A 112,304-nucleotide genomic window follows, 5' to 3' on the forward strand; every position below is an offset into this window, starting at 1 on the left:
ACCGCGGCCGACGCACTCTTCGCCCTGTGCCCGCCTCGCGAGGTCACCGACGCGCTGCGCGACCTCGACATCACCGACATCACCGTGCGGCACTCGATTCGGGAGCTCCATCGCACGCTCGCCAGCAGGCTGTCGCCGGAGGAGATGCCGCAGGCGCTGACGCTCGCAATACAGGCATCGACGGCGGGAAAGGGCCACTTGATCCCGCAGCTCGACGTGACGAGCGCCAACTCGGGCACGGTGCGAGCGCTCGTGCAGCTTCTCGAGGCCATCTGGCGAAGCCCGCACCTCAGCGGAGTCAAGACACCGCTCCGTCGCCTGCTCGGCATGAACCTCATGCGCCAGCGGCTCGCACCCGACCTCGAGTCCGACGATGCGGCGTGGCACTCCAAGACGGGCACCTTCCTGCATCTCCGGCACGAGGTCGGCGTGCTCGAGCATTCCGATGGCGGCGTGTTCGCCATCGCGGTGCTGAGCGAGTCGTCCGTGCCGGCGCAGCGGCAGCCCGCGGCCGAGCAGGCCTTGGGGCTCGCGGCGAAGCTGCTGCACGATCGCGTGCGCGCGGCGGGCTCGGCGTGAAAGAGGGGCGGATGCCGCGGTATCCGCCCCTCTCGTCAGCTGTTCGCGCTACGCGACGGTCTCACTGTCACGCTTCGGCAGCTTCCAACCCGGCCGCACGAAGTGGCACGTGTACCCGTTGGGGTACTTCTCGAGGTAGTCCTGGTGCTCGGGCTCAGCCTCCCAGAACGGCCCCGCGGGGGTGACCTCGGTCGTCGCCGGCCCCGGCCAGAGCCCGGACGCATCGACGTCGGCGATCGTCTCGTGCGCGATGACCTCCTGCTCGTCGGTCGTCGGGAAGATCGCCGAACGGTAGCTCGTGCCGATGTCGTTGCCCTGGCGGTTCTTCGTCGACGGATCGTGGATCTGGAAGAAGAACTCGAGCAGGTCGCGGAACGACTCGACCTCGGGGTCGAAGATGATCTCGATGGCCTCGGCGTGGGTGCCGTGGTTGCGGTACGTCGCGTTGGGCACGTCGCCGCCGGTGTAGCCGACCCGCGTGCTCAGCACCCCGGGACGCTTGCGGATCAGGTCTTCCATGCCCCAGAAGCATCCGCCCGCGAGGATGGCGGTCTCGGTTCGTGTGGTCATCGTGCGTTCTCCTGGTTCTCGAACAGTGCGCGGTATCGACCGTAGCCCGCCTCGTCCAGCTCGGCGAGCGGGATGAAACGAAGGGCCGCGGAGTTCATGCAGTAGCGCAGGCCGCCCGCCTCGGCGGGACCGTCGTCGAAGACGTGGCCGAGATGGCTGTCGGCGGCCGACGAGCGCACCTCCACGCGCTTCATGAACAGCGACCGGTCGGTCTTCTCGATGACCGCGTCGGGCTCGACCGGCTTCGTGAAGCTCGGCCAGCCCGAGCGGCTGTCGTACTTGTCGGTCGACGCGAAGAGCGGCTGGCCCGAGACGACGTCGACGTAGATGCCGGGCTCGTGGTTGTTCCAGTACTCGTTGCGGAAGGCCGGCTCGGTACCGTCCTCCTGGGTGACCTGGTACTGCTGCGGGGTGAGACGGGCGAGGGCCTCTGGAGTCTTGCGGTAGTCGGATGACACGGTTCCTCCTTGATCGGCGCCGCTGGCTGCGGCGTCATCAGGGAAAACGACGGCGGGGCCAGTGCTGTTCCGCGAATGCGCCCGCCCCGCTGTGGGTTCGCTGTGAACGGATGCTCGCACCCTCGCACTGGGTCGTGACATCCGTCGCCCGTTGTGGTCTGCTGGGAGGACGCCGGTGCCGGTCGATCGATCGAGCGGTGGGGGTCCGGCCGATGCGGCAGGAGGCCGATATGTGTCGATGGCTTGCGTACACCGGAACACCGGTGCTCATCGATGAACTGCTCTACAAGCCGGCGAACTCGCTCGTCGTGCAGAGCCTGCACAGTCGGCTCGGCGCCGAGACGACGAACGGCGACGGCGTGGGCGTCGGCTGGTACGACGAACTGCCGACACCCGGGGTGTTCCGCAGCACGGAGCCGGCCTGGCACGACCGCAACCTGCACGAGCTCGCCGAACACGTGCGGTCGGGCTTGGTGTTCGCGCACATCCGCGCCTCGAGCGGCTCGCCGGTGCAGCAGACGAACTGCCACCCGTTCCGCTACGGGCGATGGCTCTGGATGCACAACGGGCTGATCTCGCAGTTCGCCGAACTGAAGCGCGACCTCGCGTTCGCGGTCGACCCCGAACTGTATCCGCACATCCAGGGCTCGACGGACTCCGAGATCCTGTTCCACCTCGCGCTCACCTTCGGGTTGCACGACGACCCTCCGGCCGCCGTGGCGCGGGCGATCGCGTTCGTCGAGCACGTGGCGGAGCAGCACGGCGTGCCGTATCCGATGCAGGGCACCATCGCGACGACCGACGGAGAGCGGCTGTGGGCGTTCCGTTACTCGACCGAGGGACGCACCCGCTCGCTGTACCGCAACACCGACGTCGCCACGTTGAAGCTCCAGTATCCCGATAACCCGCTCCTGCACGGCCTCAGCGATGCGACGCGCATCGTCGTCTCCGAACCGCTCGGCGACCTGAAGGGCGCCTGGCGCGAGGTTCCCGAGGGCAGTTGCCTCGTCGTCGAAGACGGCGAGGAGGAGGTGCGGCCGTTCGCGCCGATGCCGTTCGCCATGGTCTGAGTCCGGGGGCATCCGTCCGGCACACCCTTGCGAACATGAGGATGCCTCTTTAGTCTGTGCGGATTGGCAACTCCCGCGAGTGAAGACGCCCGCGGATCGAGAGCACGAGTCGATCGCCCCGTGGCGTGCGACTCCCGGTGAACCAACATGCGCAACGAGCCCGGAGACGTCGACCACCGCTGTGCCCGAACCGGGCACCCGAGGCGAACAGGTCAAGGCTCACCGCCGATCACGCCGATGGCGCGCCGCGCTCGCCGCTGCGGCCGTCATCGCGCTCGGCGTCACCGCCGGCACCGGGCTGATCGTGCAGACGACCGTCGAAGAGCAGCAGGCGCGCATCGCGGAGACGGCAGCCCTCACGGAGAGCGTCGACCTGGACGCGAGCCAGCTCGACGCTCACGCGGGCATCCTGACCGCACGCGCCACGCAGGCGGCCGAGCAGGCCCTGAGCGGCGCAGAGGCCGCGATCGCCGAAGCGAACGGGAAGTCGGATGCCGCCGCGCTCGCCGCGTCCGTCTCGGCGCTGAAGTCCTTCGAGCTCCTCGCACCCGAGCGGGTCTTCGCCCTCGTGGAGGAGACCGAGGCGCACGTCGCGACGGTGCGCGCGGGGATCGCCGAGTTCGATCGCATCGCCGCAGAACGGGCCGCGGCCGAGCGGGCGGCTGCCGAGCGTGCCGCGGCGGAAGCCGCCGCAGCCGAGCGTGCGGCCGCGGAAGCTGCGGACGCGGCAGCGCAACCGAAGCCGGGGAGCCGCGGCTCGCCGTCGACACCCGCACCGCCCTCGAACCCGAGCGAGGCCCAGGCCATCGCCCGCGACGTGATGGCGTCGCAGTACGGCTGGGGTGACGACCAGTTCGGATGCCTCGTGGCGTTGTGGAACTACGAATCGGGCTGGAACGTCTACGCCAGCAATCCCAGCGGCGCCTACGGAATCCCGCAAGCTCTGCCAGGCTCGAAAATGGCCACGGCGGGCGCCGACTGGCAGACGAGCGCGCGTACCCAGATCATCTGGGGACTCGGCTACATCTCCGGTCGGTACGGGACGCCGTGCGGCGCCTGGGGTCACGTTGAGGCGAACGGCTGGTATTGAACACCCGACAACAGGGTGTTCGTCGAGCAACCGTTGTGATGACTTTCACAGGAAGAAATGAGGGTTCGTACAGAACCTCTCGGCAGACTGGCCGTTTCGCCCGGGCGCCCCCGCGCCCGTGGAACGTCGAGCAAGAGTCCGATGCGACAGCAAGCGACTCGCCCCGTGAAAGATATGCAGAACCAGAACCCCTCACCCAACTCCATCGAAACGCAGAACGAGCCCGCGCCCCACGGCCGACGGGCTCGCCGCATGTCGTCGACCGGCTGGCGTCGCGGCCCGATCCTCGCGGCCGGCGCGGTCGCCGCGATCGGCGCCATGGTCGGCACCGGATTCGCCGTGCAGTCCGCCGTCGCGGCGCAGAGTGAGAGCGTCGCGGCGACCGCCGCGCTCACCGAGGCCTTGAACCCCGACATCGAGCAGCTCGGCTCCCACGCCGGCATCCTCGAGGCTCGTGCGGTCAAGCAGGCCGCCGACACCCTCACCGCAGCGAGCGCCACGCTCGCTGCAGCGCAGGGGAAGGCGGATGCCTCGCAGCTCTCGTCGTCCGTCGCCGCACTCGACGACTACAAGCTGCTCGCGCCCGAGCGGGTGTTCGAGCTCGTCGACGCGACGGAGACGCAGACTGCGACCGTGCACGCCGCCGTCGTCGAGGCCGACCGCATCGCCGCGGAGCAGGCCGCCGCCGCAGCCGCTGCGGCTGCCGCCGCCAAGGCCGCCGCCGACGCCGCTGCCGAGGCCGAGGCCGAGGCCGGGGCAGGGACATCCGGCCCGGTGTCGCGCCCGTCTGGTCCGTCGAACCCGAGCGGTGCCCAGGCCATCGCCCGGGACATGCTCGCCCAGCGTGGCTGGGGCGACGACCAGTTCGGATGCCTCGTGTCGCTCTGGAACAAGGAATCGGGCTGGAACGTCTACGCCTCGAACCCCTCGAGCGGTGCCTATGGCATTCCCCAGGCCCTGCCCGGCAGCAAGATGGCCACGGCCGGTGCCGACTGGCAGACCAACGCCGCCACCCAGATCAGCTGGGGACTCGGCTACATCTCCGCCCGCTACGGCACGCCGTGCGCGGCGTGGGACACGTCGGAGTCGCAGGGCTGGTACTGATCAGCAGCACGGCGTTCCACGGCTGACCCGTTCAGCCGTGGAACGCCGTGGCTGTCGTCGCGGCCGCGTCCGTCCCGCGACCGGTTCAGCGTGTCAATCCGCTGTGCGAGGCATCCGCGCTCGATAGCCTGACGGGATGAGCGAACGCGGGGGAGCCGGGCCGGCTGCAGCGCCGCGCGAGAACGGCATCGTGGCCCTGGGCAAACGCGTCACCGCGTGGGCTCTGGCACGCAAGCCCGTGCGCGCGTTCATGCTCTACCTCGAGCATCACGGTCCGATGCTCGCCGACAGCGTGACGTATCGCACGCTGTTCTCGGTGTTCGCGGGCGTCTTCCTGGGGTTCGCGATCGGCGGCATCTGGCTCTCGGGCAACGAGACCGCGATGGACGCGCTCGTCAACACCATCGGCGCGGCGATCCCGGGCCTGCTCGGCGACGACGGGCTCATCTCGCCCGACGACCTGATCCAGCCGCTCACCCTCAGCATCGCGGGGGCGTTCGCGCTCGTCGGTCTCGTGGGTGCCGCGATCGGCGCGGTGGGATCGCTGCGCATGGCGTTCCGCGACCTCGGCGACCAGCCCGACGACCAGACGTTCTTCGTCTGGGTGCTCCTTCGCGACCTGGTGCTCGCGGTCGGCTTCGGCCTGGCGCTGGCCGTGGCGGCGGCCGTGACCTTCTTCAGCACGACCGCACTCGGCGCGATCTTCGGGTGGCTCGGCATCTCGATACACGACGAGGCGTTCAACTGGACGACGCGCGGCGTCTCGATCCTCGTCATCTTCGCGATCGACACGCTCGTGGTCGCCGTGATGTTCCGGCTCCTCTCCGGCCTGCGCCCGAGCGCGCGTTCGCTGTGGACCGGGGCGGTGCTCGGTGGCATCGGGCTCACCGTGCTGCAGGAGCTCTCGAGTCTCTTCGTCGGCGGTGCGGCGAACAACCCGCTGCTGGCGTCGTTCGGCTCGCTCATCGCCCTGCTGATCTGGTTCAACCTGTCCAGCCAGGTGATCCTCATCGCCGCGGCGTACATCATCACCGGCATCGACGAGGAGCATGACCGGGTGCATGCCGTCCACGGGGCACCGACGTTCGCGATGCGCCGCCTGCAGCACGCCGAGCGACGTGCGACGGATGCCGCGGCCGAGCTCGCGTCCGCACGCGAGGCCGTCGCCCGAGAACGCGCACACGACTGAGCGCGCGCGATCGTCTGCGCCGGGACGGCGCGCGAGTCAGCGCGGCGGCTGCCGGTCGGGCGGGAGGTCGGAGTCGGGCTCGACGATCTCGACGACCTCGACGTCGTACTCGGCGGTGTCGACCTCGGTGTCGTCATCGAGCTCGTCGGCGTCGATCACGTCCTCGACCTCGGCGTACTCCTCTTTCGGCAGGGCCGCGTCCAGCGGCAACTCGGAGTCCGTGTACTCGCCGCCCCTGCGGGCGAACTCGTCGCCCCGGTGGGCGCCTGCACCAACCGTGTCCGACATGATTCCTCCGATCATTGAGGCGTCGGCGATCGCCGCAGCCACTGCTCACGGTAGGCGCGGTGCCCCCCGGCCATGAAGGGGATTGACGCGGCCGGGGGAGTCGGGTAGCAGAATGGGCAGATGCCGACCGTGCTGCATTTCGTCAGGTCCGTGATCTCCCCGCTCACGCGCACGCGGCTGTTCCGGTGGGCCGGGCCGCGGGCGCTGCCGCCCATCGAACGTGCGATCGCGTGGCTCACTGGTGGCCGGGTGCAGCTGAGCGCCCTCCTCGTGCCGTCGCTCGTGCTGCACACGACGGGGGCCAAGTCGGGTGCACCGCGCGACACGGCGCTCATGTACACGCCCGATGGAATGGGCCGGGCGATCGTCGCCGGCACGAGCTTCGCTCAGGAGCGGCATCCGGCGTGGACCTACAACCTGCTCGCGCACCCCGACGCGGCGATCACCGTGCGAGGCCGGCGGATGCCGGTGCGCGCGAGCCTCATCGGCGGCGACGAGCGCAATGCCGCCTGGGCCCGCATCGAGGCGCAGTGGCCCGGCTATCGCGCCTACGAGCGCGAGTCGGGACGGGTCGTCCGGCTGTTCCGCCTGCAGCCCGTCGCTGATCCGCATCACGCCTCGATGTGAGCCTGCATTCGAATGCCGCGGCGTCCTCCAGCCGGCATCCAGTCGCTGACTCTACGCTTGACAGATGACGCGACGACGGCCGAGCGAGCCGATCTACAGTGCGGCGATCATCGCCGGGCGTGGGCTGTTCGGTTTCTGGCGGCTCAAGCGTCGGGTCTCGGGCGTCGAGCACGTTCCGGCGACCGGGGGCGCGGTGCTCGCGATGACGCATTTCGGCTACCTCGAGTTCGCCCTCGTCGAGTGGACGACCTGGCTGTCGAACCGTCGCCGCATCCGCTTCATGGCCAAGCAGGGCGTGTTCGACAAGCCCGTTGTGGGCGCCCTGCTGCGGGGCATGCGCCACATACCCGTCGACATGAAGGCGGGAGCGGCCGCCTACGCGAAGGCGGTCACGGCCCTCCGCGGCGGTGAACTGCTCGGCGTCTTCCCCGAGGCCGGCGTGAGCGCGTCGTTCACGGTGCGCGAGCTCAAGACGGGCGCGGCGCGGCTCGCGGCCGAGGCCGGCGTTCCGATCATCCCCGTCGCGGTCTGGGGCGGGCAGCGCCTGATGACCAAGCGCCGGCGCATCCGGTTCGCCGAGCGCTTCGGCGTGCCGGTGAGCTTCGCCTTCGGCGCGCCGATCGTCGTCGGTGCCGACGACGAACCGCATGCCGTCACGGCGCGGCTCCGCGCGACGCTGCAGGCGCTCGTCGATCGCCTGCAGGCCGAGTACCCCGTCGACGGAACGGGCGCGTGGTGGCAGCCGCGCCACTTGGGCGGCGCCGCCCCTACCCCTGAGGAGGCAGCGGCGGCCGACGCCGCGCGCGACGCTGCACGCAACGATGCTCGCGGCGCCGAAGCCGAGGGCTGAGCCGGAAGCACCGCCGCGGCCTCGCGGGGATCCCGACCGGCGTCGCGGACGGTCGTCGTCGGATCCCGAGCAACGCGAGACAACCTCAGCCCTGCGGGGTTAGGCTCGGAGCATGTGCAGGAACATCCACACCCTCCACAATTTCGAGCCCGCCGCCACCAACGACGAGGTGCACGCGGCCGCCCTGCAGTTCGTGCGCAAGGTGAGCGGATCGACGAAACCGTCGAAGGCGAACGCCGAGGCGTTCGATCGGGCGGTCGCCGAGATCGCGCACATCACCCGCCATCTGCTCGACGACCTCGTGACGACTGCGCCGCCCAAAGACCGAGACGTCGAGGCGGCGAAGGCGCGGGCGCGGTCGGCCCAGCGCTACGCCACCGTCTGATCCGGATGCCACGCGCGGTCGCTGCGGCGTGCGTCTGCGCGTCCAGACGACGCGCCGTCACCGGCGTGCGGTAGCGTCGCAGCCATGGCCGCCGACGCTGCTCTGCTCACTGTCCCAGGTCCGCACGGTGATCGCACGGTGCGGGTCTCGAGCCCGACGCGGGTGATCTGGCCCGAGGCCGGCATCACGAAGCTCGAGCTCGCCGAGTACTTCATCGCGGTCGGCGAGGCATTCGTCGCCGCGAACGGCGATCGCCCGATCTCACTGCAACGCTTCTCGGGCGACGTCACCGGTGAGCAGTTCTTCTCGAAGAACCCGCCCAAGGGCGCACCCGAGTGGGTGCGCTCGGTGCCCGTGACGTATCCGAGCGGCCGGAAGCATCCGCAGCTCGTCATCGACGAACCGGCCACCGCGGTCTGGGCGGCGCAGATGAACACGATCGTCTTCCACCCCTGGGCCTCGCGTGCTGAGCGCTCCGACTACCCCGACCAATTGCGCATCGACCTCGACCCGCAGCCGGGTACCGGCTTCGCCGAGGCCGTGCCCGCCGCGCTCGCGCTGCGTGAGCTGTTCGGCGAGGTCGGCCTGACGGCGTTCGTGAAGACCTCGGGCAGCCGGGGAATCCACGTCTTCGCGCCGATCGAGCCCGAGCACGAGTTCCTCGATGTGCGGCACGCCGTCATTGCACTGGGGCGCGAACTCGAGCGTCGCATGCCGGCCGAGGTCACCACCAACTGGTGGAAGGAGGAGCGCGGCGACCGCATCTTCATCGACTACAACCAAGCCAATCGCGACCGCACGATGGCGGGCGCCTACAGCCCGAGGCCCCTGCCGCACGCCTCGGTCTCATGCCCCCTCGAGTGGGAGGAGCTCGAGACCACCGACCCGAAGGCCCACACCATTCGCACGGTGCCCGCTCGCCTGGCCACCTCGGGCGACCCGTGGGCCGGCATGCACGAGCACCCGGGCCGCATCGACGTGCTGCTCGAGTGGTGGCAACGCGATCTCGACGCCGGGCTCGGCGAGCTGCCGTTCCCGCCCGACTTCCCGAAGATGCCGGGCGAGCCGATGCGGGTCCAGCCGAGCCGCGCCCGCAATCCCGACTGAGCAGCCCGGCCCGAGAGACCGGCTCAGTCGAGCCCGGCGACCTCGTCGTAGCCCGGCGTCCCGGGAGTCGGTGCGAAGGTGCCCTGTGCGATCTCTTGGGCCGCCGCCGAGATGGCGCCGAGCGACATCCGGAACAGGAGCGAGCCGGTGCTCACCCGCACCACCCCGAGTCGGGTGAGCTCCGGCACGCCGATCTCCGGCTGCACGAGCACGTTGAGTGGGGCCGGGATATCGCGCACGAGCGCACTGACCGCGGGCGGCGACAGCACGCCAGGCACGAAGATGCCCGACGCGCCAGCGTCCAGATACTGTCGCGCCCTCGAGATGGTCTCCGCGTGGCGTTCCTCCGCGTCAGCCGCGCTGGCGATCCAGAACGAGTCGGTGCGCGCGTTCAGGTACAACCCGGGCGCGGCCGCGGCGATCGCGGCGACCTTCGCCGCGGCGTCGCGTGCGTCGACGAGTCGGCCCGAGGCATCCGAGTCCTCGATGTTGACGCCGACCACCCCCAACTGCGCGAGACGCCCGGCGAACCGGCCGACCGCGTCGGGGTCGTCGGAGAATCCGGCCTCGAGATCGACGGTCACCGCGATGCCCGCTGCTGAGATGCGTCGGGCGAGCTCGAACGTGTCGTCGCGGGTCTCGCCGCTGCCATCGCGCTTGCCTGCGCCGAACGCGACCCCGAGGCTCGTCGTGCCGATCGCGGTGTGACCCGCGGCGTGCAGCCACCGAGCCGACGCGAGGTCCCAGGCGTTCGGAAGCACGATGGGTGCGCCGGGTCGATGCAGGGCGTGGAACTCAGCGGGACTCAGCATGAGCGGCCTCCTCGGTCGCGGGTTTCGGTGCGTCGGTCGTGGGTTCGCTCGCGCGGGCGCGGCGCAGTTCGTCGATGATCGCCGCGGCGATCGCCAGCGCGAGGTGGGGCGCCGGGCACGCTCGTGGTCCCGCGCCGAAGGCCAGCGTGCGCGGCTCGGCGGCGGCGGCCGCGGCTTCACGGTCGGGCCCGTCGAGCCTGAGCACCACGAGTGCTCCGTTCGGCGAGACACGGCGGGTGAGCGGCACGGGGGAGTCGTCGCGAAGGGTCTCGAGCAGCAGCGCGCGCGTCGACGGCGATGACGGCGATGCGTCGGCGGATGCCTCGAGCCGCCGCACCGCGCCCTCCACGAGTGCCGCCGTGGCGGTGAACGCCTGCACGAGGAGCTGCACGGCCAGCACCCGAGCTTCGGCGTCGGTGCCGCTTGGGGCGGCGGAGAGCAGCCGCGTGATCGCGAGGTCCTCGGCCGCGGCATCCGTCGGCGCACCGCTCGCGTAGCGGTGGGCGACCGTCGCGACGAGCGGCGGCAGCGCTGGGGGATCGCTGAAGCCGAGCGCCTCGGCGAGCGTCGCCACCGGAACGCTCCGAGCGATCGCCGCGACCTCGACGCGCCGCGTCCCTTCGGCTTCGAGGAACCGGCGGGTGCGCGCCGCCGCCAGTCGCGCGAGCTCAGCGGGTCGGAGCGCTTCCGCCAGCTGGTCGAGGCGGCCGCGGCGGGCGTCGTGCGGCGCACCGTTCGCGAACCTCGACGCGTGAGCACGGAACCGGTCGAACGGCGTCGTGGCCGCGGCATCCGCTTCGGGTACCACGAAACGCGGATCGGCGAGGATGCGGGCGACCTCGGCCCGGTCGGTGATCTCCGTCATGGTTCGACGGTACGGTGCGAATGGTTCGGCGACGGGCGAAGTGTCGCCGACGTATCGTGGGCGGTATGCACGGAGACGCCGACCTCGCAACACCCGCCAGGCTCATGGGGGAGCCGGCCCGCGCCGCGATGCTCGTCGCATTGCTCGACGGCCGCGAGCTTCCTGCGAGCGACCTCGCCACGATCGCGGGTGTGAAGCCCTCGACGGCGAGCGCGCACCTCGCTCAGCTCGTCGACGGCGGGCTCGTCACCGATCGCCGGTTCGGCCGCCATCGCTACTTCACCCTCGCGGGGCCCGAGGTCGCGAACGCGGTCGAGGCGCTGCAACTGCTCGCGCCGCGGCACGAGGTCACGTCATACGCCCAATCGGCGACGGCCGCCCGGTTGGCCGAGGCGAGGTCCTGTTACGACCATCTTGCGGGCCGGGTCTCGCTGCAGCTCGCCGACGCACTGGTCGCCGAGGGTTCGCTCGCACCGCTCGCGGCCGGTGAGCCCGGCCGCATCCTCGACACGAGCGGCGACCTCGCACGCCGCTTCGACCTCGAGGCCGCGCGGTCGGCGGATGCCGCGACGCGACGTCCGGCAGTGCGCGGATGCCTCGACTGGACCGAGCGGCGTCCGCACATCGCCGGCCGGCTGGGCGCCCAGCTGCTCGGCGCCCTGCTCGCGGAGGGCTGGATCGCGCGCGTTCCCGGCGAGCGCTCACTGCGCATCAGCGACGCCGGGCGGGCGGCGTTCGCCGCGCTCGCCTGACGGCGCAGCTAGACCGCGATGTCGCGTGACGCGTGCGGGATGCGCGGCGGGCCGTGCACCTCGCGGTGCAGGCGCTCCATGCGCGCGTCGAGCTCGGCGGCAGTGTGCGCGGCATCCGTCAGCCCGTCGAGGAGTTCCTGCGGAACATGACGGTCGTACTTGTAGTAGATCTTGTGCTCGAGGCTCGCCCAGAAGTCCATCGCGATGGTGCGGATCTGCACCTCTACGGAGACGGGGTGCGCACCGGTCGACAGGAACACCGGCACCTCGACGATGACGTGCAGGCTCTGGTAGCCGTTCGCCTTCGGCTCCTTGATGTAGTCCTTGACCTTCAGCACCCGGATGTCGCGCTGAGCCGTGAGCAGTTCGAAGATGCGATACGCATCGGAGACGAAACTGCAGGTCACCCGGACCCCGGCGATATCGGTGACGGTGTCGCGGATCGTGTCGAACGACGGCTCGATGCCCTTGCGGGCCATCTTCTCGATGACGCTGTCGAGGCTCTTGAGGCGGCTCGAGATGTGCTCGATCGGGTTGTAGTCGTGTGTGTGGCTGAACTCCTCACGCAGGATCGAGAGCTTCGTGATCACCTCGTCCATGCCGAACTTGTAGCGCAGCATGAAGCGCTCGGTCTCGTCACGGAGGGCGCGCATCTCGTCGAGCGTCTGCCCGTCGATCGTGTCGAGGGTGCGTTGCGCGCGGGCGGTGAGCATGCGCGGGGCCTCGCGGTGCCTGGTGGGTGGGGTTCCATCGAGCGGGGTCACGGATGTCACGGTACGGGCCGAAGCTCTGGATTCCCTTTGATTCGTCGAGGGTCGCCGCCAACACCGTCGCTAGGCTCGGGGCCATGGCTCACTGGCTCACCGTGGCCCCTGGCATCCACCAGCGGCGGTACGACCCGTTCGACATCTCGATCGTGGCGATCGAGGGCGACGACGGCCTGCTCGTCGTCGACACGCGCGTCGAGCCCGCCGAGGGCGAGGCGCTGCTCGCCGACCTGCGCGAGCGATTCGATCGTCCCGTGCGCTGGGTCGTCAACACGCACGCGCACTTCGACCACACCTTCGGCAACCAGGTGTTCGGTCCGGGCACGGCGACGGATGCCGCCATCTACGGCCACGCGAACATCGCCCGCCACTTCGACGACTTCGAGGCGCCGCGCCTTGCCGCGTGGCGCGCCGACCCGCGACGTGAGCCCGATCGGCACTGGGACGACGTACGCCTCACGCCGCCGACGCATCCACTCGACCGCGCGATCATCCTCGACCTCGGCGGCCGAGTGGTCGAGCTGCGTCCGCAACCGGAGGCGCACACCGACACCGACCTCGTGGTCTTCGCGCCGGCCCAACGGGTGTGGATCGTCGGCGATCTCGTCGAGGAGTCGGGGCCGGTCATGTACGGCTCCGGGAGCTTCCCGCTCGGCTGGCCCGACGTGCTCGACTCGCTCGTCGCCGAGATGCGCGACGGCGACCTCGTCGTGCCGGGGCACGGCCGCGTGGTCGACCGCGAGTTCGTCGCCCGGCAGGCGGGGGAGCTGCGCCTCATCGCCGACCGGTTCCGCGCCGCGCACGGCGAGGGGCTCACGACCGAGCAGGCGCTGGCTGCGCACGACGACTGGCCGATCCCGGTCGCCGGGCTCGCCGGGGCAGCCGAGCGGGCGTTCGCCCGGCTCGACGGCTGACTCCCGGCTCGGCTGACGCCCGGCTCGGCTGACGCCCGGCTCAGCCGGCCGCCGGCTCGCCGTCGCTACGTGGCCGGGATCCACACCCGCATCGTCGACGGCCCGCGCTCCGCCCATTCGTGGTACGGCACGAGCGCGACTTCATGACCGGATGTCCCGACCGGCGCCGTGCCGGTCTCGTCGCCGTAGGGCCACGGCCCGATCGCGGGGTGCCGCTCCCGCACGGTGACGAGGACGCGCCCATCGACCTCGCGCGGCGGCACCGACGCGTCGAGCACGATGTCGGCGACATCCGTCGCAGCGACGCCCGCCTCGACGAGATCGATCGACTCGAGCGCGAAGACCTCTGGGCCGCGTTCGACCACGAGGCAGCCGCGCACGGCGTCGATGCGCGGGTCGGGCGAGGTGAACCGCGGCGAGACCGGGAACTCGAGCTCCACGACGTCGCCCGCCGAGAAAGCGTGGGAGTAGGAGACCATGCCGGGCGCAACCTGCCACGTCTGCACGAGCTCCTCGCCGCTGATCCGCACCACGAGCTTCGCCGACGCCGCCCACGCGGGAACGCGGAGGGAGAGGGTCCACGGCTCCGCGGCATCCGTCAGCACCCGCACCCGCACCGAGCCTTCGGCCGGGTAGGAGGTTTCGACCTCGAGTGCGATCTCGCGGCCGTCGTCGAGCGTCGTGCGAATCGACGCGGGGGCGTATTGATGCAGTTGCACGCCGTCGGCGTCGGCCGTCGCCACGTAGGCCGCGAGGCTCGCGAACGTGCGCGCCACGTTCGGCGGGCAGCACGACACCTCGAACCACGGCGCGCGCAGCGATGACGACGCCCGCGGCGACACCTCGTCGGGATCCGCGACCTCGCCCGGCTGGCGCTGGTGCAGCGTGTTCGCGTAGTAGAACGCGGTGCCCTCGGCCGACGGCGACGTGGCGACGACGTTGAAGAGGGTGCGCTCGATGAGATCGGCGTACCGCGCATCGCCGTGCGCGAGCAGCATGCGCCAACTGAACATGACGGAAGCCACGCCCGCGCACGTCTCGGAGTAGGCGCGATCGGACGGGAGCTCGAAGTCGTCGCCGAACGCCTCGTCCTGATGGTGCGAGCCCTGCCCGCCCGTCACGTACGTGCGACGGGCGACGGTGTTCGTCCATTGCCGTTCGAGGGCGCCGAGGAGCCCCTCGTCGGCCGTCTCCACCGCGAGGTCGACGGCGCCGGCTGCGAGGTAGTTCGCCCGAACCGCGTGTCCGCGAAGCACGTCGGCATCGCGGACCCGGATGTCGTCCTGGAAGTACGAGCGACCCCATTCGACGTCCGCCAGCACGCCCGTGCCTCGCCGTTCGACGAACAGCTGCGCCTGCCGCAGGTACCGCTGCTCGCCCGTCGCACGGGCGAGCTCGACGAGACCGACCTCGATCTCGGCGTGACCGCACACCGACTCGATGCCGCCCTCGCCGAAGACGTCGCACACGAGGTCGGCGGCGCGGCGAGCGAGCGCGACGAGCCCGTCGTCGGCGTCGGGGCTGGTGCGCGCCCTGGCCACGGCGGCTTGGAAGAGATGCCCGAGGCAGTACAGCTCGTGTCCCCATTCGAGGTCCGACCACCGCGGGTCCTGGCCCGGCCGGCCGAACTTCGTGTTCAGGTAGCCGTCGGAATCCTGCGCGGCCGCGACCCGGGCGACGACGGCGCGGAACCGCGCCTCGAGTTCTTCGTCACCACCCCGACGGGCGATCTCCCATGCCACCGCCTCGAGGTACTTGTAGACCTCGGAGTCGGAGAACTCCCGCCCGCGGCGGCCTTCGGGGAGGCGACCGGATGCCGCGAGGTCGAAGTTCCCGAGCCAGCCCTCGCGCTCGAGCCAGCCGGCGATGTGTCCGAGCGTGGCCCGACCGTTGACGTCCTGGCGTTCGCCCCAAGAATCCGCCGCGGATGGCGACCTCGTCGAGTCCGAGCGGTCGCAGGCGCGAATGGGACGGCGCGACGGGCGCCGACGGTGTACGGGTGGTGACGGTCATGTTCATCCCTTGAAGGCGCCCGACATGAAGCCGCGCACGTAGTGTCGTTGAAGGATCAGGAAGAGCAGGATGCACGGCAGCGCGAGCACCACGACACCGGCTTCGGTGGCGCCGTAGTCGACGACGCCCTGCACCTGGCCCCTGAGGTTCGTGATCGCGAGCGGCAGCGTCATCCGGTTCGAGTCGTTGATCAGGATCAGCGGCGCGAAGAAGTCGTTCCACGCGGCGAGGAACGCGAAGAGGCCGACGGTGATCAGCCCCGGCTTGACCGCCGGGATCAGCACCCGCCACAGCGCGCCGAAGCTGGAGCATCCGTCGACCATGGCCGCCTCGTCGAGCTCACGTGGGATCGACTCGAACGAGATGCGCATCATGAAGGTCGAGAACGGCAGCTGGAACATCGTGAGCACGAGCGCGACCCCCACGAGGGAGTTCGAGAGGCCGACGATGTTCAGCAGCACGTAGAGCGGGATGAGCAGCGTCGCGTACGGCACCATCAGGATCGCGAGCGTCGCGAGGAACAGCACGTCCTTGCCCGGAAAGCGGAACCGCGCGAACGCGTACCCGCCGAGCAGCGACACCACGAGGGTGAGCAGCACCGTGAGCAGCGAGACGAAGAGCGAGTTGCCGATGTAGACCCAGATGCCCGCCTGGTAGTTCGCGAGGGTCGCGTAGTTGCCCATGCCCCAGCCGTCGACCTGGTTGGTGCCGGCCCTGGGCGAGACCGACGAGATCGCCGTCCAGATCAGCGGGTACAGGAAGATGAGGGCGAGTGCGCCGGTGAGCACCCATCCCGGAGTGCGCAGGGCGATGCCCGCGAACGAGGCCGGCGGATGCCGCCGCGCGACGCGATGCTCGCGAGCGCCCGTGGTCGCGGCATCCGTCACGATCGCCCGCGTCGTCGTGGGCTCGGTGTCGATGCTCATCAGTCCTCCACCTTGCGGCCGAATGCGCGGATCTGCGCGATGTTGATCACGACGAGGGCGAGCAGCACGATCACCGAGAGCGCCCCGGCGACGCCGAGGTTGTTCGGGCCCTGGAACGCCACGCTGTAGATGAGCTGCACGATCGTGATCGTGGAGTTGTCCGGGCCGCCCTTCGTGAGGATGTAGAACTGCTCGAACGCGAGCAGCGAACCCGTGATGCAGAGCACGGTCGTCAGTGCCAGGGTGGGCTTCAGCAGCGGCAGGGTCACGTCGCGGAACGTCTGCCAGCGCGACGCCCCGTCGATGCGGGCCGCCTCGTAGACGTCCTCGGAGATGCCCTGCAGTCCCACGAGCATCAGCAGCATGTAGAAGCCCGCGTAGCGCCACACGATCAGGAAGATCGTCGACCACAGCGCGCCGTCGGGCGTGCCGAGGAACGTGAATCCCCACGCCTCCATCAGCTCCGCGAAGGGGCCCGCGATCGGCGAGTAGATCACGTAGAAGAGGAGCGAGGCGGATGCCAGGCCGAGTGCGCTCGGGATGAGGAAGGAGGTGCGCAGCAGGCCCTTCCAGCGACTCGACTCCTGTACGAGCAGCGCGAGGCCGAGGCTCAGGGCGAGCAGGATGATCGTCGTCAGGATCGTGTACTTCAGCGTGAAGACCACGGAGTCCCAGAAGAAGCGGTTGGACACCGCGTCCTGGTAGTTCTCGGGGAAGTTCACGCCCTGGTTGCCGCTGAGCAGGGGCCAGTCCGAGGCCGACATCTGCAGCACGAGCAGCAGCGGCAGCACGAAGAGCAGCAGTACGAACAGGGTCGTGGGGGTGGCGTACAGCCAACCGGCGAGGGCGCCGCCCGTGCGGCGCCGGCGCGTTCGGCCGGGTGGAGCCGCGGGTGGTGCCGCGGTCGGGAGCGTGGCAGTCATGGTGGAGCCTTTCAGAGGGCGGGAGGCCGGCACCCGGCGGTCGAACCGAGTGCCGGCCGGTCTTCGTCCGATTACTGCGAGAGCACCGCGGTGATCTCGTCGTTGTCGGCGTCGACGGATGTCCCGTCACCCAGTACCGCGTTGCGCACGAGTGTGAGCCACGGGCTGTTCGGTGCGTTGAAGGCCTGCTGGAAGTTCAGCGCGACGGGGGTGTCGCCGGCTGCAGCGACCTCGTTGATCTCCACGAGGCGCGGATCCTGGTCGGAGAACTCGTTGTTCGCGAGGTCCGAGCGGGACACGACGTCCTTGTTCTGCGCGAGCACGCCGACCTGCGCGTCCTCCGACATCATCCAGTTCAGGAAGTTCCACGCCTGCGCGGCCTTGTCCGAGTCCTTCGAGATGCCGATGCCGTCGCCGCCGACGAACGTCGAGGCGCCGCCCTCGGGGCCGGGGATGCCGGCAACGCCGGCGTCGAACGGCGTCGACGAGAGCAGGGTGGCCGGATAGAACATGAGCCCGACCTTGCCCTCGGTGAAGCCCGCGGTCCACGTCGGACCCGCCTCATCCTGCGAGGAGGGGAGCACGGCACCCGAGTCCCAGAGGTCCTTCCAGGTCTCGTAGATCGATGTCGCGGTGTCGCTCGCCAGGAGCGACTCGGCGCCGTCGTCGGAGAGCACCTCTTCGCCGTCGGCCCACACGCTCGGGAACCACGTGAAGACGAGGCATCCGCCGCAGTTCAGTCCGGTGGCCGTGCCGTAGGTGTCGGGCTTGTTCAGGGCCTGGATCGCCTTCGCGGCATCGGCGAACTCCTGCAGGTTGGCCGGTGCGACCTCGGGGTCGAGGCCGGCCTCGGCGAAGAGCTCCTTGTTCCAGAACATCATCGAGAGGTCGAGCACGAAGGGCAGCACGTGCTCCTTGCCGTCGACGGTGCCCGCCGAGAGGTGACCCGCGTTGATCTCGTCCTTGAAGTCGAGGTCGTCGATCTGGGCGGAGATGTCCTGGAAGAGGCCCTGCTCCACCCAGTTCGGCACGTAGACGATGTCGGCGGCGAAGAGATCGGGGAGGCCGCCGGAGCCGGCTGCGGCGCCCACCTTCGCGACGTAGTCGTCGTTCGGCACGACGGTGAGTTCGACCTGGTTGTCGTGCGAGTCGTTGTACGCCTCGACGAGGAGCTTCGCCTGCTTCTCGAGCGGAGCGCGGGTCCAGAGTGTCAATGTCGAGCCGTCGTCGACGCCCTCGGGGCCGATGCTCTCAGGTGCTGCGCTGCCGCCGCCGTCGCCACCGGCGCAGGCCGACAGGCCGCCGATCACTGCGCCGGCGATGAGGACGCCGGCGATTCTTCGCATCCGGCGTGTGGTGATGCTCATGGTCTCTCCTCTGACTCGTCGTTGAGCGGGCTCGGGTGAACCCGGGTGCTGGGACACTCCGGCGCAGAAGCTCGAAAATACCGAAATGCTTTTCGGTACGTTACCCTTGGGATTCCGACGGCGTCAAGAGGCGGGTCCGGTAACGTTTGCGTCACAAGGAGGGGGTCGCGATGGCGCGGGTCGATGGTGGTGCGGGAAGCAGTCGGGCTGCGACGCTCAGCGATGTGGCGCGCCTCGCCGGCGTGTCGATCGCCACGGCGTCGAAAGCCATCAACGGTCGCGACGAAGTGGCTCCCGCGACTCGCAAGCGCGTGCTCGAGGCGGCCGAGCAGATCTCGTTCACCCCGAACCAGCTCGCCCGCAGCCTGCTCGCCGGTCGAACCGGCACGGTCGGGCTCCTCACGAGCGATCTCGAGGGTCGGTTCGTGATCCCGATCCTCATGGGTGCAGAAGACGCGTTCGGCGCGGGGCAGGTCAACGTGTTCCTCTGCGACGCCCGTGGCGACGCCATCCGCGAGCAGCATCACCTCAAGGCGCTGCTGAACCGCAGAGTCGATGGCATCATCGTGGTCGGCCGCCAGACCGATCCGCGGCCGTCGCTCGGACAGCATCTGCCGGTTCCCGTGGTCTACGCCTACGCACCCTCAGACGATCCCGCCGACCTCTCGATCACGCCCGACAACCGAGCCGGCGGCCGCCTCGCGGTCGAACACCTGATCTCCTGTGGTCGAAGCCGCATCGGGCACATCAGCGGCGACCCCGCCTACGCCGCCGCGCGCGACCGGCTCCTCGGAGTCCGCGACGGCCTCCAGGCCGCCGGACTCGAGCTCGTCGGCGACGCGATGTTCTCGATCTGGTCGGAGCACTGGGGGCGCGACGCCGCCGCGATGCTGCTCACCCAGCACGCCGACGTCGACGGCATCGTCTGCGGTTCCGACCAGATCGCCCGCGGCGTGCTCGACACCCTGCGCGACCTCGGTCGTCGGGTTCCCGAAGACGTCGCGGTCATCGGCTACGACAACTGGGAGATCCTCGCGACGAACTCACGACCAGAGCTCACGAGCATCGATGCGAACCTGCAGCAGCTCGGCCGCGTCGCCGCCAAGCGAGTGTTCACCGCGCTCGACGACGAGAAGCCGTCGGGCACCGAGTACCTGCCGGTTCGGCTCGTGATCCGGGGCTCGACGATCGCGCGCCGCTGACGCCGGCTGACGGCGCATCCGGCCCGCGCGATCACCGCGCAGCGCCGAGCGCCGAGCGCACCGCGATGATCGCCCCGTCGAGGGCGGCGTCGAAACGGTGCGGCGGCGGCGCGCCGTACCCGACGACCATGGCGGGGCCGCGGCGCGGACGTGAATCGCCGAGCCGGTAGGACTCCAGTCCGTGGAGCCGGACCCCGAGGCGATCGGCCACTGCTGACACCCGTTGCTCGTCGGTCGCCGGCGGCAGCTCGAGGAGGCAATGCAGCCCGGCTCGCATGCCGGTGACGCGGCATCCGTCGAGCTCGTCGGCGACCCGGGCTTCGAGCCGCGTCCGGCGTGCACGGTACTCCGCACGCAGCCGCCGCACGTTCCGGTCGTACGCGTGTGCTCCGATGAAGGCGTCGAGCGTCGCCTGGTTCACGAGGTCGGCGAGCCCACCGGTCGCGAGCACCTGCTCGTCGAGGTCGTCGATGAGGCGCTCGGGCACGACGGCCCAGGCGAGTCCGACGGCCGGCGCCAGGCTCTTCGACGCCGTTCCCGCGTAGACGACGTGCTCGGGGGCGAGGGCCTGCAGCGCACCGATTGCGCGCCGGTCGTAGCGGAACTCGCCGTCGTAGTCGTCTTCGATCACGAATGCGCCCGTGCGCTCGGCCCAGGCGACGACATCGAGACGCCGCGCCGGGGAAAGTGCCGCACCGGTCGGGAACTGGTGCGCCGGCGTCAACACCACCGCGTCGACGCTGAGCGCGTCGAGTTCCCGCACCGCTGCGCCGTCGGCATCGACCGCGACCGGAACCACGTCGAGTCCAGCGGCGCGAATGATACGGCGGTGCGCCTCGTGTCCGAACTCCTCGACTGCGATGCGGCGAGCGCCGCGGGCAGCGAGGGCTCGCACGGTCAACCCGAGCGCCGCGCCGAACCCGCGCGTCACGACGACGCGATCCGGCGTCGCCCACACGCCGCGCGTGCGAGCGAGGTACTCGGCGAGCGTGCTGCGGAGCGCTGGGGAGCCGCGCGGCGGTCCGTAGCCGAATGCCGGAGCCGGCGCGTCGAGTGCCGACCGGCGAGCGGCCGCTGCCCAGTCGCGGCGAGGGAACGACGAGGCGTCGGGGATGCCTCCCCGCAGGTCGAGGCTCGCCGGCTCGGACACGCGCGGCAGCTCGCGCGCCGACCGGATGCGGCCACCGCGGTCACCCACCCATGTCCCTGCGCCGACGCGCGCCTCGAGCCAGCCCTCCGCAGTCAGCCGGGCGTACACCTCCGCGACGAGGTTGCGGGCGATCCCGAGATCGGCGGCGAGGGTGCGGCTCGCCGGAAGTCGAGTGCCGCTCGCGAGGCGGCCGTCGCGGACGGCGCTGCGGAGCGCAGTTTCGAGGGAGTCGGACTTGCGCTGCGCGTCGACCTCGAGGTGCAGGTCCAGACCGAGAATGGCCCATTCATCCGACATGAGAATGGACTGTAGCAGAGGGCCGATCGCGTCGTACCGTCGACTCATGACCATCACCGATGCCCTCGTCGACATCCCCGTCCGCCTCGACTTCGACGCGATCGTGCCCCGCTTCGCACGCGCTGTCGCCTCACTCGACCACGCGGCGACCGCCGAACTCGATCGAGTCGGCATCGACGCGCAGCTCCGCGAGCTGGTGCCGCTGCGTGCCTCCCAGCTCAACGGCTGCGTCTACTGCGTCGACCTGCACTCGAAGGACGCCCGAGCGGCAGGAGTGACCGAGCAGAAACTCCACGCCGTGGTGGTGTGGCAGGACTCGGGCTTGTTCACCGCCGCCGAACGCGCCGTCCTGCGCCTCACCGAATCCGTCACCCGGCTGTCCGAGACGCATGTGCCCGAAGACGACCTCGCGGCTGTGCTCGGGATCTTCGGCGAAGAGCGCACGGCGGCGCTCGTCTCGCTGATCGTGACCATCAACGTGTGGGATGCCATCGGGGTGACGACCCGCTGCTGGCCGGTGGCACGCGACGGCGCCTGAGCTGTGTCAACCCCTTCAGGACAGCCGCCCGTCCCGATACCAAGGGGATGGGGCGCGAGTGCCGCGCCCGGAGGGGACCGCGATGCGCGCCACCGAACAACGAGTGCTCATCCTGAACTGCACGCTGAAGCACGCGCCAGAGGAGTCCAGCTGCCAGCTGCTCGCCGAACAACTGCTCGAGGGATTCACCGCGCAGGGCGCTGCCGGCGACATCGTGCGAGTGGTCGACCTCGACATCGCGCCCGGTGTCAAGGCCGACATGGGCGCGGGAGACGCCTGGCCGGCCTTGCGGTCCCGCATCCTGGGCGCCGGCATCCTCGTGATCTGCACGCCCACCTGGCTCGGCCACATGTCGAGCGTCGCCCAGCGCGTGCTGGAGCGTCTCGACGCCGAGCTCGGCACGACCGACGATGAAGGGCGGCCGATTCTCTTCGGCCACGTCGCCGCGACGGCCGTGCTCGGCAACGAAGACGGCGCGCACAAGATCACCGCCGACCTGCACCAGGCGCTGAACGACGTCGGCTTCACGATGCCGGCGCAGGGCGGCACGTACTGGAACGGCGCCGCGATGGAGAAGACCGACTACAAGGATCTCGACGAGACGCCCGAGCCGGTGAAGCAGGCGAACGCCACCCTCGTCGCCAACGCCGTGCACCTCGCGCGGGTGCTCGCGGAGCAGCCGTACCCTGCCGCCGCGGCGGGGTAGGCGCGCCTCAGTCCTCCGGGCCCTCCGGCCCGAGGCCGGCCGCGAAGTTGGCCTCGTAGCGACGCTCGGCCTCGTCGAGCAGCCCGGCCGAGAGCCGCGCGATCGGCTCGACGTCCCGAAGCAATGGCTCGTCGTCGGGGCCCCGCGCGACGATGCGTCCGCGCAGCACCCAGGCGATGCGGTCGGGATTGCGTTCGCGAAGGTGCTTGTACTGGCACAGCTGCCGGGCGAGCCAGTCGCCGAGCGGCCGGGTCCACCACGGCTGCGGGTCGAGCGGGTTCGCCGAGAGTCCCGGGAAGGACGAGGCCGCTCTCGACGTCGATGCTCTGTTCGTCGAAGTCGTGCTCGACGCCCTCGGAATAGCGCACGTGCAGGCCCCGCTGCGCTCGAACACGGCTCTCGAGTTCGTCGAGGCGCCCGAGCTCCGGCAGTGCGCGCGTCCGCGGCGACTCGGTATCCATGGGGGGATGCTAGACGTCGCTACGGCGGCTGCGGCATGGCTTGACATGCGGTCGCCCGGTGCTGCACAGCGGGCGCGAATCTGAGATCATCCGAGCATGACGGATGCCTCGTTGCCCCCAGTCCTGCAACTGCGAGTGGTCGTCGAAGCCGCCGACTACGACGCCGCGGTCGAGTTCTACCGCGATCGACTCGGCATGCCCGAGCTCATCGCATACGCCGAGGGCGGCGACGACCGGGTCGCGATCCTCGATGCCGGCCGGGCGACGCTCGAGATCGCGAGCCCCGGGCACAAGCGCGTGATCGACGAGCTCGAGGCCGACGGCAAGCCGAGTCCGCACATCCGGCTCGCGTTCGAGGTGGTCGACGCCGACGGCACGACCCGGCGTCTTGCCGAAGCGGGGGCGCTCGTCGTGGCGGAGCCGGTGATCACCCCTTGGCGGTCGCTCAACTCACGCCTCGATGCCCCGGCCGGGCTCCAGATCACGGTCTTCGAGGAGCTCGAGGACTCCGAGGAGCGCGCGATGCGCGAGGGCTTCGGCACGGACGCCGAACGCGACTGAGCGCGATCGTTCAGAGCTCGCCGTCGAGATAGAACCAGCGACGTCCCTCGCGCGTGAACCTGCTCGTCTCGTGCAGCTCGCCCCGCTCCGCGCCGGCGCGGAAGTAGGCGCGGAACTCGACCGTCCCCGCCGTGTCGAGCGGCCCGCCCCGTTCTGTGCGGAGCACATCGAGGCGGTACCAGCGCACGGCGGGGTCCAGCTCGAGTGACGCGGGCCGGGTCGACGGATGCCACGTGGCGTTGACGTAGTCGGACGCCCCGATGGCGTACGCCGTGAATCGCGACCGCATGAGCTGCACGGCCGTGGGGGCATCCCGTGCACCGGTGACGAGGGGTTCGCAGCACTCGCCGAACACGGAACCGCTGAGGCAGGGGCAGCGCGTAGCGGACTCGGGCATCAGGGCGGCATCGGCTCGGGGCATCCTCCCAGTATCGCGTCGCGCAGGCGTGCGTCTCATGAGTTGCACAGCAAGAACTGAGGTTTTGTTCAGTCTGCCCGGGCAGAGTGGCTGACTTGTGCCCGGCTCGAGGGGCATCCCCTGACCAGAAACCCGATCCCGAGCAGTTCTGAACCTATGCACAACACCGCTTCCCCCACGCCCGAATCCGCCCTCGACCCCCAGACCGCGCAACTCGACTCGCGCCGCGGTCTGCGCCGGCGCCGCCTCGGCCGGCGACGGCTCCTGGTCGCCGGCGCCATCGCCGCGGCGGGTCTCGTCGTCGGCACCGGCTTCACCGTGCAGTCGGCGATCGCCACGCAGGCCAGCATCGACGCGACGGCGGCCCTGAACCAGACCAGCGGGGTCCGCCACGAGCAGCTGGGCGCATACAGCGCGATCGCTGCAGCACGCACGCTCGACACCGCCGCCGACACGCTCACGGTCGCGAACGAGACCCTCGCCGCCGTCGGCACCAAGGTCGACGCCTCGGGGCTCGCGGCATCCGTCGCGTCGCTCGGCGACTACGAGACGCTGCCGATCGACTCCGTGATCGACCTCACGGAGCAGACGCGCACCGAGGTCGCGAAGACCGCGGCTGCGGCAGCCGAGTTCGACCGGGTGCAGGCAGCGCAGGCGCAGGCAGCCGCCGAGGCGCTCGCCCGGGCGAACACCCCCGACGGCGCGCGCGCCACCGCCCGTGACCTCGCCGCGTCCAGATACGGCTGGACCGAATCGCAGTTCCAGTGCCTGGACAAGCTCTGGCAGAAGGAGTCGGGCTGGTCGTACACGGCCTACAACGCCTCGAGCGGCGCGACCGGCATCCCGCAATCCCTGCCGGGCAGCAAGATGGCGACCGCCGGCGCCGACTGGCAGACCAACGCCGCCACCCAGATCGCCTGGGGCCTGGACTACATCCAGCGCGGATATGGAACGCCGTGCAGCGCCTGGTCGCACTCGCAGTCGATGAACTGGTACTGACCCCTCAGGGAACTCGCGTAGGGTTGCCCGCACGGGGCCGTCCGGGCCTCCGATCAAAGGGCGTCATCCATGTCAGACAAGTCGCCGAAGAAGTCGTCGTCCAAGACGGCCGCCAGCAAGACCCTCAAAGAGAAGCGCGCCGACAAGAAGGCCAAGGTCGAAGGCCGCAGCGCGAACGACGCCGTCAGCGAAGCCACGCACCGCAAGCGCTGAACCCGCGCCTCGAGACCGCCGTGGCGAGGGTTCACCCGCGCCGCCATGCGGTCGACCGGTGAGGCGGATGCCGCGAAACGCGCTTCGGCGCGGCTCGCGGACTCCGCCCGACCGGGGAGCGGCCACGATGAGCGGCGAGGCCGGTTGAGCCCGGTCAGCTCCGCTCCGCGACCGGTGTGACGCGGGCGAGCTCCGGTCCGAGACCGAGATCGACGACACGCAGTTCACCGACGTAGTCGGCGCCGGGCTCGATGAGGAGTCCCGCCTTCGCCGCACCGAACGTGACCGTGATGTCGGCGCGCAGCACCACCCGGTCGGGCACCGACCCGTCGTCGGGATGGATGCCGCTCGGCAGGTCGACCGCGACGACGACCGGACGCTTCCGTTCGGCGAGCACGGGCAGCAGCCCGGCGACGCTCTCCCGGGCGCTGCCGCGAAGGGCGGGGTCCGCACTTGTACCGGTGCCGAGGATCCCGTCGACGAGTACCGAGGCCTCGGATGCCGCCGCAGCGAGGTCCTCGGGCAGTGCCGTCTCCCACACGAGAGCGCCCGCCGCGATCGCAGCCGCGCGGGCGGCCTCGTGCAGCCGCGCGCCCGTCGGCACCACGTCGACGCGGATGCCATGCACCGCGAGTTCTGCGGCGGCGAACATGGCATCGCCGCCGTTGTCACCCGTGCCGGCGAGCACGAGCACCGAGGCATCCGTCGACGCAGCCCGCGCTGCGAGCACCTCACGCACGACGTCGGCGAGTCCGGACGCCGCCATCAGCATCAACGGCTCGCCACGCGCGAGGTGCGGGGCCTCAGCGGCCCGCACCTGTGCCGCCGTGTAGCCGGCGACCATCAGGTCATCCGCTCATCGAGGAGCTGCCGACGGTCGGGGTGGCGGTCGAACCATTCGCCCACGTACCAGCAGCTCGGGACGATGCGCCGCGTCGAGGTCGCCTCGACGTCGTCGACGGCGTAGGCGACGAGCTCGCCCGCCAGGCCGCTGCCGCGGTACGGGGGGTTGGTGAAGGCACGCGTGAAGGCGACTGAATCGCCGAGCAGCCGGTAATCGAGCACGCTCGCGGTGTCGCCGTCGACGCGGAGCACGTAGCGGCGTGCGTCGGGTTCGTGGCTGAGTTCCTTGTGCACGTTCCTCAGGCTACGCCGCGACCCTCAGTGCCCGCGAAGGCGCTCCAGATCACGTCGTTCCCGCTTCGTCGGCCGACCGGCGCCCCGGTCGCGCATGGCGACCTGGGCGACCGTCTCGCGCGGCGGTGGCGGAGGCGTGCGGTCTTCCACCGCGGTCGCCGCGACCGCCGCCGACACGCGCTTCACGAGTGTCTGCCGCACGATGAGCGTGCGGTCGAACCCCTCGATGCGCACGCGCACCTCGTCGCCCGGTCGAACCTGCTGCGCGGCTTTCGCCCGCTCGCCGTTGACCCGCACATGCCCTGCTCGACATGCCGACGTCGCGGCCGACCGCGTCTTGAACTGCCGCACGGCCCACAGCCACGCGTCGATGCGCACGGGGGAGTCGCCGTTCATGTCGCACAGCCTACGCCGCGTCGTCGTGCGGCCTTCGCGTGCGTCATGCTGGAGTGGTGAGCGGTGCAAGCGGCGACGCGTGGGTCGAGGGACCAGACGGGGCGCGATACTGGGGCACGTACGGGGCCGCGGGGCTCCTGGCGGTGAGCCCGCGGTTCGAGGTGCTGCTGCAGCACCGGGCCCAGTGGAGCCACTTCGGCGGCACCTGGGGAATGCCGGGTGGAGCGCGCCACGAACACGAGAGCGCTGTCGACGCCGCCGTGCGCGAGGCGGGCGAGGAGGCCGGTGTCCCGCCCGAGCTGCTCGAGGTGCGCTTCAGCACGGTACTCGACCTCGGGTACTGGTCGTACACCACGGTGGTCGCCGATGCGACGCAGCGGTTCGGGCCGGTGGTCAGCGACCCTGAGAGCATCGAGCTGCGATGGATCCCCGTCGACCGCGTCACCGACTTCGCGCTGCATCCGCGATTCGCCGAAGCCTGGCCGGCGCTCGCCGCGCGGCTCTGATCGGCGTCAGGCGGTGCGTTCGTCGGGGCGGGGCTTCAGTCCGCGCGGGAACCACGGCACGATCGCCGAGGTGCGAGCGCGATAGCCGTCGTAGTCGGGGTACCTCGCCCGGGAGATGCTCTCGGTGAAGACGGTGGAGCCGACGAAGAGCGCGCTCAGGAGGACCGCGCCCGCGATGGTCCAGTGCAGCCACACGCCGGTCGCTGCCACCGCGAAGCCGTAGAAGACCCACCACTGCGCCTGCTCGAAGAAGAAGTTCGGATGCCGCGACACCCGGAAGAGGCCCGACTGCAGGAACGCGGGCTGCGGCGTGCGGCCGGCCGCACGCTCAGCGGCCTTCCACTGGTGGAACACCCACTGCTGCTGGTCGGCGATCGCCTCCCCGGCGAGGAAGGCCAGGAACACCACCGCGAGCACGAGGTCCCATGCGCCGAGCGGCATACCCGCAGCCTCGAATGCCGTGAGCGCCGGCAGGGAGAACAGCAGGATGAGGGCGTTCTGGTAGATCGAGATGAAGAGCAGGTTGAAGAGGCCGAACCGCCATCCCGACATCCGGCCCCGCAGCACCGCCCAGCGGTAGTCCTCGCCGCCCGGGCGGTAGCCGCCCTTTCGTACGAAGTTGAAGGTGAGACGGATGCCCCATGCCGTCACCAGCACGGCCATGAGCACGAGTCGTGCGTCGAACGCGCCCGCCACGGCGAACACCCAGACGTAGATCACCGGTGAGATCGACCAGATGCGGTCGACCCACGAGTACTCATGGGTGATCACGGAGGCGAGCCAGGTCAGCGCGGTCGTGACGGCGCAGATCACGAGACACACGACGAGGGGGTCCATGGCCGCATTCTACGGTCGATAGGATCGTGCCGTGGCTGGGGAGCGCGCGGGGGAAGTCGGTTCGGAGGTCTGGACGATCCCGAACGTGCTCAGCATGCTCCGGCTCGCACTCGTGCCCGTCTTCCTGGTCTTCATCGTGCGCGGCGACTATGTCGTCTCACTCGTCGTGCTCGTCGTGGCGAGCTTCACCGACCTGCTCGATGGCTACCTGGCCCGAAAGCTCGGTCAGGTGACGCGTCTGGGCCAGCTCCTCGACCCCGCTGCCGATCGGTTGTACATCTTCGCCGCGCTGCTCGGGTTGGCGGCGCAGAGCCTCGTACCGTGGTGGATCGTCGTGGTCATCGTCGCCCGCGACGTGTTCCTGCTCATCCTCGGCATCGTGCTCGCGAACCACGGATTCGGGCCGCTGCCCGTGCACCAGCTCGGCAAGGTCGCGACCTTCGCCCTCTTCTTCGGCCTGCCCGTCATCATGCTCGGTCTCGCGTACCCCGTGCTCCAACCGGTGAGCGAGCCGATCGGCTGGGCGATCACGCTCTGGGGGGCGTTCCTCTACTGGTGGGCCGGCATCATCTACGCGATCGAGACCGCGCGCGTCATCCGTATTCCGCTGGTGGCAGACGACCGCCGATCGGATACGCTGGAACAAGGAGGTCAGCCGTGACGGATTCCGACATCACTCAGGCCGGCGGTACGAACGAGGCCGGGGGCGAGCCGTCGACGAACACGTCGACGCATCCCGCCGGCAGCGGGGCGACCGATACGACCATCGGCTTCAGCCGCGAGGCCGCTGCGCAGCTCGGCAACGTCGACGCCGACATCACCGCAGAAGAGCAGGAGGCGATCGCCGCCCTGCCATCGGGCTCTGCACTGCTCATCGTGCGGCGGGGCCCCAACAGTGGTGCGCGCTTCCTCCTCGACAGCGATGTCACGCTCGTCGGCCGGCATCCCGACGCCGACATCTTCCTCGACGACGTCACCGTCTCGCGCAAGCACGCCGAGTTCGTTCGGCACCGCTCGGCGTTCGAAGTGCGCGACCTGAGCTCGCTGAACGGCACCTACTACGACGGCGTGCGCATCGAGACCGCGCTCCTGACCGACGGTGCCGAAGTCCAGATCGGCAAGTTCCGGCTCACCTTCTACGCATCACGTCACGACCTGGCGCCGCTGGCGAGCGACTAGTGTCGGCCACCGCTGCCTCCTCGCGGGCGAGCGGCCAGGCCCCACTGCTCGGCATCGGTCAGGTCCTCGCACGACTTCAGCCCGAATTCCCCGAGCTGACGCCGTCGAAGCTGCGGTTCCTCGAGGAACAGCGCCTGGTCTCGCCGGCCCGCACCGCGTCCGGGTACCGCAAGTTCTCGGCGGCTGACGTCGAGCGCATCACCGTGGTGCTCTCGATGCAGCGCGACCAGTACCTGCCGCTCAAGGTCATCCGCACCCATCTCGAGGCGATCGATGCCGGTGAGACGCCGGCGCTGCCCGGTGCGACGAGCGCCGCAGCGTTCCTGAGCGGCGCCCGGCGACTGCGCCGCGACGAGCTCGTCACTGCGGCCGGCGCGACGCCGGCCCTGCTCGATGAGGCAGTGTCGGCCTCGCTCCTCCCTGCCGCCGAGATCTACGGCGACGAGGCGCTCGGCGTGCTGCGCTCGCTCGTCGCGCTTCGAGCGGTGGGCATCGAGCCTCGGCACCTGCGCGGGGTCCGCGCCGCGGCCGAGCGCGAGGCGGCGCTGGTCGAGCGGGCGATGGCACCGTCGCGACGAGCCGATGCCGCCGACAAGGCGCGCGCGGCCGAGCGTGGCCTCGAGCTCGCTGGCCACCTCGAGACCGTGCACGCGAGCGTCGTGCGGGCGGCTCTCGGCCACCTCACGAGATGAAGCGGCGACACGCCGTGACGTTCGGCCCGATGTGTTCGACAGACCCCCTCCTCGTGGGTAGCGTGGAACTCGCGCCAACGGGGTGCGGGGCGCGAGAGTGAGGGGCGACGCGAATGAGTGAGCTCGACCGGACTGCACGCTCACGGTACGACCTCGGCCTGCTCTTCACCGACGGCATGCCCGAGCACGATGACGCCGCCGGCTATCGCGGCGCTGTCGCGGCACGAGCCGCCGGCATCAGCTACCGCCAGCTCGACTACTGGGCTCGTACGCAGCTCGTCGAACCCACCGTGCGCGGTGCCGCCGGCTCCGGATCCCAGCGTCTCTACGGGTTCCGCGACATCCTCGTGCTGAAGCTCGTGAAGCGCCTCCTCGACACCGGCATCTCGCTGCAGCAGATCCGCACCGCCGTCACGCAGCTGCGCGAGGCGGGCGTCGACGACCTCGCCCAGACGACGCTCATGAGCGACGGAGCGAGCGTCTACCTCTGCACCTCCGACGACGAGGTGATCGACCTCGTCAACCGCGGTCAGGGCGTGTTCGGCATCGCTGTCGGCAAGGTGCTCCGCGAAGTCGAGTCGACGCTCGTCGAGCTCGACACGCAGTCGGCTGACCCCATGGATGAGCTCGCTGCGCGACGCGGAACGAAGTCCCGCAAGATCTCCTGACGGCCTGGTTCGGCCGGGCACGCCGGTCCTCGAGGGCCCGTGACGTCATGCGACGTCACATTCGGTGCTGATCTCCGGCGCCGTTCGTGGGACGCGAAACCGATTCGGCAGTACGGAATCGTGGCTGAAGCCGGATCTGCGGATGCGATCGTCTCAGATGACGGGCGAGTCGAGCTCGTACTGGGCGCCGGCGTACTCGCCGATGCGAGCCGTGCGCAGGATGCGGTCGAGCAGCTGGTCGAAGTGGTGGGACATCTCTTCAGCGCTCTCGCCGGGCCACATGTGCAGCGGCTTCGCCGCGCCCTGCGCCTGCTGGAGCGATGTGCGCTCGGGCAGCTGCGGCGAGAGCACGAGCGGGCCGAACATGTCGCGCAGCTCCTTGATGCGGAACTGGTGCTCGAGCGACTGCACTCGAGCGCGGTTCACGATGATGCCGAGGGGCTGGAGCCTCGGCGACAGGCCGCGGCGGATCTCCTCGATCGCTCGGAGCGCCCGGTCGGCTGCGGCGACCGAGAACAGGCCGGGCTCGGTGACGACGGCGACGCGGTCGCTTGCCGCCCACGCCGTGCGCGTGAGGGCGTTCAGCGACGGGGCGCAGTCGATGAGCACGAGCTCGTAGTCGGCCTCGACGTTGGCGAGCGCCTCTTCGAGCTTCCAGATGTCGCGGATCGACGGGTGCGGCCCGTCGAAGTTGATCGCGGAGGGGCTGCCGATCATGACATCGATCGTCGAACTCGGGTTCGATCGCGCCCAGCCGCTCGGCGAGATCGCCGAGCGGACGATCTTCTCCTTCGGAGAGGCGAGCACGTCGGCCACGTTGAGATGGCCGGCGACTTGGATGTCCATGCCCGTCGAGACATCGGACTGCGGGTCGAGGTCGACGACGAGGGTCCGGACGCCGCGCGCGAACGCTGCCGACGCCAGTCCGAGGGTGACGGTCGTCTTGCCGACACCGCCCTTGAGGGAACTGACGCTGAGTACGTGCACGAACAGATACGTTACCTTTACTACTCGGACGATACCTAAACGTTCGCTGTGCGGAACCCCTTCTGAAAGGCCTGCATGTTCACGAAGATCCTGGTTGCCAATCGCGGTGAGATCGCGATCCGTGCGTTCCGTGCGGCGGTCGAACTCGGTGCGAAGACGGTCGCGGTGTATCCCTTCGAAGACCGCAACTCCCTGCACCGCCTGAAGGCCGACGAGGCATACCAGATCGGCCAGCCGGGGCATCCGGTGCGTGCCTATCTCGACGTGGCCGAGATCATCCGCGTCGCGAGGGAGTCCGGCGCCGACGCCATCTACCCGGGCTACGGATTCCTCTCCGAGAACCCCGAGCTGGCGCAGGCCGCCGCAGAGGCCGGCATCACCTTCATCGGCCCGCCGAAGCGCGTGCTCGAGATGGCCGGCAACAAGGTCACCGCGAAGGAGCACGCGATCGCCGCAGGTGTGCCCGTGCTGCAGTCCACGCCGCCGTCGCGCGACATCGAGACGCTCGTGGCGCAGGCCGACGAGATCGGCTTCCCGATCTTCGCGAAGGCCGTGGCGGGCGGCGGCGGGCGCGGCATGCGCCGCGTCAACAACAAAGACGAGCTTCGTCCGGCGCTCGAAGAGGCCATGCGCGAGGCCGACAGCGCGTTCGGCGACGCCACGATGTTCCTCGAGCAGGCGGTGATCCGGCCGCGCCACATCGAGGTGCAGGTGCTCGCGGATGCCTCTGGCGAGACGGTTCACCTCTTCGAGCGCGACTGCTCGGTGCAGCGGCGGCACCAGAAGGTCATCGAGATCGCACCGGCGCCGAACCTCGACGAGAGCGTTCGCCAGGCGCTCTACCGCGACGCCATCGCGTTCGCGAGGTCGATCGGCTACGTCAACGCCGGCACCGTCGAGTTCCTCCTCGACACCGCGGGCGAGCGGGCCGGTCAGCACGTGTTCATCGAGATGAACCCGCGCATCCAGGTCGAGCACACCGTCACCGAAGAAGTCACCGACGTCGACCTCGTCGTCTCGCAGATCCGCATCGCCGCGGGGGAGTCCCTCGCCGAGCTCGGCCTCCTGCAGGACTCGATCAAGCTCCGCGGCGCGGCCCTGCAGTGCCGCATCACGACCGAAGACCCGACCGCCGGATTCCGGCCTGACACGGGCAAGATCACGACGTACCGCTCACCGGGCGGTGCCGGCATCCGCCTCGACGGCGGCACGATCAACCCGGGCGCGCAGATCAGCCCCCACTTCGACTCGATGCTCGCGAAGCTCACGTGCCGAGGTCGCGACTACCCGGCGGCGGTCGCACGTGCCAAGCGCGCCCTTGCCGAATTCCGCATCCGCGGCGTCTCCACGAACATCCCGTTCCTCCAGGCGGTGCTCGAGGACTCGGCGTTCGTCGCCGGCGATCTCAGCACCTCGTTCATCGACGAGCGCCCCCAGCTGCTCCGCGGGCGCGTCTCGAAGGACCGCGGCACGAAGATCCTCAACTGGCTCGCCGACGTCACCGTCAACCAGCCCAACGGGCCGGCCCCCACGAGCGTGAACCCCGCCGAGAAGCTCCCGCCGATCGACCTCACAGCGCCCGCCCCCGACGGATCCCGCCAGCGGCTCCTCGAGCTCGGGCCGGTCGGGTTCGCCCGCGCGCTGCGGGACCAGACGCCGCTCGCCGTGACCGAGACCACGTTCCGCGACGCGCACCAGTCGCTGCTCGCGACGCGTGTCCGAACGCGGGACCTCGTCGCCGTGGCGCCGTACGTCGCCCGCATGACGCCCGAGCTCCTCTCGATCGAGGCATGGGGTGGCGCGACGTACGACGTGGCGCTTCGCTTCCTCGGCGAAGACCCGTGGGAGCGCCTCGCCGCGCTCCGCGAGGTCCTGCCGAACGTGAACATCCAGATGCTCCTCCGCGGTCGCAACACGGTGGGCTACACGCCGTACCCCACCGAGGTGACCGATGCGTTCGTGCGCGAGGCGGCGGCGACCGGCGTCGACATCTTCCGCATCTTCGACGCGCTGAACGACGTCTCGCAGATGCGGCCGGCGATCGAATCGGTGCTCGCCACCGGGCACGCGGTCGCCGAGGTGGCGTTCTGCTACACGGGCGACCTGCTCGACCCCGCCGAAGATCTGTACACGCTCGACTACTACCTCGGCCTGGCCGAGGAGATCGTCGGCGCGGGCGCACACATCCTGGCGATCAAGGACATGGCCGGACTGCTGCGGCCCGCAGCTGCTGAACGGCTCGTCACGGCCCTGCGTGAGCGGTTCGACCTCCCGGTGCACCTGCACACGCACGACACGGCCGGCGGGCAGCTGGCGACGCTCCTCGCGGCGAGCCACGCAGGCGTCGACGCCGTGGACGTCGCGAGCGCGCCGATGGCGGGCACCACGAGCCAGCCCTCCGCGTCGTCGCTCGTCGCCGCGCTCGCGCACACCGAACGCGACACCGGCATCTCCCTGCAGGCGGTCGCCGACCTCGAGCCCTACTGGGAGGCCGTTCGCCGCCTCTACAAGCCGTTCGAGTCGGGTCTGCCCGGGCCCACGGGCCGCGTGTATCACCACGAGATCCCGGGCGGACAGCTCTCGAACCTCCGCCAGCAGGCGATCGCCCTGGGTCTCGCCGACGACTTCGAGCTCATCGAGGACATGTACGCGGCGGCCGACAAGATCCTCGGCCGCGTGCCGAAGGTGACGCCATCGTCGAAGGTCGTCGGCGACCTCGCACTGCACCTCGCAGCGGTGAAAGCCGATCCCGCCGACTTCGCGGCGAATCCCGAGAAGTACGACGTGCCCGACTCCGTGATCGGCTTCATGGCGGGCGAGCTCGGAGACCTGCCCGGCGGCTGGCCCGAGCCGTTCCGCACCAAGGTGCTCGCCGGCAAAGACGTGCGCATCGGAGTGACCGAGCTCACCTCCGACCAGCGTGAGGCGCTCGAGGCCGACAGCACCACCCGGCGCGCGACGCTCAATGCCCTGCTGTTCCCGGCGCCGACCCGCCAGTTCGAGCAGATCCGCGAACTGTTCGGAGACCTCTCCGCAGTCGACACCGGCGACTACCTCTACGGGCTCCGTCCCGGTGCCGAGCACGTCGTCGAGATCGACAAGGGCGTGCGCCTGTACGCCGGCCTCGAGGCGATCGGCGAGGCCGACGACAAGGGCATGCGCACCGTGATGACCATCCTGAACGGCCAGCTCCGCCCCGTGTTCGTCCGGGATCGCGGCATCGCCGTCGAGACCCGGGCTGCGGAGAAGGCCGATGCCTCGCAGCCGGGCCAGGTGGCTGCGCCGTTCTCCGGCGTGGTGACGCTCGCGGTCGAGCCGGGTGCCGAGGTGGCCGCCGGCCAGGGCGTGGCGTCGATCGAGGCGATGAAGATGGAGGCGGCCATCACGTCGCCCATCGCGGGTGTCGTCGAGCGCGTCGCGATCCCCAAGACGCAGCAGGTCGAGGCGGGTGACCTCCTCGTCGTCGTGCGTCCGCGCTAGGCTGGGCTTGCATTGGCACTGATGAGGGGAGTATCGGTGGCTGAAGATACGCAGAACGACGGGGCGGTGAGGCGCCGGGGGGCGGGTGTCCGCACCGCGTCGATCGATCATCGCGACTCCGGGCCTTCGGGTGCGCACGCCGCCGACGCGACGTCCGACCTGAACCTCCGGGTCGATCTGCCGCCGGCTCCGGTGCCCGAGATGCCCGACGACGAAGTCGCCGTCGCGATCGACGACGTCGCCGTGAACCCCGGCGCGGTGGTCGGCGGCATCGCGAGCACGACGTCGGTCGAGGTCATCGCGCCAGGCCTCCCAGGGGGCTCCCGCAGCTCCTACCGGCGCGAGCCGTCGCCCTACAGCGCACTGCTGGCCGCTGATGCGTCCAAGCAGCTCCGGCGTGAGCGCGTGAGCACCGACACCGGCAACCACGTCGCCATCGTCGACGGCCCGGGAGACGAGGTCGCCGTGCCCGCCGAGGTGCCCGAAACGGCGGAGTCCCTCACCGCCGACCGGCTGATCGACCTCAACCGCACGACGCGGCCGGCGCCGCATGGCGGGCTCAACCGATTCCTCTACGAAGCGTCGCTGCACCTCGTGAACCTCGGCGACTCCGCGAAGGTGCGGGCGCACAAGGCGATGAGCCAGCGCATCCAGAAGCGGTTCGAGGGCGGGGCGCGATTCGTGCCGGTACTCACGCGCAAGGGCGGTGTCGGGAAGACGACGATCACCGCGCTCCTCGGCATGGCACTCGCCGATGCCCGCGACGACCGCATCATCGCCGTCGACGCCAATCCCGACCGGGGCACGCTGGCCGAACGGGTCGACCGCCAGACCCGCGAGACGGTGCGCGACGTCGTCTCCAAGGCGTCGTCGATCGGCGGGTACACCGACTTCTCGAGATTCGTCTCCCGCGACGAGACGCGGCTCGACATCCTCGCCTCCGACACCGATCCCACGCTCTCCGAGGCGTTCGACGACAACGATTACAACGTCGTCGCAGGCCTGGCCGCCCGCTACTACTCGCTCGTCCTCACCGACTGCGGCACCGGCATCGTGCACTCGGTGATGCGTGCAACGCTCCAGCGCGCCGACTCGGTCGTCATCGTGTCCGGCGGCAGCGTCGACGAGGCCCGGCTCGCTTCAGAGACCCTCACGTGGCTCGAGGCCAACGGCTACGGCGAGCTCGTGCGCAACGCCGTCGTGGCGATCAACCTCGCGACCCAGGGCACGCATCTCGTGAAGGTCGACGAGATCGAGGCCCACTTCCAGTCGCGCGTGCGCGAGATCGTGCGCATCCCCTACGACCCCCAGCTCGCCGCAGGTTCCGTGGTGAACTGGCACGAATTGCGCCCCGTCACACAGCACGCGGCGCGCGAACTCGCCGCCCTCGTGGTGGAAGGCCTGCCCACCGAGCGCGAGCATTGATCGGAGCGCAATTGCCGGAACGTCCCATTCGCCTGTTCGGCGACCCTGTCTTGAAGACCGTCTCAGCCCCCGTCGAACAGGTCGATGATCGCGTGCGCGCACTCGTCACCGACCTCCTCGACAGTGTGCGCCTTCCCGGCCGGGCCGGCGTCGCGGCGTCGCAGATCGGCGTGAACGTGCGTGCGTTCAGCTACAACGTCGACGGCGAGGTCGGGTACATCCTGAATCCCGTGATCGTCGAGGTCACAGGCGAGCCCGAGCTCGTCGACGAGGGATGCCTCTCAGTGCCCGGCTTGTGGCACAAGACGCCGCGGCATCCCTTCGCCAGGGTTCGGGGCATCGATCTCGATGGCGCCGAGATCGAGCTGTCGGGCACCGGGCTCATGGCCCAGGCGCTCCAACACGAGACCGATCACCTCGACGGCATCCTGTACCTCGACCGTCTCGAGAAAGACGAGCGACGCGCGGCGATGAAAGAGGTGCGCGAGTCCGACTGGTTCTGATCGAGCCGCCGACCAACGTTGAGGGCCCCGCGGATGCCGCGGGGCCCTTCACGTTCGCAGGATCGGGTGTCAGGAGACGATCGAGTGGCCCTCGGTCGCCGGAGCGCCGGAGTACATCGCCTCGATCTGCGGAGCGAAGTCCGCGAGGATCACGTTGCGCTTGATGCTCATCTTGGGGGTGAGGTGCCCGCTGGCCTCGGTCAGCTCCGTGGTGAGGATCGTGAACTTGCGGATCGACTCGGCACGCGAGACGTTCTCGTTCGCCGCGTCGATCGCGCGCTGCACCTCGGCGTTCACTGCGGCGTTGATCGCCGCTTCCTCGACCGACATGCCGGCATCTTCACCGTTGTTGTTGAGCCACACCGGGAGCATCTCGGGGTCGAGCGTCACGAGCGCCGAGATGAACGGCTTCTTGTCACCGACGACCACGACCTGCCCGACGAGCGGATTCGCCCGGATCGGGTCTTCGAGGGCGGCGGGCGCGACGTTCTTGCCGCCGGCGGTGACGATGATCTCCTTCTTGCGACCGGTGATCGTGAGGAAGCCATCGTCGTCGAACGAGCCGATGTCGCCGGTCTTGAGCCACTCGCCGTCGAATGTCTCGGCGGTGGCCTGGGGATTCTTCCAGTACTCCTTGAAGACGTTGACGCCCTTGACCTCGATCTCGCCGTCGTCGGCGATACGCACCGAGACGCCGGGCAGTGCCGGACCCACGGTGCCGATCTTCGACTTGGTCGCGAGGTTCACCGTCGCCGGTGCCGTGGTCTCGGTGAGGCCGTAGCCCTCGAGGATGGTGATGCCGAGCGAGTGGTAGAAGTGGCCGAGCCGCGGACCCAGCGGCGCCGAACCCGACACGGCGTACTTGACGTTGCCGCCCATCGCCGTGCGGAGCTTCGAGTACACGAGCTTGTCGAAGATGCGGAACTTGACCTTGAGGCCGAGCGGCACATGGCCGACCTCCTTCGCGGTCGAGTAGGCGACCGCGGTGTCGGCGGCGGTGCGGAAGATCTTGCCCTTGCCGCCGGCTTCGGCCTTCTGCTCGGAGACGTTGTAGACCTTCTCGAACACTCGGGGCACGGCGAGGAGGAACGTCGGCTTGAAGCTGCCGAGCGAGGGCAGCAGCTGCTTGGTGTCGGGCTGGTGGCCGACACGCACGCCGGCGTGCACGCTCAGCACCGCGATGAATCGCGCGAAGATGTGCGCCGTCGTGATGAAGAGCAGGGTCGAGGCCCCGTTCGGGTCGAGGACGACCTCCTTGAGCGCGACCGCGGCATTGCGGGACGTCTCGACGAAGTTCGCGTGGGTGAGCACGCAGCCCTTGGGCTTGCCGGTCGAGCCCGACGTGTAGATGAGCGTCGCGATGTCGGAGGCGACCGCGAGGTTGCGGCGTCGCTCGATCTCCTCGTCGGGGACGGCGACGCCGCCTGCGACGAGCTTGTCGAGGTCGCCGAGATCGATCTGCCACGTATTGCGGATGGCGGGGACGTCGGGGTGCACCTCGTCGAAGCGGGCGAAGTGGTCGGGCGTCTCGAGGATGATCGCGATCGCGCCCGAGTCGCTGAGGTTCCAACGCACCTGCGCAGGCGAGCTCGTCTCGTAGATCGGCACGAGGACCGCCCCCGCGAACCAGGTGGCGAAGTCGATGAGGGTCCACTCGTAGCGCGTCTTGCACATCAGCCCGATCTTGTCGCCGGGCTCGATGCCCGCTGCGACGAGGCCCTTGGCGAGCGCGATGACCTGGTCGTAGAACTCGCGCGTCGTGACCGGCGACCAGCCGCCGTCGGCGGTCGGGAGCGAGAACAGCACGGAGTCGGGCGTCTGCGCGACGCGCTCGACCAGCAGATCGGTGGCATTCGCCTCGGGGTCTGGTGTGACCAGGGCTGGGGTGGAGAATTCGATCACGGTAGCTCCTTCGGCACCGGGGGAGGTCGCGCCATCGGGCTGCGCATGAACCTCGGCATTGGGGTCGATTACACTCTAGTCGTTGCTCCGCGGCCTCATGCCCGGTACGAACACGCCTCATTCCACCTCCTGAAGGGCAGCTCCCGGGTGCACGCGATCGGAATCGACATCGGCGGTACGAAGATCGCCGGAGCCGTCGTCGACGAGCTCGGCCAGATCGTGCGGAGTGACCGCGTGGTCACGCCCGCGGGCGACTCGACGCTCCTCGAAGACGCCGTGGTGTCGATGATCACGTCGCTCCAGGCCGGAGGCGACGTGAGCGCGGTCGGCGTCGCCGCAGCGGGCTTCATCGATGCCGCGCAGTCGACGGTCTACTACGCGCCGAACATCAACTGGCGCAACGAACCGTTCCGCGAGAAGCTCGAGGCCCGCGTCGGCACGACGGTGGTCGTCGACAACGACGCGAATGCGGCGGGCTGGGCCGAGTTCCGGTTCGGCGCCGGCCGCATGGTCAGCGACATGGTGATGCTCACGATCGGCACCGGTGTGGGCGGGGCGATCGTCGCGGGCGACCGGCTCTTCCGTGGCGGCTTCGGCGCCGGGGCCGAACTCGGCCACGTGCGCGTCGTTCCCGACGGCCTCGCATGCGGCTGCGGGCAGCGCGGATGCATCGAGCAATACGGTTCCGGGCGGGCGCTGCTGCGCATGTCGAACGAGATCGCCGACGCGGGCGGCATCGGCCAGGCGCTCGCGCGAGTGCGGGCCGAGCAAGGTGCGCTCGACGGAGGTCTCGTCGCTGCGCTCATCGAGTCCGAGGACCCGGGGGCGCTCGCGGCACTCCGCCAGCTCGGCCACTGGCTCGGCCAGGCCGCCGCGAGCCTCTCGGCGGTGCTCGACCCGCAGCGTTTCGTCTTCGGGGGCGGAGTGGCCGCCGCGGGCGAACTCCTGCTCGCGCCGATCCGCGAGGCGTTCCTCGAGCACCTTCCGGCGCGTGGGTATCATCCCGAGCCCGACTTCGTCATCGCCGAGCTCGTGAACGACGCCGGCGTGGTCGGAGCGGCCGACCTCGCGCGCGTCTGGGTCGCCGAGCACTCCTGACGACCGCGGCGATAGGCTGAGGCGATGTCCGCGCATCGGGAGGGAGCAGCACGGTGTTCTACTGGATCATGAAGCACATCGTGGTCGGCCCGATCGTGCTCGCGATCTTCCGCCCCTGGGTCGTCGGCCTCGAGAACGTGCCGAAAGAGGGCGCGGTCGTCCTCGCGTCCAACCACCTCTCATTCATCGACTCCATCTTCCTCCCGCTCGTCGTCGGTCGCCGGGTCGTGTTCCTCGCGAAGAGCGAGTACTTCACCGGCAAGGGCCTGAAGGGATGGGCGACGAAGCTCTTCTTCCAGGCGACCGGACAGCTGCCGATCGACCGTTCCGGCGGCAAGGCCTCCGAGGCCTCGCTCCTGACCGGGCTTCGGGTGCTCGGCGAGGGCCGCGTGCTCGGCATCTACCCCGAGGGCACCAGGAGCCCCGACGGGCACCTCTACCGTGGTCGCACGGGCGTCGCGCGCATGGTGCTCGAAGCCGGCGTGCCGGTGATTCCGGTCGCGATGATCGGCACCGAGGAGGTCATGCCCATCGGCACCCGGATCCCGAGGGTGCGCCGCATCGGCATCATCATCGGCGAACCGCTCGACTTCACTCGCTTCGAGGGACTCGAGGGCGATCGCTTCGTGTTGCGCTCCGTGACCGATGAGCTCGTCTACGATCTCCGGGAGTTGAGCGGGCAGGAATACGTCGACGTCTACGCGAGTTCGGTCAAGGAGCAGCGGGCTTCGCAATCGCGATAGGCTCGAGCTGCGGCGGCGCAACGGGCGTCGCCGTTCCCGTATGCGGCGCCAAGCGCCCCGAACCCTCCAGGATGTTCCAGTGGTACAGCTCGTCGAGCCGGTCGTGAACGCAGATCCCTCCGTGATCGCCGGACTCGACTATTGGCGCACGCTGGCCATCAAGCAGCAGCCGTCGTGGCCCGACCCCGAGGCCGCGCACGCGGCATCCGCTGAGCTCGCCACCCTGCCGCCGCTCGTGTTCGCGGGCGAGGTCGACATCCTGCGCGATCGGCTCGCCGCGGCATCCCGAGGCGAGGCGTTCCTCCTGCAGGGCGGCGACTGCGCCGAGACGTTCGCCGGGGCCACCGCCGACCAGATCCGCAACCGCGTGAAGACGGTGCTGCAGATGGCGGTGGTGCTCACCTACGGCGCATCGATGCCGGTCGTGAAGATGGGCCGCATGGCGGGCCAGTTCGCGAAGCCCCGCTCGAGCGACATCGAGACTCGCGGCGACGTGAGCCTTCCCGCCTACCGTGGCGACATCGTGAACGGCTACGACTTCACGCCCGAGTCCCGCGCCGCCGACCCCGCGCGCCTCGTGCGCGGCTACCACACGGCCGCTTCGACGCTCAACCTCATCCGCGCCTTCACCCAGGGCGGGTTCGCCGACCTCCGTCAGGTGCACTCGTGGAACCAGGGCTTCGCCACCAACCCGGCCAATGCCCGCTACGAGTCGATGGCGCGCGAGATCGACCGCGCGATCAAGTTCATGGAGGCATGCGGCGCCGACTTCGAGGCGATCAAGCACACCGAGTTCTACACCGGCCACGAGGGCCTGCTGATGGATTACGAGCGCCCGATGACCCGTATCGACTCGCGCACGGGCACGCCCTACGACACGTCGGCGCACTTCATCTGGATCGGTGAGCGCACGCGTGAGCTCGACGGCGCGCACGTCGACTTCCTGTCGCGCGTGCGCAACCCGATCGGCGTGAAGCTCGGCCCGACCACCACGCCAGAGGTCATGCTCGAGCTGGTCGAGAAGCTCGACCCGAACCGCGAGCCCGGTCGTCTCACGTTCATCACGCGCATGGGCGCCGGCAAGGTGCGCGACGCGCTGCCGCCCCTGCTCGAAGCCATCAAGGCGAGCGACGCGAACCCGCTGTGGGTCACCGACCCGATGCACGGCAACGGCATCACGACGCCCACGGGCTACAAGACGCGTCGCTTCGACGACGTGGTCGACGAGGTCAAGGGCTTCTTCGAGGCGCACCGCGCAGCCGGCACGCACCCGGGCGGCATCCACGTGGAGCTCACCGGCGACGACGTCACCGAGTGTCTCGGCGGCTCCGAGCACATCGACGAGGAGACGCTGGCCACGCGGTACGAGTCGCTCTGCGACCCGCGACTGAATCACATGCAGTCGCTCGAACTCGCGTTCCTCGTCGCTGAAGAGCTCTCGGCTCGCTGAGAGGCCTGCCGCGGGGCATCCGGTGACGGATGTCCCGCGCTCGCCTGTTCCGGCCAGCGGTTGCGGTGTGACGCAGCGGGTCAGAGCGTGAGCGAGGCGACGACCGTGATCGTCGATCCCCGGACCGCCTGCGCGGCGGCGGCCGGGTCGGTGGAGGTGCAGGTCGCGAAGGTGAGCAGCGGCTCGGGGAAGTTGTAGGCGACCTCGAACCCGGCTGCACGAAGGGTGTCGAGGGCTTGGTTCATGGGGAGCCCCACCACATTGGGCACTTCGACGAGGTCTTGGCCCTTCGAGAGCGTGAGGTTCACGGTGTCGCCCGGGCGAACGGGGTCGGTGGTCGGCTCCATGGCGACCACATGATCGGCGGCGATGGCGCCCGAGTTGTCGAACACGGGGTCGAGATAGGCCACCGCGACTCCGGCATTCACGAGCGCGGCATCGGCTTCGGCAGCGGGGAGCCCGATGACATCGGGCAGTGCGCCCGCCGAGACCACGAGGGTCAGCGCGCCGAGCTCGGCGTAGGTGGCGCCGACCGGGTTGCCGTCGACGTCGAGCACCGCGATCACCGTTTCGGCCGGTGCATCCGAGAACTGGCGCTGGCTCGATTCTGCGACGGTGAAGTCGGCGAGCTGGGCGCGCGCGTCGGCCTCCGGCGCGCCGATGACGTCGGGCACCGGGATGATCGCGGGACCGGTGGAGACGTACATCGTCACGACCGATCCGCGCTGGGCCATCTCGCCCTCGGCGGGATCGGTTCCCGACACCTGTCCCATGGGCACGACCGGGTCGTTCCGCTCGGCAGGCTCGACCGTGAAGCCGGCTTCCTCGAGCACGAGCGTCGCGCTGTCTGGCGTGAGCGTCGTGGTCGCCGGCACCTGGGCGAGGGCGCCCGGACCCGCTCCGAAGTACCATCCCGTGCCCGCGGCGAGTCCCGTGAGCAGGAGCACGAGGGCGAAGATCCAGTAGCCCTTGCGTTTGCGCCGATCAGCCGACCTCGCGAGCGCGGTTGCCTCGTCGTCGGATGCCTCGAGGGTCGCCGTCGAGGCGGCGACCGAGCCGTCGAGTACCCGCGTCTCCGCCGTCGCGGCGCCGACCGGCATCGCCGCGGGAAGCACGGTCGTGGCCTGCGTCGTCAGCGGGACGTGGGCCGCGCGGATCGACGGCTCGACCTCGCGGAGCCGGTCGAGCATCTCGCGGGCGTCGCGCGGTCGTTCATCGGGCTCACGCGCGGTTGACCAGAGCACGAGCTCGTCGAGCTCTGCCGGCACTCCGGGGTGCTTCGAGCTCGGGGTCGGCACCGTGTCGTTCGCGTGCTGGTACGCGATCGCCATCGGCGCCTCGCCGACGTAGGGCTGCTCGCCCGTGAGCATCTCGTACATCATGATGCCGACCGCGTAGATGTCGCTGCGCGCGTCGGCGAGGCCGCGGGTGACGAGCTCGGGGGAGAGGTAGGCGATGGTGCCGAGCAGGGCCTGGCCCGTGCCGGTGTTCGCGGTGGCCGCACGTGCCAGACCGAAGTCGCCGAGCTTGATGCGCCCGTCGTCGGCGAGGAGCACGTTCTCGGGCTTGAGGTCGCGGTGCACGATGCCGGCCTTGTGCGCGGCGGCGAGGCCCGAGAGCACGGCGTCCATGATGTCGACGGTCTGCTCGGGCGTGAGTCGCTTGTAGTCCTTCAGGAGCTCCCGCAGGGTGATGCCCGGCAGGTACTCCATGACGAGGTAGGCCATGTCGGCGTCTTGGCCCTGGTCGAAGACGTTCACGACGTTCGGGTGCGCGAGCCTGGCCGCAGACCGGGCCTCTTGCACGAACCTCGTCTTGAAGGTGTTGTCATCGGCGAGGTGGCCGTGCATGATCTTGATGGCGACACGCCGCTCGAGACGCAGATCGGTCGCGAGATACACCGTCGCCATGCCGCCGCGCGCAATGCGCGAGCGCACCTGATAGCGACCGTCGATGAGACGGCCGATCATCGGGTCTGCGGGCGCGTTGGTCACCCTTCGAGTCTACGAAGAGGTATATGCCGGAGTCCGACCAAACGCCGTGAACGCGCGGATCGCAACTCCATCGTGATGCGATCAGCCGAGCTCTGAGAGCCAGGCCCGCGCCGACGCCTCCCATCTCGCGTAGTGGTCCGCGAAGGCGCTCGACTGCACCGCCTGCGCGGCTTGGGTCACGGTCATCGCCTCCCAGCCGGCGATGTCGAGGAGGCCGAGCGTGCGGCCGGCGTTCGGATTCCCGGCGCCGCCGTAGAACGCGGTGGCGGCGCGCACCGGGTCGAGCACTTCTTCGACCGTGCCCCAGCCCTGGCTCGGACGCTGCTGGAAGAGGCCGAGCGAATCGAGGTCGCCGTGGTGCGCGTTCGTCAGTCCCGACTCCTGCGCGGCGGCTGCGAGCGCGATCACGATGCCGTGGTCGGGGACGCCGAGCGCTCGTCCGACGTCGACGATGATCCGCGCGTTCTGGCGCATCTCGTCGGTGAGGGCGACCGTCACCGATGCCACGCTGGTCACGGCGACGGGTCGCGGGATCACGAGCGCCTGACCGGGGATGATGACGCCCGCCGGGTCGAGTGCGTTGGCCGTGATCAGTTCCTGCACGCTCACGTCGTTGGCGGCGGCGATGTCCCAGAGCGTGTCGCCGTCGGCGACGAGATGCGCGTCTGCGGGCGGGTCGGGCGCAGTGGCGGGCGGCGCTGCCGGGGGAGCGGGCTGGACCGGGGCGGGCGGTGGCGGTGGCGGGCCGACGCCCGCTCCGGTCGGCGGCGGCAGCACGATCGCCTGCCCCGGGAAGATGAGGCTCTGCCGGCCGAGCCCGTTCGCGCTGATCAGCTCGTCGAGGTCGACGCCGTGGGCGGCGGCGATGCCGCTCATCGTGTCGCCCGCGACCACGATGTGGTGGGGGATGTCGGCGATGGGCGCCGCGGTGGGCTCCTGGCGAACGCCCGAGCCGGGCAGCGCGAGCCGTTGTCCCGGGAAGATGAGGCTCGACCAGCTGAGGCCGTTCGTGGCGAGCACCTCGGCGGTCGCGAGCCCGAATCGCTCGGCGATGCCGCTGACCGTGTCGCCCTCGCCGACGACGTACTCGGCCGGCGCCGCGGTCGACGCGACCGCCGCAAGCGCGGGTCGGGCGCTCGTCGCCTTAGCCTTGGGCTGGCGCTTGACCTGCGAGGGGGCCGCCTCGGCGGGCTGCACGATGCCGAGCGTCACGGCGACCGTGCTGGCGATCGCGAGGGGGAACGTGAGGAATCGGCGGATGCCACGCTGCCCGCGCCTGCCGCCGAAACCGTCGGCACCGGGCGCGCGTTCCGCCCGTGCCTCGGATTCGTACGACATGGTGCCCCCTTCGCCGGCATCCGGTACCTGCCCCCGCGGCAACCGTCGCACAGGGCTTCAGGCGAGTCAAACACCGCCAGCGCGCGTCTTCTCATCCGTCGAGCGAGGCGTTCGCCACCGAGGTTCGCGGCGGTTCGCTTCACCGAGTGCGCTCGGCATGGCAGGCTTGAGGCGTGACCGATGCCGCCCAGACCACTTGGCTGACCGTGCCCGACCTCGTGGAGATGCTCGGGTCGACCCCGAGCCGAATCCGCCGACTCATCGACGACCGGCATCTCCTCGCCGCGCGCATCGACGGCGTGCTCAAGGTGCCGGCCGATTTCCTGCGCGACGATGCGCCGATTCCCGAGCTGCATGGCACCGCCATGGTGCTGGCCGATGCCGGGTTCAGCGACCAGGAGGCGCTCGAGTGGCTCCTCAGCGTCGACGACAGCCTCGGCACCACCCCGATCGCGGCCCTCCGCGCGGGCCGCAAGGCCGAGGTGCGTCGCGTCGCGCAGGCTCTGGCCTGAGCTCGACCGGGCGGTCGCCGTGCGCCGCCCAGCCCGGCGATTCAGCTCGCGCGACGTGTGACGGCCTTCGCGAGTGAACCCAGCTCGGCGCGGGCCTCGCGGCTGATCGGCGCATCCGCCAGCGCTTCCGACGCGCGGGTGACGTTCGCGCCGATGAGGAGCTCGATCTCGTCGACGGCTCCGCATTCGGAGATCGTGCGCTGGAGCATCGTGATCTGCTCGGGTTCCAGCGTGCGGTCGCCGAGCAGTTCGTCGAGCAGACGCCGCTGTCCGGGCGCGAGGCGCTCCCGTGCAATGGCGATGAGCATCGTGCGCTTGCCCTCGCGAAGGTCGTCGCCGCTCGGCTTGCCGGTGACCTGCGGGTCGCCGTACACACCGAGCAGGTCGTCGCGAAGCTGATAGGCGATGCCGAGCGGGAGCCCGAAGGCGCGGAGCGCATCGAGTTGCGGCTGCGTCGCCCCGGCGATGGCTGCGCCGATGACGAGCGGTGACTCGACGCTGTACTTCGCAGCCTTGTACACGATCACGCGCTCGGCTCTCAGGCGCTGCTCGGAGTCGGGCTTCGTGATCCAGGCGCGCTCTTCGAGGATGTCGAGATACTGCCCGGCGGTGACCTCGGTGCGCATGCGCATGAACTCCGTGCGGGCGGTGCGGGCGGCGCGTTGGTCGGTCAGCGCGGCGAGGCCCTCGTCGAGGAGCTCGTCGCTCCAGCCGAGCAGGAGGTCGCCGAGCAGGATCGAGGCCGCACGGCCGAAGTCGGCGTCGCTCCCGGCCCACCCCTCGTCGCGGTGCAGTGACTGGAAGAGGCGGTGCGCGGATGGCGAGCCGCGTCGGGTGTCGGAGTTGTCGATGAGGTCGTCGTGCACCAGGGCCGCCGCATGGAACAACTCGAGCGCCGCAGCAGCGGACACGACGGGGAATCGGTCACGACCGCCCTCGGGTGCGAAGGGGTCGAAGTCGCGTGCGCCGACGGCTTCCCAGCCCCAATAGCAGAACAGCGCCCGGAAACGCTTGCCCCCGCTGAGAAAGCGCCTTGAGAACGCATCGAGCGGTTCGAGGTCGGGGCTGATCGAGCGGAGAATAGAAGAGCGTTCGACGAGGAAATCCTCGATGCGTTCGTGCACCAGATCGACCAGCCGGGAACCGTGAGCCACCCGCCTAGCCTAGCGAGGCGGGGCGGCGCTAGAATGAGCTTGGATGCGTCGATCCCGAGCCTGAGGGGAATGAGATGCCGCTTTCAGAGCAGGAGCAACGTCTTCTCGAGGAGATGGAGCGGAACCTCTACCGCAATGACGCCGACTTCGTCCATGCGGTCGGTGGCGTGCGCGGGCGCCGCCCCGACTATCGGGCGATCGTACTCGGTGTACTCCTCGCCGTCGCCGGTGTCGGTGCGCTCATTGCAGGCGTCGCCCTGCAGTTGCTGGTCATCGGCATCCTGGGCTTCGCGCTCATGTTCGCAGGCGTGCTCATCGCGATCAGTCCCGGCAAGCGCGGCGCGGCATCGCCGCCGCCCGCAGAACCGGGATCGGCGTCGCGAGCGGCCCGTCCCCGTGGCGGCTTCATGGATCGCATGAACGACCGCTGGGACCGCCGCCAGGAGGGTCGCGAGTAGTCCCTCCACTTCCCACCACTTGAACGGGTCGATCTTCGGATCGGCCCGTTTTTCGTGCGTCAGGGCCTGAGCACGGGCACCCGGCTGTGGCTCGGGCGCGCTTCCGGCTCGGAACCCGTCGTGATGTGGAGGGTGAAACGCCGCGGCGCTGCGCCGTTCCTCCACCGTCCTCCACCCCTCGAGATGCCTGTGTTCACAGGGAACTCCCGGCTGATCACGCGCGAAATCGAGCGAATGTCGTTGATTGGTGGATGAGAGTGGAGTAAAGTGGTGTTACCTGGATTCTGGCCGGAGGAAAGGGGGTGGTGTGGTGTTCCTCGGCAGCTATGAACCAAAGCTCGATGAGAAGGGCCGCGTCATTCTTCCGGCGAAGTTCCGGGAGGAGCTGTCGAGCGGCCTCGTGCTCACACGAGGCCAGGAGCGCTGCATCTACGTGTTCAGCGCACGGGAGTTCGAGAGCATGAGCGATAAGATCCGCCAAGCCCCGGTCACGAGCAAGCAGGCACGCGATTACATGCGCGTCTTCCTCTCGGGGGCGTCCGCGGAGACCCCCGACAAGCAGCATCGCGTCACCATCCCCGCCACGCTCCGTGCGTACGCGGGCCTCGACCGCGACCTCACGGTCATCGGCACGGGCAGCAGGGTGGAGATCTGGGATGCGACGGCGTGGCAGACCTACCTCGCCGAGCAAGAGGCGGCCTTCGCAGACACGGCGGAGGAGGTGATCCCCGGACTCTTCTAGTCCTCTGACTCCGACTCCCAGCCGGCCGCGCCTGGTGCACTTCCCCGCATCAGGACGAACGGATGGGGATCGGGATCCGAGGCCCGGAAGCCGAGGCGGGAATCATGGACATCGAACGAATTCACACACCGGTCATGCTCGAGCGCACGCTCGAGTTGCTGACACCGGCCATCGAGGGCGACCGCGCCGTGCTCGTCGACGCGACGCTCGGCATGGGCGGCCACGCCGCGGCGTTCCTCGAGCGCTTCCCGGCGCTCACCGTCATCGGCCTCGATCGCGACACCGACGCGCTCGGCATCGCCCGCGAGCGCCTCGCGAAGTTCGGCGACCGCGCGCGGTTCGTGCACACCGTGTACGACGGCATCGAGCAGGCCGTGCGCTCCGAGGGGTTCCGCGAGGTGCAGGGCGTGCTCTTCGACCTCGGCGTCTCGTCGCTGCAGCTCGATCGTGCCGAGCGCGGATTCGCGTACTCCAAAGACGCGCCTCTCGACATGCGCATGGACGTCACGAGCGGTCGTACCGCCGCCGACGTCATCGCCGAGGCGAGTGAAGAGGAACTGCGGCGCATCTTCCTCGATTACGGCGAGGAGAAGCTCGCGGCCCGCTATGCCCGGGCGATCGTCACGGCGCGAGCGGATGCCCCGATCACGCGCTCAGGCGAACTCGTCAAGATCATCACTGCCGCGACGCCGGTGGTCGTCCAGCGACAGGGGCATCCTGCCAAGCGCGTCTTCCAGGCGCTGCGCATCGAGGTGAACGAGGAGCTGTCGGTACTCGATCGCGCGATCCCGGCGGCGCTCGAGACGATCGCCGTCGGCGGTCGCATCGTCGTGCTCGCGTACCAGTCCCTCGAAGATCGCATCGTCAAACGCGCGCTCAGCGCCGCGTCGAGCTCCACCGCACCCCCCGGGCTGCCGATGGAGCTTCCCGAACACCGCCCCGTGTTCAAGCTCCTCGTGCGAGGAGCAGAACTCGCGAGCGAAGCCGAGCAGGCGGAGAACCCGCGTGCGAAGCCCGTGCGGCTCCGCGCCGCCGAACGAGTGAGGAGACCGTCATGAGTGCTGTGCCGGTCCAGTCCCTCCCCGCCCCGCGGCGCACGCCGCAGACGCCGCGACGTCTCCGACCCGCGCCCGAACGCGCAGCCAGGGCGAAGCCGCGTCTCGGCTACGCGATCATCGCCCTCGGCGGCGTCGCCCTCATCGTGGTGGCCCAGCTGCTGCTGTCGATCGCCGTGACCCAGGGGGCCTACGAGATCGACGGGTACCAGATGGATCAGGCCGCACTCGCCCTCGAAGAGCAGAAGCTCAGCGAAGACCTCGATCGCCTCGAGTCCCCCCAGTACCTCGCCATGAACGCCGAGTCGCTCGGCATGGTGCCCAACGCCGATCCGGTGTACCTGCGGCTCTCCGATGGCGCGGTGCTCGGCCAGCCCACGGCAGCCGGCGGCGGCGCGGCATCCGGCCCGCTCGTCCCGAATCTGCTGATCACCGACGTGCCGCTCGTCACCGAGCAGCAGAGCGGGCAGACTGCCGACGGGGGAGTTCCCGGTGCAGCCGCCGATTCGGCCGCGCAGGTGCCGGCACACGCGCCGGCACCGCCGCCTGTCGACGGCACGCTTCCCACTCCCGCCACCCATTGACCGCTGCACGCAGGTGAGGACGAGCGACGGATGAACCGAACCAGCCGACACCCGATGCGCCGGATCCTCCTCTCCGCCGTCGTCCTCCTCGCGCTCGTCGGCGTGTTCGCCGTGCGCCTCGTCGACATCCAGGTCGTGCGGGCGGCGGAGCTCAGCGAGCAGGCCGACGAGGTGCGCTCGCAGTCCACACCGGTATACGGCACCCGCGGTGAGATCGTCGACGCCAACGGCAAGGTGCTCGCCGACAGCGTCATGCGCTACGACATCGCGCTCTCGCCGAAGAAGGCGAGCGACGTCGTCCGCGAGGTGCCCGACCCCGACGACCCGAGCAAGACCATCGACGTGACGGTTCCGCTCGTCCAGGTCGCCGCCGAGCTCGGCGGCGTGCTCGGGCTGACGGGCGACCAGGTGCTCGGCATCATCAGCGCCGATCTCGCCGAGGACCCCGACTCCGACTTCGCCTTCGTCGCGAAGCTCGTCGACACCGAGACCTACGAGGCCGTGAAGGCGCTTCGCATCCCGTGGGTCGAGCCGTACGAGCACCCCAGTCGCCGGTACCCGAACGGGGCCGTCGCGGGAAACCTGCTCGGCTTCATCGATCCGGACGGCAATGCCGTCGCCGGACTCGAGCTTTCTGAAGACGAGTGCCTCGCGAGCGAGAACGGCGAGGTGACCTCCCTGCGCAGCCTGAAGGACTGGGTCGAGATCCCCGGCACCGAGGTCGTGAACAAGCAGGCGCACGACGGCGGCACGCTCCAGCTCACGATCGACGCCGACTTGCAGTGGGCGGTGCAGCGCATCGCCGAGGAACAGCGACAGGCGACCGGGGCCTCGTGGGCGACCGTCACGGTCATGGAGGCGAAGACCGGCCGGCTGCTCGCCGTCGCCGACGTGCCCACGATCGACCCGAACGACCCGTCCGCGACGCCCGAGGCCGACCGGGGGTCGCGTTCGTTCACCGCCCCCTTCGAGCCGGGGTCGACGTTCAAGGCGCTCACCGCGGCATCCGTCATCGATCACGGCAAGGGCGACCCGCTCAGCCAGATCATCGCTCCCTTCCGGTACCTTCCCCCGAACGGCGCGAACATCAACGACAGCGGCTATCACGACGACCAGCGGCTCACGCTCACCGGCGTGCTCGTCGAATCGTCGAACACCGGCATGTCGCAGTTCGGCGAGCGGTTGTCCGACCGCGAGCGGTACGAGGACATGCTCGCCTTCGGCCTCGGCGCCGAGACCGAGGTCGGATTCCCCGGTGAGGAGCCCGGTGACCTGCACGGCGTCCCCGAAGAGTGGGACAACCAGACGAAGTACGCGACGATGTTCGGCCAGGGCCTCACCACGACGGCCGTGCAGATCGCGAGTGCCTACCAGACCCTCGCGAACGGAGGGGTGCGCATGCCGGTCACCCTCGTCGACGGATGCCGCGACGAGAACGGGGAGGTCACGCGAACGCCGGCCCAGGGCACGCGCGTCGTTTCGGAGCAGGCCGCCGACCAGACGAGCCAGATGCTCGAGCGCGTGTACCTCGAGGGCTGGCTCGCCGACGAGTGGAACATCCCGGGCTACCGGGTGGCCGCGAAGACCGGTACGGCGCAGGTGCCCGACGGCAACGGGGGGTACCTCACCGGCTACCTGGTGTCGGTCTCGGGCTTCGCACCGGCCGACGACCCCGAGTTCGTCGTTTCGGTCAGCATCATGAATCCCGTTAAGATGAACTCGTCCGCCGCATCGGCTCCCGTCTTCCAAGAGGTGATGAGCCAGGTGCTGAAGAAGTATCGGACCGTTCCATCCGGCGCCGCGGCGCCCGAGTTGCCAGCAACCTGGTGAGAAAGTTGGGTTCGTGACCGGATCGCCTCCCACGGCCCTCCGGCCGCAGCACCCGAGCCCCCGATCGCTGCACGGCCTCGCCGATGCATTCGGATTCGAGGTGCACGGCTCGCTCGGCGGGCTCGAGGTCACCGGCGCCGGGCTCTCGTCGCGAGACGTGCAACCGGGCGACCTGTACGTCGGCGTCCCAGGCCGCAACGCACACGGAGCCGACTTCGCCGCCGCCGCGCGCACTGCCGGCGCCGTCGCACTGCTCACCGACCCCGAGGGGGCGCAGCGAGCGGCTGATGCGGGCCTTCCGATCCTCGTCACGCCCGATGCGCGCGCCGCGCTCGGCGACGTCGCCGCGTGGATCCATCGCACCGCGGAGAACCCCGCCACCCTCTTCGCCGTGACGGGCACGAACGGCAAGACGAGTGTCGTCTACCTCCTCTACGGCATCCTCCGCCAGCTCGGCGTGGTCGCCGGACTCACGTCGACGGCCGAGCGCCGCATCGGCGACGAAGCCGTCACGAGTTCGCTCACCACTCCAGAGGCGAGCGAGCTGCACGCGCTCCTGGCGCGCATGCGAGAGGTCGGGGTGCGCGCGGTCGGCGTCGAGGTCTCGGCGCAGGCGCTCTCGCGGCACCGGGTCGACGGTCTCGTGTTCGACGTCGTCGGCTTCACGAACCTCACCCACGACCACCTCGACGACTACGACTCCCTCGACGACTACTTCGACGCGAAACGCGACCTCTTCCAGCCCGAGCGGGCCCGGCGCGGCGTCGTCACCGTCGACTCGGAGTGGGGCGAGCGCCTCGTGGCCGAGTCGCGCATCCCGGTCGCCACGCTCACCACCAAGCCCGATCTCGACGCCGACTGGCGGCTCACCGTGCTCGACGAGGAGGCGACGTATACGTCGTTCATCCTCGATGGGCCCGATGGTCGCCGGCTCGAGTCGCGAGTTCCGTTGCTCGGCTGGTACATGGCTGCCAACGCAGCCCTCGCCATCGTGATGCTCACCGAGGCCGGATACGACCTTGGGCTCATCGCCGAGGCACTCGAGCGCGACGGCGGCGTCGACGCGTACATTCCGGGGCGCGCCGAGCGCATCTCGGGCGAGCAGGGTCCGCTCGTCTACATCGACTACGGGCACAGCCCCGACGCGTTCCTGCAGACGCTCGGCGCGATCCGGCGCTTCACCGACGGCCGTCTCATCATGGTGTTCGGCGCCGATGGCGACCGCGACACCACGAAGCGCGCCGAGATGGGCGCCATCGCCGCCCGCGGCGCCGACGTCGTCGTGGTCACCGACTTCCACCCTCGCTTCGAGGATCCGGCGGCCATCCGGGCCGCACTCATCGCCGGAGCGCGTGACGCGGTGCCCGACCGCGAGATCCACGAGGTCGCCGACCCGCGCGCGGCGTTCCGTGCAGCGCTCGCACTCGCGGGCGAGGGCGATGCGATCCTCTATGCGGGCCCAGGTCATGAGGAATATCACGAGGTTCGAGGTGTGAAGATCCCCTATTCGGCGAGAGAAGACGCCAAGCAGGCCCTCCGCGAAGCCGGGTGGCTCGCGTGATCGCGCTCACCCTCGCCGAGGTCGCCGAGATCGTCGACGGCACCCTCCGGCTCGACGGAACGACGGCAACCGCCGACACGCTCGTCGACGGCACGGTGACGACCGACTCCCGCGAGATCGTTCCCGGCGGTGTGTTCGTCGCGAAGCCCGGCGAGTTCGACGACGGACATCGCTTCGCACCGTCGGCGGTCGAGCTGGGCGCAGCCCTCCTCATCGTCGAGCACCCGCTCGAGCTCGCGGCACCGCAGGTCGTGGTCGCCGACTCCGTCGCCGCGCTCGGCGCCCTCGCATCCGAGGTCGTGTCACGCGTGCGTGCCCACGGGGCGCTCCGCATCGTCGGAGTCACGGGCTCGAACGGCAAGACGACCACGAAGAACCTGCTTCGCACCGTGCTCGAGCGTGTCGGCCCCACGGTCGCCGCGCGCGCCTCGTTCAACAACGAGGTCGGCGCGCCGATCACGATGCTCGAGCTCACCGACGAGACCCGCTTCCTCGTTGCCGAGATGGGCGCCTCCGGCGTCGGCGAGATCGCACGCCTCGTACGCCTCGCGCGCCCCGACATCGGCATCGTCCTGAAGGTCGGCCTCGCCCACGCCGGCGAGTTCGGCGGCATCGAGCAGACCGTGCGCGCGAAGTCCGAGATGGTCACCGACCTGCTCGAGACGGATGTCGCAGTGCTGAACGCCGACGATTCCCGCGTCGTGCCCATGGCCGACCTCACCGCTGCCCGCGTCGTGTGGTTCGGTCTCGGCGACGCCGCCGACGTGCGGGCGAGCGACCTCGTGGTCCACGCGCGCGGCACCGAGTTCACCGTCACGGTGCCGGGCGGCGAGTCCGCCCGGGTACGATTCGGGGTGCTCGGCGAACACCACGTGATGAATGCGCTGGCCGCGATCGCGGCATCCGTCGAGCTCGGCGTGCCACTGGCATCCGTCGTCGACGCCCTCGAGCACGTGACCCTCGCCGAGCGCTGGCGCATGCAGGTCATGGGCGGACGCGACGACGTGACCATCATCAACGACGCCTACAACGCGAGCCCCGACTCGATGTCCGCGGCGCTGAAGACCCTCGCCCAGGTGAAGCGCCCCGGCTCGCGCACGATCGCCGTACTCGGTGAGATGAGTGAACTCGGCGAGTTCTCGGGTGAGGAGCACGACCGCATCGGCCTGCTCGCCGTGCGGCTCGGCATCTCGCAACTCGTGGTCGTCGGGCAGGGCGCGCGGCGCCTGCACATCTCCGCCATCAACGAGGGCTCGTGGGATGGCGAGTCCGCATTCGTCGAGTCCGCCGACGAGGCGTTCGACCTCGTCGTGTCATCCGTTCGCCCCGGCGACACGGTGCTCGTGAAATCCTCGAACTCGGCGGGCCTCCGTCACCTCGGCGACCGACTGGGAGAATGGTTCTCGTGAGAGCACTGCTGACCGCTGGAGCGTTGTCGCTCGCCTTCACGCTGTTTCTGACCCCGCTGTTCATTCGCCTCTTCACGAGGATCGGCTGGGGGCAGTTCATCCGCGACGACGGACCGAAGAGCCACCACGTGAAGCGCGGCACGCCCACCATGGGTGGCATCATCTTCATCCTCGGCACGTTGTTCGGCTACTTCGTCTCGACATTGCTCGTCTCGAACGAGCTGCCGACCGCTTCGGCGCTCCTCGTGCTGCTGATGATGGTCGGGCTCGGCGCGGTCGGCTTCATCGACGACTTCCTGAAGACCCGCAAGAAGCAGAGCCTGGGCCTCGGCGGGTGGGCGAAGGTCGTCGGCCAGGTGGTGGTCGCGACGGCGTTCGCGCTGCTCGCGCTCCAGTTCCCCAACGATCGCGGGGTGACTCCCGCGAACACGAGCATCTCGTTCATCCGCGACCTCGACCTCGATTTCATGGTGTTCGGCACGGTCGTCGGCATCATCCTCTACGTCATCTGGATCTGCCTCATCACCGTCGGCAGCTCGAACGGCGTGAACGTGACCGACGGCCTCGACGGCCTTGCCGGCGGCGCCTCGATCCTCGCCATCGGCTCCTTCGTCATCATCGGGTTCTGGCAGTTCAACCAGGCCTGCGGAAGCGCGAACCTCAACCCGAGCGACGCCTATCGCTGCTACGACGTGCGCGATCCGCTCGACATCGCCATCGTCGCCACCGCGATCGTCGGCGGACTCATCGGGTTCCTCTGGTGGAACACCAACCCAGCGAAGATCTACATGGGCGACACGGGCTCGCTCGCCCTCGGCGGCGCGCTCGCGGCGCTGGCGATCGTGAGCCACACCGAGCTCCTGCTGTTGCTCATCGGCGCGCTCTTCGTCATCGAGACCGGCTCGGTCATCGTGCAGCGGGGCTACTTCAAGCTCACCCACGGCAAGCGCATCTTCCTGATGAGCCCGATCCATCATCACTTCGAGCTCAAGGGCTGGGCCGAGATCACGATCGTCGTGCGCTTCTGGATCATCGCGGGCCTCTTCGTCGCCGCCGGCGTCGGCAGCTTCTACTTCGAATGGCTGCAGAGCTGATGGCGGATGCCGCAGCCACCGGTGCGGCGAGGCTCGACGCGCTGACCAGCTGGCATGCCGACTGGGCGGGCCTTCGAGTCGCCGTGCTCGGCCTCGGCGTCACGGGCTTCGCCGTCGCCGATACGCTCACCGAGCTGGGCGCCGACGTGCTCGTCGTCGCACCGTCGGTCGACGACGACCGGGCGCGCATCCTCGACGTCATCGGGGCGCGCCTGCTGGTGCATCCGCTCGACTCGGTTCCCGAGGAGCTCGTGGCGTTCGCGCCCGAGCTCGTCGTCGCCTCGCCGGGCTTCCACCCCGACCACCCGGTGCTCGAATGGGCGGGCGCATCGAAGGTGGCGGTCTGGGGTGACATCGAGCTCGCCTGGCGCGTGCGCGACAAGGTGAATGAGGCGGAATGGATCCTCGTCACCGGCACGAACGGCAAGACCACCACCGTGCAGCTCGCGGCGACCTTCCTCGCCGCGAACGGCCTGCGCGCCGCGCCCTGCGGCAATATCGGCGTGCCCGTGCTCGACGCCGTGCGCGATCCCGGTGGTTTCGACGTGCTCGTCGTGGAGCTCTCGAGCTATCAGCTCCATCACCTGCCGAAGACCGGCCCGGGGGCGCTGCACCCATGGGCGAGCGTCGTGCTGAACGTCGCCGACGACCACCTCGACTGGCACGGGTCTCCCGAGGCCTATCGGGCCGCGAAGGCCACGGTATACGAGAACACCAAGGTCGCCTGCGTCTACAACCGTGCCGACGAGGCGACGCGCACGATGGTCGAGGAGGCCGAGGTCGAAGACGGCGCCCGCGCGATCGGGTTCGGACTCGACACGCCGGGGCCGAGCGACTTCGGCGTCGTCGAGGGGATCCTCTGCGATCGCGCGTTCCTCGATGAGCGGCGCACTGCGGCCCTCGAGATCATCACCGTCGACGAGCTCGAGCCCCGGGGCCTCGCCGCGCCGCACGTCGTGGCGAACATCCTCGCCGCCTCGGCGCTCGTCCGCTCCTTCGGCGTCCCGGTCGGCGTCATCCATGATGCGTTCGGCGACTTCCGTCTCGACGCACACCGCATCGAGACGGTCGCAGTGGCCGGCGGCATCCGCTGGATCGACGACTCCAAGGCCACCAACCCGCATGCGGCCGAGGCATCCCTCCGGGCCTTCCGCTCGGTCGTCTGGATCGTCGGGGGACTGCTCAAGGGCGTCGACGCCGACGCACTCGTCGCCGCGCACGCCGAGCGCCTCCGGGCGGCGATCGTGATCGGCGTCGACCGGGCGGCGCTCGTCGCTGCGTTCCGCCGACACGCGCCGGCACTGCCGCTCTTCGAGGTGGAGTCGGATGACACTGAGACGGTGATGCACGACGCGGTCGCCCTGGCCGCGGCGGTAGCCGAGGACGGCGACACTGTACTCCTCGCGCCCGCTGCGGCATCGATGGACCAGTTCGCCGACTACGGTGACCGCGGTCGGCGATTCCACGACGCGGTCAGATCGATGCTGGGAGGTGAGGCGGATGGCGACACCGCCCCGCACGCCTCGCCCGGCGAAGGCTGACACCCCGGGCGTCTCGGCCGCCCGCATCAAGCTCGGCCGCGTATTCCGCGTCGAGTCGAAGGACTACTTCCTGCTGCTCGGCACGACGCTCTTCCTCGTGGTCTTCGGCCTCGTCATGGTGCTCTCCTCGTCGCTCGTCGAATCGAACCTCGAAGACGGCGGCTTCCTCGTCCAGGCCACGCGGCAGGGGCTCTACGCGCTCTTCGGCATCCCGATCATGCTCATCGCCAGCCGCATGCCCGAGACGCTGTGGATGCGCCTCGCCTGGCCGGTGCTCGTCGTGTCGTGCGCCCTGCAACTCCTGGTCGTCGCGACGCCGCTCGGCATCACCGTCGGCGGCAACACCAACTGGCTCGCGATCGGCCCGGTGCAGTTCCAGCCGTCGGAGCTCATCAAGGTGGCGCTCGTCATGTGGCTCGGGCTCATCGTGACGAAGAAGCAGGCGCTGCTCGGCGACTTCACGCACGGCATCCTGCCGATCCTTCTCGTCGGCGGTGGTGCGATCGGCCTCGTCCTCCTCGGCGGCGACCTCGGCACGGTGATCATCATGGGCGCGATGCTCCTCGGCGCACTGTTCCTCATCGGTGTGCGCCTGCGACTCCTCGTGCTGCCGATCTTCGCCGCGGTCATCGTGTTCGTCGTGGTCGCGGTGTCGAGCGACAGTCGCATGCGGCGGCTCACGGCGTTCTTCGGAGAGGCGTGCACGAAGTACGACATCGAGGATTGCTGGCAGATCCAGCACGGCACCTTCGCGCTGGCGAGCGGAGGGATCTTCGGCGTCGGCCTCGGTAACTCGGCGGCGAAGTGGTCGTGGTTGCCGGCGGCCGACAACGACTTCATCTTCGCCATCATCGGCGAGGAACTCGGCCTGATCGGCTCCTTCGTCGTGATCGGGCTGTTCGTGGTGCTCGCGGTCGCCTTCGGCCGCGTGCTGCAGGCAGCTCGCTCGCCGTTCGCGAAGGCGACCACGGCGGCCGTGCTCGTGTGGATCATCGGCCAGGCATGTGTCAACATCGGTGTCGTGCTCGGCGTCTTCCCGGTTCTCGGAGTTCCCCTCCCGCTCGTGTCGGCGGGCGGCACCGCCCTGCTCACGACCCTCTTCGCGATCGGCATCGTGCTCTCCGTGGCGCGCGACCCCGAGGCGCCGGTGCGTGCCGCCGCGAGGCTCGCGGCACGCAAGGCGCGCGCGGGCGAGCGGCTCGCAGGATGACCGTCTACCTCTTGGCCGGCGGCGGAACCGCCGGCCACGTGAACCCACTGCTCGCGGTCGCCGATCGGCTTCGGGAGCGCGATGCCCGCGCCGAGGTGCTCGTGCTCGGCACCGCCGAGGGACTCGAGGCGCGGCTCGTGCCGGCCCGCGGCTACGAACTGCTCACGATCGCGAAGGTGCCGTTCCCGCGGCGCCCGAATCGAGCCGCAGCGGCGTTCCCGGCCAGGTTCCGCCGCTCGATCGACGACGTGCGCCGCATCATCGCCGAGCACGGCGTCGACGTCGTGGTCGGCTTCGGGGGATATGTCTCGACGCCCGCCTACCTGGCCGCGCAGCGTGCCGGCGTGCCGGTCGCGATCCACGAGGCGAACGCGAAGCCCGGACTCGCCAACCGGCTCGGGGCGAGGTGGGCGAAAGCGGTCGGCGTCGCGTTCGAGGGCACCCCGCTTCGCGGTGCGCGGCTGGTCGGAATGCCGCTCCGGCGTGAGATCGAGACGCTCGACCGGGCGGCTCTGCGTACCGACGCGGCCGCGTTCTTCGACCTGGACCCGGCCCGCCCCGTGCTGCTCGCCACGGGCGGCTCGCTCGGCGCGCGGCGCATCAACGGCACCATGGTCGACAGCGCCGTCGCGATCACCGCTGCCGGGTGGCAGTTGCTGCACATCACCGGCGCGAACTCGGGGGTCGCCGATCCCGGCATCGACGGCTACCGCATGGTCGCGTACGCCGATCGCATGGACCTCGCACTCGCGATCGCCGACCTCGCGGTCTCCCGGGCGGGCGCCGCGACGGTCAGCGAGCTCGCGGCCCTCGGCATCCCCGCGATCTACGTGCCGTATCCCGTCGGCAACGGCGAGCAGCGCTTCAATGCCGCGGGCGTCGTGCAAGCCGGCGGCGGCATCCTGGTCGAGGACGCGAAGTTCCTGCCGGCCTGGATCGACGCCCAGCTCCTGCCGCTCCTGCGCGATCACGCCCGCGTCGAGTCCATGGGCGAGGCCGCGGCATCCGCGGGGTTCCGCGACGGCACCGATCGCATGGTCGCACTCGTCGACGTGGCACTCGGCGGGGGAGCCGGCGACGGCTCCCAAGGCGCGTAACGTTGGGGGAGCGGATGTCGCGGCATCCGCACTCGCGCCAGCTTCAGTGAACCCATGACCGACCGCATCGAGGAAGAACCGCCCCGACCGTGACCATCAAGCCCGACCTGAACGCCCAGATCCCAGCCGAGCTCGGCGCCGTGCACTTCGTCGGCATCGGCGGCTCGGGAATGAGCGGCATCGCGCGCCTGTTCATCGGTGCCGGCCACCGGGTGACGGGATCCGACGTGCGCGACTCCGACAACATCGCCGCGCTCCGCGCACTCGGGGCAGAGATCGCGATCGGTCATGATGCGGCGAACGTCGGCGACGCCGACGCCGTCGTCGTCACGGGTGCGCTCTGGCAGGACAACCCCGAATACCAGCTGGCGCTCGAGCGCGGGATCCCGGTGCTGCACCGCTCGCAGGCACTCGCCTGGCTCATCGCGGGGCAGCGGCTCGTGTCGGTCGCGGGCGCCCACGGCAAGACCACCTCCACCGGCATGATCGTCACGGGCCTGCTCGCGCTCGGCGAAGACCCCAGCTTCGTGAACGGCGGGGTGATCGAGGAGCTTGGCCTCTCGGCCGCGGCCGGCGACGGCGAGCTGTTCGTGGTCGAGGCCGACGAGTCCGACGGTTCCTTCCTCCTCTACGACACGTCGGTCGCGCTCATCACGAACGTCGACCCCGACCACCTCGACCACTACGGCTCGCTCGAGGCCTTCGAGCAGGCGTTCGTCGACTTCGCCGACCGCGCGGGTGAGTTCGTCGTGATCTCCTCCGACGACGCCGGTGCGACCCGCGTCGGCAGCCGGCTCGCGCACGATCGGGTCGTCACGTTCGGCGAGGCTGCCGACGCCACGGTGCGCGTGCACTCCATCGAGACCGACGGTCCCGTGGCATTCGCGATCGACCATGCCGGCACCACCTATCGCGCCCGGCTGCGTATCCCCGGCCGGCACAACGCGATCAACGCGGCCGGTGCCTTCGCGGTGCTCGTCGGGCTCGGCTTCGACCCGGAGACTTCCCTCGCCGGCATCGCCCGCTTCGCCGGCACCGGCCGACGCTTCGAGCTGCACGGCACGGTCGGCGGTGTGAGCGTCTACGACGACTACGCGCACCACCCGACCGAGGTTGCTGCGGCGCTCTCCGCGGCTCGCACGGTCGTCGGCGGTGGCCGCATCATCGCCGTGCACCAGCCGCACCTCTACAGCCGCACCCGCCTCTTTGCGAAGGAGTTCGCCGAGGTGCTCGAGACGTACGCCGATGAGACGGTCGTGCTCGATGTCTACGGCGCGCGCGAGGACCCCGAGCCCGGTGTCACGGGTGCGCTCGTGAGCGAGCGGTTCGCGGATGCCTCGCACGTCGCGTTCCTCGCAGACTGGCAGGAGGCCGCCGACTACACCGCGAAGATCGCGCGCGACGGCGACTTCGTCATCACGCTCGGCTGCGGCGACGTCTATCGCATCGTGCCGCAGCTGCTGGGTTCGCTCGAGCGGGAGCGCGGATGAGAGCGCGCCGCGTGTGAAGCGGCCGCAGGGCTTCGATCAGCCGGCGCCGGCCCGGCGACCCCGCGCTGCGGAGCCGCCGGCGTCGACTCCTGCCCCGACGACGCGATCATCGTCCCGCCTCGAGTCCCGCCCGCCGGTTCCAGGCGGCCGGGCGACCGCGATCGGCGTCGACGCCGATCGCGTCACGACCGAGCCGATCACGGTCGTGACGTCGAGTCCTCGAGCCGGCCTCGGCGCCCGCACGCCGGTCGGCGTGACGGGTGCGACGCCGACCGCGGCGGAGCCGGCGAGGTCTCCGGTCAGCACCGTGCATTCCGGCGACCCGCGTGCGGCGAAGCGTGCGCTCGCTGCCGCCGCGCGGGAGCGGCGCAGATACGAACGGCAGGAGGTCCGGCGCTTCACGAAACGGTCGCGGCGGCGCCGCATCGCGTGGTCGGTGGCCATCGGGTCGGTCCTCGCCCTCGTCGTGGTGGTCGTGGTCGGCGCATACTCGCCCTTGATGGCCCTGCGCGAGGTGCGCGTGGAAGGGGCCCAGCGCATCGCCCCGGCCGAGATCGAGGCCGCCTTCGCACCGACGCTCGGCACGCCGCTGCCGCTCGTCGCGAGTGCCGATGTGCACGAGGTGCTCACGGCCTTCCCGCTGATCGAGACGTATTCGACTGAGACGATCCCGCCTGGAACGGTCGTGGTGCGCATCGTCGAGCGCACGCCGGTCGGAGTCGTCGAGACCGGTGACGGACTCGCCCTCGTCGACGCTGCCGGCGTCGTCATCGAGCGGCCGTCGGAGCGCCCCGAGGGTCAGCCGCTCATCACCACCGACGGCGGCATCGCGGGAGAGGGCTTCCGGGCGGCTGCGGCGGTGATCCGCAGCCTGCCGGCAGAGGTGCGGGGGCAACTCGTGGCCGTCCAGGCGGAGACGGCCGACGACGTGCAGCTCGAGCTCGGCGGCGGCGCATCCGTGCTCTGGGGGAGTGCCGAGGAGTCCGCGCTGAAGGCGACGGTGCTCGCCAGGCTCATGGGGGCGGCGCCGCCCGACACGGTCACGTCCTACGATGTCTCCTCGCCGCGGAGTCCCGTGTGGGAGTGATGCGCGCTCCGCGGCATCCGCTCGGGTGAATACGGGCGGCGGTTCGCGACACGCTGGCGCGCCTTTCCCGGCACGGGCGACGGGGCACCTACCGTCGTCTTAGGAATTGCATACTCAGCATAACTTTAACCTTCGACTAGAGGTTCAGGGTTCAGAGTTCGCACGGAAGGCCGGTCATGTCGACAAACCAGAACTACCTCGCCGTCATCAAGGTCGTCGGCATCGGCGGCGGCGGTGTCAACGCCGTCAACCGCATGATCGAACTCGGGCTCCGTGGAGTCGAGTTCATCGCGATCAACACCGACGCGCAGGCGCTGCTGATGTCCGACGCCGACGTCAAGCTCGACGTGGGGCGCGACCTCACGCGGGGTCTCGGCGCCGGCGCAGACCCCGAGGTGGGCCGTCGCGCCGCGGAAGACCACGCCGAAGAGATCGAGGAGGCCCTCGCGGGTGCCGACATGGTCTTCGTCACCGCAGGCGAGGGCGGCGGCACCGGCACCGGTGGCGCCCCGGTCGTGGCCCGCATCGCGAAGTCCATCGGCGCGCTCACGATCGGCGTCGTGACGAAGCCGTTCGGCTTCGAGGGCAAGCGGCGCCAGACGCAGGCCGAACAGGGCGTCGCGCGTCTGAAGGAAGAGGTCGATACCCTCATCGTCGTGCCGAACGACCGCCTGCTCGAGATCAGCGACCGCGGCATCTCGATGCTCGAGGCGTTCGCGACGGCCGACCAGGTGCTCCTCGCCGGTGTGCAGGGCATCACCGACCTCATCACGACTCCCGGACTCATCAACCTGGACTTCGCCGACGTCAAGTCGGTGATGCAGGGCGCCGGTTCGGCGCTCATGGGCATCGGCTCGTCGAGGGGGGCCGATCGTGCGATCAAGGCCGCTGAGCTCGCGGTCGCGAGCCCGCTGCTGGAGGCTTCGATCGACGGCGCCCACGGCGTCCTGCTCTCGATCCAGGGCGGATCGAATCTCGGCATCTTCGAGATCAACGACGCCGCCCGCCTCGTGCAGGAGGCCGTGCACCCCGAGGCGAACATCATCTTCGGTGCCGTCATCGACGACACGCTCGGCGACGAGGTGCGGGTGACCGTCATCGCCGCCGGCTTCGACGGCGGGGAGCCGACGTCGAGCGCCAAGCCGGTCGAGGCGAAGCGTCCGAGCTTCGCGTCGGCAGCCGTCGGCGCGTCGGTCGGGGGCGGCTCGCTCTCCACGGCGACGAGCGACGTCATCGGCGAGATCGACATCGACGAGCTCGTCGAAACCGCCAACTGGGGCGAGGCGAGCACGAGCAGTGGCGATCAGATCGTCTCGGATCCGGCCTTCGACGACGAAGGCGACGACCTCGACATCCCCGACTTCCTGAAGTGAACGCTCGGCTCGCTCGACGATCGGCGTGGCCGTGAACGGCCTCGCCGACCGCCTCGCGAGCGTACGCGCCTCCATCGCGGATGTCGCGCGCGATGCCGGGCGTGATCCGAACGAGCTCACCACCATCGTCGTGACGAAGTTCCAGCCGGCATCACTCGTGGCGCAACTCGCCCACCTCGGCGTGCGCGATGTCGGCGAGAACCGCCACCAGGAGGGGCAGGCGAAGGCTGCGGAGCTCGCGCCGCTCGGCCTCCGCTGGCACTTCGTCGGCCAGCTGCAGAGCAAGAAGGCCAAGCAGGTGCGCGAGTACGCATCCGTGATCCACTCGGTCGACCGGCCGGCCCTCGTCGATGCGCTGCGGTCTGATGAGGCATCCGTCGACTGCTTCGTGCAGGTGAACCTCACCGACGACCCGGCGCGTGGCGGCGTGCCGCCCTCCGAACTCGAGGCGCTGGTCACGCACGTGGCGGACACACCCGGGCTCCGTCTCCTCGGACTCATGGCGGTGGCGCCCCTCGGCGAGCCCGCGAGGCCGGCGTTCGCGCAGGTGCGGGTGCTGTCCGAACGCATCCTGCGAATCGTCCCCGAAGCACGCAATCTGTCCATGGGGATGTCACACGACTTTCGTGAGGCGATTTTGGAGGGCGCGACACACCTCCGGATCGGCAGTGCAATCACCGGGAATCGGCCGGACGCCGGTTAGCCTCGAAGAGACGGAATACAGACGGAGGCAGCGATGTCGAACCCGCTCAAGAAGACCATGGTCTATCTCGGACTCGCCGATGAGGAGTTCGAGCAGGACCCGCCGCAAGCGAGCGCGCCGACCCCTGCACCCATCGTGCACGCGGCGCCTTCCCCGAGAACCGGTGCAGCGGTGACGCCGCTGCGCAAGCACCATGTACAACCGAGCACACCGCAGGCGGAGATGAACGAGATCCTGACCGTGCACCCGCGTCAATACCGCGACGCCCAGGTGATCGCCGAGTCCTTCCGCGAGGGGGTACCGGTGATCATCAACCTCTCGCAGATGTCCGATGGAGACGCGCGCCGGCTCATCGATTTCGCGAGCGGCCTCTCGCAGGGCCTCTACGGCAAGATCGAGCGCGTCACGAGCAAGGTCTTCCTGCTCTCGCCTGCGCACGTCGTCGTCTCGGGCGAAGCCGGCGAAGCCGAAGGCGACGTCGACGCGTCGTTCTTCACGCACGCGTAGCTGAACGTGGGCGCACTCGCCGTCGTCTGGAACATCCTCTACACGCTGCTCCTGATCTACTTCTTCCTGATGTGGGCGCGGTTCGTGCTCGACCTCGTGCGCACGTTCAATCGATCGTGGCGACCTCGTGGAGGATGGCTCATCGTCGTGGAGACGATCTACAGCGTCACCGATCCGCTCGTGCGCTTCTTCCGGCGACTCGTGCCGCCGATCCGCATCGGGCAGATCGCACTCGACCTGGGGTGGAGTCTCGCGATGCTCGTCGTCATCATCGCCATGACCGTGGTGTCCTGGTTGGCCGCAGCGGCCGCCGCCGGATGACCGAATTCCCGCGAGGGTGACAGGCCGAGACGAACGGCTCTCACCTCTCTCAGGATGTCTTTGCTACCGTTAGCTGCACGTGATCCAACAGTTCGACAGATTTGAGGGTGGGAAGCCATGGCGCTAACTCCGGAAGATGTGGTCAACAAGCGCTTCCAAGCGACGAAGTTCCGGGAAGGGTACGACCAGGATGAGGTCGACGATTTCCTCGACGAGGTCGTGGTCGAGCTTCGTCGGCTGAATCAGGAGAACGAAGAGCTGCGCCAGCGCGTGGCGGCGGCAGAGTCCCGTGCCGCGGAGGCCTCGAAGGCTCCCGCCGCGCCGGCCCCTGCCGCGGTCTACACCGAGCCGGCCGCGCCGCCGCCCACTGTGGCGGTGCCGATGCAGGTGTCGCAGCCGCAGTCGGAGCTCGACGAGCAGACCTCGACGACGAACCTGCTCCAGCTCGCACGACGTCTCCACGAGGAGCACGTGCGTGAGGGCGTCGAGAAGCGTGATGCGCTCATCGCCGAGGGCCACGCCACCGCGGCGCGCGTCGTCGCCGAGGCAGAAGCCAAGCAGCGCGCCCAGATGGGCGTGCTCGACCAGGAGCGCCTGGCGCTCGAGAAGCGCGTCGACGAGCTGCGCGTCTTCGAGCGCGAGTACCGCCAGAAGCTGAAGAGCTACATCGAGGGCCAGCTGCGCGAGCTCGACACGGCTGCGCCGGTGGCGGTCTCCGGCAACCAGGGCTTCTCCGCACCGGTGGGCGCATCAGGGCTGCCCGCAGAGCAGCCTGCGCCGACCTTCCAGGGCTTTGGCGGCTGAGCGGGCCGCGAAGGTCGGCACCACCACCGCCCTCCTGGTCTTGGCCGGCGCCGCGATTGCGGCGTACGGCCTCGACCAGTTGAGCAAGTTCCTCGTCGTCTCCAACCTCACCGAAGGTGAGGTCGTCTCGGTGCTCGGTTCCCTGCTTCAGTGGCAGTTCGTGCGCAACCCCGGAGCGGCCTTCTCGCTCGCGAGCGGCATGACCTGGATCTTCACGATCCTCGCGGCCGGCGTGATCACCTTCATCGTGTGGTTCGCCCGGCGCATCCGCTCGGTCGCCTGGGCGGTCGTCTTCGGGCTCCTGCTCGGCGGCGTGCTCGGCAACCTCACCGACCGGCTCCTGCGAGAGCCGAGCTTCGGCCTCGGTCACGTCATCGACTTCATCTCGACGCCGTGGCTCATCCCCGCGATCTACAACGTGGCCGACATCTCGATCCTCACGAGCATGGTGCTGTTCATGATCCTCACCATCCGGGGAATCGGCCTCGACGGCACGCGCGAGCCACGGCCGACGAAGGGCGAGCAGGCGACTGCGGTCGACGGCGAGCCGCGCGATGAGGCGGCCGCCAGTGACCTCGCGGCCGGTGACGGGCGCACGCCGTCGTCGGGCGTCCACCTCGCGCACGAGGCCTGATGGAGCACCGTTCGTTCCCCGTTCCCGACGGGCTCGAGGGCGCGCGCGTCGATGCCGGCCTCGCCAAGCTGCTCGGGTTCTCTCGCACGCTGGCGGCGGACATCGCCGCGAGCGGCGGGGTCACGCTCGACGGGGCACCCGTCGACAAGTCCGATCGCCTCCGGGCTGGCGCGTGGCTCGAGGTGAGCTGGGAGGCCCCGCGCACGTTGCAGGTCGATCCCATCCCGGTTCCCGACCTCGGCATCGTCCACGACGATGACGACCTGGTCGTGGTCGACAAGCCGGCGGGCGTCGCCGCGCACCCGTCGCTCGGCTGGGACGGCCCGACGGTCGTGGGCGCCCTCGCGGCAGCCGGATTCCGCATCTCGACGTCGGGAGCACCCGAGCGCCAAGGCGTCGTGCATCGCCTCGACGCCGGGACGAGCGGGCTCATGGTCGTCGCGAAGTCGGAACGCGCGTACACCGAGCTGAAGCGGCAGTTCCACGACCGCGAGGTGGAGAAGATCTACCACGCGGTGGTGCAGGGCCACCCCGATCCGTTCGCGGGCACGATCGACGCCCCGGTCGGGCGGCACCCCCGTTCGGAATGGAAGTTCACGGTCATCTCGTCGGGCAAGCACGCCGTGACGCACTACGAGACACTCGAGGCGTTCCCGTACGCGTCGCTGCTCGAGGTGCAGCTCGAGACCGGGCGCACGCACCAGATCCGCGTGCACATGGCGGCGCAGCGGCATCCGTGCGCCGGCGACGGCATGTACGGGGCCGACCCCACCCTCTCGGCGCGGCTCGGGCTCACGCGGCAATGGCTGCACGCCAAGCGACTCTCGCTGACCCACCCGGGTACGCGGGAGTGGACCACCTTCGAGTCGGAGTACCCCGCCGACCTCGCGCATGCCCTCGGCGTGCTTCGCGGCGACTGACTCCGCTCGTCGCGGGCCCCGACGACGGTCGGTCGCCATAGACTTTGAAGACCCCCGAACCGACCTCGCAGCATCCCGATGAGGAGCCCAGTGGCCACCGATTCCTTCGTCCATCTGCACGTGCACAGCGAGTACTCGATGCTCGACGGCGCCGCCCGGGTCGGAGAGCTCATCCAGGCTGCGAAGGGCGAGGGGATGCCGGCCGTCGCCATCACCGACCACGGCAACGTGTTCGGTGCATACGACTTCTGGAAGCAGGCCACCGACGCCGGCATCAAGCCGATCATCGGCACCGAGGCGTACATCACCCCGGGCACGCACCGCAGCGACAAGACCCGCGTGCGGTGGGGCTCGGGCGGCGGCGACGACGTGTCGGGCTCCGGTGCGTACACGCACATGACGCTGCTCTCAGCGAGCACCGAGGGCATGCACAACCTCTTCCGCCTCTCGAGCCTCGCGTCGATCGAGGGCTACTACTTCAAGCCGCGCATGGACCGCGAGATCCTGCAGCAGTACTCGAACGGCCTCATCGCCACGACGGGGTGCCCGAGTGGCGAGGTGCAGACCCGGCTGCGACTCGGCCAATACGACGAAGCCGTGCAGGCGGCATCCGACTACCGCGACATCTTCGGCCGTGAGAACTACTTCGCCGAGATCATGGACCACGGCCTCGGCATCGAGAAGCGCATCATGGACGACCTCCTGCGCCTCTCGAAGCAGCTCGACCTGCCGCTCGTCGCGACGAACGACCTGCACTACACGCACGCGCACGACGCGAAGAGCCACGCGGCGCTGCTCTGCGTGCAATCAGGCTCGACGCTCGACGACCCGAACCGCTTCAAGTTCGACGCCGACGAGTTCTACCTGAAGACCGCCGCCGAGATGCGCCACGTCTTCCGTGACCACCCCGAGGCGTGCGACAACACACTGCTCATCGCCGAGCGCTGCGACGTGAAGTTCAACACGAACGCCAACTACATGCCGCGGTTCCCGGTGCCCGAGGGCGAGAGCGAAGAGAGCTGGTTCGTGAAGGAGGTCGAGCGGGGCCTGCACGTGCGCTACCCGAACGGCATCCCCGACCAGGTGCGCAAGCAGGCCGACTACGAGGTCGGCGTCATCCTGCAGATGGGGTTTCCGGGCTACTTCCTCGTCGTCGCCGACTTCATCAACTGGTCGAAGAACAACGGCATCCGCGTCGGTCCCGGCCGCGGCTCGGGCGCGGGCTCGATGGCCGCATACGCCATGCGCATCACCGACCTCGATCCCCTGCAGCACGGCCTCATCTTCGAGCGGTTCCTGAACCCCGACCGCGTCTCGATGCCCGACTTCGACGTCGACTTCGACGAGCGTCGCCGCGGCGAGGTCATCAAGTACGTCACCGACAAGTACGGCGACGAGCGAGTCGCCCAGATCGTGACCTACGGCACCATCAAGGCGAAGCAGGCCCTCAAAGACTCCTCGCGCGTGCTGGGCTTCCCGTTCGGCATGGGGGAGAAGCTCACGAAGGCGATGCCGCCGGCGATCATGGGCAAGGACATCCCGCTCTCGGGAATCCTCGACAAGGACCACCCGCGCTTCAAGGAGGCCGGGGACATCCGGGCCATCATCGAGACCGACCCCGAGGCGAAGACCGTTTTCGAGACGGCGCTGGGCCTCGAGAACCTGAAGCGCCAGTGGGGCGTGCACGCCGCCGGCGTCATCATGTCGAGCGATCCGCTCCGCGACATCATCCCGATCATGAAGCGCGAGCAAGACGGACAGATCGTCACGCAGTTCGACTATCCGGCGTGCGAAGCCCTCGGCCTCATCAAGATGGACTTCCTCGGGCTCCGCAACCTCACGATCATCGACGACGCCCTCGACAACATCGAGGCCAACCGCGGCTTCCGCCCCGTGCTCGAAGACCTGGCACTCGACGACCCCGCTGCCTACGAGCTGCTCGGCCGCGGCGACTCGCTCGGCGTCTTCCAGCTCGACGGCGGTCCGATGCGATCACTGCTGCGGCAGATGAAGCCCGACAACTTCGAGGACATCTCGGCCGTCATCGCGCTGTACCGCCCGGGGCCGATGGGCGCGAACTCGCACATCAACTACGCGCTGCGCAAGAACGGCCTGCAGCCGATCACGCCCATCCATCCCGAGCTCGAGGAGCCGTTGCGCGAGATCCTCGACACGAGCTACGGCCTCATCATCTACCAGGAGCAGGTGATGGCGATCGCGCAACGGGTCGCCGGGTTCTCGCTCGGCCAGGCCGACATCCTCCGCCGCGCGATGGGCAAGAAGAAGAAGTCCGAGCTCGACAAGCAGTACGCCGGCTTCAGTGGCGGCATGAAGGCGAACGGCTTCTCGGATGCCGCGATCAAGACGCTCTGGGACATCCTCCTGCCGTTCTCCGACTACGCCTTCAACAAGGCGCACTCGGCCGCCTACGGCGTGCTGAGCTACTGGACCGCGTACCTGAAGGCGCGCTTCCCGGCCGAGTACATGGCCGCCCTCCTGACGAGCGTCGGCGACGCACGCGACAAGCTCGCGCTCTACCTCAACGAGTGCCGTCGAATGGGCATCAAGGTGCTGCCGCCCGACGTCAACGAGTCGATCGGCTACTTCGCGGCCGTCGGCGACGACATCCGGTTCGGCCTCGGCGCCGTGCGCAACGTCGGCTTCAACGTCGTCGATGCCATCCGCTCGGCGCGCGACGAGAAGGGTCGGTTCGAGTCCTTCCACGACTTCCTGAAGAAGTCGCCGCTGCAGGTCGCCAACAAGCGCACCGTCGAGTCGCTCATCAAGGCCGGCGCGTTCGACTCCCTCGGCGCCACCCGTCGGGCCCTCATCGAGGTGCACGAGAGTGCCGTCGAGTCCTCGGTGGCCGAGAAGCGGGTCGAGGCCACCGGGCAGGCCGGCTTCGACTTCGATTCGCTCCTCGCCGACCACGCCGCAGAGCCCGTCTCGCTCGTGCCCGACCGGCCCGAGTGGGCCAAGCGCGACAAGCTCGCCTTCGAGCGCGAGATGCTCGGCCTCTACGTCTCCGAGCATCCTCTCGACGGCCTCGAAGTGCCGCTCGCGAAGCACGCCTCGACGACGATCACGGAGCTGATCGCCTCGGACTCCACGCAAGACGGCGAGACCGTGACCATCGCGGGCCTCGTCACGAGCGTGCAGCACCGTGTCGCCCGGCAGAGCGGCAACCAGTATGGAATGATCCAGGTCGAGGACTTCTCGGGCGAGATCACCGTGATGTTCATGGGCAAGGCGTACCAGGAGTTCGCGCCGGGGCTGAAGAGCGACTCGATCGTCGTCGTACGTGGCCGCGTGAGCATGCGCGACGACGGCATGAACCTGCACGCCTACAGCGTCTTCACGCCCGAGCTCGGCCAAGGCGACGACTCGGGGCCCGTCGTCATCTCGCTGCCCGATGTACGCGCGACGACCGACACCATCTCGGCTCTCGGCGACGTGCTCGTCCGGCACGCGGGTGATACCGAGGTGCGACTGAAGCTCGTGAAGGGCCGTACCGCGCGCGTGTTCGAGCTGCCGTACCCCGTGCAGGTGACCGCCGACCTGTACGGCGAGCTGAAGAGCCTGCTCGGGCCGAACTGCCTCGTGTGACGCGAGCGCCTCGGCCGAGTGATGCGTCGATAGGCTGGAACCAAATGTTGCGCACCATCGACCTCCGTGGAACCCGTCCGACTCCGGCCGGCATGCTCGCCCTCGTGCCGCGTGCCGCGACGGATGTCTCGGCGGCACTCGACGCCGCCCGCACGATCATCGACGAGGTGCGCCGGCACGGTGCGGCAGCGCTCCTCGACCAGTCCGAGCGGTTCGACGGCGTGCGCCCGGCGGCGGTGCGCGTCCCAGCCTCCGAGCTCGCGGCGGCCCTCGACGAGCTCTCGCCTGAGGTGCGCACGGCTGCCGTGCAGACCATCGAACGGGTTCGCGCAGCGAGTGCGGCACAAGTGCCCTCGTCCCAGACGACCGTGCTCGGCGACGGCGCGGTCGTCGAGCAGCGATGGCAGCCGGTCGCACGGGTCGGGCTCTACGTTCCCGGCGGCAAGGCCGTCTATCCGTCGAGTGTCATCATGAACGTCGTCCCGGCACAGGTCGCCGGCGTGCGATCGATCGCCCTCGCCTCGCCGGCGCAGTCCGGGTTCGACGGCCGCATCCACCCCACGATCGCCGCGATCGCCGCGCTGCTCGGCATCGACGAGGTCTACGCCATGGGCGGAGCCGGCGCGATCGGCGCCTTCGCCTACGGTGTCGAAGACGTCGGGCTCGCCCCGGTGCAGCGCGTGACCGGTCCCGGCAACGTCTACGTCGCCGCGGCGAAGCGGCTCGTGCAGGGCGTGACCGGCATCGACGCCGAGGCGGGTCCCACCGACATCCTCGTCATCGCCGACGACTCCGCCGATGCCGACTTCGTGGCCGCCGACCTCATCAGCCAGGCGGAGCACGACGAGCTCGCGGCATCCGTGCTCGTGACAGATTCACCGGCGTTCGCCGCGCGCGTGCTCGAGCGGCTCGGAGCGCGCGCCCGCGCGACGAAGCACAGCGAGCGGGTCCTCACCGCGATCGAAGGCCCGCAGTCGGCGCTCGTGCTCGTCGACGACCTCGAACAGGCCGCCGACTTCGCGAACGCATTCGGACCGGAGCACCTCGAGATCCAGGTGCGGGATCCCGAGGCGACGCTCGCGCGCATCGAGAACGCCGGCGCGATCTTCGTGGGCGAGTTCTCACCCGTGAGCCTCGGCGACTATGCGGCCGGGTCGAACCACGTGCTCCCGACCGGCGGACAGGCTCGGTACGCGGCGGGGCTCTCGGCAGCGACGTTCCTGCGCCCCCAGCAGATCGTGCGCTACGACGAGGGCGCCCTTCGCGAGGTCGCTCCCGTGATCGCGGCGCTCTCCGCCGAGGAGGACCTGCCGGCACACGGGGAGGCCGTCACCGCTCGCTTCGAGCGATGACGGGTGTCGAGGCGAGCTGGGCCGCAACCGCCATGCTCCTGGCCGCCGCTAGGCTGGATGCACCATGTACTGCCCCTTCTGCCGCCACCCCGACTCCCGTGTCATCGACTCGCGCACGAGCGACGACGGCCTCTCGATCCGGCGGCGCCGGCAGTGCCCCGAATGCGGCCGCCGCTTCTCGACGACCGAGACGGCCAGCCTCGCGGTCATCAAGCGCAGCGGCGTCATCGAGCCGTTCAGTCGCGAGAAGGTCGTGCTCGGCGTGAAGAAGGCGTGCCAGGGTCGACCGGTCACCGACTCCGACCTCGCGGTGCTCGCCCAGAAGGTCGAGGAGACGATCCGTTCGACCGGTGCCTCGCAGATCGAGGCGAACGACATCGGCCTCGCGATCCTGCCGCCGCTCCGCGAGCTCGACGAGGTCGCGTACCTCCGGTTCGCGAGCGTCTACCAGGCGTTCGAGTCGCTCGACGACTTCGAGTCGGCCATCGGCCAGCTTCGCGCCGAGCACGGCCACCTGCCGGCTCGACCGGTCGACTGAGGGCGCGGCGAACCGGCGCGCCTCCGATAGCCTGAGGGCGGCATGTATCGACTCCTCTTCTCCCTCGTCCTCTCGCACATGGACCCCGAAGACGCGCATCACCTCGCGTTCCGGGTCATCCGACTCCTTCCGACGCTCGGCCTCGGCCGGCTCGTCGAGCGCTTCACCGCACCCGACCGTTCGCTGGAGGTCGAGACGCTCGGACTCCGGTTCCCGTCGCCGTTCGGCGTCGCCGCCGGGTTCGACAAAGACGGCCATGCCGTGAGCGGCCTCGGACATCTCGGGTTCGGGCACGTCGAGGTGGGCACCATCACCGCCGTCGCGCAGCCCGGAAACCCGCGGCCGAGGCTCTTCCGGCTCGTCGCCGACCGTGCGCTCGTAAATCGCATGGGCTTCAACAACGGCGGGGCGGATGCCGCTGCCGGCCGCCTCTCGCGGCTGTCGCGTCGCTCGCATCGCCCGGTGCTCGGGGTGAACATCGGCAAGAGCCGGGTCACTCCGGTCGAGGACGCCGTCGGAGACTACGAGCGCAGCGCCCGAGTGCTCGCGCCCTTCGCCGACTACCTCGTCGTCAACGTGAGCTCGCCGAACACGCCCGGCCTTCGCGGCCTGCAGGAGCTCGATGCGTTGGCACCGCTCCTCGAGACGGTGCGCGAGGCCGCGGGGTCGACCCCGCTGCTCGTGAAGATCGCCCCTGACCTCGACGACGCCGAGATCGTGCGCATCTGCGAGCTCGCACAGCAGCTGCGGCTCGACGGCATCATCGCCACGAACACCACCATCTCTCGCGATGGGCTCGTTGCAGCGGCATCCGCGATCGAGGCCATCGGAGCCGGCGGACTCTCGGGGGCTCCGCTCGCCGCGCGGTCGCTCGAGGTGCTCCGCCTCGTGCGTGCGAACGTGCCCGCCGAGTTCTGCGTCGTCTCGGTGGGCGGTGTCGAGACCGGCGCCGACGTGCAGCGCAGGCTCGACGCCGGCGCCACGCTCGTGCAGGGCTACTCGGCGTTCATCTACCGCGGACCGCTCTGGGCTCGCCAGGTGAATCGGGAGCTTGCGCGGCTGCGACGATCGCGGGTCACGTCGCCCGCGATGGCGTCGTCGGACTAGAGCACGCCGACGTCGGCGAGGCGGTCGGCGATCGCCGATCCGTCGCTCGCCGAGACCCACGGGACGTCGGTGTCGTGCTCTTCCGCCTTCGTGCGTCCGCCGGCGAGCACCGCCTCGCCGGTGGAGAGGCGACGGATCGCCACGGCCGCGACGCTGCCCGGGTGGTCGGCGGAGAAGCGCGCGTAGAGCTCCTCGTCGTGCTGGCCGTCATCTCCGATGAGGAGCCAGCGCACCTGCGGGAACTCCTCCGCGAGGCGGCGGAGGTTCTCCGCCTTGTGGTCGCGACCGCTCCGGAACCAGCGATCGTGTGTCGGACCCCAGTCGGTGAGCAGCAGCGGCCCGGCCGGGTAGAGGTTGCGCGAGAGGAACCGGGTGAGCGTCGGTGCGACGTTCCATGCGCCGGTCGACAGGTAGATCACGGGCGCGCCGGGGTGCGAGCGCACGAGACGTTCGAAGAGCACCGCCATGCCCGGCGTCGGGATGCGAGCGTGCTCGTCGAGCACGAACGTGTTCCAGAACGCCACGAACGGTCGCGGCAGCGCGGTGACCATGACGGTGTCGTCGACGTCGGAGATGATGCCGAACTGGACGTCGGGGCCGACGATCCAGATCGGTGCCTCGACGCTCACGGAGCCGGCCGTGCTCAGGGTCGCACGATGCCAGCCGGGGGAGAGGGCGACGGGGACCTTGGTGTCGACGACGCCGCCGCGATCGGCGAGCACCTCGATGCGTTCGCCGCCGACCTCGATGACGACGGAGACGTCGCCGACGGGCACGCTCGTGAAGCTGCGCCAGCCCCTGATGCCCTGCTCGCCGCGCCGACGTCGGCGCTTCGACTGCTCGTTGGCGGCGACCGGCTTGCTGAGCAGCACGCGGCAGAACACCCGGACCCATTCGGTGGAGCCGTAGCCCGTATATGGCACGACGGTGGGAACGTGCCCCCGCCGCCTCGCCCAGCGTTCACGGATCTCGTGGAGCCAGTCTTCGAGGCGTGCGGCACGATGCCGGACCTCGTGCTCTCGGGATCCGGCCGGAGTGGGGGAGCTCGCCGACATCCACTCAGTCTGTCATGCGTGCTCGTCCCGCCACGAAACGCGCCCGGCGCATGGTCGGGATCACGGCATTCCGCCGGGTAGAGTGGAGGCCGCAACTGAGGAGGTTCCGTGCCGAATGTCGACCTGATCCTTGGGGCCGATCCAAGCCGGAGACGCTCTGTACGTACTGAGCCCACCCAGCGGCGAAGCACCCAGCGACTTGATGCCCTGCTCGACGCAGCAGCCGAGATCGTCGACGAGTCCGGCTTCGAGCGACTGACCACCCAGATGGTCGCCGAGCGCGCCGGTGCCTCCATCGGCACGGTCTACCGCTATTTCCCCGACCGCGTCGCCGTGCTGCACGCGCTCCGTGAGCGCTCGGTGCGCCGCTTCCGCGAGCGGGTCGCCGACGACCTCGAACGCACCGAACTCGCCTCGTGGTGGGAGATCATCGATGTGTCCCTCGAGGCATGCGCCGCCCTCTACCGTGACGAGCCGGGGTTCAGCGTCGTGCACGCCGCGCGTCGCGAGACCGCCGACGGCGACATCGAGCCCGAGTTCGCACACCGCCTGGCGAGCCTCATCGAAGCCGAGTTCGGGCCCGACGTCGAGCAGGCGGAGTTGCGATTCCGCCTCGGGGTCGCGATCGAATTGGGCGACGCGCTCATCAGCCGAGCGTTCGAACGCCACGAGGCGGGAGACGAGCGGTACCTCGCGGAGGCGAAGCGGCTCGTGCACGCCTACCTCTCGGAGCACCTCGGCGAGGCGATCGCCTCGAGTGCCGCAGCCTGACGCGCCGCGCCGAGCCGCGCGTTGCCTCGACGCGCGAATGATGTTTGGCTTGGACTCCACCGTCGAGTGACCGCGCGTCAGCGGGGATTGAGGCAGCATGATCGAGTTCCGCGGTGTCACGAAGCAGTTTCCTGATGGCACGCTCGCCGTCGAAGGCGTCGATATCGTCATCCCGCCGCACCAGACGACGGTGCTCGTCGGGTCATCGGGCTCCGGCAAGACGACCCTGCTGCGTATGATCAATCGCATGGTCGATCCGACGGCCGGCCAGGTGCTGATCGACGGCACGGATGTCGCGACGCTCGATCCCGTGAACCTCCGGCGCGGCATCGGCTACGTGATGCAGAACTCGGGTCTCCTGCCGCATCGCAAGGTCATCGACAACGTGGCGACCGTGCCGCTGCTCCGGGGCGTGAGCAAGCGAGCGGCGTACGCGCACGCGCTCGAGCTGCTCGACACCGTGGGACTCGATCGATCGCTCGCCGACCGGTATCCGAGTCAGCTCTCGGGCGGGCAACAGCAGCGGGTGGGCGTCGCCCGCGGCCTCGCCGTCGATCCGAACATCCTGCTGATGGACGAGCCCTTCGGCGCCGTCGACCCCATCGTGCGCGCGGAGCTCCAGCAGGAGCTGTTGCGGCTGCAGGGCGAACTCGGCAAGACCGTGGTGTTCGTCACTCACGACATCGACGAGGCGTTCCTGCTCGGCGACCAGGTGGTCATCATGCAGCAGGGCGGACAGATCTCGCAGGCGGCCTCCCCGGCCGAGATCCTCGCGGCGCCGGCCGACGCCTTCGTGGCGGACTTCGTCGGCGCCGATCGCGGCAAGCGCGCGCTGCACCTCACCGACGTCGGCGGTCGGCAGGTCGTCGTCGATGCCGACGGGCGTCCGGCCGGGGTGCTGTCGTCGTGACCTGGCTGTGGTCGAATCTCGACCTCGTCGGCGAGCTCATCGTCGTGCACCTGGCATTGTCGGTGCCCGCGATCATACTGAGCTTCGTGGTGTCGGTTCCGATCGGATGGCTCGCCCACCGGTATCGGTGGTCGCGGGGAGTCCTGCTGTCGCTCTGCGGCCTCCTCTACGCCATCCCCTCGGTGGCGCTGCTCATCGCGCTCCCGGTCGTCACCGGGCAGGGTGTGCGGTCACCCCTGAATCTCGTGGTCGCGCTCACGCTCTACGGCATCGCCGTCATCGTGCGCACCTCGGCCGATGCGTTCGACTCGGTTGAACGCGACATCCGTCAGTCGGCCACCGCGATCGGCTACTCGGAGGTCGGCCGGTTCTGGGGCGTCGAGCTCCCGCTCGCCGGACCGGTGCTCCTCTCGGGCCTTCGCGTCGTCATCGTGAGCACGGTCAGCCTCGCCACGATCGGCGCGGTGATCGGTGTGCAGAGCCTCGGAAGCCTCTTCACCGACGGATTCCAGCGAGGAATCCAGGCCGAGGTCATCACCGGCGTCGTCGCGACGATCGCGCTCGCACTCGTGCTCGATGCGCTGGCGGTGCTCGGCGGGCGGCTGCTCATGCCGTGGACGCGGTCGGCCATCGCAATCGGCCGTGCCGGGGCGGGCACGCCCGCGAAGCAGGCGAGGGCTGCGTGAACCTCCTCCTCGACGCCATCGCGTGGATCGTCGACCCGGCCAACTGGACGGGCCCGGGCAGCATCCCCCTGCGCATCTGGGAGCACCTCTGGGTCGCGGCACTGGTGCTCGTGATCGCCTCGGCCATCGCGTTGCCCATCGGCATGCTCATCGGCCACACCGGGCGCGGAAAGCAGTTCGCCGTCATGACCTCCGGCGGCCTGCGTGCACTGCCCACCCTCGGCGCGCTCACCCTCTTCGGTCTCTGGCTCGGCATCGGGCTGCCGGCCCCGGTGATCGCGCTCGTCATCCTCGCGATCCCGCCGCTGCTCGCCGGCGCCTATGCGGGATTCGAGTCCGTCGATCGACGCACGATCGACGCCGCCCGCGCCGTGGGCATGAACGAGCCGCAGGTGGTCGGCAAGGTGGAGCTCCCGCTGAGCCTTCCGATCGTCGTCGGCGGCATCCGGTCGGCGTCGCTCCAGATCATCGCCACGGCGATCCTCGCGGCGTACATCGCCGACTTCGGGCTCGGACGCCCGATCTTCGAGGGCCTTCGAACCCGTGACTACGGCGAGATGCTCGGCGCCTCGATCCTCGTCATCATCCTGGCGCTCGTGGTCGACGGAGCGTTCGCGCTCGCCCAGCGCCTCGCGGTGCCGGCAGGCGTGCGGGCGAACCGCACGAGAGAGCTTCGCTCGCGGCCGGCTCGGCCACGGGCGATCCTGGGGCAACCCATCAATGAAGGGAATCAACAATGATCACAGCAGGAAGAGGCCGGCTCGCTGCACTCGCAGCGGTCGCGGTCGGGGCGACAGTGGCCCTGGCAGGGTGCGCATCCGGTGATCCGCTCGACAGCGGATCGGGTGACGGCGATGGTGCTTCGGAAACCATCGTCATCGGCTCGCAGGAATACTACTCCAACGAGATCATCGCCGAGATCTACGCCCAGGCGCTCGAGGAGAACGGAGTCGACGTCGAGCGGGAATTCCGCATCGGCCAGCGCGAGGTGTACATCCCCGAGATCGAAGACGGCTCAATCGACGTCTTCCCCGAGTACACGGGCAACCTGCTCCAGTTCTACGTGCCCGACACGACGGCGACGACCAGTGACGACGTGTACGCCGAACTCGAGGCCTCCCTGCCCGAGGGCCTCCGCGTCCTCGACCAGTCGCCCGCGACCGACCAGGACTCGTACAACGTGACCAAGGAGTTCTCCGAGGCGAACGGCGTCACGAGCCTCGCCGACCTCGCGAACGTGACGACGCCGATGACGCTCGGCGGCAACTCCGAGCTCGCGACGCGTCCCTACGGACCCGAGGGGCTGAAGGAGGTCTACGGAGTCGAGGTCGCGTTCACGCCGATCGAGGACAGCGGCGGCCCGCTCACCCTCAAGGCGCTCGAAGACGGGCAGGTGCAGCTCGTGAACATCTACAGTGCGAACCCGGCGATCGCCTCGAACGAGCTCGTGACGCTCGAAGACCCCGAGGGGCTGTTCCTGGCGTCGAACGTCGTACCCGTCGTGAGCGAGAAGGTCACCGACGAGATCGCCGAGATCATCAACACGGTGAGCGCTGCGCTGACCGCCGAAGACCTCGTGGCACTCAATGCGCTGAGCGTCGACGAGCAGCAGTCGGCCGATCAGATCGCCAGCGACTGGCTCGCCGAGAAGGCGCTGTTCTAGCGGTTCGCGTCGAGATTCGAGGGGTCGGATGCCGCGGCATCCGGCCCCTCGCGGTCGTCGAGCGTGTGCGAGCTCGCCGATGCCGCCATGTGCTTCGCCTCGGAGCGCACGATGAGCTTCTTCGCACCCCAGACGGCGAGGAGGAACACCACGATCACGCCGACGAACACGTAGCCGGCCCAGTGCAACTCGCGACTCACCTCGCGGTAGCTGCCAGCCGCGAGTGATCCGACGGTGACGTAGGCGAACGCCCAGATGACGCACGCCGGGATGGTCCACGCGATGAACTTGCGGTAGCGCATCGTGCTCATGCCGACCGTGAGCGGGATGAGCGAGTGGAGCACGGGCAGGAACCGCGAGATGAAGATCGCGGGGCCGCCGCGACGATCGAGGTAGCGCTGCGCCCGTTGCCAGTTGTCTTCGCCGAGCCGCTGTCCGAGCCGTGAGTGCTGGATGTGCGGGCCGAACCAGCGCCCGAGCCCGAACCCGATGCTCTCGCCGATGAGCGCACCGATGATGACCGTGATGACGAGCGCGAAGTACTCGCCGGCGCCGTCGACCGCCGTCGACGCGACGAGCACGATGGTGTCGCCGGGCACGACGAGCCCGATGAGCACCGAGGTCTCGAGCATGATGCCGAGCCCGGCGAGCAGGGTGCGGGTGACCGCGTCGACGCTCTGCACGGTGCTCAGGATCCAGTCGAGGATCTCGTTCATCGTTCGAGCGTATCGGCGCCCGGCCGAGGCCGCGTCAGACTAGGGGAGGATTCCGAGCATCGCGATGCCGGCGACGACGGGCACGGCGACCAGGGCGACGGATGCCACGAGCACCGCGACTCGGACGCCGCTGCCGAGCGGCGCGGCGTCACCGTCACGGTCGCCGCCGTCGAGTCGCGCAAGCCGCGCCGTGAGCATCTCGGCGTCGGGCGCCACGCCGCCGGTGTCGGCGTAGGCGCCGGGTTCACCGCCGCTGCCGAGCCGCAGCAGCGCCGAGCGGAGCGCAGCATCGCCGGCAGTCCGGCGTGCGCCGTCGTCGGCGAGCATCTCGGTGAGCACGACGACCGAGCGCTCCGCGCGATTCGCGATCGGGAACCAGGGGAGGGCGCTGTGCCATGCCCGGAACGCGAGCAGCACGAGGTGATGGAGTTGTTCGAGGTGCGCGCGCTCGTGGGCGATGACGGCGGCGAGCTCCCGAGGCTCGAGGGTGCGCACGAGGCCCTCGGTGAGCACGGTCGTCGTGCGGATGCCCGGCACGCAATAGGCCAGCGGCACCGGATGGGCGAGGACGCGCGTGCCGGGCTCGCCCGGCATCGGGTCGCTCAGGAGGTCGATCAACTGGTGCTGGCGCCGCCGTTCGCGCTCGGCGCGCACCGCGGTGAGCGCGAGGCTCAGGCCGAGGTGAACGGCGAGACCGGCGGCGAGGGTGAGGGCTGCGACCTGGATGACGCCGAAGGCGGCCGGCATCGGCCCCGCAGTGAATGCGGGGATGAGGTCGGCGGCCGCGGCAAGGAGAGAACCCGCCGGTGCCGCTCCGAAGGCGATGAGGGATCCGATCATCGACAGACCGCCGGCGAGCGCGATCGCCTGCCACAGTCCGAGCGCAACCGCGGGGGAGCGTGCGGGCCACGCCGCTCGCGAGAGCGCCACCGGGATCGGCCACGCCAGGGCGACCGCGAGCACGCCGAGGATGACGGCGATGGCGAGCATCGTCAGGATCGCGCGAGATCGTCGAGGAGCCTGCGCAACGTTGCGGCCTCACCGTCGCTCGCGGTGCCGACGAAGCGGGCGAGTGCCGCATCGCGATCGCTCGCACGATCGAGGACCTCGTGCATGAGCTCGGCGGTGTGCTCCTCGCGGCTGAGGAGCGCGCGGTAACGGTGCGGACGCACGTCGCGAGCCCGGGTGACGAAGCCCTTGCGCTCGAGTCGCGAGAGCACGGTGAGCACGGTGGTGATCGCGACGGCATGGCCGGGCTCGTCGCCGCGGAGGGCGAGCGAGTCGCGAAGCTCGTTCGACGTGAGGGCGCCGTCGTTCGACCAGAGCACCTCCATCACGGAGCGTTCGAGATCGCCGAGACTCGCCATGGCTCCAGACTACCGTCGGAACGCCAGATGTTCTACGCTGTGTAGAAAGCGAGTTCTACGCATTGTAGAACTGTAGCCGCGGCCGGCGGCGCGTGAAAGGGGCATCCGTGAACGAACTGCTCGATCCGCTCCTGCTCGCCCGTTGGCAGTTCGGGCTGACGACGGTCTATCACTTCCTCTTCGTGCCGCTCACGATCGGCCTCGCGACCACCGCCGCCGTCTTCCAGACCGCCTGGTATCGCACCGGCAAGGCGGAGTACCTCGGCATCACGAAGTTCTTCGGCTCGATCTTCCTCATCAACTTCGCCATGGGCGTCGTCACCGGCATCGTGCAGGAATTCCAGTTCGGCATGAACTGGTCGGAGTACTCGCGCTTCGTCGGCGACGTGTTCGGTGCCCCGCTCGCACTCGAAGGGCTGCTCGCGTTCTTCTTCGAGGCGACGTTCATCGGCCTCTGGATCTTCGGCTGGGACAAGCTCCCGCGTGGCGTGCACCTCGCCACGATCTGGGCGACCGCCGTCGGCTCCATCGCCTCTGCGTACTTCATCATCGCGGCGAACGCGTTCATGCAGAACCCCGTCGGCTACGAGATGAACGCCGAGAAGGGCCGCGCCGAGCTCGTCGACATCGGCGCCCTGCTCACCAACCCGGTGGCGGTGGCCGCGTTCCCGCACACCATCGCGGCGAGCTTCATGGTCGCGGCCGGGCTCGTCATCAGCGCCGCGGCGTGGCACCTCGCGCGCAACCAGCACCTCGACACCATGCGGCCCGCGCTGAAGTTCGGCCTCTGGGTCATGGTGGGCGCCGGCATCCTGACGACCGTCTTCGGCGACCAGCTGAGCCTCGCGATGGTCGCGACCCAGCCGATGAAGATGGCCGCGGCCGAAGCCACCTACGAGACGGTGTGCGGAGCGGATGCCTCGTTCTCGCTCTTCACGCTCGGCACGCCCGATGGCTCCAGCGAGCTCTTCTCGATCCGCGTGCCCTATCTGCTCTCGTTCCTCTCGACCCACACGTTCGACGGGTGCGTCGAGGGCATCAACGACCTGCAGGGCCAGTACGAGATGCTCTACGGGCCGGGCGACTACACGCCGATCATCTGGATCACCTACTGGTCGTTCCGCTGGATGATCGGGCTCGGCATGGCGCACGTGCTCGTCGCGGTGATCGGCCTCTGGCTCACGCGCAAGGGGCGCATGCCGAAGCGGCCCTGGGTGTGGAAGATCGCGATCTGGAGCTTCCCGCTCTCACTCGCGGCGATGATCGTCGGCTGGATCTTCACCGAGATGGGCCGGCAGCCGTGGATCGTGTTCAGCCTGCTGCCGACCGAGTCGGCGGTGTCGCCGAACGTGACCGGGCTCGACGTGCTCATCTCGCTCGTCGCCTTCACCCTGGTCTACGGCACGCTCGCGGTGGTCGAGGCCCGACTCGTGGTGCGCGCCATCCGCAACGGTCCGCCCGAGGTCGGCGAGCCCGACCCCGAGACCGGCCGCGTCGAACCGGCCACGACCGTCTACTAGGAGGAAACGCGCATGGATCTGTCGGTGCTCTGGTTCTGGATCGTCGCCTTCCTCTTCATCGGGTACTTCGTGCTCGACGGGTTCGACTTCGGCGTCGGGATGTCGCTGCCCTTCCTCGGCCGCGACGAGACCGACCGCCGTGTGCTCATCAACACGATCGGACCGGTCTGGGACCTGAACGAGACGTGGGTCATCGTCGCCGGCGCCTCGCTGTTCGCGGCCTTCCCCGAGTGGTACGCGACGCTCTTCTCGGGGTTCTACCTCGCGTTGCTGCTGATCCTCCTCGCGCTCATCGCGCGCGGCGTCTCGTTCGAGTACCGCCACCAGCGGCCCGAGTCGAGGTGGAAGCGATCGTTCGACCGCATGATCATCGTCGGATCCGCCGTGCCGGCGTTCCTCTGGGGGGTCGCGTTCGCGAACATCGTGCAGGGGGTCCCGCTCGACGCCGGACACAACTACACGGGCACGCTGCTCGATCTCCTGAATCCGTACGCGCTCCTCGGCGGAGCGACGACACTCCTCCTGTTCTTCACGCACGGCGTCGTCTTCGTCTCACTCAAGACCGAGGGAGAGTTGCGCGAACGCGCACGCCGCCTCGCCGCGCGGTCGGGATTCATCGCGATCGTCGTCGCGGCGGCGTTCCTCGCCTGGACGGGGCTCGCATTCGGCGCCCCCTGGTTCTGGGGCTTCGCCGCCGCAGCGGCGATCGCCCTCGTCGCCGGCTGGCTCGCCAACGCCGGGGGCGCCGAGGGCCTCGCGTTCAGCCTGCTCGCGATCACCACCGCTGCCGCGGTGCTCGCCCTGTTCTCGGCGTTGTTCCCCGAGGTCATGCCCGCGTCGAACGACCCGGCGAACAGCCTCACGATCGAGAACGCCTCGAGCTCGACCTACACGCTCACCGTCATGAGCTGGACGGCGCTCATCTTCTTTCCGCTCGTGCTCGCGTACCAGGGCTGGACCTACTGGGTCTTCCGCAAGCGCGTGACGCGGGCCTCCATCGAAGCCGCAGCGCACTGACCGTGACGCCACTCGATCCGAGACTCCTCCGTCGCTCGCGCGCCGCCCGCGGGTTCCTCGTCGCCGGCGGCGCGCTCGCCGTCGGGCAGGCTGCGGCGATCCTCGCCTTCGCGTGGGCGCTCGCCTCCCTCGTCGCGGGCGTGATCGATGGCATGCGGATGTCACAGGCGTTGCCACTCCTCGTCGTCCTCGTGGCGGCGGCATCCGCTCGGGCCCTCACCGCGTGGCTCTGGGACCTCGCGGGTTCAGCGGGGGCGATGCGCGTGAAGGCGGAACTCCGCCGCGATGTCCTCGAGCTGCTCGAACGGCGGCCGGGCGGCGTGCCCGGCTTCCCGACCGCCCGCATCGCGACCCTCCTCGGCCCGGGCCTCGACGCGCTCGACGAGTACTTCGGGCGGTATCTCCCGCAGCTCGTGCTCACGGTCATCGCGACGCCGCTGCTCATCGCCGCGGCGTGGATCGCCGACCCGCTGTCAGGCCTCGTGCTCGTGCTCGTGCTGCCGCTCATCCCGGTGTTCATGGCGCTCATCGGCATGGCCACCGAAGCGGTGCAGCGGCGCCAGTGGGAGAGCCTCGCGTCGCTCTCCCGCGGATTCCTCGAGGTGGTGGGCGGACTCTCGACGCTCGCCGTGTTCGGGCGCGCGGAGCGCCAGACGAGCCGAATCCGCGACGTCACCGACGACTATCGCTCACGCACGATGAAGGTGCTCCGCATCACGTTCCTCTCGGGGTTCACCCTCGAGCTCGCGGCGAGCCTCTCGGTCGCGCTCGTCGCCGTGTCGATCGGCCTCCGGCTCGTCGGCGGCGACCTGACGCTCGCGCCGGGGCTCTTCGTGCTCGTGCTCGCACCCGAGGTCTTCGTGCCGCTGCGGAACGTGGGTGCGGCGTTCCACGCCTCAGCGGCCGGAGTGGCGGCATCGTCGGACGCATTCGATCTGCACGTGGCCGCCGGCGAGTCGGCGGCACCTGCGCCCGGCGATCACGATCGCGGTCCCGACCGGCGAGGCGCGCGGCACGAAGGGCTCATCGTGCGCGACGTGCGCGTTCGACGCGGGGAGCGCGTCGTGCTCGACGGCTTCGACCTCGAGGCGCGACCGGGGGAACTCGTTGCGATCACCGGCGAGAGCGGCTCGGGCAAGTCGAGCCTCTTCGCCGCCATCCTCGGTTTCGCCGACTCCGAGGGCGAGCTCCGCCTCGCGGGACGGCCGCTGCAGCCGGGCGACCGGTCGGCGATCGCGTGGTCGGGGCAGGCTCCGGCGCTCTTCGAGGGGACCATCGCCGAGAACGTGCGCCTGGGCGACGAGCACGCCGGCCGCCATCACCTCACTCGCGCGCTGCTGATCGCGGGGGTCGAACTCGATCCCGAGCGGCGCCTCGGCCCAGCGGGCGCCGGCCTCTCGGGCGGGCAGGCGCAGCGGGTGGCGACGGCACGTGCGATCCACCGGCTGCTCGCCCGCGACGGTCGGCTCCTCCTGCTCGACGAGCCGACATCCGCACAGGACGCCGACCGAGAGTCGGAATTCGCCGCACGCCTTCGGCGGCTCACCGATGAGGGCCGCGTGGTCGTCCTCTCGACGCACCGATCGGCGCTGAGCGATGCGGCCGATCGATCGATCGAACTGGCGGCGGCGCATGTCTGATCCGACCCGCGCGATGCTTCGCACCGCGATCCCTCCCTTCCGGCGGCTCCTGCCCTCGGTGGTGCTCGGCGTCGCCTCTGCGGGTTCGAGCGTGGCGCTGCTCGCCTGCGCGGCCTGGCTCATCGCGCGCGCGGCCGAGCAGCCGCCGGTGCTCTACCTCTCGCTCGGCATCGTCGGTGTTCGGGCCTTCGCACTCGGGCGAGCCGTCTTCCGGTACCTCGAGCGGCTGACCGGCCACGACGCCTCCTTCCGTCAGCTCGCCGCCATTCGCGCGGGCATCTTCGAACGGATGCTCCCGCTCGCGCCCGACGGCCTCGCCGCGAGTCGCCGGGGCGACCTGCTCACGCGCTTCGTCGACGATGTCGACGAGCTGCAGAACGTGCCCCTCCGGGTCGTGCAACCGATCGTGAGCGCGGTCATCGTCCTCGCGCTGGCGGTCGTCGGCATCGCGGTGCTCGCTCCTGCGGCGGCCGTACCGGTGCTCGCCTGTCTCGTCGCCGGCATCGGGGCGGCCCTCGTCGTGCAGCATCGCTCCGCCGGCCGGGCGCAGCGACGGCTCGCGCTGCTGCGCGGCGAGTTGCAGGCGGCGATCGTCGAGCACGTGCAGGCGCTCGACGTGCTCGTCGCGTTCGATGCGGCGGACACCCGGCGCCGGCGCATCGAGCAACTGGGCGAGCGGCTCGCACGAGCCACGCGCTCGAGGGCCGCCGCGACGGGCGTGGCATCCGCCGCCATGACGGCCGTCGGGGGCATCGCCGTCGCGGCGAGTCTCACTGCGGCAGTGCCGCTCCTCGAGGCGGAACGCATCTCGGGGCCGGTCTTCGCGGTGCTCTGCCTCGTGCCGCTCGCGATCGCCGAGGTCGCATCGGCCGTGCCCCTCGCCGTCAGCGCGTACCGCCAGGCGCGGCCGAGCGCCGAACGCGTCGCGACTGCGGTGCCGGCGCTGCTGCCTGCCGGCATCCCGACGCGGCCCGTGGTACCCACCGAGCTCGCGTCGACGCCGGCGCACCCGCCCGCGATCGTACTGGGCGGCGTCCGCGCGGAATGGCCGGCTCTGGCCGGGGCGGCCGTCCTCGAACGCCCGGTGCCGCACGTCGATGGGCCGCACTCCGCCGGACTCGACGGCCTCGACCTCGCGCTCGCGCCGGGGGAGCGGGTGCTCGTGCGGGGCGGATCCGGGGCGGGCAAGACCACGCTCGCGCACGTCCTCGTGCGGTTCCTCGACTACGCGGGCTCCTACCGCCTCGACGGGGTCGAAGCGGCGACCCCTCGAACCTGCGGCCGTGCGCCGGCTCGTCGGACTCGTCGAGCAGAGCCCATGGCTCTTCGACGAGAGCGTTCGCCAGAACCTGCTCTTCGCCCGCGAGTCCGCGAGCGACGAGGAGCTCCTCGACGTGCTCGATCGGGTGGGCCTGCTCGAGTGGGTCGGCGAGCGCGGCGGACTCGACGCGAAGGTCGGCGAGCGTGGCGCGCTCGTCTCGGGCGGACAGGCGCAGCGCATCGCGCTCGCCCGAGCGATGCTCGCCGAGTTCCCGGTGCTCGTCCTCGATGAGCCCACGGCGAACGTCGACCCGGCACGCGCCGACGCGCTGGTGCGCGAGCTGATGCACTCGGCGAGCCGCTCGGGCGGCACGGTGGTGCTCATCTCCCACGCGCCCGTCGACGAGTCGCTCGTCGACCGGGTCGTGACGATCGAGGCGGGTCGAGCCACGACCGACCGGGAGCCCGTGGCCGCGTCCTAGGCTGAGAGGATGCCGCGCGCCATCCGTAGCCGACCCCTGCCGGAGTGGCGGGACCCCGAGGCCGTCTTCAGCGCCCGGTACGCCGACACCGCATACGCGGTGTGGCTCGACGGGGGCACGGATGCCACGTCGGGGGTCAGCTTCATCGCCTCCGCGCACGCCGGCACCGAGTTCGTGACCGCAGACGCGGCACAGGGCACGGTGACCCGCAGCAGGCCCTTGCGTGGCGAACCGGGCGAGGCGACGCTCGCGGCATCCGTGTTCGACATCCTGGCCGAGCGCATCACGCGTGATCCATCCGCGGAGGGCGCGCCCGAGACGACCGGCCCCCTCGGCTGGATCGGCTGGTTCGGCTACGAACTCGGTGCGCAGTTGAACGACGTGCCGGCTGACGATGCCGAGACTCCGGATGCCGCATTCCTCTTCATCGATCGCGGCATCCTCTTCGACCACGGCTCGCGCACGGTGAGCCTCGTGTGGCTCGACGGCGGTGAGGCGCATGCCCCGAGCCCCCACGCCGAGCCCGACGCCGAGGCGTGGGCCGACGAACTCGCGTCAGCGCTCGTGTCGATGGCCGACACCGCGGTGTCGACGGCAGCCGACGCCCGCCCGCGGAATGCGCCCGCAGCGCCACCCGCGGTCCGCTGGCGCCACGACGCGGCGACGTACGCCGCCCTCATCGCCGCATGCCAGGCCGCGATCGTGCGTGGCGACGCCTACCAGCTGTGCCTCACGAATCGGGTCGACGTCGCGGTGCGGCCAGACCCCGCCACGACCTACCTCGCGGTGCGGGCGTCGAGTCCGAGTCACCACGGCGGGTACCTGCGCTTCGGCGGCTTCGCCCTGCTGAGCGCCTCACCCGAGCAGTTCCTCCACGTCGAGCCGGGCGGCATCGTGTCGACGAAGCCGATGAAGGGCACGCGCCCCCGCTCTGCCGATCCGGCGGTCGACCTGGCCCTGCGGCGCGAGCTCCTCGAGAGCGAGAAGGAGCGCGCCGAGAACCTGATGATCGTCGATCTCATGCGAAACGACCTCGGCCGCATCGCGGAGCTCGGCACGGTGAGCGTGCCGAGTCTGCTCGAAGTGGAGGAGTACGCGCACGTGCACCAGCTCGTCTCGACGGTGCAGGCCCGGATCCGTCATCCGCTGACCGCACTCGACGTCGTGCAGGCGGCGTTCCCGGCCGGCTCGATGACGGGAGCCCCCAAGCGCAGTGCGATGACGATCCTGCACGAACTGGAGCAGGGGCCCCGAGGGGTCTACTCGGGCGCGTTCGGCTACCTCGGCATCGACGGCACCGCCGACCTCGCCATGGTCATCCGATCGATCGTGCTGACCCCGCAGGGTGCCAGCATCGGCACGGGCGGGGGCATCACCGCGCTCTCGATCGCCGAGGAGGAGATCGAGGAGACCCGGGTGAAGGCCCGGGCGCTGCTCGAGGTGCTCGGCGCGGCGACGCCCGCCGCGGAGTGAGTAGGCTGGATACCCGAGTGCGCCTCGTTGCGGCGCGCCCGGAAATCCCGCGGAGCGAGCCCCGCAAGCGAAACGATTGAGAGTCACGTGGCACACGACCAGGACCCTGCGCACGCCGATGCCGGCGCGTACGACTTCGCCGCGATCCAGGCGAAGTGGCTTCCCGTGTGGGACGAGCTCCAGCAGTTCCGCGCGGGCCAGCCGGGCGACACGAGGCCGCGCAAGTACATCCTCGACATGTTCCCGTACCCCTCGGGCGACCTGCACATGGGGCATGCCGAGGCGTTCGGCTACGGCGACACCGTCGCCCGCTACTGGCGCCACCAGGGCTTCGATGTGCTGCACCCCGTCGGATGGGACTCGTTCGGGCTGCCGGCCGAGAACGCCGCGATCAAGCGCGGAATCGACCCGCGTGGCTGGACCTACGAGAACATCGAGCAGCAGAAGCGCTCGTTCCGCCAGTACGCCCCGTCGTTCGACTGGTCTCGCGAGCTGCACACGAGCGACCCCGAGTACTACAAGTGGAACCAGTGGCTGTTCCTGAAGCTCCACGAGAAGGGCATCGCCTATCGCAAGGCGGGCCTGGTCAACTGGTGCCCGAACGACCAGACCGTGCTCGCGAACGAGCAGGTCATCGACGGTCACTGCGAGCGTTGCGGCTTCGTCGTCACGAAGAAGGCCCTGACGCAGTGGTACTTCCGCGTCACCGACTACGCCGACCGGCTGCTCGACGACCTGAACCAGCTCGAGGGCGCGTGGCCGTCGAAGGTCATCTCCATGCAGCGCAACTGGATCGGCCGCTCCTCGGGCGCCGACGTCGAGTTCGTGATCGAGGGCCGTGACGAACGCATCTCCGTGTTCACGACCCGGCCCGACACGCTCTACGGCGCGACCTTCATGGTCGTGGCGCCCGACTCCGAGCTCGCGGCCGAGCTCGCGGCCGGGGCATCCGACGAGGTGCAGGCCCGCTTCACCGACTACCTCGACTCCGTCCGCTCTGAGAGCGACATCGATCGCCTCTCCACCGACCGCCCGAAGACCGGCATCTTCCTCGAGCGGTACGCGATCAACCCGGTGAACGGTGAGCGTCTGCCGATCTGGGCGGCCGACTACGTGCTCGCCGACTACGGCCACGGCGCGATCATGGCCGTGCCGGCGCACGACCAGCGCGACCTCGACTTCGCGCGCGCCTTCGGTCTGCCGGTGCGCATCGTGGTCGACACGAACGCCCCCGTCACCGGCGTGATCCCCGTGATCGCCCTCGATGAGCACGGCGCACCGATGCTGCCCGACGAGCCCTCGCCGCTCGACCCGGCGACCACCGGCATCGCCCTCGCCGGCGAGGGTCGGCTCGTCAACTCCGGACCGCTCGACGGACTCTCGAAGTCCAACGCGATCCGCCGTGTCATCGAACTGCTCGCCGAGCGGGGGCTCGGCCGTGCCTCGAAGAACTTCCGGCTGCGCGACTGGCTCATCTCGCGCCAGCGCTATTGGGGCACGCCGATCCCGATCATCCACTGCTCCGAGTGCGGTGAGGTGCCGGTTCCCGAGTCCGAGCTGCCGGTGCAGCTGCCGGATGCCGCGGGCCTCGACCTGAAGCCGAAGGGTGCGAGCCCGCTCGGTGCCGCCGAAGACTGGGTGAACGTCGCCTGCCCGAAGTGCGGTGGCGACGCGCGACGCGACTCCGACACCATGGACACGTTCGTCGACAGCTCCTGGTACTACCTGCGGTACCTGAACCCGAACGACGACACGAAGCCGTTCGACCCGGCCGAGGCTGAGAAGTGGGCGCCCGTCGATCAGTACGTCGGCGGCGTGGAGCACGCGATCCTGCACCTGCTGTACTCGCGCTTCATCACGAAGGTGCTGTTCGACCTCGGCTACCTGAGCTTCACCGAGCCGTTCACCTCCCTGCTCAACCAGGGCATGGTCATCATGGACGGCACGAAGATGTCGAAGTCGAAGGGCAACCTCGTCGAGTTCGCGGGCGAGCTGTCGGCGCACGGTGCCGACGCGCTGCGGGTCACCCTCGCGTTCGCGGGGCCGCCCGAAGACGACATCGACTGGGCGGATGTCTCGCCGGTCGGTTCGGCGAAGTTCCTCGCTCGCGCGTGGCGCATCTCGGGCGAGGTCGCCTCGAGCCCCGACGTCGAGTGGAAGACCGGCGACGTGGCCCTCCGCCGCGTGACGCACCGACTGCTCGCCGATGCTCCCGGGCTCATCGAGGCGTTCAAGTTCAACGTCGTCGTGGCGCGCCTGATGGAGCTCGTGAATGCGACGCGCAAGACGATCGACTCGGGGGCCGGTGCCGCGGATGCCGCGGTGCGCGAGGCATCCGAGGTCACGGCCATGATCCTCGACCTCTTCGCCCCGTACACCGCGGAAGACATGTGGCAGCGTCTCGGCTACGAGCCGTCGGTCTCGCTCGTCACGTGGCGCAAGGCCGACCCGGCGCTCCTCGTCGAGGACTCGGTCACCGCCATCGTGCAGGTCGACGGCAAGGTGCGCGATCGGCTGGAGGTCTCGCCGAAGGTGTCGGGCGATGAGCTCGAGGCGCTCGCCCGCTCGTCGGCGGCCGTCGTGCGAGCCCTCGGCGACCGTGAGGTCGTGAACGTCATCGTGCGTGCGCCGCGGCTCGTGAACATCGCCACGAAGGCCTGACGACTCCTCCTCAACACCGCCCGGCGGCACTGCTGCTCGTGCCGCGGCGGTGCCGAGCTGATTCGGGGCACGGCGCTCGCATAGCGTGCGAGCGTGACTGCGTCCCGTGATCCCGATCCTCTCGACGGGCTCGACCCCACGGCTCGGCGCGCGAAACCCCGCGTGCGCATCGCCGTCGGCGCGGCGGTCGTGCTGTTCATCACCGCGGTCGCGGTCGCCGCGATGCTCTCGTTCAGCGCAGGCGGCGGTGGCGAGCAGACGCTGATCGACGGGTCGGCGACCGAACTGCCCGCGACCGCCGCGCCCGATGCCGTGACGGTCGACGGCTCGCCGGTGCTCGTGCACGTGCTCGGTGCCGTCGTGAAGCCGGGCCTCGTCCAGCTCGACGCCGGGGCGAGGGTCGTCGACGCGGTCGCGGCCGCTGGCGGGTTCACCGCCGACGCCGACCCCGCCGGGGTGAACCTCGCCCGTCCGATCGTCGACGGCGAGCAACTCGTGGTGTTCGCCGTCGGGCAGGCGCCCGCGCCCGCGCCAGCGCCGGCACCCGGACAGGCACCTGGCGGCGCGGTCGGCGCCGACGGCATCGTGCACCTGAACGCGGCGGATGTCGCGGCACTCGACACCCTTCCGCGCATCGGCCCGGCACTCGCGCAGCGCATCATCGACTGGCGCGAGGCGAACGGTCCGTTCACGAGCGTCGACCAGCTCCTCGAGGTCACGGGAATCGGCGACGCGGTCTTCGGCGGCCTCGCCGACCGGGTGGCGCTCTGATGCCCGACCTCAGGCTCCTGGCGCCGGCCTGCTTCGCCTGGCTTGCGGCGTGGCTCGCCGTCGCCGCACCCGACGCGGGGGTACCGGCGTGGGCGCTCGCGACGGCATGCTGGAGCGCTGCCGTCGTGGTGCTCGCACTGCGGGCGGCGGCGAAGCTGGCATGGCCCGCCGGTCGCCCCTCTCGGCGCTCCGTCACCGTCGACGTACTCACCCGCGGCACCGCGACCGCACTGGCAGTGCTGGCGGCCTGCGCGCTGGTCGCCACCGCAGCCGCAACGGCGCTCGACGCGCGCACCGCGTCTCCGCTGGCCGCAGCGGCGGGGGAGTTCCGCACGGCACGCGTGGTCATGGAGCTCACCGCGGCCCCGCGGTCGATGCCGGCGCCGTGGTCGCATGATGAGGCGGTTCCCCAACTCCGCGTGGAAGGGCGTGCAGTCGGCGTCGACGACCGGACGGTCGCGGGCGTGGCGGTCGTCGCGATGGTGTCGGCAGTCCGCGACGGGCTGCAGCTCGGAACACGCCTGACCTTCGAGGCCCGTGTCGCCGCACTCCCGGCTTCGGAGGGTGCGGCGTTCCGGCTGCGGCCGATCGGCGAGGTGCAGATCACGAGCCCTCCGCCCTGGCTCCGCTGGAGCGCCGGACTTCGGGTCGGCTTCGCGGATGCCGCCGAGCGACTCGGCGGCGACGGCGGCGCGCTGGTGCCCGGCCTCGCGATCGGCGACACGAGCGCCGTCGGCTCCGCACTCGACGAGGCGATGAAGGCGAGTTCGCTGAGCCATCTCACCGCGGTGTCCGGTGCGAACTGCGCGATCGTCACGGCCGCCGCATTCGCGGCCGCCGGTGCGCTCCGTGTGCGGCGAACGCTGCGCGTCGTCGTGGCGGTCGCAGCGCTCGTCGGCTTCATCGCGCTGGTCACGCCAGAGGCGAGTGTCGTTCGTGCGGGCACGATGGCCGTGGTCGTGCTCGTGGCCATCGCCGTCGGCCGGCCCGGCGGCGGGGTCGCCGCGCTCTGCCTGGCCGTCATCGTGCTGCTCGTCGTCGATCCCTGGTACGCCCGCGACTACGGGTTCGCGTTGTCGGTGTGCGCCACCGCGGGGCTGTTGCTCCTCGCCGGGCCCGTGGCACGCGTCCTCGCCAGAGTGATGCCGCTGCCGATGGCCGCCGTCCTCGGGGTGCCGCTCGCCGCGCAACTGGCATGCCAGCCAGTGCTCGTACTGCTCGATCCCGGTCTTGCGCTCTACGGCGTGCCCGCGAACCTGCTCGCGGCGCCAGCGGCTCCCGTGGGCACGATCGTGGGACTCGTCGGCTGCCTCCTGCTGCCCGTCTTGCCCTCACTCGCGTTCGCCTGCCTGCAGTTGGCGTGGCTGCCCGCGAGCTGGATCGCGCTCGTCGCGCACGGCGCCTCGGAACTGCCGTTCGGACGGCTGCCATGGCTTCCCGACGGCCCGGGCGCGATCCTCATCGCGGCGTGCACGGCACTCGCGCTCTGGCTGGCACTCGAGCGACGCTCGTCGCCGAGGCTTCGTGCGACCGCATGGAGCATGCTCCTGCTGGCCCTGGCCATCCCGGTCGGGGTGCTCGCCGGCGCCCCGGCGATCACCGCGGCGACGCGCCCCGGCGACTGGTCGGTGGCGGCCTGCGACATCGGACAGGGCGACGCCGTGTTCCTCCGATCCGGCGGACAGGTGGCGCTCATCGACACAGGCCCCGACCCGGCCGCGCTCGAGCGCTGCAGGTCGTTCCTCGGCATCGACCGCATCGACCTGCTCGTCGTCACGCACTGGGATGCCGATCACGCCGGGGGAGTCGACGCCGTCGTGGGCCGCGTCGACACGATGATCCACGGTCCACTCGACGGCACTCGGTCGAGCCGGGTGCTGGATCCGCTCGTCGGGGCGGGCACCGTCGCCGTCGAGGTCGTCGCCGGGCATCGGGGTTCGCTCGGCGACGCCCGCTGGCGCGTGCTCTGGCCCGAACCGGGCGTCCCGCCGGGCAACGACGCGAGTGTCGTGCTCGAGGTGGATACCCCGGCCTACACGGGCGTCTTCCTCGGCGACCTCGGCGAGGAAGCGCAGACGCGCATGCTGGTGGGCGGCGGCGTGGGCCCGGTCGATCTCGTGAAGGTCGCGCACCACGGGTCCGCCGACCAGAGCGACCGGCTCTACGAGGTCCTGCGCGCGACCGTGGGCATCATCGGCGTCGGTGCCGACAACGGGTACGGGCATCCGACCGAGCGGCTGCTCGAGCTCCTCGAGGAAACCGGAACGAGCGACGTGCGCACCGACCGATCGGGAACCTCGCTGCTCACGGCCGATGGCAATGGGTTCCGGCTCTGGAGCGAGCGGGCCGCAGGTGACGTCGGTGCCCGCCCGTAGACTTGGCGGGAACAGGGAGGTGCCGTGGCACGGGCAGGCGCGACGACGAAGGCCAGGGCGGTGATCCCGCAACTCGGGTGGAACGAGATCCGCCCGGCATCGGTGGTGCTCGTCTCCGGCGCCGAAGACGTGCTCGCCGAACGCGCGATCACGATGCTCCGCGACTTCCTCCGTGGTGAAGACCCGGCACTCGAGGTGAGCGACCTCGAAGCCGACGGCTATCGCCGCGGCGAGCTCATGACGCTCGCGAGTCCGTCGCTCTTCGGCGAGCCCCGGCTCATCCGGGTCGCCGGCGTGGAGCGGGCGAGCGACGACTTCCTCATCGACGCGCTCGAGTACCTCGGGCAGCCCGCGGAATCGACCACCCTCGTGCTCCGGCACCGCAGCGGGGTGCGCGGCAAGAAGCTGCTCGACGCGGTTCGTGCGGGCACGGGCGGCGGCATCGAGATCGTCTGCGCCGAGCTCAAGCGAGACGCCGAGAAGCAGGACTTCGCCGCGGCTGAGTTCCGCGCGGCGAGCCGCAAGATCAGCCCCGGCGCGCTCCGGGCACTCGTCGCGGCATTCAGCGACGATCTCCGCGAGCTCTCATCGGCGTGCCGGCAGCTCATCTCGGATGCGCCCGGCGACATCACCGACGGGGTCGTCGCGAAGTACTACGGCGGCCGCGTCGAGACGAACTCCTTCGCCGTCGCCGATGCCGCGATCGCGGGCCGGCACGGCGAAGCGCTCATCGCGCTGCGACACGCCCTCGACAGCGGTGCCGATCCGGTGCCGATGGTCGCCGCGTTCGCCATGAAGGTGCGCACCATGGCCAAGGTTTCGGGCGTGCGCGGGGGCGGGCCGCAGGTCGCGTCCTCGCTCGGGCTCGCGCCCTGGCAGGTCGACCGTGCCCGGCGCGACCTCGCCGGCTGGGACGACGAGGGCCTCGCCCGAGCCATCGAGGCCCTCGCGGCGACCGACGCCGCGGTCAAGGGCGCCGAGCGCGATCCGGTGTTCGCACTCGAACGCCTCGTCGGCATCATCTCGGCGCGGGGTCGCGACCTCCGCTGAGTCGGCCCGCTCGTTCGTCCACGTACGACGAAGGGCCCCGCACGAGGTGCGGGGCCCTTCGATCAGTGCGCTTCGCTCAGAGAGCGGCGACCTGCTTCGCGATGGCCGACTTGCGGTTCGCGGCCTGGTTCTTGTGGATGACGCCCTTGCTGGCGGCCTTGTCGAGCTTGCGCGTCGCGGCGCGGAGAGCGGTGGTGGCCGTCTCCTTGTCGCCCGAGGCGATCGCCTCGCGCGTCGCGCGGACGGCACGCTTCACTTCGCTCTTGACGGCCTTGTTGCGCTCCTGCGCCTTCAGGTTGGTGCGGATGCGCTTGATCTGCGACTTGATGTTTGCCACGTGGTTCGTCTTTCGTCTTATGCGGGTACCGGACATGCCGCAATCGGTAGAGGGGCCGTCGCGGCGAGTCGTGCGGGGTGGGACCCACACGGAAGCCAACAGACAACGATACCAGTTAGGCGTCGGACGCACCAATGCGGCGGCGGCGGCGCGCCGCGAGGGCAGCGCGGTGCTCGAGTTCCGCGACCGCCCCCGAGACGACGGCGGTGAACTCGTCGGGTCGTGCGAGGCTCACGAGGTGGGTGGCGCCGGGCACGACGACGAGCCGGCCATCACGCGTGGCGCGCAGCATCCGTCGCTCCTCGAGGCGGAAATGGTCGAATCGCCCGTTCACGAACCAGACCGGCACGTCGACCGCGGCGAGCGCACGTTCGGGGTCGAGCGTGCCCACGAGCTCGAGTGCCGGAGCCATCACGTCGAGCGCGACGCCTCCCGCGATCACGTCGTCGACTGCGGCCGCCGGGAGGAACGCTCGGGCCATCAGGTCGTTCAGGGCGCGACCCCGATCGGGCAGGCGTCCGATCAGGGCGGCGAGCCGCTGGTAGCCGCCGAGGGGCGCCCCTCGCGGGCGGATGCCGCAGGAGGCGGCGACGAGCCCGTCGATCCGGCCCGGGTTCCGGGCGGCGTACTCGATCGAGAGGTATCCGCCGAGGCTCAGCCCCACGAGGAGGCGGGGGAGCGGCGCCTCGGGCGCCGTCGGAGCCTCGAAGGCCGCATCGATCACGCGGAACGCCTCGTCGAGCGTGAACGGCTCCCCGAGGCGCGCACCGTGCCCGGGCAGGTCGACCGCGACGACATCGAGGTCGAGCGCCTCGAGCGCCAGGAGCTGCCTCCGCCACATCGACGCCGACGTGCGCAGGCCGTGCACGAGCACGACGCGAGCGCGAGGCATCCCTACGGTCATGGTGCTGCCAGCGTACGCCCGAGGCCGCGCGTGGGCATCCGTCGAAGCGGGTGTCGAAAGTCATGGGAGAATCGACAGGATGTCTCCGAGAGCCGTAACCCCGCCGGTGCCTGCCGCCACCGACCCTGCGCTGATCCGCAACTTCTGCATCATCGCGCACATCGACCACGGCAAGTCGACGCTCGCCGACCGCATGCTCGGCATCACCGGTGTGGTGAGCGACCGCGACATGCGCGCCCAGTACCTCGACCGCATGGACATCGAGCGCGAGCGCGGCATCACCATCAAGAGCCAGGCCGTGCGCATGCCGTGGCAGCTCGGCGACACCGCGTACGCGCTGAACATGATCGACACCCCCGGGCACGTCGACTTCAGCTACGAGGTCTCCCGCTCGCTCGCGGCGTGCGAGGGCGCGATCCTCCTCGTCGACGCGGCGCAGGGCATCGAGGCCCAGACGCTCGCGAACCTCTACCTCGCCCTCGAGAACGACCTCGAGATCATCCCGGTGCTGAACAAGATCGACCTGCCGGCCGCCGAACCCGACAAGTACGCACGCGAGCTCGCCGACCTCATCGGCGGCTCGCCCGACGACGTCATGAAGGTGTCCGGCAAGACGGGCGTCGGCGTCGAAGAGCTGCTCGACCGGGTCGTCGAGCGCATCCCGGCACCGGTGGGCGATCCGGATGCCCCGGCTCGTGCCATGATCTTCGACTCCGTCTACGACAGCTACCGCGGCGTGGTCACGTACGTCCGCATGATCGACGGGCAGCTGAGCCCTCGCGAACGCATCCAGATGATGTCGACGCGTGCCACGCACGAGATCCTCGAGATCGGCGTGAGCGCGCCCGAGCCGACGCCGACGAGGGGCCTCGGCATCGGCGAGGTCGGCTACCTCATCACGGGCGTGAAGGACGTGCGCCAGTCGAAGGTCGGCGACACGGTGACGACGGCGTCGAAGCCCGCCACCGAGGCGCTCGCGGGCTACACCGAACCGCTGCCGATGGTCTTCTCAGGTCTCTACCCGATCGACGGCAGCGATTATCCCGAGCTCCGCGAGGCCCTCGACAAGCTGAAGCTCTCCGACGCCGCGCTCGTCTACGAGCCCGAGACGTCGGTCGCGCTCGGCTTCGGGTTCCGCTGCGGATTCCTCGGCCTCCTGCACCTCGAGATCGTCACCGAGCGGCTGCGTCGCGAGTTCGACCTCGACATCATCGCGACGGCGCCGTCGGTCATCTACGAGGTGACGACCGAAGACAAGAAGTCGGTCACAGTGACCAACCCGAGCGAGTTCCCCACCGGGGCGAAGATCGTCGAGGTGCGCGAGCCGATGGTGCGCGCCGCGATCCTCGCGCCGAAAGACTACGTCGGAACCATCATGGAGCTCTGCCAGTCGCGCCGCGGGGCGCTCCTCGGCATGGAGTACCTCGGCGAAGATCGCGTCGAGATCCGCTACAACATCCCGCTCGGCGAGATCGTGTTCGACTTCTTCGACCAGTTGAAGTCGAAGACGGCGGGTTACGCCTCGCTCGACTACGAGCCGATCGGCGACCAGGCGGCCGACCTCGTGAAGGTCGACATTCTGCTGCAGGGCGAGCAGGTCGACGCGTTCAGCGCGATCGTGCATCGCGACAAGGCCTACGCCTACGGCGTGCTCATGACCGGACGCCTGCGCGAGCTCATCCCGCGGCAGCAGTTCGAAGTGCCGATCCAGGCGGCGATCGGCGCCCGCATCATCGCACGCGAGTCGATCCGCGCGATGCGCAAAGACGTGCTCGCCAAGTGCTACGGCGGTGACATCACCCGCAAGCGCAAGCTCCTCGAGAAGCAGAAGGAGGGCAAGAAGCGCATGAAGATGGTCGGCCGCGTCGAGGTGCCCCAAGAGGCGTTCATCGCCGCGCTCTCCGGCGACACCGAGAGCAAAGCGGTCAAGAAGTAGGACACCGATGACTCGTCGAAGCACCTTCACCGACCAGTCGGTCACCTACGGGGCGATCGGGGCGACGCTCGCGCCCGATCTGCTCCGCTACCCGCCGGCCGGCTACCGCCCCGCTGAAGACACCGTCCGCCTCGGCAGCGGTGTCGAGCGGTTCGAGCGTGCGGCCGAGTCGCTCATGACGTGGGGCATCCAGCGCGGCGTCGGCTTCACGGTCGACGACGTGTCCGAGGGCACCGGCGCCCAGTATCCCGGCATCGTCTACGATGCCGACGGCGCACCGCTGGGCGAACAGCCGGGTCCTCGCAACGAGCAGCGCTTCGGTGTCGACGGCACGCCGTACATCACGGCCGGCATGACCGCCACGCTGCGGCGCAAGGGGCGCTTCCGCGCGCAGCAGACGCCCGTGCTCGTCGTCTACGTCGTCGACGAGCCCGACCGCATCGGCTTCGCCTACGGCACGACCGCCGACGGCCCCGAAAGCGGTGAGGAATCGTTCATCCTCGAGCGGCGTGACGACGACACCGTCTGGCTCACGATCCGTTCGATCCTCGCCACTCGCGGCGGCATCCATCGCCCGTTCGCGCCGCGCCAACGTCGCAAGCGTCGCGAGCTCACGAAGCGAGAGCTGCGGGCGCTGCACCCGGCAGGCGGCGTGTAGGCGTGGGCTCCGCCCTCCCGCTCGGCGAGCCTGCGCCCGCCGACGGGCTGCTGCCGGCGACGGCCGCCCGCGGCGCACTCGACCGCGCATTCGGCGTCTACATCCACGTGCCGTTCTGCCGGGTGCGGTGCGGGTACTGCGACTTCAACACCTACACCTCCGGTGAGCTGCGGGGTGCGCGCCAGTCCGACTATGCCGGCCAGGCGATCGGAGAGATCCGGATGTCGCGGCGCGTGCTGGAGGCATCCGGCCTGCCTGAGCGAGCCGCGCAGACCGTGTTCTTCGGGGGCGGCACGCCGACGCTGCTCCCCGCCGACGACCTCGTCCGGATGCTCGACGCGGTTCGGCAGGAATTCGGGCTCGCCGGCGACGCTGAGGTCACGACCGAGGCGAACCCCGACTCGGTCGGGCCGGCCGATCTCGTCCGCCTCGCCGAAGGCGGGTTCACTCGCGTCTCGTTCGGCATGCAGTCGGCGGTGCCGCACGTGCTGGCGGCGCTCGATCGCACCCATGACCCCGATCGGGTCCCGCTCGTGGTGGCGTGGGCACGCGACGCCGGCCTCGATGTGAGCCTCGACCTCATCTACGGCACGCCAGGGGAGTCGCTCGCCGATTGGCGACGCAGTCTCGAGTCGGCGATCGCCGAGCATCCCGATCACCTCAGCGCCTATGCGCTCATCGTCGAGGAGGGCACGAAGCTCGCACGGCAGATCCGGCGTGGCCAGCTCGCGGAGCCGTCCGACGACCTCGAGGCCGACATGTACGAACTCGCCGACGAGTTGCTCGCCGCGGCGGGGTACGACTGGTACGAGGTCAGCAACTGGGCGACGGACGCCTCACACCGGTCACGGCACAACCTCGGCTACTGGCGGGGTGACGACTGGTGGGGTGTCGGTCCGGGCGCGCACAGTCACGTGGGCGGCGTGCGCTGGTGGAACGCGAAGCATCCGTCGGCGTATGCCGACCGCATCGACTCCGGCGTCTCGCCGGCGGTCGGCCGTGAGGTGCTCGATGCCTCGACGCGGGAGACCGAGCGGGTGCTGCTGCTGACGCGCATCCGCGAGGGCATCGACCTCGCCTCGCTGCACGCGGGCGGCCGGCGAGCGGTCGCCGGTCTCATCGCCGATGAGCTCGTCGACGCGAAAGCCGCCCTCTCCGGTGGGCTCACGCTCACCAGGAGAGGACGGCTGCTCGCCGACGCCGTGGTCAGGCGCCTGCTCGAGGGTTGAGGCTCGTCAGCTCACGAACTTGATCGTGAGCGGGTACGTGTACGGCTGGCCCTGGTTGGCCTTGACCGCGGCGATGATGCTGAAGACGATGACGAGCACGCCGATCACGGCCAGCAGGATGAAGCCGATGATGATGATCGTGAGCAGGCCCGAGACGATCGCGGCGATCGTCATCGTGATCTGGAAGTTCAGCGCCGTCGCGGTGTGCGCGCGCACGAACGGTCCGCGATCCTTCAGGACCAGGTAGCCGATGAGGGCGGGAAGGAAGCCGAAGAAGATGCCGCCGATGTGGATGAGCGTCGCCCAGAGCTTCTCGTCTGACGGGCTCAGCTGTGGGCTCTGCTGGTAGGGATTCGCCGGCGGCGGCGGGGGCGGCGGAGGTGCGTCGGACATGGTGTCTCCTTGGTGGGTCGCCCGAGGGCGGGCTCGGTTCATTCATGCTCGCACAGAGTCGCGCGCCGAGAGCGGATTTCCGTCTCGGCGCGCGATCGGCGCTGGCGCTACTTGATGAGGCGGATCGCGAAGGGGTACCGGTAGTGGTTGCCGTCCTTCGCCTTGAGGAAGGCGATGATCGAGAAGACGACGCTCACGATCCAAGCCGCCCATACGATGAACACGCCGATGAGGATGAAGGTGAGGATCCACCCGACCACGTAGGCGATGAGGATCGTGATCTGGAAGTTCAGGGCCTCCTTGCCCTCGGTGTTCGTGAAGGATCCCCGGTCCTTGAAGATGAGCCAGATGATGAGCGAGGGCAGCGGACCGAGGATGCCGCCGAGGTGCGCGAACGAACCCCACTGGACGTCTTGCTCGGGCGACAGCGGCGCGGCGGCCACCGGCTGGGGGCCCGCGGGCTGCTGCGGCGGAGTCGGCGGGACGTTGGGATCGGGCGACTGGGCGTTCGGATCGGTCATGTGCGTGCCTTTCAGGGTTCTCGGTGAACCGCGACTGCGTTGGGGGAGGGATCGCAGCCAGGGTGACTCGCGGACTACCCATACGGTAGCGCCGCGACCCACCGCTGGCAACGGCTCGTTGCCGGGATGTCGCGATATGATTGGCAGTCAGTCTTTACGAGTGCTAATCGATACGACGGAAGCGAGGGTCATGGTCTCGGAACGAAGTCTCGCAGTGCTCCGCGCGATCGTGCACGACTACGTCGCCTCGCGCGAGCCGGTCGGCTCGAAGACGATCGTCGAACGGCACTCGTTCGGCGTCTCGGCGGCGACGATCCGCAACGACATGGCGCTCCTCGAAGAAGAGGAGCTCATCGCGGCGCCGCATACCTCCTCGGGGCGCATCCCCACCGACAAGGGCTACCGCGTCTTCGTCGACCAGCTCACCGACGTGCGCCCCCTGAGCCCGGCTCAGCGCCAGGCGATCGAGACCTTCTTGGGCGAGTCGAGCGACCTCGACGAGCTCCTGGCCCGCACGGTTCGGCTCATCTCGCAGCTCACGAGGCAGCTCGCGGTCGTGCAGTACCCGAGTTTCGGCAGCGCTCGCGTGCGACACGTCGAGCTGGTCTCGCTCGCGCCGACCCGGGTGCTCTGCATCCTGATCTCCGATTCCGGGCAGGTCGAGCAGCGGCTCGCCGAGCTCGACCACCCGGTCGATGAAGAGACGCTGAGCCGTCTGCGCACGCGGCTGAACGAGATCGCGGCAGGGTCGACGATGGCGGATGCCGCGGCCCTCCTCTCCGGCGAGATCGACGACGCCGACCGGCGCCACGCCGCCGTGCTGCACACGCTCGCGGCGACCCTCGCCGAGCAGGCGCGCGTACAGCGCAGCGACCGCCTCGTGGTGGCCGGTGCGGCGAACCTCGTGCGCACCGAGCAGGACTTCGCGGGCTCGATCCTCGGGGTCATCGAGGCCATCGAGGAGCAGGTCGTGCTGCTCCGCCTGTTCGGCGAGATGGCCGGCGACGAGCACACCGTCGCCGTGCGCATCGGCCGCGAGAACGCCTCGTTCGGCCTCGGCGAGACGTCGATCGTGTCGAGCTCGTTCGAGATCCCCGGCCGCGACGTCTCGCGCCTCGGCGTCGTCGGCCCCACCCGCATGGACTACTCGCACAGCATGGCGGCCGTTCGCGCGGTCGCCCGCTACCTCTCCCGCACGCTCGGCGAGAGCTGATACCGCCGCTCGTCGCAACCGACCGGCATCCCGCAATCGAAAGGACAAGCCCTCCGTGGCCGACCATTACGAGGTCCTCGGCGTCGCGCGCGACGCCACCCCCGACGAGATCAAGAAGGCGTACCGTCGGCTCGCGCGCGAACTCCACCCCGACGTGAATCCCGGCGCCGAGGCATCCGAGCGCTTCAAGATGGTGACCCACGCCTACGACGTGCTCTCCGACCCGAAGCAGCGTGAGCAGTACGACCTCGGCGGCCAGGGCGGCTTCGGCGGGCAGAACTACGGCGGCTTCGGCGACATCTTCGAGACGTTCTTCGGGGCCGGCCAGCAGAGCCGGGGTCCGCGCTCCCGTCGCGAGCGGGGCCAAGACGCCCTGATCCGCGTCGAGGTCGGCCTCGACGAGGTGATCTTCGGCACGCACCGCGAGATGGAGGTCGACACGGCCGTCACGTGCGAGACGTGTCGCGGCACGTGCTGCCAGCCCGGCACCTCGCCCGTCACGTGCGACATCTGCCACGGCACCGGATCGATCCAGCGCCAGGTCCGTTCGCTCCTCGGCAACGTCATCACGTCGAGCCCGTGCGGCACCTGCCGCGGGTATGGCACGATCATCGCGACGCCGTGCGTGACCTGCCAGGGGCAGGGCCGCGTGCGTGCGCGCCGCACAGTGCCCGTCGACATCCCCGCCGGAGTCGACACCGGGGTGCGGCTGCAGATGCCGGGATCCGGCGAGGCCGGCCCGGCGGGCGGCCCGAACGGCGACCTCTACCTCGAGATCAAGGTCAAGAACCACGACGTCTTCAGCCGCAACGGCGACGACCTGCTCTGCACCCTCGAGGTGGCCATGACCGACGCGATCCTCGGCACGACCACGACGGTCGCGGCGCTCGACGGCGACGTCGAGGTCGAGCTTCGGCCCGGGCTGCAGAGCGGTGAGATCCTCACCGTGAAGGACCGCGGGGTCACGAAGCTCCGCGGCGCCGGCCGCGGCGACCTCAAGATCGGGGTCCACGTGGTCACGCCGACCAGGCTCTCGTCGAAGGAGCGCGATCTCATGCAGCAGTTCGCGGCGTCGAAGAAGGCGCCGGCGCCCGAGCTGAGCCATTTCCAGCAGGGCATCTTCTCGCGGCTGCGCGACCGGTTCCTCGGGTAGCGGATGCCCCGATGAGCAGCCTCTACCTCGACGAGTCCCTCGACCTGACCACCCTCGCGCCCGGGGCGACGGTCGACCTCACGGGCGACGAGGCGCGGCATGCCGTGACCGTGGCGCGAGTGCGCGCGGGCGAGCGCATCGCGATCGGCGACGGCCGGGGTGTCGTCGTACGCGGCGTCGTCACCTCGACCGGCCCCCGTGAGCTCTCGCTCGAGGCCGAGGAGGTGCTCGTCGAAGAGCCACCGGCGACCCGCATCACGCTCGTGCAGGCCCTCGCGAAGGGCGATCGCGACGAGCTCGCCGTGCAGGCCGCGACCGAGCTCGGCGTCGACGCGATCGTGCCGTGGGCCGCCGCACGTTCCGTCTCGCGCTGGGAGGGACCCAAGGCGGAGAAGGGCCGACAGCGCTGGGCGGTCATCGTGCGCGAGGCCGTGAAGCAGTCCATCCGCTCCTGGCTTCCCCAGGTCTCGCCCGTGGCGACGACCGCGCAACTGACCGAGCGTCTCGCGGGCGCCCGGGTGCTGCTTCTGGAGCCGAGCGCGACGACCGCGCTCTCGGGGTTGCAACCCGATGGCCGCGACCTCGCCCTCGTCGTGGGGCCCGAGGGCGGCATCGCGCCGTCCGAGCTCGAACGCCTCATCGCCGAGGGTGCCGAACCGGTGCGGCTCGGGGCATCCGTGCTGCGTACCTCCACGGCAGGGCCGGCCGCGATCGCCGTGCTCAATGCGACGCTCGGGCGGTGGTGAGGCATCCGTCGCTACGATGGGGTGATGACCGACTCTCGCGCAGAACCGACGCTCTTCGAGCGCATCGCCGCCCGTGAGATCCCCGCGCGCATCGTCGCAGAGACCGAGCGCGTCATCGCCTTCCACGACATCGCGCCCAAGGCGCCGGTGCACGTGGTGGTGACCCCGAAGGCGGGCGACTACCGCGACGTGGTCGAACTCGCCGGCGGCGACCCCGGGCTGCTCGCCGAGCTCGTCGCGGTGGCCCACGGCGTCGCCGACGAGCTGGCCGACGGCCAGTTCCGGCTCGTCTTCAACACCGGCGCGGCCGCGGGCCAGACCGTCTTCCACGTGCATGCCCACGTGCTCGCCGGCAACAGCTCCGCGGGTGGGCTCGAGGAGGCCACGCTTGCCGACGCCTGACCCGACCGCACCCCGACCCGCGCCGCAGTCCGCGAGCGGCGACGAGGAGCGGCTCAGCATCGACGGCATCGCGATGGTCCGCCTGCTCGGTCCCCAAGACCGACTGCTCGCGACGATCCAGCGCGAGTACCCGGGCGTCGAGGTGCATGTGCGCGGCAATGAGATCGCCATCCGGGGCGCCACCGACGAACGCCTGCGCGTGCGACGGCTCATCGAGGAACTGCTCGAGCTGGTTCGCAACGGGCAGGATCCGACACCCACCGAAGTGAGGAGCTCGGCCCGCATGCTCGAATCCGATCCCAATGCCAAGCCGTCCGAGATGCTCGGACAGGTCATCGTCTCGAGCCGCGGCAAGACCATCCGGCCGATGACCGAGGGCCAGCGCCGCTACGTCGACGCGATCGACGAGCACACCATCGTGTTCGGAATCGGACCGGCAGGCACCGGCAAGACCTACCTCGCGATGGCGAAGGCGGTGCAGGCCCTCCAGCGCAAGGAGGTGAGCCGCATCATCCTGACCCGTCCGGCCGTCGAGGCGGGCGAACGGCTCGGATTCCTCCCCGGCACCCTGACCGACAAGATCGACCCGTACCTCCGGCCGCTCTATGACGCGCTCAACGAGATGATGGACCCCGAGCTCGTGCCGAAGCTCCTCGCCTCAGGTACGGTCGAGGTCGCACCGCTCGCGTACATGCGCGGCCGCACTCTCAACGACTCCTTCGTCGTCCTCGACGAGGCGCAGAACACGACGCCCGAGCAGATGAAGATGTTCCTCACCCGGCTGGGCTTCGGCTCGCAGATGGTCGTCACCGGCGACATCACGCAGATCGACCTCCCGGGCGGCGCCAGCGGCCTCCGCCTCGTGACGCGCATCCTCGACCATGTCGACGACATCGAGTTCGTCCGGCTCACGAGCGACGACGTCGTGCGCCACACCCTCGTCGGCCGCATCGTCGACGCGTACACCGAGTACGACCAGCGCCAGCAGGCGCAGCGGTTCGAGCGCGACCAGGCGCGCGAGTTCGCCAACCGTGCCGAACGGCGCGGTCATGCCGGCCCCCGCGACCACCTGCCGAGGAAGTCCAAGTGAGCCAGACCGGCCGAGTGAGCATGACAGGAAGGCCTCGCGCGTGAGCATCGAGATCAACAACGAATCGGCGATCGACGTCGATGAGACGGCGCTCCAGCGCCTCGCGGTGTACGCACTCGACGCGATGCACGTGCACCCCGACGCGGAGCTCGCGATCGTGCTCGTCGACGAGGGCGCGATGGAGCAGCTGCACGTGCAGTGGATGGACGAGCCCGGTCCCACCGACGTGCTGAGCTTCCCCATGGATGAGCTCCGCCCGGGCACCGAAGAGCAGCCCACGCCGCCCGGGCTCCTCGGTGATGTCGTGCTGTGCCCGCAGGTCGCCCAGGCCCAGGCCCAGACCGCGGGGCATCCGCTCATCGACGAACTGCTGCTGCTGACGACGCACGGCATCCTGCACCTGCTCGGGTTCGACCACGCCGAACCCGACGAGGAGAAGGAGATGTTCGGCCTGCAGCGAGACATCCTCGTCGGATACTCGATGCAGGAGCGACGCCGCTGATCATGGAGCCCTGGCTCTTCCTCGGCGCTGCCCTCCTCCTCGTCGCCTTCGGTGGCCTCATGGCGGCCGTCGACTCCGCCATCGGCGTGAGCTCCCGCGCGGATGTCACCGACCTCGCGCTCACCGCTCGGGCGCGCCGTTCCCTGCTCGCGATCGCCGACGACACCGGCGCGCACGTGAACGCCGTCAACTTCGTGCGCATCATCGCCGAGACCACGGCGGCCGTGCTCGTGACCCTGGCCTTCACGTTCTTCATCGACAACATCTGGCTCGTGCTGCTGTACTCGGCGCTCATCATGACGGCCGTCTCGTTCGTGCTCGTCGGGGCGAGCCCACGCAGCGTCGGGCGTGCGCACGCTCCCGCCGTGCTCCGGCTCACGGCGCCGCTCGTGCATTTCCTCCGCGTGCTCCTCGGGCCGCTCGCGGGGGCGCTCGTCTCGCTCGGCAACCGCGTCACGCCCGGTCGCATCCGCTTCGCCGGCGTCTCGAGCGAAGAGCAGCTGCTCAGCATGGTCGACGAGGCGACCGAGCTCGACGTGCTCGAAGAGGGCGACCGCGAGCTCATCCACTCGATCTTCGAGTTCAACGACACCGTCGCGCGCGAGGTGATGGTGCCGCGCACCGACATGATCACGATCGAGTCCTCCGCGCATCTCGCGAACGCGATGGCCCTCTTCCTCAAGGCGGGCTACTCGCGCATCCCGGTGGTCGAGCGCGACGCCGATGACGTCAGCGGCATCCTCTACCTCCGCGATCTCGCACGCCTCAGCTTCGAGCGCCCGCTCGACGCCGAGAGCCTCACGGTGGGTGAGCTCGTCCGGCCGGCGGTGTTCGTGCCCGACTCCATGAAGGCCGACGCGCTGCTGCGCAAGATGCAGCTCGAGTCGAATCATCTCGCGATGGTCGTCGACGAGTACGGCGGAATCGCGGGCCTCGTCACGCTCGAGGACCTCATCGAGGAGCTCGTCGGCGACATCTCCGACGAGTACGATCGCGAGGCGGCCCAGGTCGAAGATCTCGGCGACGGCCGGTTCCGCGTGAACGCGCGGCTGCCGGTCGACGAGCTCGGCGAGCTCTTCGGGCTCGACCTCGAAGATGAAGACGTCGACTCGGCGGGCGGACTCCTCGCGAAAGAGCTCGGGCGCCTGCCGCAACCCGGCGAGCGCGCGAGCGTGTCGGGGCTCGTGCTCGAAGCCGAACGCACCGAAGGCCGTCGCAAGCGGATCTCCACGATCCTCGTCGAGGCCGACCAGGCCCTCATCGACGCGCACGCCGCGTTCGACGAGGGCGATGCAGTGGAAAGGAACAACCGTGGCTGACTATCGTGCCGGATTCGTGTCGATCGTGGGGCGCCCGAACGTCGGCAAGTCCACGCTCACGAACGCCCTCGTGGGGGAGAAGGTCGCGATCACGAGTTCGAAGCCGCAGACCACGCGCCGGGCGATCCGGGGCATCGTGCACCGCGAGCACGGACAGCTCATCCTCGTCGACACCCCCGGCCTCCACCGCCCCCGCACCCTTCTCGGCGAGCGTCTGAACTCGCTCGTGCAGTCGACGCTCGGCGACGTCGACGTGATCGCATTCTGCGTGCCCGCGAACGAGGCCATCGGCCCCGGCGATCGATACATCAACGAGCAGCTCGAGCACTATCCGCGGGCCAGGAAGGTGGCGATCGTCACGAAGACGGATGCGACGTCGAAGGCCAAGGTCGCCGAGCAGCTCCTCGCCGTCTCCGAGCTGCGGGCCTGGGACTCGATCATCCCGGTGTCGGCCCCCCGTGGCGAGCAGCTCGACGTACTCGTCGACGAACTGCTCGCGCTCATGCCCGCATCGTCGCAGCCGCTGTACCCCGCCGAGGCACGCACCGACGAGGAGGTGACCGAGCGCATCGCCGAGTTCATCCGCGAGGCAGCGCTCGAGGGTGTCTCCGACGAGCTGCCGCACTCGATCGCGGTCACCGTCGAAGACATGGTCGAGCGCGACGACAAGAACCTCCTCGAGGTGTACGCGAACCTCTACGTCGAGCGCGACAGCCAGAAGGGCATCATCATCGGCAAGGGCGGTGAACGCCTGCGCGAGGTGGGAGCCACGGCGCGCGCCCAGATCGAGGGGCTGCTCGAGCGCAAGATCTACCTCTCCCTGCACGTCAAGGTCGCGAAGGACTGGCAGCGCGATCCGAAGCAGCTCGGGCGCCTCGGCTTCTGATGGCAGTCGCGCTGGCCCGCCGCTGAACGGCACGACGCGCGACGCGCGACGTACGACTCGAGGATGATTCCGGGTGCCTGAAGCGATGACCGGGCTCGTCAACGCGTACGGTGGATCGGTGCAGACCACCCTGAGCCGCGGCAGGATCACGACCGATGTCGTGCTCGCCGTCGTCTTCGCCCTCGTCTGCCTGCCGCTCGCGTGGCTCGGCGGCGCATCTGATCTCGTGAGCCTCGTCCTCTTCTCGGCGGCGCTCGCGGTGCGGCGACTCTCGCCGGGCTGGTCGCTCGGCATCGCGTGGGCGGCGGCCGTCGTGCAGATGGCGATGCTGCGCGACCTGCAGCTCTACGACGTCGCGGTGCTCGGCGTGCTCTACTCCACCGCCGCGCATGGCGGGCGAGTCGTCAAGTGGGCCGGCCTCGTGTCGGCCGGCGTGGGTGCGCTCGTGGCGACCGGCTACCTCGCCCTCGTGAAGCCGCTCTTCGACCAGGCGGCACCGATCGGCGACAACGCGTGGAGCATGCTCTTCACCGCCGCGTTCCTCTTCATCGCCTCGATCGCGGTGCTCGTGCTCGCCTGGACCACCGGGTTGCTCGTGCGGTCCGTGCGCGACACCCGCGAGGTCCGGCGCCGTGAGGATGCCGCAAACCGCGAGCGCGAGCTCGTCGAGTACCGGTACGTCGTCGAGCAGGAGCGCAACCGCATCGCCCGCGACATGCACGACGTCGTCGCCCACTCGCTCGCGGTCGTGATCGCCCAGTCCGACGGCGGCCGGTTCGCCGCCCGGGCGCGACCCGAGGCGGCGGTCGAGGCGCTCGAGACGATCGCGGGCGTCGCGCGCGGTGCGCTCGGCGACGTTCGGCTCCTGCTCGCCGAGCTCCGCCACGATGAGGCGGGGGCACCGCAGCCCGTGCTCGACGACCTCGAAGAACTGCTCGCGCAGGTTCGCGCGGCAGGTCTCGACCTGCGGTTCACCGAGACGGGCGATCGGCTCCCGCTCGGCACCGGGCACCAGATCGCGGTGTACCGCATCGTGCAGGAGGGCCTCACGAACGCGCTCCGCCACGGCGACACCTCGGTGCCGGTGCACCTCGAGTTCGCCTGGGATGCGGGCGGTGTCGCCGTCACGGTCGTGAACGCGAGGCGAGCGGATGCCGCGCCGCCCGACTCGCATGCGTTCCGCCACGGCATTCCGGGCATGCGCGAGCGTGCACAGCTGGCCGGCGGCGCCCTGCGGGTCGAGACCGGCGACGACGGCATGTTCCGGCTGATCGCCCGCATCCCGGCACAGCAGGTGAGCACGGTATGAGCGGCATCCGCGTCGCCCTCGTCGACGACCAGGCACTGTTCCGCGCCGGCGTGCGCATGCTCGTGGAATCCCAGCCCGACCTCGAGGTCGCGGGTGAGGCGAGCGACGGTGCCGCTGCGGTCACCCTCGCCGCACGCGCACGGCTCGACGTCATGCTCATGGACATCCGGATGCCGCTCCAAGACGGCATCGCGGCCACCGAGCAGATCATCGCCGCCGCCGACCGCGACGGACGCACGCCGCCGCGCATCCTCGTGCTCACGACGTTCGACCTCGACGAGAACGCGGCGCGTGCCATCCGCGCGGGTGCGAGCGGCTTCGTGCTGAAGGACGCGGACCCCGAGTTCCTGCTCGCGGCCATCCGCACGGTGCATCAGGGCAACCAGGTGATCGCGGCGAACGCCACGCGCGAGCTGTTCGCGCACGTCGGCCGCGGCAGCGGCCGCCGGGCGGCTCCGGCGACCTGGTCGGAGCTCACCCCGCGCGAGCGCGAGATCTTCGGGCTCGCGGCGCGGGGCCTCAGCAATTCGGAGATCGCGGCATCCGAATTCCTCTCCGAAGCGACCGTGAAGACGCACGTGAGCCGCATCCTCGCGAAGCTCGGCCTGCGCGACCGCGTGCAGCTCGTCGTCTTCGCCTACGAGCACGACCTCCCGACGCCCGGCTGAGCGCCGGGCCGCGTCTCGGGCGCGACGGTCATCCCAGAGGATGACGGCGAACCATCCGGCGGCCGGATGCCCCGACCGGTGGCTGATCCGTAGCGTCGATGTCATGCAGATCCAACCCTCAGACCTCGGCCTCATCGCGCGCGTGGCCGCCCTCGGAAAGCGATACGGCGATGGCTCGGGAGCCGTCATCGCGCTCGACGACGTCTCTCTCGGGCTTCGCCGCGGCGAGTTCACCGCCATCATGGGCCCGTCCGGATCGGGCAAGTCGACGCTCATGCACATCATGGCGGGACTCGACTCGCCGAGCGCCGGCCGCGTGTGGCTCGGCGACACCGACATCACCGAGCTCAGCGACAGCGCGCTCACCGTGCTGCGTCGTCGCCGCATCGGATTCATCTTCCAATCGTTCAACCTCGTGCCGACGCTCGATGTGCGGGGCAACGTGATGCTGCCGTTCGAGCTCGACGGCCGGCGCCCGCGCCTCGACGAGCAGGCGTGGATCGATGACCTCGTCGACACCCTCGGGCTCCGGAGCCGCATCGACCACCGTCCGCACGAGCTCTCGGGCGGCCAGCAGCAGCGTGTGGCGATCGCCCGCGCCCTTGCGACCCGACCCGACCTCGTCTTCGCCGATGAGCCGACCGGGAACCTGGACTCGCGGACCGGCCGCGAGGTGCTGGGCCTCCTCGCCACGGCGAGCGCGCGGTATGGACAGAGCATCGCGATGGTGACGCACGACCCGATCGCGGCGAGTCACGCCGACCGCATCCTCTTCCTCGCCGACGGGCGCATCGTGCGGGATGCCGCACGCTCGACCGCGGAGGAGATCTCGGCATTCATGCTCTCCATGGAGATCGCGGCCTGACATGCGCATCCGATTCAAGGACCAGTGGCCCACCCTCCTCGTCGCGACGCTCGCGGGCACGTTCGGCGTCGCGCTCCTGCACGTGACCGGCCTGCTCGCCGCCGCGATCTCCGCCGACGACGTGACGGGCGACAGCAGCACGGTGGCGCTGCTGCTCGGCATCGTCGCGACGGTGTTCATCGTGATCGCGGTCTACGTCAGCGCGATCGTGACCGCCAACACCGTGTCGACCGTCGTGGCGGGCCGCACGCGGCTCATCGCGCTGCTTCGACTGATCGGCTCGAGCGCGCGCACGCAGCGGGCGCAGATCGCGAAAGAGGGACTCCTCGTCGGCATCGCCGGTGCCGCGGTCGGCATCGTCACCGGCACCGGCATCGCCTTCGCGCTCGATGAGATCGCCGTGGCGGGCGATCTGATGCCCGCCACCGAGTACGACTACCTCAACGTCGCGGTCGTGCTGCCGGCCGTCGCGGTCGTGATCACGACGTGGCTCGCCTCGTGGGTGGGGTCGCGCCGGGTGCTGCGCGTGCG

113 protein-coding genes and 2 pseudogenes (2 of these 115 only partly in view) are annotated in these 112,304 nt (G+C 69.9%); 83 read left to right on the forward strand and 32 right to left on the reverse strand.

What is annotated here, in order from left to right; translation table 11 throughout:
• Positions 1 to 579: the 3' portion of a serine hydrolase gene (locus QFZ26_RS16940; RefSeq protein WP_307044189.1), read on the forward strand. It extends 330 nt beyond the left edge of the window; only the last 579 of its 909 coding nucleotides appear in the window; its start codon lies beyond the left edge, outside the window; the stop codon is at positions 577 to 579.
• A gap of 48 nt (positions 580 to 627) precedes the next feature.
• Here QFZ26_RS16940 and msrA read toward each other — a convergent pair whose 3' ends face one another.
• Positions 628 to 1,149 carry a peptide-methionine (S)-S-oxide reductase MsrA gene (msrA, locus tag QFZ26_RS16945; RefSeq protein ID WP_307044190.1) on the reverse strand — a complete coding sequence of 174 codons (522 nt, stop codon included), beginning with the start codon at positions 1,147 to 1,149 and terminating at the stop codon, positions 628 to 630.
• The gene (gene msrB, locus QFZ26_RS16950; RefSeq protein ID WP_307044192.1) at positions 1,146 to 1,607 is read right to left on the reverse strand and encodes a peptide-methionine (R)-S-oxide reductase MsrB; all 462 of its coding nucleotides are present in this window, start codon (positions 1,605 to 1,607) and stop codon (positions 1,146 to 1,148) included. The genes msrA and msrB overlap by 4 nt, the downstream gene beginning before the upstream one ends.
• A 230-nt stretch (positions 1,608 to 1,837) precedes the next feature.
• Between msrB and QFZ26_RS16955 the strand changes: the two genes are divergently transcribed.
• From QFZ26_RS16955 to QFZ26_RS16970, 4 genes are all read left to right on the forward strand, one after another.
• Positions 1,838 to 2,677: a class II glutamine amidotransferase gene (locus tag QFZ26_RS16955; RefSeq protein WP_307044194.1), complete on the forward strand. Its 840-nt coding sequence runs from the start codon at positions 1,838 to 1,840 to the stop codon at positions 2,675 to 2,677.
• A gap of 181 nt (positions 2,678 to 2,858) precedes the next feature.
• Complete coding sequence (locus QFZ26_RS16960) at positions 2,859 to 3,767, forward strand: lytic transglycosylase domain-containing protein (RefSeq protein ID WP_307044196.1); 909 nt, start codon at positions 2,859 to 2,861, stop codon at positions 3,765 to 3,767.
• Between the two features lie 165 nt (positions 3,768 to 3,932).
• Positions 3,933 to 4,871 carry a lytic transglycosylase domain-containing protein gene (locus QFZ26_RS16965; RefSeq protein WP_444876243.1) on the forward strand — a complete coding sequence of 313 codons (939 nt, stop codon included), beginning with the start codon at positions 3,933 to 3,935 and terminating at the stop codon, positions 4,869 to 4,871.
• Positions 4,872 to 5,007: 136 nt separating this feature from the next.
• Positions 5,008 to 6,060, forward strand: a complete 1,053-nt coding sequence (locus QFZ26_RS16970) for a YihY/virulence factor BrkB family protein (protein ID WP_307044198.1) — start codon at positions 5,008 to 5,010, stop codon at positions 6,058 to 6,060.
• A 36-nt stretch (positions 6,061 to 6,096) separates the two neighbouring features.
• On the opposite strand, the gene QFZ26_RS16975 is transcribed toward QFZ26_RS16970, so the two are convergent.
• A complete protein-coding gene (locus QFZ26_RS16975; protein WP_307044200.1) occupies positions 6,097 to 6,348 on the reverse strand; it encodes a hypothetical protein in 252 nt (83 codons plus the stop codon).
• A gap of 120 nt (positions 6,349 to 6,468) precedes the next feature.
• Between QFZ26_RS16975 and QFZ26_RS16980 the strand changes: the two genes are divergently transcribed.
• The 4 genes from QFZ26_RS16980 (at position 6,469) to ligD (ending at position 9,317) form a co-directional block, all read left to right on the forward strand.
• Entirely contained in the window at positions 6,469 to 6,975 is a 507-nt protein-coding gene (locus QFZ26_RS16980) for a nitroreductase family deazaflavin-dependent oxidoreductase (protein ID WP_307044202.1), read from the forward strand.
• Between the two features lie 64 nt (positions 6,976 to 7,039).
• Complete coding sequence (locus QFZ26_RS16985; protein ID WP_307044204.1) at positions 7,040 to 7,825, forward strand: lysophospholipid acyltransferase family protein; 786 nt, start codon at positions 7,040 to 7,042, stop codon at positions 7,823 to 7,825.
• Positions 7,826 to 7,937: 112 nt separating this feature from the next.
• Positions 7,938 to 8,210 carry a DUF2277 domain-containing protein gene (locus tag QFZ26_RS16990; RefSeq protein WP_307044206.1) on the forward strand — a complete coding sequence of 91 codons (273 nt, stop codon included), beginning with the start codon at positions 7,938 to 7,940 and terminating at the stop codon, positions 8,208 to 8,210.
• 84 nt (positions 8,211 to 8,294) lie between these two features.
• Positions 8,295 to 9,317, forward strand: a complete 1,023-nt coding sequence (ligD, locus tag QFZ26_RS16995) for a non-homologous end-joining DNA ligase (RefSeq protein WP_307044209.1) — start codon at positions 8,295 to 8,297, stop codon at positions 9,315 to 9,317.
• Between the two features lie 23 nt (positions 9,318 to 9,340).
• On the opposite strand, the gene QFZ26_RS17000 is transcribed toward ligD, so the two are convergent.
• Positions 9,341 to 10,129 (reverse strand): isocitrate lyase/PEP mutase family protein, encoded by a 789-nt coding sequence (locus tag QFZ26_RS17000; protein WP_307044211.1) that lies wholly within the window; start codon positions 10,127 to 10,129, stop codon positions 9,341 to 9,343.
• The gene (locus QFZ26_RS17005) at positions 10,113 to 10,994 is read right to left on the reverse strand and encodes a hypothetical protein (RefSeq protein ID WP_307044212.1); all 882 of its coding nucleotides are present in this window, start codon (positions 10,992 to 10,994) and stop codon (positions 10,113 to 10,115) included. The genes QFZ26_RS17000 and QFZ26_RS17005 overlap by 17 nt, the downstream gene beginning before the upstream one ends.
• Positions 10,995 to 11,059: 65 nt before the next feature.
• Between QFZ26_RS17005 and QFZ26_RS17010 the strand changes: the two genes are divergently transcribed.
• On the forward strand, positions 11,060 to 11,746 hold the full coding sequence (locus QFZ26_RS17010; protein ID WP_307044215.1) for an ArsR/SmtB family transcription factor: 687 nt from the start codon (positions 11,060 to 11,062) through the stop codon (positions 11,744 to 11,746).
• Between the two features lie 8 nt (positions 11,747 to 11,754).
• Here the strand turns inward: QFZ26_RS17010 and QFZ26_RS17015 are convergent, their stop codons facing one another.
• Positions 11,755 to 12,399: a GTP pyrophosphokinase gene (locus tag QFZ26_RS17015; RefSeq protein ID WP_373460768.1), complete on the reverse strand. Its 645-nt coding sequence runs from the start codon at positions 12,397 to 12,399 to the stop codon at positions 11,755 to 11,757.
• A 194-nt stretch (positions 12,400 to 12,593) separates the two neighbouring features.
• Between QFZ26_RS17015 and QFZ26_RS17020 the strand changes: the two genes are divergently transcribed.
• Entirely contained in the window at positions 12,594 to 13,427 is an 834-nt protein-coding gene (locus QFZ26_RS17020) for an MBL fold metallo-hydrolase (protein ID WP_307044217.1), read from the forward strand.
• A 65-nt stretch (positions 13,428 to 13,492) separates the two neighbouring features.
• On the opposite strand, the gene QFZ26_RS17025 is transcribed toward QFZ26_RS17020, so the two are convergent.
• The 4 genes from QFZ26_RS17025 to QFZ26_RS17040 all read right to left on the reverse strand — a co-directional run bounded on the left by QFZ26_RS17025 (position 13,493) and on the right by QFZ26_RS17040 (position 18,656).
• Entirely contained in the window at positions 13,493 to 15,169 is a 1,677-nt protein-coding gene (locus QFZ26_RS17025) for a glycoside hydrolase family 127 protein (protein ID WP_307044218.1), read from the reverse strand.
• A gap of 273 nt (positions 15,170 to 15,442) precedes the next feature.
• Positions 15,443 to 16,366 carry a carbohydrate ABC transporter permease gene (locus QFZ26_RS17030; RefSeq protein ID WP_307044220.1) on the reverse strand — a complete coding sequence of 308 codons (924 nt, stop codon included), beginning with the start codon at positions 16,364 to 16,366 and terminating at the stop codon, positions 15,443 to 15,445.
• Positions 16,366 to 17,289: a carbohydrate ABC transporter permease gene (locus QFZ26_RS17035; protein WP_307044222.1), complete on the reverse strand. Its 924-nt coding sequence runs from the start codon at positions 17,287 to 17,289 to the stop codon at positions 16,366 to 16,368. The genes QFZ26_RS17030 and QFZ26_RS17035 overlap by 1 nt, the downstream gene beginning before the upstream one ends.
• 71 nt (positions 17,290 to 17,360) lie before the next feature.
• Entirely contained in the window at positions 17,361 to 18,656 is a 1,296-nt protein-coding gene (locus tag QFZ26_RS17040) for an ABC transporter substrate-binding protein (RefSeq protein WP_307044224.1), read from the reverse strand.
• A 170-nt stretch (positions 18,657 to 18,826) separates the two neighbouring features.
• Here QFZ26_RS17040 and QFZ26_RS17045 point away from each other — a divergent pair, with 170 nt between their 5' ends.
• Positions 18,827 to 19,858, forward strand: coding sequence for a LacI family DNA-binding transcriptional regulator (locus tag QFZ26_RS17045; protein WP_307044226.1), 1,032 nt, complete (start codon positions 18,827 to 18,829; stop codon positions 19,856 to 19,858).
• A gap of 31 nt (positions 19,859 to 19,889) precedes the next feature.
• On the opposite strand, the gene pdxR is transcribed toward QFZ26_RS17045, so the two are convergent.
• Positions 19,890 to 21,305, reverse strand: coding sequence for a MocR-like pyridoxine biosynthesis transcription factor PdxR (pdxR, locus tag QFZ26_RS17050; RefSeq protein WP_307044229.1), 1,416 nt, complete (start codon positions 21,303 to 21,305; stop codon positions 19,890 to 19,892).
• A gap of 46 nt (positions 21,306 to 21,351) precedes the next feature.
• On the opposite strand from pdxR, the gene QFZ26_RS17055 reads away from it, so the two are divergent.
• On the forward strand, positions 21,352 to 21,843 hold the full coding sequence (locus QFZ26_RS17055; protein ID WP_307044230.1) for a carboxymuconolactone decarboxylase family protein: 492 nt from the start codon (positions 21,352 to 21,354) through the stop codon (positions 21,841 to 21,843).
• Between the two features lie 82 nt (positions 21,844 to 21,925).
• On the forward strand, positions 21,926 to 22,549 hold the full coding sequence (locus QFZ26_RS17060) for a flavodoxin family protein (protein ID WP_307044233.1): 624 nt from the start codon (positions 21,926 to 21,928) through the stop codon (positions 22,547 to 22,549).
• Between the two features lie 7 nt (positions 22,550 to 22,556).
• Here the strand turns inward: QFZ26_RS17060 and QFZ26_RS17065 are convergent, their stop codons facing one another.
• Together QFZ26_RS17065 and QFZ26_RS17070 are read right to left on the reverse strand one after the other, a co-directional pair.
• Positions 22,557 to 22,943: a DUF6098 family protein gene (locus tag QFZ26_RS17065; protein WP_307044235.1), complete on the reverse strand. Its 387-nt coding sequence runs from the start codon at positions 22,941 to 22,943 to the stop codon at positions 22,557 to 22,559.
• Positions 22,885 to 23,010: pseudogene (locus QFZ26_RS17070) on the reverse strand (hypothetical protein); the annotation flags it as partial. The pseudogene QFZ26_RS17070 and the gene QFZ26_RS17065, both read right to left, overlap by 59 nt.
• 96 nt (positions 23,011 to 23,106) lie before the next feature.
• On the opposite strand from QFZ26_RS17070, the gene QFZ26_RS17075 reads away from it, so the two are divergent.
• Positions 23,107 to 23,571, forward strand: coding sequence for a VOC family protein (locus QFZ26_RS17075; RefSeq protein ID WP_307044237.1), 465 nt, complete (start codon positions 23,107 to 23,109; stop codon positions 23,569 to 23,571).
• Between the two features lie 10 nt (positions 23,572 to 23,581).
• Here the strand turns inward: QFZ26_RS17075 and QFZ26_RS17080 are convergent, their stop codons facing one another.
• Entirely contained in the window at positions 23,582 to 23,992 is a 411-nt protein-coding gene (locus tag QFZ26_RS17080; RefSeq protein ID WP_307044239.1) for a YchJ family protein, read from the reverse strand.
• Between the two features lie 153 nt (positions 23,993 to 24,145).
• Between QFZ26_RS17080 and QFZ26_RS17085 the strand changes: the two genes are divergently transcribed.
• Both QFZ26_RS17085 and QFZ26_RS17090 read left to right on the forward strand, forming a co-directional pair.
• Entirely contained in the window at positions 24,146 to 24,988 is an 843-nt protein-coding gene (locus tag QFZ26_RS17085; protein WP_307044241.1) for a hypothetical protein, read from the forward strand.
• 69 nt (positions 24,989 to 25,057) lie between these two features.
• On the forward strand, positions 25,058 to 25,201 hold the full coding sequence (locus QFZ26_RS17090; protein ID WP_307044243.1) for a hypothetical protein: 144 nt from the start codon (positions 25,058 to 25,060) through the stop codon (positions 25,199 to 25,201).
• A 154-nt stretch (positions 25,202 to 25,355) separates the two neighbouring features.
• On the opposite strand, the gene QFZ26_RS17095 is transcribed toward QFZ26_RS17090, so the two are convergent.
• Genes QFZ26_RS17095 through QFZ26_RS17105 form a run of 3 tightly spaced genes read right to left on the reverse strand, consistent with a single transcriptional unit; the run spans position 25,356 to position 26,734 of the window.
• A complete protein-coding gene (locus QFZ26_RS17095) occupies positions 25,356 to 26,045 on the reverse strand; it encodes an NAD(P)H-hydrate epimerase (protein WP_307044245.1) in 690 nt (229 codons plus the stop codon).
• The gene (locus QFZ26_RS17100; protein ID WP_307044247.1) at positions 26,045 to 26,338 is read right to left on the reverse strand and encodes a GNAT family N-acetyltransferase; all 294 of its coding nucleotides are present in this window, start codon (positions 26,336 to 26,338) and stop codon (positions 26,045 to 26,047) included. Before QFZ26_RS17100 ends, QFZ26_RS17095 begins: the two co-directional genes overlap by 1 nt.
• A 24-nt stretch (positions 26,339 to 26,362) precedes the next feature.
• Positions 26,363 to 26,734, reverse strand: coding sequence for an RNA-binding S4 domain-containing protein (locus QFZ26_RS17105; RefSeq protein ID WP_307044249.1), 372 nt, complete (start codon positions 26,732 to 26,734; stop codon positions 26,363 to 26,365).
• 56 nt (positions 26,735 to 26,790) lie between these two features.
• On the opposite strand from QFZ26_RS17105, the gene QFZ26_RS17110 reads away from it, so the two are divergent.
• A complete protein-coding gene (locus QFZ26_RS17110; protein WP_307044252.1) occupies positions 26,791 to 27,240 on the forward strand; it encodes an NUDIX domain-containing protein in 450 nt (149 codons plus the stop codon).
• 6 nt (positions 27,241 to 27,246) lie between these two features.
• Here the strand turns inward: QFZ26_RS17110 and QFZ26_RS17115 are convergent, their stop codons facing one another.
• Complete coding sequence (locus QFZ26_RS17115; RefSeq protein ID WP_307044254.1) at positions 27,247 to 28,077, reverse strand: DUF1295 domain-containing protein; 831 nt, start codon at positions 28,075 to 28,077, stop codon at positions 27,247 to 27,249.
• Between the two features lie 31 nt (positions 28,078 to 28,108).
• Between QFZ26_RS17115 and QFZ26_RS17120 the strand changes: the two genes are divergently transcribed.
• The 4 genes from QFZ26_RS17120 (at position 28,109) to QFZ26_RS17135 (ending at position 30,616) form a co-directional block, all read left to right on the forward strand.
• The gene (locus tag QFZ26_RS17120) at positions 28,109 to 28,738 is read left to right on the forward strand and encodes a CDP-alcohol phosphatidyltransferase family protein (RefSeq protein ID WP_307044256.1); all 630 of its coding nucleotides are present in this window, start codon (positions 28,109 to 28,111) and stop codon (positions 28,736 to 28,738) included.
• Entirely contained in the window at positions 28,735 to 29,256 is a 522-nt protein-coding gene (locus tag QFZ26_RS17125; protein ID WP_373460735.1) for an FHA domain-containing protein, read from the forward strand. The genes QFZ26_RS17120 and QFZ26_RS17125 overlap by 4 nt, the downstream gene beginning before the upstream one ends.
• The gene (gene ftsR / locus QFZ26_RS17130; RefSeq protein WP_307044258.1) at positions 29,256 to 29,948 is read left to right on the forward strand and encodes a transcriptional regulator FtsR; all 693 of its coding nucleotides are present in this window, start codon (positions 29,256 to 29,258) and stop codon (positions 29,946 to 29,948) included. The genes QFZ26_RS17125 and ftsR overlap by 1 nt, the downstream gene beginning before the upstream one ends.
• A 113-nt stretch (positions 29,949 to 30,061) precedes the next feature.
• A complete protein-coding gene (locus tag QFZ26_RS17135) occupies positions 30,062 to 30,616 on the forward strand; it encodes a MerR family transcriptional regulator (protein WP_307044260.1) in 555 nt (184 codons plus the stop codon).
• A gap of 153 nt (positions 30,617 to 30,769) precedes the next feature.
• Here the strand turns inward: QFZ26_RS17135 and QFZ26_RS17140 are convergent, their stop codons facing one another.
• The gene (locus QFZ26_RS17140; RefSeq protein ID WP_307044262.1) at positions 30,770 to 31,603 is read right to left on the reverse strand and encodes a ParA family protein; all 834 of its coding nucleotides are present in this window, start codon (positions 31,601 to 31,603) and stop codon (positions 30,770 to 30,772) included.
• Between the two features lie 75 nt (positions 31,604 to 31,678).
• On the opposite strand from QFZ26_RS17140, the gene QFZ26_RS17145 reads away from it, so the two are divergent.
• The 3 genes from QFZ26_RS17145 to def are packed head-to-tail and all read left to right on the forward strand — an operon-like array spanning position 31,679 to position 37,011.
• Entirely contained in the window at positions 31,679 to 35,083 is a 3,405-nt protein-coding gene (locus tag QFZ26_RS17145) for a pyruvate carboxylase (protein ID WP_307044264.1), read from the forward strand.
• Positions 35,084 to 35,119: 36 nt separating this feature from the next.
• Positions 35,120 to 36,508 carry a MinD/ParA family ATP-binding protein gene (locus tag QFZ26_RS17150; RefSeq protein ID WP_307044266.1) on the forward strand — a complete coding sequence of 463 codons (1,389 nt, stop codon included), beginning with the start codon at positions 35,120 to 35,122 and terminating at the stop codon, positions 36,506 to 36,508.
• Between the two features lie 11 nt (positions 36,509 to 36,519).
• On the forward strand, positions 36,520 to 37,011 hold the full coding sequence (gene def / locus QFZ26_RS17155) for a peptide deformylase (protein ID WP_307044268.1): 492 nt from the start codon (positions 36,520 to 36,522) through the stop codon (positions 37,009 to 37,011).
• Positions 37,012 to 37,080: 69 nt separating this feature from the next.
• Here the strand turns inward: def and QFZ26_RS17160 are convergent, their stop codons facing one another.
• Complete coding sequence (locus QFZ26_RS17160; protein WP_307044270.1) at positions 37,081 to 38,913, reverse strand: AMP-dependent synthetase/ligase; 1,833 nt, start codon at positions 38,911 to 38,913, stop codon at positions 37,081 to 37,083.
• Positions 38,914 to 39,060: 147 nt separating this feature from the next.
• Here QFZ26_RS17160 and QFZ26_RS17165 point away from each other — a divergent pair, with 147 nt between their 5' ends.
• The 3 genes from QFZ26_RS17165 (at position 39,061) to QFZ26_RS17175 (ending at position 42,204) form a co-directional block, all read left to right on the forward strand.
• On the forward strand, positions 39,061 to 40,011 hold the full coding sequence (locus QFZ26_RS17165; RefSeq protein ID WP_307044272.1) for an ROK family glucokinase: 951 nt from the start codon (positions 39,061 to 39,063) through the stop codon (positions 40,009 to 40,011).
• 53 nt (positions 40,012 to 40,064) lie between these two features.
• Positions 40,065 to 40,754 (forward strand): lysophospholipid acyltransferase family protein, encoded by a 690-nt coding sequence (locus QFZ26_RS17170; protein WP_307044275.1) that lies wholly within the window; start codon positions 40,065 to 40,067, stop codon positions 40,752 to 40,754.
• Between the two features lie 121 nt (positions 40,755 to 40,875).
• The gene (locus QFZ26_RS17175; RefSeq protein WP_307045134.1) at positions 40,876 to 42,204 is read left to right on the forward strand and encodes a class II 3-deoxy-7-phosphoheptulonate synthase; all 1,329 of its coding nucleotides are present in this window, start codon (positions 40,876 to 40,878) and stop codon (positions 42,202 to 42,204) included.
• An 80-nt stretch (positions 42,205 to 42,284) separates the two neighbouring features.
• Here the strand turns inward: QFZ26_RS17175 and pknB are convergent, their stop codons facing one another.
• Positions 42,285 to 44,174 carry a Stk1 family PASTA domain-containing Ser/Thr kinase gene (gene pknB / locus QFZ26_RS17180; protein WP_444876248.1) on the reverse strand — a complete coding sequence of 630 codons (1,890 nt, stop codon included), beginning with the start codon at positions 44,172 to 44,174 and terminating at the stop codon, positions 42,285 to 42,287.
• Positions 44,175 to 44,279: 105 nt separating this feature from the next.
• Positions 44,280 to 45,536 (reverse strand): LysM peptidoglycan-binding domain-containing protein, encoded by a 1,257-nt coding sequence (locus QFZ26_RS17185; RefSeq protein ID WP_307044278.1) that lies wholly within the window; start codon positions 45,534 to 45,536, stop codon positions 44,280 to 44,282.
• A gap of 173 nt (positions 45,537 to 45,709) precedes the next feature.
• On the opposite strand from QFZ26_RS17185, the gene QFZ26_RS17190 reads away from it, so the two are divergent.
• Positions 45,710 to 46,048: an Rv2175c family DNA-binding protein gene (locus QFZ26_RS17190; protein ID WP_307044281.1), complete on the forward strand. Its 339-nt coding sequence runs from the start codon at positions 45,710 to 45,712 to the stop codon at positions 46,046 to 46,048.
• Between the two features lie 41 nt (positions 46,049 to 46,089).
• Here QFZ26_RS17190 and QFZ26_RS17195 read toward each other — a convergent pair whose 3' ends face one another.
• Positions 46,090 to 47,202, reverse strand: a complete 1,113-nt coding sequence (locus tag QFZ26_RS17195) for a polyprenyl synthetase family protein (RefSeq protein ID WP_307044283.1) — start codon at positions 47,200 to 47,202, stop codon at positions 46,090 to 46,092.
• Between the two features lie 74 nt (positions 47,203 to 47,276).
• On the opposite strand from QFZ26_RS17195, the gene QFZ26_RS17200 reads away from it, so the two are divergent.
• The 12 genes from QFZ26_RS17200 to murC all read left to right on the forward strand — a co-directional run bounded on the left by QFZ26_RS17200 (position 47,277) and on the right by murC (position 61,273).
• Positions 47,277 to 47,660 (forward strand): DUF3040 domain-containing protein, encoded by a 384-nt coding sequence (locus QFZ26_RS17200; protein ID WP_307044285.1) that lies wholly within the window; start codon positions 47,277 to 47,279, stop codon positions 47,658 to 47,660.
• 310 nt (positions 47,661 to 47,970) lie between these two features.
• Complete coding sequence (gene mraZ, locus QFZ26_RS17205) at positions 47,971 to 48,402, forward strand: division/cell wall cluster transcriptional repressor MraZ (protein ID WP_307045136.1); 432 nt, start codon at positions 47,971 to 47,973, stop codon at positions 48,400 to 48,402.
• 104 nt (positions 48,403 to 48,506) lie between these two features.
• The gene (rsmH, locus tag QFZ26_RS17210; RefSeq protein WP_307044287.1) at positions 48,507 to 49,460 is read left to right on the forward strand and encodes a 16S rRNA (cytosine(1402)-N(4))-methyltransferase RsmH; all 954 of its coding nucleotides are present in this window, start codon (positions 48,507 to 48,509) and stop codon (positions 49,458 to 49,460) included.
• The gene (locus QFZ26_RS17215) at positions 49,457 to 50,041 is read left to right on the forward strand and encodes a hypothetical protein (RefSeq protein WP_307044289.1); all 585 of its coding nucleotides are present in this window, start codon (positions 49,457 to 49,459) and stop codon (positions 50,039 to 50,041) included. Before rsmH ends, QFZ26_RS17215 begins: the two co-directional genes overlap by 4 nt.
• A gap of 30 nt (positions 50,042 to 50,071) precedes the next feature.
• The gene (locus QFZ26_RS17220; protein WP_307044291.1) at positions 50,072 to 51,871 is read left to right on the forward strand and encodes a peptidoglycan D,D-transpeptidase FtsI family protein; all 1,800 of its coding nucleotides are present in this window, start codon (positions 50,072 to 50,074) and stop codon (positions 51,869 to 51,871) included.
• 13 nt (positions 51,872 to 51,884) lie between these two features.
• Positions 51,885 to 53,432 (forward strand): Mur ligase family protein, encoded by a 1,548-nt coding sequence (locus tag QFZ26_RS17225; RefSeq protein ID WP_307044294.1) that lies wholly within the window; start codon positions 51,885 to 51,887, stop codon positions 53,430 to 53,432.
• Positions 53,429 to 54,841 carry a UDP-N-acetylmuramoyl-tripeptide--D-alanyl-D-alanine ligase gene (locus QFZ26_RS17230; RefSeq protein WP_307045138.1) on the forward strand — a complete coding sequence of 471 codons (1,413 nt, stop codon included), beginning with the start codon at positions 53,429 to 53,431 and terminating at the stop codon, positions 54,839 to 54,841. Before QFZ26_RS17225 ends, QFZ26_RS17230 begins: the two co-directional genes overlap by 4 nt.
• Entirely contained in the window at positions 54,838 to 55,935 is a 1,098-nt protein-coding gene (gene mraY / locus QFZ26_RS17235; RefSeq protein ID WP_307044296.1) for a phospho-N-acetylmuramoyl-pentapeptide-transferase, read from the forward strand. The genes QFZ26_RS17230 and mraY overlap by 4 nt, the downstream gene beginning before the upstream one ends.
• Complete coding sequence (gene murD / locus QFZ26_RS17240; protein ID WP_373460769.1) at positions 55,935 to 57,476, forward strand: UDP-N-acetylmuramoyl-L-alanine--D-glutamate ligase; 1,542 nt, start codon at positions 55,935 to 55,937, stop codon at positions 57,474 to 57,476. The genes mraY and murD overlap by 1 nt, the downstream gene beginning before the upstream one ends.
• Positions 57,436 to 58,686: a putative lipid II flippase FtsW gene (gene ftsW, locus QFZ26_RS17245; RefSeq protein WP_307044299.1), complete on the forward strand. Its 1,251-nt coding sequence runs from the start codon at positions 57,436 to 57,438 to the stop codon at positions 58,684 to 58,686. The genes murD and ftsW overlap by 41 nt, the downstream gene beginning before the upstream one ends.
• The gene (gene murG / locus QFZ26_RS17250) at positions 58,683 to 59,783 is read left to right on the forward strand and encodes an undecaprenyldiphospho-muramoylpentapeptide beta-N-acetylglucosaminyltransferase (protein WP_307044301.1); all 1,101 of its coding nucleotides are present in this window, start codon (positions 58,683 to 58,685) and stop codon (positions 59,781 to 59,783) included. The genes ftsW and murG overlap by 4 nt, the downstream gene beginning before the upstream one ends.
• Positions 59,784 to 59,872: 89 nt before the next feature.
• Entirely contained in the window at positions 59,873 to 61,273 is a 1,401-nt protein-coding gene (gene murC / locus QFZ26_RS17255; RefSeq protein ID WP_307044302.1) for a UDP-N-acetylmuramate--L-alanine ligase, read from the forward strand.
• Positions 61,274 to 61,309: 36 nt separating this feature from the next.
• Here murC and QFZ26_RS17260 read toward each other — a convergent pair whose 3' ends face one another.
• The gene (locus QFZ26_RS17260) at positions 61,310 to 61,579 is read right to left on the reverse strand and encodes a hypothetical protein (protein WP_307044304.1); all 270 of its coding nucleotides are present in this window, start codon (positions 61,577 to 61,579) and stop codon (positions 61,310 to 61,312) included.
• Between the two features lies 1 nt (position 61,580).
• Here QFZ26_RS17260 and QFZ26_RS17265 point away from each other — a divergent pair, with 1 nt between their 5' ends.
• From QFZ26_RS17265 to QFZ26_RS17320, 12 genes are all read left to right on the forward strand, one after another.
• A complete protein-coding gene (locus QFZ26_RS17265) occupies positions 61,581 to 62,360 on the forward strand; it encodes an FtsQ-type POTRA domain-containing protein (protein WP_307044306.1) in 780 nt (259 codons plus the stop codon).
• 176 nt (positions 62,361 to 62,536) lie between these two features.
• Entirely contained in the window at positions 62,537 to 63,733 is a 1,197-nt protein-coding gene (gene ftsZ, locus QFZ26_RS17270) for a cell division protein FtsZ (protein WP_307044308.1), read from the forward strand.
• Positions 63,734 to 63,758: 25 nt separating this feature from the next.
• Positions 63,759 to 64,436, forward strand: a complete 678-nt coding sequence (locus tag QFZ26_RS17275; protein WP_307044310.1) for a YggS family pyridoxal phosphate-dependent enzyme — start codon at positions 63,759 to 63,761, stop codon at positions 64,434 to 64,436.
• Between the two features lie 33 nt (positions 64,437 to 64,469).
• A complete protein-coding gene (locus QFZ26_RS17280) occupies positions 64,470 to 64,943 on the forward strand; it encodes a cell division protein SepF (RefSeq protein ID WP_307044312.1) in 474 nt (157 codons plus the stop codon).
• A 6-nt stretch (positions 64,944 to 64,949) separates the two neighbouring features.
• Positions 64,950 to 65,264: a YggT family protein gene (locus QFZ26_RS17285; protein WP_307044314.1), complete on the forward strand. Its 315-nt coding sequence runs from the start codon at positions 64,950 to 64,952 to the stop codon at positions 65,262 to 65,264.
• Between the two features lie 117 nt (positions 65,265 to 65,381).
• Positions 65,382 to 66,068 (forward strand): DivIVA domain-containing protein, encoded by a 687-nt coding sequence (locus tag QFZ26_RS17290; protein ID WP_307044317.1) that lies wholly within the window; start codon positions 65,382 to 65,384, stop codon positions 66,066 to 66,068.
• Complete coding sequence (gene lspA, locus QFZ26_RS17295; RefSeq protein WP_307044319.1) at positions 66,058 to 66,702, forward strand: signal peptidase II; 645 nt, start codon at positions 66,058 to 66,060, stop codon at positions 66,700 to 66,702. The genes QFZ26_RS17290 and lspA overlap by 11 nt, the downstream gene beginning before the upstream one ends.
• Positions 66,702 to 67,622: an RluA family pseudouridine synthase gene (locus tag QFZ26_RS17300; protein ID WP_307044321.1), complete on the forward strand. Its 921-nt coding sequence runs from the start codon at positions 66,702 to 66,704 to the stop codon at positions 67,620 to 67,622. The genes lspA and QFZ26_RS17300 overlap by 1 nt, the downstream gene beginning before the upstream one ends.
• A gap of 78 nt (positions 67,623 to 67,700) precedes the next feature.
• On the forward strand, positions 67,701 to 71,228 hold the full coding sequence (gene dnaE, locus QFZ26_RS17305) for a DNA polymerase III subunit alpha (RefSeq protein WP_373460736.1): 3,528 nt from the start codon (positions 67,701 to 67,703) through the stop codon (positions 71,226 to 71,228).
• Positions 71,229 to 71,272: 44 nt separating this feature from the next.
• Complete coding sequence (gene hisD / locus QFZ26_RS17310) at positions 71,273 to 72,580, forward strand: histidinol dehydrogenase (protein WP_307044325.1); 1,308 nt, start codon at positions 71,273 to 71,275, stop codon at positions 72,578 to 72,580.
• Positions 72,581 to 72,644: 64 nt separating this feature from the next.
• The gene (nrdR, locus tag QFZ26_RS17315; protein ID WP_307044327.1) at positions 72,645 to 73,118 is read left to right on the forward strand and encodes a transcriptional regulator NrdR; all 474 of its coding nucleotides are present in this window, start codon (positions 72,645 to 72,647) and stop codon (positions 73,116 to 73,118) included.
• Between the two features lie 42 nt (positions 73,119 to 73,160).
• Positions 73,161 to 74,225: a quinone-dependent dihydroorotate dehydrogenase gene (locus tag QFZ26_RS17320; protein WP_307044331.1), complete on the forward strand. Its 1,065-nt coding sequence runs from the start codon at positions 73,161 to 73,163 to the stop codon at positions 74,223 to 74,225.
• On the opposite strand, the gene QFZ26_RS17325 is transcribed toward QFZ26_RS17320, so the two are convergent.
• On the reverse strand, positions 74,222 to 75,280 hold the full coding sequence (locus QFZ26_RS17325; protein ID WP_307044334.1) for an App1 family protein: 1,059 nt from the start codon (positions 75,278 to 75,280) through the stop codon (positions 74,222 to 74,224). The two genes, QFZ26_RS17320 and QFZ26_RS17325, sit on opposite strands and share 4 nt — an antisense overlap.
• Before the next feature lie 108 nt (positions 75,281 to 75,388).
• Between QFZ26_RS17325 and QFZ26_RS17330 the strand changes: the two genes are divergently transcribed.
• From QFZ26_RS17330 to QFZ26_RS17350, 5 genes are all read left to right on the forward strand, one after another.
• A complete protein-coding gene (locus QFZ26_RS17330) occupies positions 75,389 to 76,051 on the forward strand; it encodes a TetR/AcrR family transcriptional regulator (RefSeq protein ID WP_307044336.1) in 663 nt (220 codons plus the stop codon).
• Between the two features lie 97 nt (positions 76,052 to 76,148).
• Positions 76,149 to 76,961 (forward strand): ABC transporter ATP-binding protein, encoded by an 813-nt coding sequence (locus QFZ26_RS17335; RefSeq protein ID WP_307044339.1) that lies wholly within the window; start codon positions 76,149 to 76,151, stop codon positions 76,959 to 76,961.
• Entirely contained in the window at positions 76,958 to 77,647 is a 690-nt protein-coding gene (locus QFZ26_RS17340; protein ID WP_307044341.1) for an ABC transporter permease, read from the forward strand. The genes QFZ26_RS17335 and QFZ26_RS17340 overlap by 4 nt, the downstream gene beginning before the upstream one ends.
• Positions 77,644 to 78,387: an ABC transporter permease gene (locus tag QFZ26_RS17345; protein WP_307044343.1), complete on the forward strand. Its 744-nt coding sequence runs from the start codon at positions 77,644 to 77,646 to the stop codon at positions 78,385 to 78,387. Before QFZ26_RS17340 ends, QFZ26_RS17345 begins: the two co-directional genes overlap by 4 nt.
• Positions 78,384 to 79,310, forward strand: coding sequence for an ABC transporter substrate-binding protein (locus tag QFZ26_RS17350; protein WP_307044345.1), 927 nt, complete (start codon positions 78,384 to 78,386; stop codon positions 79,308 to 79,310). Before QFZ26_RS17345 ends, QFZ26_RS17350 begins: the two co-directional genes overlap by 4 nt.
• Here QFZ26_RS17350 and QFZ26_RS17355 read toward each other — a convergent pair.
• The 3 genes from QFZ26_RS17355 to QFZ26_RS17365 are packed head-to-tail and all read right to left on the reverse strand — an operon-like array spanning position 79,307 to position 81,393.
• A complete protein-coding gene (locus tag QFZ26_RS17355) occupies positions 79,307 to 80,026 on the reverse strand; it encodes a DedA family protein (protein WP_307044347.1) in 720 nt (239 codons plus the stop codon). The genes QFZ26_RS17350 and QFZ26_RS17355 overlap by 4 nt on opposite strands.
• 39 nt (positions 80,027 to 80,065) lie before the next feature.
• Positions 80,066 to 81,016 carry a M56 family metallopeptidase gene (locus QFZ26_RS17360; RefSeq protein WP_307044349.1) on the reverse strand — a complete coding sequence of 317 codons (951 nt, stop codon included), beginning with the start codon at positions 81,014 to 81,016 and terminating at the stop codon, positions 80,066 to 80,068.
• 2 nt (positions 81,017 to 81,018) lie between these two features.
• The gene (locus QFZ26_RS17365) at positions 81,019 to 81,393 is read right to left on the reverse strand and encodes a BlaI/MecI/CopY family transcriptional regulator (protein ID WP_307044351.1); all 375 of its coding nucleotides are present in this window, start codon (positions 81,391 to 81,393) and stop codon (positions 81,019 to 81,021) included.
• A 107-nt stretch (positions 81,394 to 81,500) separates the two neighbouring features.
• Between QFZ26_RS17365 and QFZ26_RS17370 the strand changes: the two genes are divergently transcribed.
• The 10 genes and pseudogenes from QFZ26_RS17370 (at position 81,501) to holA (ending at position 95,642) form a co-directional block, all read left to right on the forward strand.
• Entirely contained in the window at positions 81,501 to 82,913 is a 1,413-nt protein-coding gene (locus QFZ26_RS17370; RefSeq protein ID WP_307044354.1) for a cytochrome ubiquinol oxidase subunit I, read from the forward strand.
• A gap of 12 nt (positions 82,914 to 82,925) precedes the next feature.
• Positions 82,926 to 83,930 carry a cytochrome d ubiquinol oxidase subunit II gene (cydB, locus tag QFZ26_RS17375; protein ID WP_307044356.1) on the forward strand — a complete coding sequence of 335 codons (1,005 nt, stop codon included), beginning with the start codon at positions 82,926 to 82,928 and terminating at the stop codon, positions 83,928 to 83,930.
• A gap of 2 nt (positions 83,931 to 83,932) precedes the next feature.
• Positions 83,933 to 85,570: a thiol reductant ABC exporter subunit CydD gene (gene cydD, locus QFZ26_RS17380; protein WP_307044357.1), complete on the forward strand. Its 1,638-nt coding sequence runs from the start codon at positions 83,933 to 83,935 to the stop codon at positions 85,568 to 85,570.
• Positions 85,571 to 85,583: 13 nt separating this feature from the next.
• A pseudogene (cydC, locus tag QFZ26_RS17385) lies at positions 85,584 to 87,072 on the forward strand (thiol reductant ABC exporter subunit CydC); the annotation flags it as partial.
• Positions 87,073 to 87,105: 33 nt separating this feature from the next.
• The gene (locus QFZ26_RS17395; protein WP_307045167.1) at positions 87,106 to 87,312 is read left to right on the forward strand and encodes a hypothetical protein; all 207 of its coding nucleotides are present in this window, start codon (positions 87,106 to 87,108) and stop codon (positions 87,310 to 87,312) included.
• A gap of 9 nt (positions 87,313 to 87,321) precedes the next feature.
• On the forward strand, positions 87,322 to 88,785 hold the full coding sequence (gene pabB, locus QFZ26_RS17400; protein WP_307044359.1) for an aminodeoxychorismate synthase component I: 1,464 nt from the start codon (positions 87,322 to 87,324) through the stop codon (positions 88,783 to 88,785).
• Positions 88,786 to 88,872: 87 nt separating this feature from the next.
• Positions 88,873 to 91,446, forward strand: a complete 2,574-nt coding sequence (gene leuS / locus QFZ26_RS17405) for a leucine--tRNA ligase (protein ID WP_307044361.1) — start codon at positions 88,873 to 88,875, stop codon at positions 91,444 to 91,446.
• Positions 91,447 to 91,539: 93 nt separating this feature from the next.
• Positions 91,540 to 92,217, forward strand: coding sequence for a ComEA family DNA-binding protein (locus QFZ26_RS17410; protein ID WP_307044362.1), 678 nt, complete (start codon positions 91,540 to 91,542; stop codon positions 92,215 to 92,217).
• Entirely contained in the window at positions 92,217 to 94,592 is a 2,376-nt protein-coding gene (locus tag QFZ26_RS17415) for a ComEC/Rec2 family competence protein (protein ID WP_307044364.1), read from the forward strand. Before QFZ26_RS17410 ends, QFZ26_RS17415 begins: the two co-directional genes overlap by 1 nt.
• A 24-nt stretch (positions 94,593 to 94,616) precedes the next feature.
• Positions 94,617 to 95,642 (forward strand): DNA polymerase III subunit delta, encoded by a 1,026-nt coding sequence (holA, locus tag QFZ26_RS17420; RefSeq protein WP_307044366.1) that lies wholly within the window; start codon positions 94,617 to 94,619, stop codon positions 95,640 to 95,642.
• 76 nt (positions 95,643 to 95,718) lie between these two features.
• Here the strand turns inward: holA and rpsT are convergent, their stop codons facing one another.
• Together rpsT and QFZ26_RS17430 are read right to left on the reverse strand one after the other, a co-directional pair.
• Positions 95,719 to 95,979 (reverse strand): 30S ribosomal protein S20, encoded by a 261-nt coding sequence (gene rpsT / locus QFZ26_RS17425; RefSeq protein ID WP_307044367.1) that lies wholly within the window; start codon positions 95,977 to 95,979, stop codon positions 95,719 to 95,721.
• 115 nt (positions 95,980 to 96,094) lie between these two features.
• On the reverse strand, positions 96,095 to 96,883 hold the full coding sequence (locus QFZ26_RS17430; protein WP_307044369.1) for an alpha/beta fold hydrolase: 789 nt from the start codon (positions 96,881 to 96,883) through the stop codon (positions 96,095 to 96,097).
• A 79-nt stretch (positions 96,884 to 96,962) separates the two neighbouring features.
• Here QFZ26_RS17430 and lepA point away from each other — a divergent pair, with 79 nt between their 5' ends.
• From lepA to hemW, 3 genes are read left to right on the forward strand one after another with little or no spacing between them, the layout of a single operon-like run.
• Complete coding sequence (gene lepA, locus QFZ26_RS17435) at positions 96,963 to 98,819, forward strand: translation elongation factor 4 (RefSeq protein WP_307044371.1); 1,857 nt, start codon at positions 96,963 to 96,965, stop codon at positions 98,817 to 98,819.
• Positions 98,820 to 98,826: 7 nt separating this feature from the next.
• A complete protein-coding gene (locus QFZ26_RS17440; protein WP_307044373.1) occupies positions 98,827 to 99,477 on the forward strand; it encodes a DUF1990 family protein in 651 nt (216 codons plus the stop codon).
• Positions 99,478 to 99,479: 2 nt separating this feature from the next.
• Entirely contained in the window at positions 99,480 to 100,706 is a 1,227-nt protein-coding gene (gene hemW, locus QFZ26_RS17445; RefSeq protein WP_307044376.1) for a radical SAM family heme chaperone HemW, read from the forward strand.
• Between the two features lie 6 nt (positions 100,707 to 100,712).
• Here the strand turns inward: hemW and QFZ26_RS17450 are convergent, their stop codons facing one another.
• Together QFZ26_RS17450 and QFZ26_RS17455 are read right to left on the reverse strand one after the other, a co-directional pair.
• Positions 100,713 to 101,099 (reverse strand): DUF4870 domain-containing protein, encoded by a 387-nt coding sequence (locus QFZ26_RS17450; RefSeq protein WP_307044377.1) that lies wholly within the window; start codon positions 101,097 to 101,099, stop codon positions 100,713 to 100,715.
• 107 nt (positions 101,100 to 101,206) lie between these two features.
• Positions 101,207 to 101,620 (reverse strand): DUF4870 domain-containing protein, encoded by a 414-nt coding sequence (locus tag QFZ26_RS17455; RefSeq protein WP_307044379.1) that lies wholly within the window; start codon positions 101,618 to 101,620, stop codon positions 101,207 to 101,209.
• Between the two features lie 190 nt (positions 101,621 to 101,810).
• Between QFZ26_RS17455 and hrcA the strand changes: the two genes are divergently transcribed.
• From hrcA to QFZ26_RS17515, 12 genes are all read left to right on the forward strand, one after another.
• On the forward strand, positions 101,811 to 102,833 hold the full coding sequence (gene hrcA, locus QFZ26_RS17460; protein WP_307044381.1) for a heat-inducible transcriptional repressor HrcA: 1,023 nt from the start codon (positions 101,811 to 101,813) through the stop codon (positions 102,831 to 102,833).
• Positions 102,834 to 102,888: 55 nt separating this feature from the next.
• A complete protein-coding gene (gene dnaJ / locus QFZ26_RS17465) occupies positions 102,889 to 103,986 on the forward strand; it encodes a molecular chaperone DnaJ (protein ID WP_307044383.1) in 1,098 nt (365 codons plus the stop codon).
• Positions 103,987 to 103,997: 11 nt separating this feature from the next.
• Positions 103,998 to 104,732, forward strand: coding sequence for a 16S rRNA (uracil(1498)-N(3))-methyltransferase (locus tag QFZ26_RS17470; RefSeq protein ID WP_307044385.1), 735 nt, complete (start codon positions 103,998 to 104,000; stop codon positions 104,730 to 104,732).
• A gap of 24 nt (positions 104,733 to 104,756) precedes the next feature.
• Positions 104,757 to 105,134: an HIT domain-containing protein gene (locus QFZ26_RS17475; RefSeq protein WP_307044387.1), complete on the forward strand. Its 378-nt coding sequence runs from the start codon at positions 104,757 to 104,759 to the stop codon at positions 105,132 to 105,134.
• Between the two features lie 73 nt (positions 105,135 to 105,207).
• A complete protein-coding gene (locus tag QFZ26_RS17480) occupies positions 105,208 to 106,224 on the forward strand; it encodes a PhoH family protein (protein ID WP_307045140.1) in 1,017 nt (338 codons plus the stop codon).
• 40 nt (positions 106,225 to 106,264) lie between these two features.
• A complete protein-coding gene (ybeY, locus tag QFZ26_RS17485) occupies positions 106,265 to 106,726 on the forward strand; it encodes an rRNA maturation RNase YbeY (protein WP_307044388.1) in 462 nt (153 codons plus the stop codon).
• 2 nt (positions 106,727 to 106,728) lie between these two features.
• Positions 106,729 to 108,045, forward strand: coding sequence for a hemolysin family protein (locus QFZ26_RS17490; protein ID WP_307044390.1), 1,317 nt, complete (start codon positions 106,729 to 106,731; stop codon positions 108,043 to 108,045).
• Complete coding sequence (era, locus tag QFZ26_RS17495; protein WP_373460737.1) at positions 108,038 to 108,931, forward strand: GTPase Era; 894 nt, start codon at positions 108,038 to 108,040, stop codon at positions 108,929 to 108,931. The genes QFZ26_RS17490 and era overlap by 8 nt, the downstream gene beginning before the upstream one ends.
• 73 nt (positions 108,932 to 109,004) lie before the next feature.
• The gene (locus QFZ26_RS17500) at positions 109,005 to 110,240 is read left to right on the forward strand and encodes a sensor histidine kinase (RefSeq protein WP_307044394.1); all 1,236 of its coding nucleotides are present in this window, start codon (positions 109,005 to 109,007) and stop codon (positions 110,238 to 110,240) included.
• The gene (locus QFZ26_RS17505; protein ID WP_307044395.1) at positions 110,237 to 110,908 is read left to right on the forward strand and encodes a response regulator; all 672 of its coding nucleotides are present in this window, start codon (positions 110,237 to 110,239) and stop codon (positions 110,906 to 110,908) included. Before QFZ26_RS17500 ends, QFZ26_RS17505 begins: the two co-directional genes overlap by 4 nt.
• A gap of 103 nt (positions 110,909 to 111,011) precedes the next feature.
• On the forward strand, positions 111,012 to 111,773 hold the full coding sequence (locus QFZ26_RS17510; RefSeq protein WP_307044397.1) for an ABC transporter ATP-binding protein: 762 nt from the start codon (positions 111,012 to 111,014) through the stop codon (positions 111,771 to 111,773).
• Position 111,774: 1 nt separating this feature from the next.
• Positions 111,775 to 112,304 carry the start of an ABC transporter permease gene (locus tag QFZ26_RS17515; protein ID WP_307044399.1) on the forward strand. 868 nt of this gene lie beyond the right edge of the window, so the window shows 530 of its 1,398 coding nt (coding positions 1–530); it begins with the start codon at positions 111,775 to 111,777; its stop codon lies off the right edge, out of view.

The sequence above is a fragment of the Agromyces ramosus genome (assembly GCF_030817175.1).
GTDB classification, from domain to species: Bacteria; Actinomycetota; Actinomycetes; order Actinomycetales; family Microbacteriaceae; genus Agromyces; species Agromyces ramosus_A.

Excerpts from the sequence above, each read along its gene's own strand:
- QFZ26_RS17015 (WP_373460768.1), bottom strand. The coding sequence starts at position 12,399 with ATGCGCGCCCTCCGTGACGAGACCGAGCGCTTCATGCTGCGCTACAAG.
- QFZ26_RS17080 (WP_307044239.1), bottom strand. The coding sequence starts at position 23,992 with ATGCCCCGAGCCGATGCCGCCCTGATGCCCGAGTCCGCTACGCGCTGC.
- QFZ26_RS17145 (WP_307044264.1), top strand. The coding sequence starts at position 31,679 with ATGTTCACGAAGATCCTGGTTGCCAATCGCGGTGAGATCGCGATCCGT.
- QFZ26_RS17105 (WP_307044249.1), bottom strand. The coding sequence starts at position 26,734 with ATGAACGGCGACTCCCCCGTGCGCATCGACGCGTGGCTGTGGGCCGTG.
- QFZ26_RS16955 (WP_307044194.1), top strand. The coding sequence starts at position 1,838 with ATGTGTCGATGGCTTGCGTACACCGGAACACCGGTGCTCATCGATGAA.
- QFZ26_RS17415 (WP_307044364.1), top strand. The coding sequence starts at position 92,217 with ATGCCCGACCTCAGGCTCCTGGCGCCGGCCTGCTTCGCCTGGCTTGCG.
- QFZ26_RS17115 (WP_307044254.1), bottom strand. The coding sequence starts at position 28,077 with ATGGACCCCCTCGTCGTGTGTCTCGTGATCTGCGCCGTCACGACCGCG.
- QFZ26_RS17430 (WP_307044369.1), bottom strand. The coding sequence starts at position 96,883 with ATGACCGTAGGGATGCCTCGCGCTCGCGTCGTGCTCGTGCACGGCCTG.
- QFZ26_RS16980 (WP_307044202.1), top strand. The coding sequence starts at position 6,469 with ATGCCGACCGTGCTGCATTTCGTCAGGTCCGTGATCTCCCCGCTCACG.
- QFZ26_RS17440 (WP_307044373.1), top strand. The coding sequence starts at position 98,827 with ATGACTCGTCGAAGCACCTTCACCGACCAGTCGGTCACCTACGGGGCG.
- QFZ26_RS16985 (WP_307044204.1), top strand. The coding sequence starts at position 7,040 with ATGACGCGACGACGGCCGAGCGAGCCGATCTACAGTGCGGCGATCATC.
- QFZ26_RS16970 (WP_307044198.1), top strand. The coding sequence starts at position 5,008 with ATGAGCGAACGCGGGGGAGCCGGGCCGGCTGCAGCGCCGCGCGAGAAC.
- QFZ26_RS17470 (WP_307044385.1), top strand. The coding sequence starts at position 103,998 with ATGAGCAGCCTCTACCTCGACGAGTCCCTCGACCTGACCACCCTCGCG.
- QFZ26_RS17055 (WP_307044230.1), top strand. The coding sequence starts at position 21,352 with ATGACCATCACCGATGCCCTCGTCGACATCCCCGTCCGCCTCGACTTC.
- QFZ26_RS17490 (WP_307044390.1), top strand. The coding sequence starts at position 106,729 with ATGGAGCCCTGGCTCTTCCTCGGCGCTGCCCTCCTCCTCGTCGCCTTC.
- QFZ26_RS17510 (WP_307044397.1), top strand. The coding sequence starts at position 111,012 with ATGCAGATCCAACCCTCAGACCTCGGCCTCATCGCGCGCGTGGCCGCC.
- QFZ26_RS17290 (WP_307044317.1), top strand. The coding sequence starts at position 65,382 with ATGGCGCTAACTCCGGAAGATGTGGTCAACAAGCGCTTCCAAGCGACG.
- QFZ26_RS17300 (WP_307044321.1), top strand. The coding sequence starts at position 66,702 with ATGGAGCACCGTTCGTTCCCCGTTCCCGACGGGCTCGAGGGCGCGCGC.
- msrA (WP_307044190.1), bottom strand. The coding sequence starts at position 1,149 with ATGACCACACGAACCGAGACCGCCATCCTCGCGGGCGGATGCTTCTGG.
- QFZ26_RS17030 (WP_307044220.1), bottom strand. The coding sequence starts at position 16,366 with ATGAGCATCGACACCGAGCCCACGACGACGCGGGCGATCGTGACGGAT.
- QFZ26_RS17215 (WP_307044289.1), top strand. The coding sequence starts at position 49,457 with ATGAGTGCTGTGCCGGTCCAGTCCCTCCCCGCCCCGCGGCGCACGCCG.
- QFZ26_RS17325 (WP_307044334.1), bottom strand. The coding sequence starts at position 75,280 with ATGTCGGCGAGCTCCCCCACTCCGGCCGGATCCCGAGAGCACGAGGTC.
- rsmH (WP_307044287.1), top strand. The coding sequence starts at position 48,507 with ATGGACATCGAACGAATTCACACACCGGTCATGCTCGAGCGCACGCTC.
- nrdR (WP_307044327.1), top strand. The coding sequence starts at position 72,645 with ATGTACTGCCCCTTCTGCCGCCACCCCGACTCCCGTGTCATCGACTCG.
- QFZ26_RS17320 (WP_307044331.1), top strand. The coding sequence starts at position 73,161 with ATGTATCGACTCCTCTTCTCCCTCGTCCTCTCGCACATGGACCCCGAA.
- pabB (WP_307044359.1), top strand. The coding sequence starts at position 87,322 with ATGCCGCGCGCCATCCGTAGCCGACCCCTGCCGGAGTGGCGGGACCCC.
- QFZ26_RS17090 (WP_307044243.1), top strand. The coding sequence starts at position 25,058 with ATGTCAGACAAGTCGCCGAAGAAGTCGTCGTCCAAGACGGCCGCCAGC.
- QFZ26_RS17010 (WP_307044215.1), top strand. The coding sequence starts at position 11,060 with ATGCACGGAGACGCCGACCTCGCAACACCCGCCAGGCTCATGGGGGAG.
- lepA (WP_307044371.1), top strand. The coding sequence starts at position 96,963 with ATGTCTCCGAGAGCCGTAACCCCGCCGGTGCCTGCCGCCACCGACCCT.
- hrcA (WP_307044381.1), top strand. The coding sequence starts at position 101,811 with ATGGTCTCGGAACGAAGTCTCGCAGTGCTCCGCGCGATCGTGCACGAC.
- pdxR (WP_307044229.1), bottom strand. The coding sequence starts at position 21,305 with ATGTCGGATGAATGGGCCATTCTCGGTCTGGACCTGCACCTCGAGGTC.
- QFZ26_RS17480 (WP_307045140.1), top strand. The coding sequence starts at position 105,208 with ATGGTCCGCCTGCTCGGTCCCCAAGACCGACTGCTCGCGACGATCCAG.
- QFZ26_RS17075 (WP_307044237.1), top strand. The coding sequence starts at position 23,107 with ATGACGGATGCCTCGTTGCCCCCAGTCCTGCAACTGCGAGTGGTCGTC.
- QFZ26_RS17045 (WP_307044226.1), top strand. The coding sequence starts at position 18,827 with ATGGCGCGGGTCGATGGTGGTGCGGGAAGCAGTCGGGCTGCGACGCTC.
- QFZ26_RS17505 (WP_307044395.1), top strand. The coding sequence starts at position 110,237 with ATGAGCGGCATCCGCGTCGCCCTCGTCGACGACCAGGCACTGTTCCGC.
- hisD (WP_307044325.1), top strand. The coding sequence starts at position 71,273 with ATGTTGCGCACCATCGACCTCCGTGGAACCCGTCCGACTCCGGCCGGC.
- QFZ26_RS17365 (WP_307044351.1), bottom strand. The coding sequence starts at position 81,393 with ATGGCGAGTCTCGGCGATCTCGAACGCTCCGTGATGGAGGTGCTCTGG.
- QFZ26_RS17280 (WP_307044312.1), top strand. The coding sequence starts at position 64,470 with ATGTCGAACCCGCTCAAGAAGACCATGGTCTATCTCGGACTCGCCGAT.
- murD (WP_373460769.1), top strand. The coding sequence starts at position 55,935 with ATGGCGGATGCCGCAGCCACCGGTGCGGCGAGGCTCGACGCGCTGACC.
- QFZ26_RS17040 (WP_307044224.1), bottom strand. The coding sequence starts at position 18,656 with ATGAGCATCACCACACGCCGGATGCGAAGAATCGCCGGCGTCCTCATC.
- QFZ26_RS17020 (WP_307044217.1), top strand. The coding sequence starts at position 12,594 with ATGGCTCACTGGCTCACCGTGGCCCCTGGCATCCACCAGCGGCGGTAC.
- QFZ26_RS17135 (WP_307044260.1), top strand. The coding sequence starts at position 30,062 with ATGAGTGAGCTCGACCGGACTGCACGCTCACGGTACGACCTCGGCCTG.
- QFZ26_RS17350 (WP_307044345.1), top strand. The coding sequence starts at position 78,384 with ATGATCACAGCAGGAAGAGGCCGGCTCGCTGCACTCGCAGCGGTCGCG.
- ftsZ (WP_307044308.1), top strand. The coding sequence starts at position 62,537 with ATGTCGACAAACCAGAACTACCTCGCCGTCATCAAGGTCGTCGGCATC.
- QFZ26_RS17455 (WP_307044379.1), bottom strand. The coding sequence starts at position 101,620 with ATGACCGATCCGAACGCCCAGTCGCCCGATCCCAACGTCCCGCCGACT.
- QFZ26_RS17360 (WP_307044349.1), bottom strand. The coding sequence starts at position 81,016 with ATGCTCGCCATCGCCGTCATCCTCGGCGTGCTCGCGGTCGCCCTGGCG.
- QFZ26_RS17355 (WP_307044347.1), bottom strand. The coding sequence starts at position 80,026 with ATGAACGAGATCCTCGACTGGATCCTGAGCACCGTGCAGAGCGTCGAC.
- QFZ26_RS17220 (WP_307044291.1), top strand. The coding sequence starts at position 50,072 with ATGAACCGAACCAGCCGACACCCGATGCGCCGGATCCTCCTCTCCGCC.
- cydB (WP_307044356.1), top strand. The coding sequence starts at position 82,926 with ATGGATCTGTCGGTGCTCTGGTTCTGGATCGTCGCCTTCCTCTTCATC.
- QFZ26_RS17200 (WP_307044285.1), top strand. The coding sequence starts at position 47,277 with ATGCCGCTTTCAGAGCAGGAGCAACGTCTTCTCGAGGAGATGGAGCGG.
- QFZ26_RS17060 (WP_307044233.1), top strand. The coding sequence starts at position 21,926 with ATGCGCGCCACCGAACAACGAGTGCTCATCCTGAACTGCACGCTGAAG.
- QFZ26_RS17475 (WP_307044387.1), top strand. The coding sequence starts at position 104,757 with ATGACCGACTCTCGCGCAGAACCGACGCTCTTCGAGCGCATCGCCGCC.
- QFZ26_RS17035 (WP_307044222.1), bottom strand. The coding sequence starts at position 17,289 with ATGACTGCCACGCTCCCGACCGCGGCACCACCCGCGGCTCCACCCGGC.
- QFZ26_RS17005 (WP_307044212.1), bottom strand. The coding sequence starts at position 10,994 with ATGACGGAGATCACCGACCGGGCCGAGGTCGCCCGCATCCTCGCCGAT.
- ligD (WP_307044209.1), top strand. The coding sequence starts at position 8,295 with ATGGCCGCCGACGCTGCTCTGCTCACTGTCCCAGGTCCGCACGGTGAT.
- ftsW (WP_307044299.1), top strand. The coding sequence starts at position 57,436 with ATGGCGACACCGCCCCGCACGCCTCGCCCGGCGAAGGCTGACACCCCG.
- QFZ26_RS17000 (WP_307044211.1), bottom strand. The coding sequence starts at position 10,129 with ATGCTGAGTCCCGCTGAGTTCCACGCCCTGCATCGACCCGGCGCACCC.
- pknB (WP_444876248.1), bottom strand. The coding sequence starts at position 44,174 with ATGATCGGCCGTCTCATCGACGGTCGCTATCAGGTGCGCTCGCGCATT.
- murG (WP_307044301.1), top strand. The coding sequence starts at position 58,683 with ATGACCGTCTACCTCTTGGCCGGCGGCGGAACCGCCGGCCACGTGAAC.
- QFZ26_RS17450 (WP_307044377.1), bottom strand. The coding sequence starts at position 101,099 with ATGTCCGACGCACCTCCGCCGCCCCCGCCGCCGCCGGCGAATCCCTAC.
- dnaE (WP_373460736.1), top strand. The coding sequence starts at position 67,701 with ATGAGGAGCCCAGTGGCCACCGATTCCTTCGTCCATCTGCACGTGCAC.
- QFZ26_RS16975 (WP_307044200.1), bottom strand. The coding sequence starts at position 6,348 with ATGTCGGACACGGTTGGTGCAGGCGCCCACCGGGGCGACGAGTTCGCC.
- QFZ26_RS17335 (WP_307044339.1), top strand. The coding sequence starts at position 76,149 with ATGATCGAGTTCCGCGGTGTCACGAAGCAGTTTCCTGATGGCACGCTC.
- QFZ26_RS17185 (WP_307044278.1), bottom strand. The coding sequence starts at position 45,536 with ATGTCGTACGAATCCGAGGCACGGGCGGAACGCGCGCCCGGTGCCGAC.
- QFZ26_RS17095 (WP_307044245.1), bottom strand. The coding sequence starts at position 26,045 with ATGGTCGCCGGCTACACGGCGGCACAGGTGCGGGCCGCTGAGGCCCCG.
- QFZ26_RS17085 (WP_307044241.1), top strand. The coding sequence starts at position 24,146 with ATGCACAACACCGCTTCCCCCACGCCCGAATCCGCCCTCGACCCCCAG.
- QFZ26_RS16990 (WP_307044206.1), top strand. The coding sequence starts at position 7,938 with ATGTGCAGGAACATCCACACCCTCCACAATTTCGAGCCCGCCGCCACC.